This is a genomic window from Rheinheimera sp. UJ63, assembly GCF_021568285.1.
In the GTDB taxonomy this organism is placed as follows: domain Bacteria; phylum Pseudomonadota; class Gammaproteobacteria; order Enterobacterales; family Alteromonadaceae; genus Alishewanella; species Alishewanella maricola.
The window spans coordinates 1,038,090-1,153,432 of sequence record NZ_JAKGTQ010000001.1; the positions used below are offsets into that span (position 1 = coordinate 1,038,090).

Annotated in this window: 94 protein-coding genes (2 of these 94 cut by a window edge); 36 read left to right on the top strand and 58 right to left on the bottom strand. The window is 47.6% G+C overall.

Going from position 1 to position 115,343, the window contains the following annotated elements; all coding sequences use genetic code 11:
• Positions 1-355 carry the 5' portion of a helix-turn-helix domain-containing protein gene (locus L1N97_RS04860; protein ID WP_236128982.1) on the bottom strand. Its footprint begins 92 nt before the window's first position, so the window shows 355 of its 447 coding nt (coding positions 1-355); it begins with the start codon at positions 353-355; its stop codon lies beyond the left edge, outside the window.
• A 10-nt stretch (positions 356-365) separates the two neighbouring features.
• Complete coding sequence (locus L1N97_RS04865; RefSeq protein WP_236128983.1) at positions 366-707, bottom strand: DUF4258 domain-containing protein; 342 nt, start codon at positions 705-707, stop codon at positions 366-368.
• Between the two features lie 611 nt (positions 708-1,318).
• On the opposite strand from L1N97_RS04865, the gene L1N97_RS04870 reads away from it, so the two are divergent.
• Positions 1,319-1,687: a c-type cytochrome gene (locus L1N97_RS04870; RefSeq protein WP_236128984.1), complete on the top strand. Its 369-nt coding sequence runs from the start codon at positions 1,319-1,321 to the stop codon at positions 1,685-1,687.
• A gap of 3 nt (positions 1,688-1,690) precedes the next feature.
• On the opposite strand, the gene L1N97_RS04875 is transcribed toward L1N97_RS04870, so the two are convergent.
• From L1N97_RS04875 to L1N97_RS04890, 4 genes are all read right to left on the bottom strand, one after another.
• A complete protein-coding gene (locus L1N97_RS04875) occupies positions 1,691-4,909 on the bottom strand; it encodes a DEAD/DEAH box helicase (protein WP_236128985.1) in 3,219 nt (1,072 codons plus the stop codon).
• 163 nt (positions 4,910-5,072) lie between these two features.
• Positions 5,073-6,722, bottom strand: a complete 1,650-nt coding sequence (locus L1N97_RS04880; RefSeq protein ID WP_236128986.1) for a type IV pilus assembly protein FimV — start codon at positions 6,720-6,722, stop codon at positions 5,073-5,075.
• 49 nt (positions 6,723-6,771) lie between these two features.
• Positions 6,772-7,575, bottom strand: a complete 804-nt coding sequence (locus tag L1N97_RS04885; protein WP_236128987.1) for an outer membrane lipoprotein-sorting protein — start codon at positions 7,573-7,575, stop codon at positions 6,772-6,774.
• On the bottom strand, positions 7,565-9,859 hold the full coding sequence (locus L1N97_RS04890) for an efflux RND transporter permease subunit (protein WP_236128988.1): 2,295 nt from the start codon (positions 9,857-9,859) through the stop codon (positions 7,565-7,567). The genes L1N97_RS04885 and L1N97_RS04890 overlap by 11 nt, the downstream gene beginning before the upstream one ends.
• Positions 9,860-10,025: 166 nt before the next feature.
• Between L1N97_RS04890 and L1N97_RS04895 the strand changes: the two genes are divergently transcribed.
• Complete coding sequence (locus L1N97_RS04895; RefSeq protein WP_236128989.1) at positions 10,026-11,528, top strand: YifB family Mg chelatase-like AAA ATPase; 1,503 nt, start codon at positions 10,026-10,028, stop codon at positions 11,526-11,528.
• A 36-nt stretch (positions 11,529-11,564) separates the two neighbouring features.
• Here L1N97_RS04895 and pyrC read toward each other — a convergent pair whose 3' ends face one another.
• Positions 11,565-12,596, bottom strand: a complete 1,032-nt coding sequence (pyrC, locus tag L1N97_RS04900; RefSeq protein ID WP_236128990.1) for a dihydroorotase — start codon at positions 12,594-12,596, stop codon at positions 11,565-11,567.
• Positions 12,597-12,763: 167 nt separating this feature from the next.
• On the opposite strand from pyrC, the gene L1N97_RS04905 reads away from it, so the two are divergent.
• On the top strand, positions 12,764-12,916 hold the full coding sequence (locus L1N97_RS04905; protein WP_226750460.1) for a hypothetical protein: 153 nt from the start codon (positions 12,764-12,766) through the stop codon (positions 12,914-12,916).
• Here the strand turns inward: L1N97_RS04905 and L1N97_RS04910 are convergent.
• A complete protein-coding gene (locus L1N97_RS04910) occupies positions 12,913-14,097 on the bottom strand; it encodes a multidrug effflux MFS transporter (RefSeq protein ID WP_236128991.1) in 1,185 nt (394 codons plus the stop codon). The two genes, L1N97_RS04905 and L1N97_RS04910, sit on opposite strands and share 4 nt — an antisense overlap.
• Before the next feature lie 213 nt (positions 14,098-14,310).
• On the opposite strand from L1N97_RS04910, the gene L1N97_RS04915 reads away from it, so the two are divergent.
• Positions 14,311-15,342 (top strand): LacI family DNA-binding transcriptional regulator, encoded by a 1,032-nt coding sequence (locus L1N97_RS04915; protein ID WP_236128992.1) that lies wholly within the window; start codon positions 14,311-14,313, stop codon positions 15,340-15,342.
• Here the strand turns inward: L1N97_RS04915 and dauA are convergent.
• The 3 genes from dauA to L1N97_RS04930 form a co-directional block, all read right to left on the bottom strand.
• Positions 15,315-17,075, bottom strand: a complete 1,761-nt coding sequence (gene dauA / locus L1N97_RS04920; RefSeq protein WP_236128993.1) for a C4-dicarboxylic acid transporter DauA — start codon at positions 17,073-17,075, stop codon at positions 15,315-15,317. The two genes, L1N97_RS04915 and dauA, sit on opposite strands and share 28 nt — an antisense overlap.
• A 179-nt stretch (positions 17,076-17,254) precedes the next feature.
• A complete protein-coding gene (locus tag L1N97_RS04925) occupies positions 17,255-17,788 on the bottom strand; it encodes a cytochrome b (protein ID WP_236128994.1) in 534 nt (177 codons plus the stop codon).
• Positions 17,781-18,782, bottom strand: coding sequence for a catalase family peroxidase (locus tag L1N97_RS04930; protein WP_236128995.1), 1,002 nt, complete (start codon positions 18,780-18,782; stop codon positions 17,781-17,783). Before L1N97_RS04930 ends, L1N97_RS04925 begins: the two co-directional genes overlap by 8 nt.
• 86 nt (positions 18,783-18,868) lie before the next feature.
• Between L1N97_RS04930 and L1N97_RS04935 the strand changes: the two genes are divergently transcribed.
• A complete protein-coding gene (locus tag L1N97_RS04935) occupies positions 18,869-19,363 on the top strand; it encodes a MarR family winged helix-turn-helix transcriptional regulator (RefSeq protein ID WP_236128996.1) in 495 nt (164 codons plus the stop codon).
• Positions 19,364-19,663: 300 nt separating this feature from the next.
• Here L1N97_RS04935 and L1N97_RS04940 read toward each other — a convergent pair whose 3' ends face one another.
• The 3 genes from L1N97_RS04940 to L1N97_RS04950 form a co-directional block, all read right to left on the bottom strand.
• Positions 19,664-21,379: an alpha-amylase family glycosyl hydrolase gene (locus tag L1N97_RS04940; RefSeq protein ID WP_236128997.1), complete on the bottom strand. Its 1,716-nt coding sequence runs from the start codon at positions 21,377-21,379 to the stop codon at positions 19,664-19,666.
• Positions 21,380-21,382: 3 nt separating this feature from the next.
• Positions 21,383-22,879 (bottom strand): MFS transporter, encoded by a 1,497-nt coding sequence (locus tag L1N97_RS04945; protein WP_236128998.1) that lies wholly within the window; start codon positions 22,877-22,879, stop codon positions 21,383-21,385.
• A 171-nt stretch (positions 22,880-23,050) separates the two neighbouring features.
• The gene (locus L1N97_RS04950) at positions 23,051-23,908 is read right to left on the bottom strand and encodes a LysR substrate-binding domain-containing protein (protein WP_236128999.1); all 858 of its coding nucleotides are present in this window, start codon (positions 23,906-23,908) and stop codon (positions 23,051-23,053) included.
• Between the two features lie 96 nt (positions 23,909-24,004).
• Between L1N97_RS04950 and L1N97_RS04955 the strand changes: the two genes are divergently transcribed.
• Together L1N97_RS04955 and L1N97_RS04960 are read left to right on the top strand one after the other, a co-directional pair.
• Positions 24,005-25,009, top strand: a complete 1,005-nt coding sequence (locus L1N97_RS04955; RefSeq protein WP_236129000.1) for a TDT family transporter — start codon at positions 24,005-24,007, stop codon at positions 25,007-25,009.
• Between the two features lie 51 nt (positions 25,010-25,060).
• Positions 25,061-25,861 (top strand): sulfite exporter TauE/SafE family protein, encoded by an 801-nt coding sequence (locus L1N97_RS04960; RefSeq protein ID WP_226750472.1) that lies wholly within the window; start codon positions 25,061-25,063, stop codon positions 25,859-25,861.
• Positions 25,862-25,903: 42 nt separating this feature from the next.
• Here the strand turns inward: L1N97_RS04960 and L1N97_RS04965 are convergent, their stop codons facing one another.
• The 5 genes from L1N97_RS04965 to L1N97_RS04985 all read right to left on the bottom strand — a co-directional run bounded on the left by L1N97_RS04965 (position 25,904) and on the right by L1N97_RS04985 (position 34,853).
• Positions 25,904-27,766, bottom strand: a complete 1,863-nt coding sequence (locus tag L1N97_RS04965; protein WP_236129001.1) for a glycoside hydrolase family 13 protein — start codon at positions 27,764-27,766, stop codon at positions 25,904-25,906.
• 66 nt (positions 27,767-27,832) lie between these two features.
• On the bottom strand, positions 27,833-30,271 hold the full coding sequence (locus L1N97_RS04970; protein ID WP_229584652.1) for a glycoside hydrolase family 31 protein: 2,439 nt from the start codon (positions 30,269-30,271) through the stop codon (positions 27,833-27,835).
• Between the two features lie 9 nt (positions 30,272-30,280).
• A complete protein-coding gene (locus tag L1N97_RS04975; RefSeq protein ID WP_236129002.1) occupies positions 30,281-32,188 on the bottom strand; it encodes an alpha-amylase family glycosyl hydrolase in 1,908 nt (635 codons plus the stop codon).
• A 101-nt stretch (positions 32,189-32,289) separates the two neighbouring features.
• Positions 32,290-33,498 carry an EAL and HDOD domain-containing protein gene (locus tag L1N97_RS04980; RefSeq protein ID WP_236129003.1) on the bottom strand — a complete coding sequence of 403 codons (1,209 nt, stop codon included), beginning with the start codon at positions 33,496-33,498 and terminating at the stop codon, positions 32,290-32,292.
• A gap of 98 nt (positions 33,499-33,596) precedes the next feature.
• Positions 33,597-34,853, bottom strand: a complete 1,257-nt coding sequence (locus L1N97_RS04985) for a DEAD/DEAH box helicase (protein ID WP_229584649.1) — start codon at positions 34,851-34,853, stop codon at positions 33,597-33,599.
• Between the two features lie 327 nt (positions 34,854-35,180).
• Between L1N97_RS04985 and L1N97_RS04990 the strand changes: the two genes are divergently transcribed.
• Positions 35,181-36,548 carry a hypothetical protein gene (locus L1N97_RS04990; RefSeq protein WP_236129004.1) on the top strand — a complete coding sequence of 456 codons (1,368 nt, stop codon included), beginning with the start codon at positions 35,181-35,183 and terminating at the stop codon, positions 36,546-36,548.
• Positions 36,549-36,746: 198 nt separating this feature from the next.
• On the opposite strand, the gene L1N97_RS04995 is transcribed toward L1N97_RS04990, so the two are convergent.
• Together L1N97_RS04995 and L1N97_RS05000 are read right to left on the bottom strand one after the other, a co-directional pair.
• Positions 36,747-38,249, bottom strand: a complete 1,503-nt coding sequence (locus L1N97_RS04995; RefSeq protein ID WP_236129005.1) for a tryptophan halogenase family protein — start codon at positions 38,247-38,249, stop codon at positions 36,747-36,749.
• A 78-nt stretch (positions 38,250-38,327) separates the two neighbouring features.
• Entirely contained in the window at positions 38,328-41,036 is a 2,709-nt protein-coding gene (locus tag L1N97_RS05000) for a TonB-dependent receptor (protein ID WP_236129006.1), read from the bottom strand.
• Between the two features lie 377 nt (positions 41,037-41,413).
• Between L1N97_RS05000 and malQ the strand changes: the two genes are divergently transcribed.
• A complete protein-coding gene (malQ, locus tag L1N97_RS05005) occupies positions 41,414-43,552 on the top strand; it encodes a 4-alpha-glucanotransferase (RefSeq protein ID WP_236129007.1) in 2,139 nt (712 codons plus the stop codon).
• A gap of 74 nt (positions 43,553-43,626) precedes the next feature.
• Here malQ and L1N97_RS05010 read toward each other — a convergent pair whose 3' ends face one another.
• The 4 genes from L1N97_RS05010 to L1N97_RS05025 form a co-directional block, all read right to left on the bottom strand.
• Entirely contained in the window at positions 43,627-45,900 is a 2,274-nt protein-coding gene (locus L1N97_RS05010; protein ID WP_236129008.1) for a CHRD domain-containing protein, read from the bottom strand.
• Positions 45,901-46,287: 387 nt separating this feature from the next.
• Positions 46,288-46,572 carry an EF-hand domain-containing protein gene (locus tag L1N97_RS05015; protein WP_236129009.1) on the bottom strand — a complete coding sequence of 95 codons (285 nt, stop codon included), beginning with the start codon at positions 46,570-46,572 and terminating at the stop codon, positions 46,288-46,290.
• A 104-nt stretch (positions 46,573-46,676) separates the two neighbouring features.
• Positions 46,677-47,381, bottom strand: coding sequence for a response regulator (locus L1N97_RS05020; protein WP_229584642.1), 705 nt, complete (start codon positions 47,379-47,381; stop codon positions 46,677-46,679).
• 9 nt (positions 47,382-47,390) lie between these two features.
• Positions 47,391-48,824, bottom strand: coding sequence for an ATP-binding protein (locus L1N97_RS05025; protein WP_236129010.1), 1,434 nt, complete (start codon positions 48,822-48,824; stop codon positions 47,391-47,393).
• Between the two features lie 376 nt (positions 48,825-49,200).
• Between L1N97_RS05025 and L1N97_RS05030 the strand changes: the two genes are divergently transcribed.
• A complete protein-coding gene (locus L1N97_RS05030) occupies positions 49,201-50,499 on the top strand; it encodes a cystathionine gamma-synthase family protein (protein WP_236129011.1) in 1,299 nt (432 codons plus the stop codon).
• An 89-nt stretch (positions 50,500-50,588) separates the two neighbouring features.
• Positions 50,589-51,101 (top strand): SixA phosphatase family protein, encoded by a 513-nt coding sequence (locus L1N97_RS05035; protein WP_236129012.1) that lies wholly within the window; start codon positions 50,589-50,591, stop codon positions 51,099-51,101.
• A gap of 220 nt (positions 51,102-51,321) precedes the next feature.
• Here the strand turns inward: L1N97_RS05035 and L1N97_RS05040 are convergent, their stop codons facing one another.
• Complete coding sequence (locus L1N97_RS05040) at positions 51,322-53,742, bottom strand: alpha/beta hydrolase family protein (protein WP_236129013.1); 2,421 nt, start codon at positions 53,740-53,742, stop codon at positions 51,322-51,324.
• A gap of 244 nt (positions 53,743-53,986) precedes the next feature.
• Between L1N97_RS05040 and L1N97_RS05045 the strand changes: the two genes are divergently transcribed.
• Complete coding sequence (locus L1N97_RS05045) at positions 53,987-54,562, top strand: porin family protein (RefSeq protein ID WP_236129014.1); 576 nt, start codon at positions 53,987-53,989, stop codon at positions 54,560-54,562.
• A 110-nt stretch (positions 54,563-54,672) separates the two neighbouring features.
• On the opposite strand, the gene L1N97_RS05050 is transcribed toward L1N97_RS05045, so the two are convergent.
• A complete protein-coding gene (locus L1N97_RS05050) occupies positions 54,673-56,733 on the bottom strand; it encodes a M13 family metallopeptidase (protein ID WP_236129015.1) in 2,061 nt (686 codons plus the stop codon).
• Between the two features lie 203 nt (positions 56,734-56,936).
• On the opposite strand from L1N97_RS05050, the gene L1N97_RS05055 reads away from it, so the two are divergent.
• The 4 genes from L1N97_RS05055 (at position 56,937) to argA (ending at position 60,590) form a co-directional block, all read left to right on the top strand.
• On the top strand, positions 56,937-57,350 hold the full coding sequence (locus tag L1N97_RS05055; RefSeq protein WP_229584634.1) for a DUF350 domain-containing protein: 414 nt from the start codon (positions 56,937-56,939) through the stop codon (positions 57,348-57,350).
• A 10-nt stretch (positions 57,351-57,360) separates the two neighbouring features.
• Positions 57,361-57,978 (top strand): DUF1190 domain-containing protein, encoded by a 618-nt coding sequence (locus tag L1N97_RS05060; RefSeq protein ID WP_236129016.1) that lies wholly within the window; start codon positions 57,361-57,363, stop codon positions 57,976-57,978.
• A 1-nt stretch (position 57,979) separates the two neighbouring features.
• Positions 57,980-59,131, top strand: coding sequence for a glutathionylspermidine synthase family protein (locus L1N97_RS05065; protein ID WP_236129017.1), 1,152 nt, complete (start codon positions 57,980-57,982; stop codon positions 59,129-59,131).
• A gap of 139 nt (positions 59,132-59,270) precedes the next feature.
• Complete coding sequence (gene argA, locus L1N97_RS05070) at positions 59,271-60,590, top strand: amino-acid N-acetyltransferase (protein ID WP_236129018.1); 1,320 nt, start codon at positions 59,271-59,273, stop codon at positions 60,588-60,590.
• Between the two features lie 13 nt (positions 60,591-60,603).
• Here argA and proB read toward each other — a convergent pair whose 3' ends face one another.
• Positions 60,604-61,725 (bottom strand): glutamate 5-kinase, encoded by a 1,122-nt coding sequence (proB, locus tag L1N97_RS05075; protein WP_236129019.1) that lies wholly within the window; start codon positions 61,723-61,725, stop codon positions 60,604-60,606.
• A gap of 158 nt (positions 61,726-61,883) precedes the next feature.
• Here proB and L1N97_RS05080 point away from each other — a divergent pair, with 158 nt between their 5' ends.
• A complete protein-coding gene (locus tag L1N97_RS05080) occupies positions 61,884-62,522 on the top strand; it encodes an OmpA family protein (protein ID WP_229584629.1) in 639 nt (212 codons plus the stop codon).
• A gap of 295 nt (positions 62,523-62,817) precedes the next feature.
• Positions 62,818-63,735 (top strand): hypothetical protein, encoded by a 918-nt coding sequence (locus L1N97_RS05085; RefSeq protein ID WP_236129020.1) that lies wholly within the window; start codon positions 62,818-62,820, stop codon positions 63,733-63,735.
• 72 nt (positions 63,736-63,807) lie between these two features.
• On the opposite strand, the gene L1N97_RS05090 is transcribed toward L1N97_RS05085, so the two are convergent.
• Entirely contained in the window at positions 63,808-64,275 is a 468-nt protein-coding gene (locus L1N97_RS05090) for a CreA family protein (protein ID WP_236129021.1), read from the bottom strand.
• 264 nt (positions 64,276-64,539) lie between these two features.
• Here L1N97_RS05090 and L1N97_RS05095 point away from each other — a divergent pair, with 264 nt between their 5' ends.
• A complete protein-coding gene (locus L1N97_RS05095; protein WP_236129022.1) occupies positions 64,540-65,358 on the top strand; it encodes an HAD family hydrolase in 819 nt (272 codons plus the stop codon).
• Positions 65,359-65,560: 202 nt separating this feature from the next.
• On the opposite strand, the gene speE is transcribed toward L1N97_RS05095, so the two are convergent.
• The gene (gene speE / locus L1N97_RS05100; protein ID WP_236129023.1) at positions 65,561-66,427 is read right to left on the bottom strand and encodes a polyamine aminopropyltransferase; all 867 of its coding nucleotides are present in this window, start codon (positions 66,425-66,427) and stop codon (positions 65,561-65,563) included.
• 134 nt (positions 66,428-66,561) lie between these two features.
• Between speE and speA the strand changes: the two genes are divergently transcribed.
• The 3 genes from speA to L1N97_RS05115 all read left to right on the top strand — a co-directional run bounded on the left by speA (position 66,562) and on the right by L1N97_RS05115 (position 70,390).
• Positions 66,562-68,448, top strand: coding sequence for a biosynthetic arginine decarboxylase (gene speA, locus L1N97_RS05105; protein ID WP_236129024.1), 1,887 nt, complete (start codon positions 66,562-66,564; stop codon positions 68,446-68,448).
• 107 nt (positions 68,449-68,555) lie between these two features.
• Entirely contained in the window at positions 68,556-69,446 is an 891-nt protein-coding gene (locus L1N97_RS05110; protein WP_236129025.1) for an acyltransferase, read from the top strand.
• 14 nt (positions 69,447-69,460) lie between these two features.
• Positions 69,461-70,390 carry an acyltransferase gene (locus tag L1N97_RS05115; protein ID WP_236129026.1) on the top strand — a complete coding sequence of 310 codons (930 nt, stop codon included), beginning with the start codon at positions 69,461-69,463 and terminating at the stop codon, positions 70,388-70,390.
• 66 nt (positions 70,391-70,456) lie between these two features.
• Here the strand turns inward: L1N97_RS05115 and L1N97_RS05120 are convergent, their stop codons facing one another.
• Positions 70,457-71,665, bottom strand: coding sequence for a methyltransferase (locus L1N97_RS05120; protein ID WP_236129027.1), 1,209 nt, complete (start codon positions 71,663-71,665; stop codon positions 70,457-70,459).
• Positions 71,665-72,510: a co-chaperone YbbN gene (locus L1N97_RS05125; protein ID WP_229584619.1), complete on the bottom strand. Its 846-nt coding sequence runs from the start codon at positions 72,508-72,510 to the stop codon at positions 71,665-71,667. The genes L1N97_RS05120 and L1N97_RS05125 overlap by 1 nt, the downstream gene beginning before the upstream one ends.
• A 312-nt stretch (positions 72,511-72,822) precedes the next feature.
• Between L1N97_RS05125 and L1N97_RS05130 the strand changes: the two genes are divergently transcribed.
• The gene (locus L1N97_RS05130; RefSeq protein WP_236129028.1) at positions 72,823-74,562 is read left to right on the top strand and encodes an acetolactate synthase 3 large subunit; all 1,740 of its coding nucleotides are present in this window, start codon (positions 72,823-72,825) and stop codon (positions 74,560-74,562) included.
• Positions 74,563-74,564: 2 nt separating this feature from the next.
• Positions 74,565-75,056, top strand: coding sequence for an acetolactate synthase small subunit (gene ilvN, locus L1N97_RS05135; RefSeq protein ID WP_229584617.1), 492 nt, complete (start codon positions 74,565-74,567; stop codon positions 75,054-75,056).
• A 27-nt stretch (positions 75,057-75,083) separates the two neighbouring features.
• Here ilvN and L1N97_RS05140 read toward each other — a convergent pair whose 3' ends face one another.
• Together L1N97_RS05140 and L1N97_RS05145 are read right to left on the bottom strand one after the other, a co-directional pair.
• A complete protein-coding gene (locus tag L1N97_RS05140; protein WP_236129029.1) occupies positions 75,084-76,331 on the bottom strand; it encodes a cation:proton antiporter in 1,248 nt (415 codons plus the stop codon).
• Between the two features lie 22 nt (positions 76,332-76,353).
• Positions 76,354-77,541, bottom strand: coding sequence for an NRAMP family divalent metal transporter (locus tag L1N97_RS05145; RefSeq protein WP_229584615.1), 1,188 nt, complete (start codon positions 77,539-77,541; stop codon positions 76,354-76,356).
• A 152-nt stretch (positions 77,542-77,693) separates the two neighbouring features.
• Between L1N97_RS05145 and L1N97_RS05150 the strand changes: the two genes are divergently transcribed.
• Together L1N97_RS05150 and L1N97_RS05155 are read left to right on the top strand one after the other, a co-directional pair.
• On the top strand, positions 77,694-77,960 hold the full coding sequence (locus tag L1N97_RS05150) for a hypothetical protein (protein ID WP_229584614.1): 267 nt from the start codon (positions 77,694-77,696) through the stop codon (positions 77,958-77,960).
• Positions 77,961-77,963: 3 nt separating this feature from the next.
• Positions 77,964-78,209, top strand: coding sequence for a GNAT family N-acetyltransferase (locus tag L1N97_RS05155; protein ID WP_236129030.1), 246 nt, complete (start codon positions 77,964-77,966; stop codon positions 78,207-78,209).
• Positions 78,210-78,258: 49 nt separating this feature from the next.
• Here the strand turns inward: L1N97_RS05155 and L1N97_RS05160 are convergent, their stop codons facing one another.
• Positions 78,259-81,099, bottom strand: coding sequence for a M16 family metallopeptidase (locus L1N97_RS05160; protein WP_236129031.1), 2,841 nt, complete (start codon positions 81,097-81,099; stop codon positions 78,259-78,261).
• A gap of 312 nt (positions 81,100-81,411) precedes the next feature.
• A complete protein-coding gene (locus L1N97_RS05165) occupies positions 81,412-81,861 on the bottom strand; it encodes a MarR family winged helix-turn-helix transcriptional regulator (protein WP_236129032.1) in 450 nt (149 codons plus the stop codon).
• Between the two features lie 161 nt (positions 81,862-82,022).
• Here L1N97_RS05165 and L1N97_RS05170 point away from each other — a divergent pair, with 161 nt between their 5' ends.
• On the top strand, positions 82,023-82,439 hold the full coding sequence (locus tag L1N97_RS05170) for an organic hydroperoxide resistance protein (RefSeq protein ID WP_229584610.1): 417 nt from the start codon (positions 82,023-82,025) through the stop codon (positions 82,437-82,439).
• 50 nt (positions 82,440-82,489) lie between these two features.
• Here the strand turns inward: L1N97_RS05170 and yjjX are convergent, their stop codons facing one another.
• From yjjX to ilvG, 6 genes are all read right to left on the bottom strand, one after another.
• Positions 82,490-83,002, bottom strand: coding sequence for an inosine/xanthosine triphosphatase (gene yjjX / locus L1N97_RS05175; protein ID WP_229584609.1), 513 nt, complete (start codon positions 83,000-83,002; stop codon positions 82,490-82,492).
• Between the two features lie 217 nt (positions 83,003-83,219).
• The gene (locus tag L1N97_RS05180) at positions 83,220-83,405 is read right to left on the bottom strand and encodes a ribosome alternative rescue factor ArfA (RefSeq protein WP_236129033.1); all 186 of its coding nucleotides are present in this window, start codon (positions 83,403-83,405) and stop codon (positions 83,220-83,222) included.
• A gap of 142 nt (positions 83,406-83,547) precedes the next feature.
• Positions 83,548-85,119, bottom strand: coding sequence for a threonine ammonia-lyase, biosynthetic (ilvA, locus tag L1N97_RS05185; RefSeq protein ID WP_236129034.1), 1,572 nt, complete (start codon positions 85,117-85,119; stop codon positions 83,548-83,550).
• An 869-nt stretch (positions 85,120-85,988) separates the two neighbouring features.
• Entirely contained in the window at positions 85,989-87,839 is a 1,851-nt protein-coding gene (ilvD, locus tag L1N97_RS05190; protein ID WP_236129035.1) for a dihydroxy-acid dehydratase, read from the bottom strand.
• A gap of 24 nt (positions 87,840-87,863) precedes the next feature.
• Entirely contained in the window at positions 87,864-88,118 is a 255-nt protein-coding gene (gene ilvM / locus L1N97_RS05195) for an acetolactate synthase 2 small subunit (RefSeq protein WP_226750523.1), read from the bottom strand.
• The gene (gene ilvG / locus L1N97_RS05200) at positions 88,118-89,764 is read right to left on the bottom strand and encodes an acetolactate synthase 2 catalytic subunit (protein WP_236129036.1); all 1,647 of its coding nucleotides are present in this window, start codon (positions 89,762-89,764) and stop codon (positions 88,118-88,120) included. Before ilvG ends, ilvM begins: the two co-directional genes overlap by 1 nt.
• A gap of 436 nt (positions 89,765-90,200) precedes the next feature.
• On the opposite strand from ilvG, the gene L1N97_RS05205 reads away from it, so the two are divergent.
• Positions 90,201-90,338: a hypothetical protein gene (locus tag L1N97_RS05205; protein ID WP_226750525.1), complete on the top strand. Its 138-nt coding sequence runs from the start codon at positions 90,201-90,203 to the stop codon at positions 90,336-90,338.
• 60 nt (positions 90,339-90,398) lie between these two features.
• Positions 90,399-90,641 (top strand): DUF1289 domain-containing protein, encoded by a 243-nt coding sequence (locus L1N97_RS05210; RefSeq protein WP_236129037.1) that lies wholly within the window; start codon positions 90,399-90,401, stop codon positions 90,639-90,641.
• A 28-nt stretch (positions 90,642-90,669) separates the two neighbouring features.
• On the opposite strand, the gene L1N97_RS05215 is transcribed toward L1N97_RS05210, so the two are convergent.
• The 13 genes from L1N97_RS05215 to L1N97_RS05275 form a co-directional block, all read right to left on the bottom strand.
• A complete protein-coding gene (locus L1N97_RS05215; RefSeq protein ID WP_226750527.1) occupies positions 90,670-90,912 on the bottom strand; it encodes a GlsB/YeaQ/YmgE family stress response membrane protein in 243 nt (80 codons plus the stop codon).
• A gap of 100 nt (positions 90,913-91,012) precedes the next feature.
• On the bottom strand, positions 91,013-92,863 hold the full coding sequence (locus tag L1N97_RS05220) for an Lnb N-terminal periplasmic domain-containing protein (protein ID WP_236129038.1): 1,851 nt from the start codon (positions 92,861-92,863) through the stop codon (positions 91,013-91,015).
• A gap of 56 nt (positions 92,864-92,919) precedes the next feature.
• A complete protein-coding gene (locus L1N97_RS05225; RefSeq protein WP_229584602.1) occupies positions 92,920-93,399 on the bottom strand; it encodes a DUF3015 family protein in 480 nt (159 codons plus the stop codon).
• Between the two features lie 120 nt (positions 93,400-93,519).
• A complete protein-coding gene (gene rsuA, locus L1N97_RS05230; protein WP_236129039.1) occupies positions 93,520-94,215 on the bottom strand; it encodes a 16S rRNA pseudouridine(516) synthase RsuA in 696 nt (231 codons plus the stop codon).
• Between the two features lie 45 nt (positions 94,216-94,260).
• Entirely contained in the window at positions 94,261-95,022 is a 762-nt protein-coding gene (cysQ, locus tag L1N97_RS05235; RefSeq protein WP_236129040.1) for a 3'(2'),5'-bisphosphate nucleotidase CysQ, read from the bottom strand.
• A gap of 75 nt (positions 95,023-95,097) precedes the next feature.
• Positions 95,098-95,697, bottom strand: coding sequence for an adenylyl-sulfate kinase (gene cysC, locus L1N97_RS05240; RefSeq protein ID WP_236129041.1), 600 nt, complete (start codon positions 95,695-95,697; stop codon positions 95,098-95,100).
• A gap of 50 nt (positions 95,698-95,747) precedes the next feature.
• The gene (cysG, locus tag L1N97_RS05245; protein ID WP_329605540.1) at positions 95,748-97,172 is read right to left on the bottom strand and encodes a siroheme synthase CysG; all 1,425 of its coding nucleotides are present in this window, start codon (positions 97,170-97,172) and stop codon (positions 95,748-95,750) included.
• A 291-nt stretch (positions 97,173-97,463) separates the two neighbouring features.
• Positions 97,464-99,008 (bottom strand): alkyl hydroperoxide reductase subunit F, encoded by a 1,545-nt coding sequence (ahpF, locus tag L1N97_RS05250; protein ID WP_236129043.1) that lies wholly within the window; start codon positions 99,006-99,008, stop codon positions 97,464-97,466.
• A gap of 181 nt (positions 99,009-99,189) precedes the next feature.
• Positions 99,190-99,756 (bottom strand): alkyl hydroperoxide reductase subunit C, encoded by a 567-nt coding sequence (ahpC, locus tag L1N97_RS05255; protein WP_236129044.1) that lies wholly within the window; start codon positions 99,754-99,756, stop codon positions 99,190-99,192.
• Positions 99,757-100,060: 304 nt separating this feature from the next.
• Positions 100,061-100,813, bottom strand: coding sequence for a substrate-binding periplasmic protein (locus L1N97_RS05260; protein ID WP_236129045.1), 753 nt, complete (start codon positions 100,811-100,813; stop codon positions 100,061-100,063).
• A gap of 81 nt (positions 100,814-100,894) precedes the next feature.
• Positions 100,895-101,644 carry a phosphoadenylyl-sulfate reductase gene (locus tag L1N97_RS05265; protein WP_236129046.1) on the bottom strand — a complete coding sequence of 250 codons (750 nt, stop codon included), beginning with the start codon at positions 101,642-101,644 and terminating at the stop codon, positions 100,895-100,897.
• A 12-nt stretch (positions 101,645-101,656) separates the two neighbouring features.
• Positions 101,657-103,375 carry an assimilatory sulfite reductase (NADPH) hemoprotein subunit gene (cysI, locus tag L1N97_RS05270; protein WP_236129047.1) on the bottom strand — a complete coding sequence of 573 codons (1,719 nt, stop codon included), beginning with the start codon at positions 103,373-103,375 and terminating at the stop codon, positions 101,657-101,659.
• Entirely contained in the window at positions 103,375-105,180 is a 1,806-nt protein-coding gene (locus L1N97_RS05275) for an assimilatory sulfite reductase (NADPH) flavoprotein subunit (protein ID WP_236129048.1), read from the bottom strand. The genes cysI and L1N97_RS05275 overlap by 1 nt, the downstream gene beginning before the upstream one ends.
• Before the next feature lie 287 nt (positions 105,181-105,467).
• On the opposite strand from L1N97_RS05275, the gene L1N97_RS05280 reads away from it, so the two are divergent.
• The 5 genes from L1N97_RS05280 to L1N97_RS05300 all read left to right on the top strand — a co-directional run bounded on the left by L1N97_RS05280 (position 105,468) and on the right by L1N97_RS05300 (position 109,398).
• Complete coding sequence (locus tag L1N97_RS05280) at positions 105,468-106,250, top strand: DUF2884 family protein (RefSeq protein ID WP_236129049.1); 783 nt, start codon at positions 105,468-105,470, stop codon at positions 106,248-106,250.
• A gap of 133 nt (positions 106,251-106,383) precedes the next feature.
• Positions 106,384-106,731, top strand: coding sequence for a RidA family protein (locus L1N97_RS05285; protein ID WP_226750543.1), 348 nt, complete (start codon positions 106,384-106,386; stop codon positions 106,729-106,731).
• A gap of 81 nt (positions 106,732-106,812) precedes the next feature.
• Entirely contained in the window at positions 106,813-107,889 is a 1,077-nt protein-coding gene (locus L1N97_RS05290) for a M20/M25/M40 family metallo-hydrolase (protein ID WP_236129050.1), read from the top strand.
• 93 nt (positions 107,890-107,982) lie between these two features.
• Positions 107,983-108,435 carry an NfeD family protein gene (locus L1N97_RS05295; protein ID WP_229584591.1) on the top strand — a complete coding sequence of 151 codons (453 nt, stop codon included), beginning with the start codon at positions 107,983-107,985 and terminating at the stop codon, positions 108,433-108,435.
• 33 nt (positions 108,436-108,468) lie between these two features.
• Positions 108,469-109,398 (top strand): SPFH domain-containing protein, encoded by a 930-nt coding sequence (locus tag L1N97_RS05300; protein WP_229584590.1) that lies wholly within the window; start codon positions 108,469-108,471, stop codon positions 109,396-109,398.
• A gap of 32 nt (positions 109,399-109,430) precedes the next feature.
• Here the strand turns inward: L1N97_RS05300 and ubiK are convergent, their stop codons facing one another.
• Positions 109,431-109,718, bottom strand: a complete 288-nt coding sequence (gene ubiK, locus L1N97_RS05305) for a ubiquinone biosynthesis accessory factor UbiK (RefSeq protein ID WP_226750547.1) — start codon at positions 109,716-109,718, stop codon at positions 109,431-109,433.
• 143 nt (positions 109,719-109,861) lie between these two features.
• Between ubiK and rep the strand changes: the two genes are divergently transcribed.
• Positions 109,862-111,877, top strand: a complete 2,016-nt coding sequence (gene rep / locus L1N97_RS05310) for a DNA helicase Rep (RefSeq protein ID WP_236129051.1) — start codon at positions 109,862-109,864, stop codon at positions 111,875-111,877.
• A 27-nt stretch (positions 111,878-111,904) separates the two neighbouring features.
• Here the strand turns inward: rep and L1N97_RS05315 are convergent, their stop codons facing one another.
• Both L1N97_RS05315 and L1N97_RS05320 read right to left on the bottom strand, forming a co-directional pair.
• Positions 111,905-113,776, bottom strand: a complete 1,872-nt coding sequence (locus tag L1N97_RS05315; RefSeq protein ID WP_236129052.1) for a sensor domain-containing diguanylate cyclase — start codon at positions 113,774-113,776, stop codon at positions 111,905-111,907.
• A 204-nt stretch (positions 113,777-113,980) separates the two neighbouring features.
• The gene (locus tag L1N97_RS05320) at positions 113,981-114,376 is read right to left on the bottom strand and encodes a c-type cytochrome (protein WP_229586258.1); all 396 of its coding nucleotides are present in this window, start codon (positions 114,374-114,376) and stop codon (positions 113,981-113,983) included.
• Between the two features lie 564 nt (positions 114,377-114,940).
• Here L1N97_RS05320 and polA point away from each other — a divergent pair.
• Positions 114,941-115,343, top strand: the 5' portion of a protein-coding gene (gene polA / locus L1N97_RS05325; RefSeq protein WP_236129053.1) for a DNA polymerase I. 2,396 nt of this gene lie beyond the right edge of the window; the window shows 403 of its 2,799 coding nt (coding positions 1-403); it begins with the start codon at positions 114,941-114,943; the stop codon falls past the right edge of the window.

Consider the following 115,343-nt stretch of genomic DNA (forward strand, 5'->3'; position numbering starts at 1 on the left):
CCAGAAAGTAGCTTACTGGGTTATTCTTTTGCTGGATCTCCATATACAGTGAACGTAAAGCTGCATCTGTAGTTCTTGGAATACTTGATTCGCCTTTCTCATAACGGGCGATAGTTTGTTCCGTAACGCCAAAACGAGTTCCCAAAATTCTTTGCGATACGTTCATTTCGATACGCAGAAACTTGAATTCCTGATGCGTTAACGGCTTGGGACTATCGATAATGGCGCTAGCAATAGTGTTGTGTAGGCCGTTCATGTCATCAATACTGGTGTATTCCTCACCGTCAAACGTCTCGACGGTAAAGCCATTCATCAGATACACGTTCGGCAAGCCACTTTCAGTATAATGATACATAGAGATTTCCTTAACTAATCCACACTGTTACAAGGACAGAACTGGGAGAGTACTGATGATTTTTTAATACAACAGTCAGTTCTATCACTGTTCCCGCCGCCATGCCTTTGAGATTAAATTTCCAATCGCCATTCGTTTCCGGATATGGGCCCTCTCGGAATACGGAGTGTTTGCTTTTCAGCAACGTCAGTATTTGACCGGTGTTTACACCTCGTTCCTGCATCCGTTCTTTAACATGTTTACTCCAGCGGATCCTATCCGTGTGTTGCTCAGCCAGATTATTAATGATCTGCCTAGCAGTTACTTCCGTCAGGGGAAGCTCATCTATTCCTTGAGGTTCACTTTGGCTCATGAATCACCTATCAAGTTGACACCTATCATTCTGATAGGCGGTGTGCACATTGTCAATCATTGTTATCCATTCATGCAAACCATTTCCTCCTAACGCTGAATGCCATTTGGGGTCAAAACAAAACATTCCTTTAGGATGATGCAGGGCGAGTTAATAGCGAAGTAAACTTTGGCTGGAGACGTCTTTTTCAGGGATGAAAAAGAGGAGCGTACAAGGATGTATTTAAAGCGTGCTCCAGCCGAAGCTTTACGCAGCGGTTAACGTTTTCGCCGTTGGCGAGATACTTTCTTTTGCATCGCCAAAAGAAAGTCTCCAAAGAAAATGTGGCTGCAAGATGGACAAAGGATTTTACCGAGCAGTCTTAGTATTATTCATAACAAACAGAGCTAAATTAACTTAGATATCTCGACGCTTGGTCTCTGTTCCCAAACACTTTGCGCGGCTTTCCGCGCTCGATTTTCGGCTTTTAGCCCAAAAGCCGCAACAACAGCACTCAACCAAGATCACACTGCCACTTCGTTACTTTGTAAGCGCATGACGTGGCCAGCCACAGAAAAAATAGGCGTAGCTACAAAGTTGTGGCAAGCTAAATAAATAATAAGGAGAAGTGTATGCGCAAAGCCATGTTCATTTTCGCCGCCATGACATTAGCGGCTTGCGATAAAAGTGTCACTCAACCATCAGCTCCTAACCCAAGTTATACCGAAGCAGAGCAGCAAACGTTAGCCGCAGGTAGTGCACGGGCACGCACCTGTGCAGCCTGTCATGGGCCGCGAGGTATCTCTCGTAATGCGATGTACCCACATCTTGCGGGGCGCCCCGCCAGCGAGCTCAATTCGGCGCTCACCGCTTTTCGTGATGGCGATCGTAAACATGCCATTATGAGCCCACAAGCTCGGGGTTTAACCGATGATGATATTGCGCTATTAAGCCAGTTTTATGCCTTATTGCCGCCCGCAATAGAAAGCCCCGCTCCCTAATCGTTAGTCGGCCGTAAACAGCGCCAGCAAGTCTTCGGCTTGGCCTTGCCATACTTGGCCTTTGCCACCACCCAGTAACTGATCCGATAAGCCCTGCTTATACTGCTGTAATTTTTGTACTTTTTCTTCAACGGTATTGCGGGCAATCAGCTTGTATACAAACACCACTTTGTCTTGACCAATGCGATGCGCCCGATCGGTCGCTTGGTTTTCAGCAGCGGGGTTCCACCATGGATCGTAATGAATAACGGTATCGGCGGCGGTTAAATTCAACCCTGTGCCACCGGCTTTTAAGCTGATCAAAAAGACTTCCGTTTCACCATTTTGGAAGGCATCAATCTGCTGCTGTCGTTGCTTGGTTTGCCCCGTTAATTTACTGTAGCTAATGCCCATGTATTGCAGCTCTTGCTCGATTAAATGCAGCATGCTGGCAAACTGACTAAACAGTAATACGCGCCGCCCTTCTTCAATCATTTCAGGCAAGTTTTCTCTTAACCAGCTGAGCTTGGCGTTGTGCTTCACTAGTTGCGCTTGTTCAATGGGTACTAAGCGCGCATCACAACAAGCTTGACGCAGTTTTAATAAGGCATCTAAAAACTCAATTTGACTGGCCGCTACGCCCTTGCGCAAAAACAGCTCGCGCACTTTGGTTTCCATAATTAAGCGGATGCTTTCGTACAGATTGCGTTGGTCCGCTTCTAATTCGAGTAGTTGTAATATCTCGTTTTTCTCAGGTAACTCGGTGGCGACCTGGCTTTTACTGCGCCGCAGCATAAAAGGCGCGATTTTTTGTTTTAACACCTGAGCACGTTCGGTATCCGCATGCTTTTCTATCGGCTTACGATACACCTGATTAAAATGCGCTTCGGTACCCAGTAAGCCCGGTAACACAAAATCAAATAACGACTTTAACTCGCCTAAATGGTTCTCTAACGGCGTACCCGATAACGCTAAACTAAATTCACGTTTTAACGCCCGCACACTTTGCGCTGCCTGACTGCCCGCATTTTTAATATGCTGCGCCTCATCCAGTATCACTAAACTAAATTCGCACTGGCGATATAAATGCAGATCTCGCACTAACAATGGGTAGCTGGTTACAATTACGTCAAAGTCATCCATTTGCTCGAACAACGGCCGACGTTTAGCGCCGTAAAGCTGCAGCAAAGATAACTCAGGTGTAAAGCGAGCGGCTTCGTTTTGCCAATTGCCTAATAACGACGTGGGGCAAACAATTAATGCCGGCTTTTTTAAACGCCCTTGTTGTTTTTCATACAACATAAAGCTGAGCGCTTGTAAGGTTTTACCCAGGCCCATATCATCGGCTAACACGCCACCTAAACCAAAGCAGCGTAAAAACACCAGCCAGTTAAAGCCCTGCTGCTGATAAGAGCGCAACACGGCATTTAAGCCGCTGGGCAAGGCCACTTCTTCTATACCTTGGAAATTATGCAGTTGCTCACTTAACCGAGTTAAACGGTTAGCATTTAAATATTGAATCTCAGCTGCACCAGGCGGGGGTAAGATGGCGGCCTTATAATCCGGTAACTCCAAGGTTAACGGCGACTTTTGTAAATTGAGTAATTCAACGATGGTATCAATCAGCGGCTGAATTAATTGCATCGGCAAGGCTAATTTGCCCTGTGGCAAACTAAGCCAAATGGTTTGGCCGCTCACTGGTAAACCATATTGCCGCAGCCATTGGCTGATTAACGGTAATAACGGCACTTGCTGGCCGTTCACATCCACTTGGATACCTAATTCAAAGCCACTTTGCTTACCATCTTGTACTTGCAAATACGGCGTGGCATCGAGGATCTGCAAATTAAAATCGGCGGCTTGCTCTACCTGCCAGCCTTGCTGTTGCAAGGTATCAAGCTCCGCCAATAACGGCTGCCATAACTCTGGGTTATCTGGGCCATCGCCAACATCAAAAGCAGCTAAACGTTCAGCAGGCGGGGCAAGCTCGCAACTAACTAATCCCAGTGCTAACAATTGCTCTAGTGCTGCCACTTCGTTTTCACGTTGGCGTTTAATAAACAAGGTTTGATCTGGCAGGCTGATTTCGGTTTGCGCTTGTTTTAAATCGAGTGGTAGCCGCTGTCCGGCATAATCAAAATACAATAAGGCGGTGGGTCGTGCCGCTGCATTTGCTTGTTGCACACGCATTTGTAATGCTAGCACCGGAGTGGGGGCAACCGTCACTTGCTGCACGGCAACACCCTTAGGTACAGGCAAGCTCACTTCTTTAAATAACTGCTGTAATTGCCCCAACCGCGATGATAATTGTTTTAGTGGGATCACCGGCATTTTGGCTAAGAGTTTAAGCTCGCGCGCACTTAAAGGCGTGTTAACTTCGCCTAGCGAATAATGATCGGTATTTAAGTAACACAGCGGTTCAGTAAAAATAAGATGGTTGGCTTCATCATCGGCAATTTGCCAGTGCAGTCGCTGGCCATTTTCGTGCTCTTGCCAATACAGCGACAAATCCTTTGGCTCTTGCCAGGTTAATTCATGCCGAGCCTCACCAAAAAAACAGCGGCCGGTGGCGAAAAAGGCCTGCAGTAACTCATAGCCCCAGCGGCCTTCTAACACATGCTGATCTTGTGGGTTATGCGAGCGAAACACCGTAAGCAAACGATAGTCTTCGGCACTGAGCCAGCTTGGCGGTTGCGGTGCCACCAGATCGTATTTTCCTAAAGGCTGACCTTTACTATAGCCACCCTTTTTCAAAATTTTCACCCGCCGCGGATACAATTGTAAGCCACTGTGACCGTAGCTCAGCAGATACAGCATGGTATCTTCAACTATTTCTTTGTTGGGTGCTTGCTGTTGTTCCACCTCGGCAAACCAATTATCGACCTGCAGCATGGGTAATTGCTTAACCCGTAATTGTTGCTGCGCATAATCACGCTTTAAGCGCAATAACACCGCCAACACATGCTTGCAGCGAAAACCAACAGGGCAGCTACAACGCGCTTCTAATTGCCAACGACCATGATGCTGTTCTAAAGACAAATGTTGCCGATAAGGCGCAAAGCCCGCTCCCCATACTTGGGCACTGATCTCACTTAAATCATCATTGTATTCGAGCTTCAACACCTTACCGGCCTGCAAATAGGCCTTCGCGCGGTGGATAGTGGCAGTGTCAAACCATTGCGTCAGGTTCGCATCGCTTAGCGGGAATAAATTGGTGTCTTCACCTTTGGTGTGATCAGTCAAATTGCTCGGCTCTCTTTACATTGCACTTAGGCAACACGCCCAAAAGATGGGCGCGAACAAAAGCTCTATGCTACCGCAAACGCCGAGCAGACCAAAGCACTGCCGACAGAAATAGGTACTTTTTCATTGTTCTGTCATTGGGCAGGCTTGGTTGAGGTCTGTTTTAGAAGTAATAGCTCAATTGCAGTGATAAATAGTCATCGCGTTGCAACCAATACAGCGGATCGTTGATTTGCTCACTTTGAAATAACCAGGCATTAATGCTTAAGCGCAGGCTATCGGTTAAACGCCGTGAACCTTCCAGTTTTATACTGCGGCTTTGACCTTCATCTAAATCTTGTAAAACGCCGACCAAGAAACTCGAACCGGCCACATCATTCAGTGCCAAGCGCCAGCCGATGAACAGATCATTTTGCCCGGGCATACTGGCTGTTTGGCCGCGACTGTCATACTGATATTCGACAATCCAGCCGAGATCCCACACCTGTTGCAACACACCATATTGGGTAAACTCAAAACCCGCAGTGGCAGCGGCATATTCATCCACTCCCAAGCGCCGATAAATCGATTCCATTTTCCATAACCAATCGCCCTGCACCCATTGCAGATCAAGCCCATATTGCTCCATTTGATAATACAATGGCTGTAACTCACCGCTGACGGTGGGTTGCAATAAGGGTTCGCGACTGGTGCCGCTAAAAAAGCTTAAACCGACATCTAAACCCGAAAAACGATGGGCGTAACGCAAGGCAACATCGAGGTTATTTTTCGCTTCGGACGACTCATACCAGGCTAAATCATGGTTTACCGCTAACGGCGTAGCTAAACGGCCCGCTAAACCGGGAAATTGCCGTTCACGAAAGTAAGGTAAAACGTAGATATCTAAGGTACCCGCGCCAGCACTGCGACGCAGGGCAAGCATCGGTTGCCCTAACTTAGCCTCTAGCTCAACGCCGGCGGTCACATCCGTTTGGTTAATCACGTCAACTAAATGCTGTGACTCACTAACGCCCCAAAAAATGGTGTCTAAACCTACTTTTACTTCCCAACCATCTTGCACATATCGCCAATAGGCTTGTTGAAAATCAATAAGATGGCTTTCACTGTCGCGCTGATGCCAACGTAAGTAAGGCTCTAAATTAACACTGTGCTGCCGACTGGCGTCTTCATAAGACCATTGGCCACGATAACTCAGCATGCTGTGCTGTTTGCTACTGGGCTGCAAGCCGCTTTGGCTAAACATGCGCTGCGTAAAATCCAGCTCATGTTGCCAACGCCAACTGCCCTGTGGCTTGGGCGCAGGGGCTATTGCTGCAGTTCGAGCAGAAGTATTAGCCGTAGCACTGCTGTTATTTGCCGGTAAGGTGGCGCGAGCAGGCGCTGCGCTGCTCACCGCTGTAACAGATGGTACTGTGGCCGCAGGCGGGCTTACTGGGCTAACAGCAGCACGGCTATTACTTGCCATAACCTCAGGGTTAGCCGCAGTGACAGCGCGTTTCGGTTCAGCTATCGCTTTGCCTGGCAACGCTTGACGGGCTAATTGCTGTTGATACCACTGCGCGGCAAAGGTCACGTCAGTGGCTAACATTTGTGCTTTGTCAGGCACGGTTAATTCCGCACCTTTTAAAAGATAATTGACATTGTTATCGCGAAACGCTTTTGGGTTTTGCTGCCATAAAGCATACATCACTTGCGCCATGCTAACTTGCTCATCCGGCCTAGCCGCAAGCGCCAAACGCCATAGTGTGCTCTCAGCCGTAATGGGCCCCAGTGTCGCTGCGTGCAGCGGTAAGCTACCCGTAAGTAAGGTCACAGCGCAGCAAAGGTTTGCGATGGTATGTTTCATAGGCAATAACGCACGCTTAACGCGCCCGCTCCAAAGCACTTACATCAAAATCGGCAGCAGTACGGCCGGTTTGAAAACGCATACTTTCTAACAGCAACTCGGTACTTTTACCGGTTTGTTGGTTCTCCATTACCAAGCGATGTGGCCGCCAAAACTTATCTAAATACAGCTGATAATCGTAGGTGGTTAAGGTTTTTAATAGGCTATCTTTACGATCATAATATTCTGCGCGCTGCACCCGATAATGCTCGGTATCGACCCAAACCAAAATTTTGCTATAACCCGAAAAACTGTCTGTTGGCGTTTGCTCTACCACAAAGCACTGTAATTGCTCTGCACAGGCTTCGTCACGAAGATAACGGAAACTGAATTTCTCTAATTCAAAACTGGTCATATCTTCATAAGCAAACTCACTGGCCATAAAAGGGCCAGATTTATTGCGACTGGCAATACGCCGCGTGCGTTTAACGCTGGGTAAATATAACCACTGTTCATCTTCAGCCGTGGGGTGAGCATGGGTTAAAAAAGCGGAACCGCGCACATCCATGGGCTCATCAAAAATGGTCAGCGACTTATCACCATCACCTTGCACTTCAAGGGCTAAAGCCCGCATCCGTCTGACACTTTCACGACCTTGAGCGTTACGTAAGGTCATCTGCAATTCGCTTTCACTGTCACCCCAGCCGCGATCACGCATTTTTTGTTCTTTTGCAATTTGTAAGCCTTTGGCTTGCGCCTCATCTTGCGCCGCCACCGGCGCCCAAGGTGCACACAGCATCGCAACGAACAACAGGCTGCGAGATGTTAGATTATTTAGCATGCTTAGCTCTCCCAAATTTGCCAACTTGTAACAAGACGGCGGGTAAAAATAATAAATCGATGATCAGTGCCACCATAATAATGCCGGATGTCAGCAAGCCCATATCGAAATTCAAACGGAAGCTCGACAGCATCAACACCGCAAAACCACTGACCAGTACCAAGGTGGTAATCCAAAGCGCGCGGCCAACACTGTGAAAAGCAAAGCGCACGGCTTGTTCGTTATCTTGGCCCTCTTTGCGGGCATAGCGATACTTGGTTAAAAAGTGCACCGTATCATCAACAATAATACCGAGGCTCATACCGGCGACCACTGACAACGCCAAGTTCACTTCGCCAACTAATAAACCCCACAAACCAAAACCAATAATCGCTGGCACTAAGTTTGTTAATAAACTAATTAAACCCAGCCGCCAAGAACGCAACGTAAACAGTAATAATAACGAAATTAACACCAACGCCGCCGGTAAGGTTTTCAGCATAGACGCCATATTGCGCTCGCCGATATGAGCGAACATTAGGGCGGCACTGGCAGCCGATAGCTGGTATTCCGGCCATTGCTCGGCAAAATATGCTAAAGCACGCTCTTCTAAAGCAATTAACTCTTTGCTGCCTAAATTGTATAAGGTGGCACTTAACCGCGTGGCACTTTTATCAATGTTTAACTGATTATTTAAATCGAGGCCAAAAGGTAAGGACATTTCATACAATAAGATATATTGCGCTGCTTCTTCGGTGGAATGGGGTAAACGGTAATAGGCCGGGTCATCCTGATGCATATTGCGATTGAGCTTTTTCAGAATATCGGTGAAAGTGTTTACGTGCATCACTTCCGGTTGCTCAACTAACCAGTCACTAAACTGTGCCACGGCCAACAGCATTTCTGGTTGATAAACCGCGCCTTCCCCGTCGCCCTTCACTTCAAAATCCATCAAAGTAAAGCCACTGAGGTTTTCTTCTAAAAAGTCATTCGATTGACGAAATGAAGTACTGGTAGAGAAATACTCATTGGGCTCGTCATTCACTTTATTTAAGGTTAATAAACCTGAACACACGATAGTAAAGGTAATAAAGCCAAACATGATCGGCCGCTGCCAGCGGATCACAAACAGCGCCAGTTTATCCATGGCATTCAGGCCGCTTTCAACATGGTCCGGCTCATGAAACGGTAAGGCATTCATCAATAATGGCAGTAAGGTCAGGCTGAAAATACAGGCTAAAACCACACCAATAGCCGTTAAATTACCCAGATCACGTAAAATTGGCACTTCGGAGAAATTCAGGGTTAAAAAGCCAATCGCGGTCGTGACACTGGTGATCACTACCGGTAACCAATTGCGTTCTAAACTGTACTGAATGGCTTGCTGCTTGCTTTTCCCTTCGCTCATCGCAAATTGCATCCCGGCCAGTAAATGTACCGAATCAGCCACCGCTAAAGTCATTAAAATAGTTGGCACGTTCACCGTGGCGGTACTCATAAAAATACCGAGCCAACCGGCTATACCTAAGGTGGTGACTACCGTAACAATTAAGATGATGATGGTCACTAACGAGGCATAAAACGAGCGGAAGAGCCAAGCCAGCATCAATGCTATGACCAACAACATCATGGGTACTAAGCGCTTCACATCGGCTTCTGCTTCTGAGGCAAAGGCATAGTTCATGGCAATAATGCCGGTGTGGTAAAACTCGACGTCGGGATACTGTGCAGCAAATTGGTCCGTCAGCGCCATCACCGCCGACCAAATTTCATCTACCTGCGCTTGCCCAGTAGGTTCGGGTAATTGCACCGTAATATTGATTGCCGTCACTGCCCCATCGGCGGCAATTAATCGATCACGAATAATCGGCTCGTTTAAGGCAATGTCACGAATACGAGCTAACTCGGCATCATCCAAGGTGCGTTCAGCATTCACCAGATCCTGCACCCGTAAATCATCATCTTCAGCTTCGGTATGTTGAAAATTACTAATTGAATCAATACGAATAGAGTAAGGTGTTTGCCAAGCGGCATTGGTAAAGTCTTGCACTAATTGCAGCACATCGGCTTGAAACACATTGCGATCTTTTGGTGCAATACCAATCAGCACATTGTCACTTTTATTAAACTCTTGCTGCATTTGTTCAAAGGCTTGCAGCTGCGGATTATCCGGCCCAAAGAAAATGCGGTAATCGCCACGAAAATACAGTTGATTTAAACCGGCACTAAACAGGGCAATAATCAACAACAGCGCAGATAACACCGACCAAGGATGGCATAAAACAAAAGGACGGGATGGGGTCATGCAGCGAGCTCCGGGGCTTTTTTATTTTAAAAGTTGTACTTCAGTGTACACCCTAATTATCGGCCGATGATTACAAGCCATGAATATTTTTCTTTTTGCACACCTTGCTTGCAAATAATTTACAATTAAATAAACTTATTTTATGTCTGCTTGCTCTGGGTGCATTATGTCACTGGCCATTATTTATAGTCGGGCACGTTATGCCTTAGCCGCGCCGTTGGTAACGGTCGAGGTTCATCTCAGTAACGGTTTACCGGCGTTTCAGTTAGTGGGTTTACCCGAAACCTCGGTTAAAGAAGCCAAAGACCGGGTTCGTAGCGCGTTAATTAACAGTGGCTTCAACTTTCCGGATAAGCGCATTACCGTTAATTTGGCCCCTGCCGACTTACCCAAAGAAGGTGGCCGTTTTGATCTAGCTATTGCGCTGGGTATTATTGTCGCCTCGGCGCAATTGCCTGAAAACTGCACCGCGAATTACGAGTTTTGTGGTGAATTAGCCCTTTCGGGTGAGATCAGACCGGTGCTGGGCGAGATCCCGTTAGCCATTGCTTGTCGTGATGCTGGCCGTGCCGCCGTGTTACCCATGGCCAATGCCCAACAAGCTTGTTTAATCCCTGATGCACAAATTCATGGTGCTGAGCATTTGCTACAAGTGCATAGTTTTTTATTAGCACAACAACCGCTGCCCGCCATTCCGCCACTGCCGCCGCCACCACTTAAAATGCAAGCTGATATGGCCGATGTAAAAGGTCAGCAACAAGCCAAACGTGTGCTAGAAATTGCCGCGGCAGGTGAGCATAACTTATTGATGTTTGGCCCTGCTGGCACCGGAAAATCGATGTTGGCACAGCGCCTCGCCAGTATTTTACCGCCACTCACCGAACAAGAAGCGCTGGCCACCGCGGCGCTTTATTCTATTGCCGGTCAACCGCGTGACCAACAAAGCTGGCTACAACGGCCCTATCGCGCACCGCATCATACCGCCTCAGCAGTGGCTTTAGTGGGCGGCGGCTCTGTACCGCGACCTGGCGAGATTTCTTTAGCGCATCATGGCGTGTTGTTTTTGGACGAGCTGACTGAATTTCCACGTAAAGTGCTAGATGTATTACGCGAACCACTCGAAACCGCGCATATTCATGTTTCACGCGCCGCGCGCCAAGCAGAGTTTCCAGCCCAGTTTCAGCTAGTCAGTGCTTTAAACCCCAGCCCCACCGGCCATCACGAAGATGGTCGCAGCAGCCATGAGCAAGTATTACGGTATCTGAACCGTTTATCCGGGCCTTTTTTAGAGCGCATCGAATTACAAATTGAAGTACCGCTGCTGCCCGCCGGCACGCTCAGTAGCCAACAGGCTGAAGAAAGCAGTGAGCAAGTGCGGCAGCGAGTGATTGCGGCCAGAAATATTCAACTAACCCGTCAAGGCAAAGCGAATGCGCGGCTACAAGGCGGCGAATTAATGCAGCATTGTCGGCTTAGCGACGTAGATAGTCAGTTTTTAGAAGAGACATTACAGCGGTTAAAGTTGTCAGCACGTAGCTTTCATAAGCTACTTAAGGTGGCAAGGACCATTGCCGACTTACAACAAAGCCCACAGATTAGCCGACCACATTTGTTAGAGGCGATCAGCTATCGGGCACTGGAAAGACTGATCCAATATCTAAAACAGTAGCCCGATAGGTTAAAACATTATGCCGCTATTAGCGGTTTAAACTAAACGCCAATGCAGCATTTCACCAGCAAAAAATGGCACGATCGGCTGGCCATTCGCCAAGGTTATTTCGGTCGGTACCTGCCACTGTTGTTTTTGTAAAGTGATGCTACCGCTATTGCGAGGTAAACCGTAAAAGTCTGCGCCATAATGGCTGGCAAAGCCTTCCAGCTTTTCTAGGCAACCCAACTCATCAAACACCTGGGCATACAACTCAATGGCGCTATGAGCACTGTAACAACCGGCACAACCACAAGCTGACTCTTTGCGATGCTTTTCATGCGGCGCAGAGTCTGTACCCAGGAAAAACTTACTCGAGCCACTCGCCACCGCGGCGCGCAAGGCTTCTTGATGGGTACGACGCTTTAAAACCGGTAAGCAATAATTATGCGGCCGCACGCCACCTACTAATAAATCGTTGCGGTTTAACAATAAATGTTGTGGTGTGATGGTCGCGGCCACATTTGCAGAAGCTTCCGCTACAAAGGTTGCGGCATCAGCCGTGGTAATATGCTCAAACACCACCTTTAATTGTGGTAAACGTGTAACAATATGCTGCAAATAGCGGTCAATAAACACTTTTTCACGGTCGAAAATATCAATATCGTGATCAGTCACCTCACCGTGGATCAACAGCAACATGCCCACTTCGGCCATGGCTTCAAACACCGGATAAAGCGCGTCAAGTGCTGCTACACCCGAGGTAGAGTTGGTTGTTGCTCCAGCAGGATATAATTTAGCCGCCACCACGCCCGCCGCTTTCGCTTCAATAATATCTTGCTTGCTGGTTTTATCGGTTAAATACAATGTCACTAAAGGTTGAAATTCACTGCCCGCTGGCCGTGCCGCGAGGATGCGCTCGCGATAAGCCATCGCTTGTGCTGCGGTGGTCACGGGCGGTACTAAGTTAGGCATAACAATAGCGCGACGAAAGACCCGAGCCGTGGCCGGAACAGTTTCTAACAGCATATCACCGTCGCGAAAATGCAGATGCCAATCATCAGGGGTTTGAATGGTTAAAGTGGTCATTAGAATGCTCCGGCAGGATGTCAAAAGTGCCTTATGATAGCAGGGAAGCAGAAATGAAGAAATTACCCAGGTCGTTTTTCAAGCCGCACTGCGACTTTTCTCAGGCATTGCTTTAGTCACTGCGTCGGCTCTGCTACACTATTTTGTAGCAAATGAAGGAGCCCACCATGTCAGAATTTGATTTCGATTTAGATCATTTAGATTTCGCAGCCGCCGAAGACTCTGTCGCAGCCACTCAAGCCGCCGTAGCCGCTGCCGAAAGCGAGCCACAATTTGGCGATGACGATGACGAATGCAGTGGCGGTGCTTGTAAAATTTAAGCTCCCTGTGGGCGCAATTGATAATAACGTGTTAATTGCGCCACTAAGATACAGATCGTACCCGCCAGCATCAACAATGAAAACGGCAATGCCGTACCGTTGTAAAATACCCCTAATAAAGGCCCTGCCAGTGCGCCTATGCCAAAACGCAACGTTCCAATCACCGCAGTGGCGGTGCCGCTATGCTCTGGAAACTTCATTAAAATCATCGCATCGGCATTAGTAGCCATTAGCCCTAAACTGGCCATTAACGGGGCAATACTCAGCACCGTGTACCACAGCCCTAAACCCAGATAATTAAATAAGCTTAGTAGTGACGCGCAGCACAAAGCTAACACTAAGCCGACACCTAACATGCGTTGCGGCCCTTGCCGGGTAACCAAGCGGCTGTTAATAAAGTTGGCAAGCATTAGCGCCGACACATTAAGCGCAAATAACACCGCGAATAGCTGCTCACTCACGCCAAAGTAACTAATATAAATAAAGGATACGGCTGTTAAAAACGTAAAAAAGCTAAAAGAGGCAAACATCGAAGTCGCAATATCTGGCCATGCTGCTTTATTAGCAAAAACTTGCCGATAACCACTAAAAAAGGCGGGTTTTACCACATCGTCTGGCCGTGTGATCTCAGGCAGGAAACGCCAACTTAAACCCACCAATAACAAAGCATAACCGGCTAACACAGCAAAAATAACTTGCCAGTTTGCCAACACCATAATGCCACTGCCCAGCGCTGGAGCAATTAATGGCGCCAGCATCATAATCATAGATACATAAGACATACCCTTAGCGGTATTGTGCTGATACAAATGCCGCACGATGCCAGGGATCACCACGGTTGCGGCCGCACCACAAAAGGCTTGAGCAGCGCGCCAAACTAAAAAGCTTTCGATACTGCTAACAATACTGAGCATAATACTACTCAGTAAAAACCCACAAAGCCCCGCTAGCGCTAAAGGGCGACGCCCCAGCATGTCGGCTAAGGGCCCAAACAGCAGCATGCCTAAGGCATAAGCAGCCAGATAGATACTAAGCGATTGCTGCACCAAGGCCATAGAGGTGTTGAGATCGGTCACCATGGTTTGCATTGCCGGCAAATACATGTCGATTGCTAAAGGGGTAATAGCAATTACGGACGCGAGTAGCATAATCAGCCACAGCGAAGGGGTTGGCGCTTTCATTTGAGGTACCTCCAGAGGAGCTGCATAGTACCGTTACAACACGATGCTGACTAGCAGGTTTTTTCGTAAGAACAAGCGCTTATTCACCTAAAATACCGTATTGTCGACAGATTTAGACTGCGTTGAATCTTCTGCCAATAAGCTCTATGATGATGAGGGTTTGTTGAATCTGACACGCTGCAGTGTTTTGACGGTAACCGCATCGAGTAACGCATGAAAGAAAAAGCTACGTCTTTTGATATCGCCTATTTAGCTGGAGTGTCGCAATCTACCGTTTCTCGGGCATTACGCAATAGCCCGCAAGTGAATCAAGAAACGCGCGAAAAGGTGCAAGCGATTGCCCGCCAGCTTAATTATAAGGTCGATAAAAACGCCAGCAACCTGCGTAAACAACGCAGTAGTACGCTCGCGTTGCTGTTATTTGAAGACCCCACCACCGATGAATCCCTGATTAATCCGTTTTTTCTGTCAATGCTGGGTAGCATCACCCGAGCCTGTGCCAAGCGCGGCCAAGATCTGCTCGTGTCGTTTCAGCAACTTAGTAACGACTGGCATGCCGATTATGAAGACAGTAAAAAAGCCGATGGTATTATTTTGCTTGGTTACGGCGACTATGTGGATTACGAAGAAAAATTAGCTAAGCTGTTAGCGCAAGAAACCCACTTTGTTTGCTGGGGTGCCGAAGTATTAGGCCATCCGGAATTTACTATTCGCAGTAATAATTGGCAGGGTGGCAAATTAGCCGGCGCGCATTTAATTTCCACCGGCCATCGTAACTTTGCCTTTATTGGTAACGCCTCTGAAGGTAGCCCAGAGTTTAGTGCTCGTTATCAAGGTTTTATTGAGGCGTTAGTCAGTGCTGGCATTAACGCTGCGGATGTGCCGCACCATGATGCGATCTCCACCGAAAGCGCCGGCGATATCGCCACCGAGCAACTGTTAAAAAGTGGTCAGCCGGTCGATGCCATTTTTTGCGCGAGCGATTTAATCGCTATTGGCGTGATCCGCTGCTTAAAACGCAACGGCATTCGTGTTCCGGAACAAATTGCCGTGATGGGCTTTGATGATATCCCTGCCGCCTCTTTTGCCTCGCCCGGTTTAAGTACGATCCAGCAAGACACCAGCAAAGCCGGAGAAATGCTCGTCAATAACCTGATGAACCTGATTACCAACCAACCGATCACCGATAACCTGATTGAACCTAAGCTGGTGATCCGTCAATCTTGCGGTGCCACGTCGGCTTGAGTTGCTAGCTCAACAGATGGCGGCAATGCCTCTAGCGCTTCACGTAAGGTGGCATAAAAGGTTAGCCGACCGGGTTCTGCCACTACCCCCGCTTTCGCTAAGGTTTTTAATGGCTGAAATTGCAAGTCGGCAATAATCAACTCAATGCCGTTAGTCTGACAACTGTGTCGCAGTTTTTCTAAAGCCGCCAAGCCACCGGCATCTAATAGCGTAACGCCATCCATATACAACACTAAACCACGCTGCTTTTCAGCTAACAGCGCAATTTCTGCAAAAATACGATCGGCGGCGGCAAAAAACAGTGGGCCACTAATTTTTAAGACTTTCCAACCCGCGGGTAACGGTTGACCAATATGCTTGCGACTTGCCGAGATGTCCGTGACCTTGGTCATGGCGGCGATATCTTTCATAAACAAGATTGTTGCTAACAGAATGCCGGTTGTGATGGCCAGTACCATATCAAAAATAACGGTTAGCGACAGACACACCAAGAAAACCCAAACATCACTGCGCGGCGCAGTTTTTAATAGATGCAGTGCCTTGGGGGCCTCACTCATGCCCCACGCCACCATCACCAATAACGCGGCCAAAGCCGCCATGGGCATGTAAGCGAGCACAGGGGTTAACAATAATAAGGCCAGCAATACCACAAGCGCGTGGATCATCGCTGAGATAGGTGATTGCGCACCAGCATTCAAGTTCGCAGCCGAGCGAGCCAGCGCCGCTGTCGCGGTAATACCCCCGAAAAACGGCGTAATAATATTACCGATACCTTGCCCCATTAACTCGCTATTTGCACTATGGCGTTGGCCGCTACTGTTATCCAATACCACCGCACACAATAACGACTCAATCGCACCAAGCATGGCAATGGCAAAGGCGGCGGCCAGCAGATCTTTTGCCAACTGCCAACTAAAACTCAGCGCTACACCATCAGGCCCAGGGCGATTCCAAGGCCAATCAAAATAAGGTAAATACGACGGCACGCCGGCAGCGACAGCACCATCTTCTGCTATATAAGTAAACCGCGAGGCAATAGTGGGTACATCTGCGCCGAATTGCAGCAATAACAACCCTAGCAAGGTGCCGATAAACAATGCCGGTAAATGCGGTGGAATGGGGGTGTGAAGTCGGCGCCAACCAAGCATAACGGCTAAGGTCACTACCGCCACCAGCAAGCTAGGCCAAGCGGTTTGGGGTAATGCTTGTGCTAACACTAAAATTTTATCGCCAAAATGCTCGGGCAAAGCGGCTAACGGTAACCCCAAAAAGTCTTTGACCTGCAAAATGACAATAACAATTGCAATACCCGAGGTAAAACCTAAGGTGACTGACTCAGGGATATATTCAATTAAACGGCCCAAGCGCAATAAGGCCATAGCGACCAGTAATAAACCAGATAGCACAGAGGCAATTAATAAGCCGCTTAAACCATACTTCACGGCAATAGGGTATAGGATCACCACAAAGGCGGCGGTGGGCCCAGAAATGCTATAACGCGAGCCTCCGGTTAGCGCAATCACAAAACCGGCGATAATAGCCGTATACAGACCGTATTGCGGCGGCACACCCGATGCAATCGCCAACGCCATAGCCAGTGGAATGGCAATAATGCCCACGGTAACGCCGGCTAACAGATCTTTGAATAATTTTTGCCGCGTGTAACCTTCAGCCAAAATCTCGCGTAGCGCATGACCAATACGCAAAGAAAACAAATGGGCGCGATGAGACAAAACAGACTCCGCTGATCTGGCCTAAACAATACATCACTATAGCGCAGCAATTTTGCTAAACCTATGCACTTTTAGTCTCAGATGGCATAGTTATAAACCCTTTTAACTGCCGCTTAACGCAAAAACGCTGTTCGAAAACAGCGTTTAGATTCAATTAGGTGCATTGAGTCGCGATGGCTTTATGGTGTTTTTTTTAGCATGCTCGCCAGTACCCCATCACGTTTAATGAAACCATGCTGCAATGCTGCGCTGATATGCAGAATAATTAACAGCATCAGTAGCAAACTTGCCCAGCCATGCAGCTCGCGTAATAAGCCATAATGGGCTAAATCAGTTGCTAGCAGCATCGGCAAACTGACATCGAACAGCACCACCGGCAATCCAGCAGCATTTTGCATTAAATAACCCGACAGCGGCATTAACACCAACAACAAATAAAAAGCAAAATGGGTGAGTTTCGCGGCCCACTTTTGCCATAACGGCAGCGAACTGGGTAAAGCCGGAACCTGCGTAGTCAACCGCAGATAAATTCGCAGCAATACAGCACAAGCAGCGAATAACCCAGCCATTTTATGCCACGTAAGCAATTGTTGCTGCCAAACCCCTAATGCACTAACCATCGTTAAGCCAGCCAGCAATAAAGACAATACTAATGCCGCCATCAGCCAGTGCATCAAGCGCATAGCTAATGAGTACGTTGCCGGATTATTCATGCTGTTTCCCTACCACTGATTGCACTAATACTTCACGCGCTCGGCGCCGATGTGACTCGGCATAAGCAGCAGCGCGCGCACGTAAAATCGGATCGGCGGTTGGCGCAACACCACGAGGTAACACTAAGGGGTCAAAATTAAGCGCATTACAATTCCCGTCTAACTGCTCTGTCGCCTGATGGATCTGCAGTATTCCCGCACTTATTTGTACATTACTGTCAGGCCATAATACCGTCGCGTTATTTTCATCATCCGCGGCCGTGCCAAGGGTAAATTGCCAGTCAAAGCTCACCATGCCCGCATTTAAGCGCGCAAAAAATTCTTTTTGCAGGGCATCAGCATCTGTTTCATCTAACTCACTGCTGATTGTCGACGTTAACATCGGCACTGCAGCCCATTTCACGGCTTGCTGCTGACCTGCCGCATTTTGCAAATAAAAGGCGTTAATACTGTGATAGCGTTCACTGGCAAAGCTACTGCTGGCTTGATAGGTTGATCGCCATTTTACAAAAGCCTGACTCTCTGGATGCTCAGCTAAAAATTGCGGCACACTATTATTTTGAATGGCTTGCAGCTGCAGATAAAACTTTTCTGGTGTTCCTACCGCTAGCACCGGTGGGGTGTTCATTGCTATGCGCCATTGCTGTGCGGTTTCGGGCAACAAGGTGATGGCAAAACTGCGTACCGGTGCTTTAAAATCAGGCGCCAGCGGATTATTACCAGCAATCGAAAATCGACCAATAAACGGATAACGCCCGGCTTGCAACACCGCAGCACTTGAATACGGCGCTAACGCGCCGCTGGAAATAAAATCACCGGCTACGCAAAAACCTTTAGCATGCGCACGGCGAAAACCGGCATGCGCTGTTGAACCTTGCTGTAAATCGACAAAATCTTGCGCACTGAGTGCATTACCCGCGCCCAAATTAGCGGCCAATAAAAATGCCGCGCTAACACTGCCCACTAGCGCGGCCACAATAAAATAAGCTCGCATCTTGTCACGTCCCCAACATTTATCTTGAACTCAAGATAAAGCAAAGGTATCTTGAACTCAAGATAAATTCAACATAGCGACGCATAATGGACGAACTCGATCGGATCCAGCAGGCTTGGGCCAGTGAAATGCCCACATTGAATACCGACAGCATGGCGCTGATTGGTCGTTTGCAGCTTTTGCATAAACGTTTAACCAACGCCATGTCGCCGAATTTTCGGCTGTACGGTTTAACGGATGCTGGCTTTGATGTGCTAGCCACCTTACGTCGTAGCGGTATGCCCTATCAACTCACACCTAATCAGCTACTTGGGCAAACTTTAATTACCTCAGGCTCATTAACCAGCAGATTACAGTCATTAGAAAAACAAGGTTTTGTCAGTCGCCACACCGCCGCCGCAGACAAACGCAGTATTGTGGTAAGCCTAACGGAAAGTGGTAAAAACGTGATCGAGCAACTGCTGGTCAAGCATGTCGAGACACAACAGCAGCTGCTCAGCGGTTTAAGTGTGCACGAACAACAGCAGCTAATTTCGTTAATGCGCAACTGGCTTAATGTAACTACCGAGCCAGCTCTCTGAGTCTGGTCATACCTGTACCGGAGTGTGGCCAAACCAGTGTCTGAGTGCGGTCATACCAGTACCGGAGTGTGGCCAAACCAGTGTCTGAGTACGGTCGGACCAGTACCGGAGTGTGGTCGGACCGGTGTCTGAGTGTGGTCTTACCTGTACCGGAGTATGGTCGGACCGGTGTCTGAGTGCGGTCGGACCGGTGTTGGTTGGTTAAGTACGAAGATCAGCAGCGATGTGGCATAGCGGGTAGTGACAAAAAACCACGGTATGCTTTTTGATACCGTGGTTGTTCAGGTTTGACAATGCGGGTTAGGGTGTTTGCAAAATCAGCAGGCCATAAGCTGCCAGCATGTTGCCTTGCAAATCAAAAGCCCAATTGGCGGTTTGCTCGGTGTTTAACAGCGAACTGATGTCTTGTGCTGAATCGCTAAGATTTAACACAAAACGGGTTTTGCTGCCGTTTAACTCGCGCTCTATGTGCAATATACCATTAGCCAATTCAGTGACCTGATAACTGCCGGCCAGCTTCAGCTCTGGCCGTTGTTTTTTCTGGGCGATAAGCCACTGATATAAACGCCATACAGAGTCAGGCTGCGCTTGTTGCTCGGCAACGGTGCTGCCGCCTTGTGCTAATTGCTGTTGTAAAAACGCCGGCCACCAATTTTCAAATTGTTGCGTAAATAACTCGGCTTGCTCTACCCAACTCAGGGTCGCTGGCGTAAAACCGCCCTGCGTTTGTGTGGACCAAAGCATTGGCGCGCGTTTATAAACGTCATGGCCGGTATTCGCCTGGGTTAAACCAATTTCTTCGCCGTAATAAATGTACTTGGTACCGGGAGAGCTAAATAACATCGCCGCGGCTAACTTGGCTTTTTGCTGGGTAATTTTTGGCTCTGCTGCCAGCTGATAGGCCACCCGCTCTTGATCATGATTGGTTAAAAACGGCGAGAAAAAAGCCAACGGCGCGTTAGATTGCTGGCGACGCTGCACGTTCTCTTGTAATGGATGCAATTCGCCACTCTGTGTGCCACTAATGGTGCCAAATTGTGCGTCATTACCGGCAGTAGGGAGCAATTGCCCTAAGATTTTATAACCCACTTCAAAATCAAAGCCTTGATCTAAGCCCTCGCCATTGCCCCAATATTCAGCGGCCACCGGAATATCGACCCAGGCCTCACCCACGAGGTAAGCTTCCGGGTTGACACTTTTCACGTAAGCATTGAAATCGCGCCAATAATCGATGGTTTCAGGCAGATCGGCTTGGCCCGCTGGGCCAGTTTCCATCACAAAGCGCACTGCATCTAGCCGAAAACCGGCTACGCCTTTATCCAGCCAAAACTTCGCCATCTTTTTCATTTCAGCCACCACATCGGGGTGCTGTAAATTCAGATCAGGCTGCGTTGCACCAAAGGCCGCATAGTAATATTCACCCCGGCGCGCGTCGAAATGCCACACGGCTTCGGGTTTATCCGACTGATCCCAGGCATAGCCCCAGCCTTCACCTTTGGCGGGTAAGTCTTTACGCCAGACAAAGTAATCACGATAAGGCGCAACGCCTTCAGCCGATAACCGGAACCATTCGTGCTCACGCGAGATATGGTTAATCACCAAATCGAGAATCACCTTCATGCCTTTATCATCGGCCGCTTGAATAAAGGCCTCAAACTCGGCCATCGAGCCGTAATCACTTTCTACCTGATAAAACTCGGTAAAGTCATAACCATGATAAGACGGCGCTTCAAACATGGGCGTTAACCAAATCGCGTCGATACCGAGCTCTTGTAAATACGGCAGTTTGGCGGTCATGCCATTAAAATCGCCATGGCCATCACCATTGGTATCGTAAAAACTGCGTGGCCATATTTGATAGAACACCGCATCTTGCCACCAGGGTGCGTCTGCTGTTGCTGGGCTTAGCGTGGTAGCAGCTGGCACAGCACTGTCGTGACTCGCTTGCTGAGGTGCTGGCTTACAACCGCTTAGCGCCAGCGCTAACATCAAACAACTTAAGGACGTTTTAAGCATCAGTTACTCCTGTACCAAATCAGTTTTCACACGTAGCACATACAGCGCCGCAATAATGTAACTTACCCCGCCAATCGCCAACGCATAAATAGCTTGCCCTTGGAAAAAGTAGCCGACCAAACTTCCCAAAATGGCCGCAGCCAGCAGCTGTGGTAGCACGATAAAGATATTAAACATGCCCATATACACCCCCATTTTATTGGCTGGCAGGCAGTTGGAGAGCATGGCATAAGGAAGTGATAAAATGGATGCCCAAGCGATACCAATACCAATCATCGGGATCCAGAGTAAGGCCGGATCCTTAATAAAGAAAAAGGCGAATAGCCCTAAAGCGCCACAGCATAAATTAATCGCGTGTGCCTTTTGTGTACTGGTGGCTTTAACTAACAGCGGGATCAGTAAGGCCGCAATTGCCGCAAAACCGTTGTAAACCGCAAATAACACACCAACCCAATCGGCACCATCGTTATAAGCGACCGATGTGGTGTCCGTGGTGCCATAGTGATAACTGGTCACCGCCGCCGTGGTATAGATCCACATGGCAAATAACGGAAACCATGAGAAAAACTGCACTATCGCCAATTGCCGCATGGTGCTTGGCATAGTAAATAAATCATCGACCAGTTGTACTAGCATATTGCGATTTTGCTGTTGCTTAAACCAGCTCGCCAGCCACTGTAATACCCCAAAGCTGGCGATGAGTGCGCCCAGTAAATACAGTTGCTTATCTAACTGCGCAGAAGCGACAGCAATCATTGCTGCCACACCCACCACCACGGCCACTGCGCCGCTGCGCCAGTAGTTTGCGGCAGGCGTTGCACGCTCAGCGACCGGCTGAGCCGCTTGTTCAGCCGCATCGAAGGCAGCTAATTGCTCAGGGCTATATTCTTTTGAGGAAATAATGGTCCAGCCAACCGAAAGAAATAACACGGCACCACCGGCATAGAACGAAAACACCACCGAGTCTGGGATCACCCCTTCTGCCGCCGTATTCGACACACCAAACCAATTGCTCATCATCCATGGCAGCGCCGACGCCACCACAGCACCGACACCGATAAAGAACGATTGCATGGCAAAGCCGGTGGGGCGCTGCTGTTTATTGAGGTTGTCGCCGACAAAAGCGCGAAACGGTTCCATCGTGACATTGATGGCCGCATCTAATAGCCACAACATCCCTGCAGCAATCCACAAGCTTGGTGAATTTGGCATAAAAAACAATGCCGCGGTGGTGGCCAGTGCACCGTATAAAAAGAAGGGCCGACGCCGACCTAATTTAGTCCACGTTTTATCACTGAAATGGCCGATAATCGGTTGTACCAACAAGCCCGTTAACGGTGCGGCAATCCACAGAATAGGAATTTGATCCATATCTGCGCCCAACGTCTGGAAAATTCGGCTAACATTGCCATTTTGTAAGGCAAAACCGAATTGGATACCGAAAAATCCAAAACACATGTTCCAGATCTGCCAAAAGCTGAGGTTCGGCTTAGTTTGCATAAGTATGTTCTCTATCGTCGCGGTTGTTATTATTGTTACCCACTCTGTTGGCCACAGCCGCCAAAGTGGGTAGAAAACCTGTCAGCCTGATTGATACCGCCATTTGTTTGCGACTACAAGATGAATACGTATTCAATGCGCCAAAAGTGTGCAAGCCAACCCATCCGTTATTCAAGGCTGACACAGCGCGATAAATTGCCGTGCTAACACCGAATGGTACTTTTGTTTATGCCAAACTAACTGCAATTGTCGCGTAAAAGGCGTCGGTAAGGTAATTTTCGCCAGCCGACCATAGTGCAAACGATCGGCAGCCGCGGCGGCAGAAATAAAGCTCAGCCCAAGCCCCGCCTCAACGGCCTGCATGATCGCCTCTGGCGAGTTAAATTCGGTAATCGCCGTGATCGTCGGCAAATGTGGGGCAAGATGGCGGTCAAACTGCGCTCGACTGCCCGAGTGCGCTTCGCGCAACACCCAGCTTTGCTGTTGCAAGGCATGATAGTGGTGCACTGTTTTTCCAGCGAGCGGATGGTCGGCTTTGGCAATAATGTACATCTCGTCTTGCCGCCACGGCTGGGTGATCAGATCTGGGAAAGGGTTACCCCCTTCGATCAGCGCTAAATCAAGTTCAAACTGCAACACTTGCTGGCACAGCGTATAGGTATTGTCGATACTGACTTTAAATTGTCCTGGCGCTAATTGGCTTAGTAAGCGGGGTAATAAATAATTACCAATGGTTTGGCTGGCCCCTAAGCTCAGTTGGCCTTGTGGCGTGTTATGTTGAAATAAGTGTTCAATGTCTGACACTCTGGCCAAAATTTCATCGGCTAACGGCTGTAATAAGCGCCCTTGTTCATTGAGTTTTAAACGCGGGTGTACCCGATCAAACAGCGGCGCACCCAGTTGCGCTTCTAATTCACTCAAGGCCTGCGAAACCGCCGCCTTACTTAAATACAGTGCGCTCGCCGCACTGCTTAAATTCCCCAACCGAGCAATACAACTAAATACCTGCAGCTTTCGAATAGCAATCATGTTCGGTTTATCCTAACGCTATGTTAAAAACGTTCAGATATGCTAAAGCAAAAGTGAGCGCTATCCTAGCGTCATTCTGTAAATTGGAACCATGACATGTCAAACGATCGCACTGATCTCACTCGCGCCATTCCAACCCCCTTGGCCGCGTTAGCATTAGGCATAGCCAGTTTAGGCTGGTGCTGGGATAAAGCATTGCAATTACAAGGCGCGCTGCAAACCGCAGCGGCATTGTTCGCCTTGGTATGCCTTAGTTTGTTATTGTTTAAGTTTATCCGTCAACCGGCGCTGCTACGCCAAGATTTAGCGAACCCGATACTCGGTGCGGTGCTACCGGCGTCAGCCATGGCATTAATGGTGATCGCCACCGCGCTACCAAATAGTGCGGGGCGTTGGCTTTGGTCCGTTGCTGTGGTGCTGCATTTATGGTTACTGGTGGCGTTTATCTGGCACCGTGTAGGCACTTTACAGTTTAATCAGCTGTTACCCGGTTGGTTTGTGCCGCCTATTGGTATTGTCACTGCCGTGGTAACCTGCCCTGCAGCCGTTTCAGAAAATGTCATACAGGGTATTTTTTGGTTTGGGCTGCTCTGCTATGCCGTATTACTGCCTTTAGTGATCATTCGTTTGCTGTTCGCCGGTAGCATCCCGTTAGCGGCAAGGCCGAGTTTGGCGGTTTTAGCCGCTCCGGCCAGCTTATGTTTAACCGGCTATCTCAGTTTATCCAGCCCGGCACAGCCCATGTTAGTGCTCAGCTTACTGATATTGGCATTGGTGATGACCAGCATTATTTATGTGGCCATGCTATATTTATTAAGGTTACCGTTTTCGCCCGGCTTTGCTGCTTTTACCTTTCCTTTAGTAATTGGCGCAACGGCGCTGTTTAAAGCCAGCGAACAATTTGCGCTATGGCAACAGCCTGAAAGCGCAGCATTACTGCAGCAGCTCGCTTATCTAGAATTAGTTATCGCAACTCTGGTAACCTTATATGTCAGTTTTCGCTTTGCCGGTTATCTCTGGCAACAAAGTGCGGCGCTGCGGCCAGATACACTAGCCAAGCAAACACAAAGACTGGTTGAATCTGCTAGCAGCAAAAATTAATGAATAAAAACAGAACGGTTCGCAACCTCTAACCTAAATAAGGCTTAATACATGGCAATTGAATGGATACTGGCTTTTGTATCCTTGGGAGTGTTTGCTGGCTTTATGGCTGGTTTACTCGGTATTGGCGGCGGCGGCATTATGGTGCCTATGCTCACCAGTATTTTTGTCGCACAAGGGATCTCACCCGATTACGTGGTGCACTTGGCCCTTGGTACTTCTATGACATCTATTATGATGACGTCGCTTTCGAGCCTGCGCGTGCATCACGCCAAAGGCGGTGTACTTTGGCCAATCGTAAAAGTGATGGCCCCTTGGCTGATTATCGGCTCTTTTGCCGCCACCTTTGTCGCAGCACGGATCAGTGGTTATGCCCTTGCGGTATTTTTTGCCATTTTTATGAGCTACATTGGGATAAAAATGCTGCGGCCGAAAAAAGCCATCGTGGCTGAAAGTAGAAACCCCAGAAAATTGGAGTTAGCGGCAGTAGGTACGGGTGTCGGCGCTATTTCAGCCTTGGTATCCATTGGCGGTGGCACCCTCACCGTACCCTATTTAAGTTGGCGCAACATCACATTAAAGTATGCTATTGGCACCTCAGCCGCGATTGGTTTACCTATCTCGTTAGCCGGTGCCTCTGGTTATTTACTGAACGCCCAACCACAGCTGGATTTACCCTACACTGTGGGTTTAGTGTATTTACCTGGCGTTGTTTTAATCTCTGCAGCCAGTTTTTTTACTGCTCGCATTGGCGCAAAACTGGCGCACAAATTACCTGTGAACACCTTGCGAAAAATCTTCGCTATTTTGTTGATCTTACTCAGCTTAAAAATGCTCTGGTACGTTCTATAGGCTATCTATAGCTGGGTATATAAATAGCCGTTTTTCAGCGCCTTATCTTATATCTAAGATAATACTCCCGCGCGCAGGGATACTTAGTGGCTGTTGCAAACTCACGACGTTACCGGTCAGCACATTGGTAGCGGCTTTATCTGTCGCTAGCACTTCACGAAAACGCGCTAAATCCAGTGTCACTGCCTCGTGTTGCTTATTCAGCACCACCATCACCGTCTGCTGCTCATTGTAGCGAAAATAAGTATAAGTGCCGCGATCCGGCGCGAAATGTTTTAATTTACCGTTATGTACCGCACTCGCAGTTTTGCGCCAATTCAGCAACGTTTTCACTAACTGCTGCGCCTGACGCTGCGTTGTGTTTAAACCTTTACCGGTAAATGCATTCACCTGATCGCCGGCCCAGCCGCCCGGAAAGTCAGCGCGCACTTTGCCATCGTCACGCTGCTGAGGGCTAGTCATCGCTAATTCTGTACCATAAAACAGTTGCGGGATACCGCGCATCGTTACCAGATAACTCAGTGCCATTCGATACAGGTCCATATCTTCATTGAGCACTGAAAATAACCGCGCTGTGTCATGGTTACCTTCAAAAATCACCAAGTTAAAGGGATCGGCATACACATGATCATTACTGAGCATTTCATACAGCCTGATCCAACCACTGTTCCAGCTCTCTTGCTCCACCAAGGCATTTAATAAGGCATCGTAGAGCGGAAAATCCAACATGGCCGGCGTATGCGAGACATAACCGTCTGTATTTTGTTTACCGGCCTGCCAGTAAGACACGATCAACGGATTAGGGCTCCACTCTTCGCCCACGATATTAAAGTGCGGGTATTCCTGCATAATGCGCCGGCCCCATTCGCTTAAAAAGGCTTTGTCGGCATAGGAATAGGTGTCTTCACGAATGCCTGATAAACCGGCATATTCCACCCACCAAATACTGTTTTGAATCAGGTAAGTGGCTAATTGTGGTTGCCGTTGATTTAAATCCGGCATGCTGTCGACAAACCAACCATCGGTAAATAATTGGCGATCACCTGCGGCGGCATAGGGGTCTTGAATGGTACTGCGGTTGTGGTTGGTTGGCACAAAACGTCCCTTTGCATCACCGCTTGGAAAATTAAGCCAGTCTTGCGCGGGTAAATCGGCCAGCCACCAATGCTTGCTACCGATATGATTAACAATAATATCCTGAATCACTTTAATGCCACGGCGATTCGCGGCGGCGACAAAGTCGCGAAATTGCGCATTGCTGCCAAAGCGCGGGTCAACTTGGTATAGATCGGTGGCCGAGTAACCGTGATAAGAATACGCCGGTTGGTTATTTTCGGTTAAGGGTGTGGGCCACACCGCCGTAATACCCAAGGTTGCAAGGTACGGCAGTGCCGCTTGCATACCCGCGATATCGCCACCATGACGACCGTTATCCTTTGCACGGTCCACACCTTCTAGCATTGCGGGTACCGTATCATTGCTCGGATCGCCGTTGACAAAACGATCAGGCGTAAGTAAATAAATCACATCACTGCCATTAAAGCCTTGCCGCTTCGCGGAACCCGGCGCTCGCGAAAGCAGCGGATAATCATAGCGAAGTGCTACCTTTGCTCCCTGCTTTAGTTGCAGCGGCAATTGCCCGGCTTTTGCCTCAGCAGCGATAGTGAGCTCCACAAATAAATAGTTGGGATTGTCAGTGCGCGTGATCTTGCTGATCGCGACCCCATGGTAAGTTAACGCGGGTGTTAAGCTACTGATATTTTTGCCGTATAACAGCAGTTCAACCGTTGGATACTGCATGCCCACCCACCAATTTAATGGCTCTACTCGTTGTAACGTTGGCATGCTGGCGTGAAGCGGTAAGTTACAACCAAGCAGAATGACAGCAAGCAGCAAAAAACGCATGTAAGATAAGCTCCTGTTTAAGTAAACAGCGCCAGATAAAACCGGCGCTAGTTATCAGTACTGAGACTATTTAATGACAATCTGACTCAACTCAGCCTGCCACGTGAGTTTGATATACACTTTTTTTGCTGCTTTATCGTACCAAGCCAGCTGTTGGCTTTTAGCAAAGCGCTGCGGCTGTGCCACCAGCGGAATATACTGACCATCGACATAGATTTTGTCTGGTTTGCCGCGTTGATTATGCACGACGAGGGTTAACTCACGCTGCGCGGGCTTACCCTGATAATCTCCACCTTGGCGCTGCAACGAAAACAGCAGCTGTTCGTTGCTGTGCTGTGCATTAAAGTTCAGCAATTCATATTGGCCTTTGGCAAGCGAATCGGGCGTTACGCCGTCATCTTCAAACAGCTGACCTTGCGCGGAGCTTACACTGGCATCTGCGAAATAATGTAAGGTAAGCGCTTGGCTAGAGTAATCTGCGGTGCGCTGGATCGGTGCCGTCATCGGGATAAAACTACCCGCTTTCACTAACACCGGAATGGTCTCAAGACTAACTGGGCGCTTTACAACTTCGCCGCCAATAATGCGTTCACCGTTAAAAAAGTCAAACCACACGCCCGTTGGCACATTCACTGGCCACTGCGTAACACCTGGCTCGGTCACCGGCGCCACTAAAAACGCGTCGCCCCACAGGTAACTGTTGGTTTCAGTGCGTAACGAGGGGTTAGTTTCATCAAGGAAAAACAACGGTCGCATCAGGGGTATCCCCGTTTGGCTATGTTGATAGGCCAGCGTGTAGTTATAGGGCAGCAGTTGATAACGTAAGTTTAGCCAAGGGCGCAGGGTGTCAATCACCTCATCACTGTGAAATACCGGCTCTGGCGCAATATGTTCTTGCGCATGTGGCCGATAAACTGGCTGAAACACACCGTACTGCAGCCAGCGAATATACAGCTCCGCATCAAACTGCTCGCCGCCGGCAAAACCGCCCAGATCAGAATGGATATAGCCAAACCCAAATAAGCCCATTTGTAGCGCCAGCTCAACTTGTGGCTTTAACCCACCCCAGCTGCGGTCGACATCGCCGGTCCAAGGCACCATGCCATAACGCTGCGAACCAAGATTCCCGGCACGCATCATAATAAAAGGCCGCTGCTCAGGGAAATCTTGCCGATAGCCTTGATACACTAATTCTGCCCAGCGCTGACCATAGGCATTGTGTACCTCATTGGCCGTCACACTACCGATACCCGGTAACTGATGCAGGGTATCCGCTGGGTGCACTTCTGGCTCACCTAAGTCGCCCCAAATACCACCGACCCCTTGCGCCAGTAGATCACGATAAATACCCCAAAACCAACTTGACGCTTCCGGTTTAAACACATCAATTAAGCCGGTATTGCCAAAATAAAAATCAAAGGTTTTTGGCTTGCCATCGGGGCCCAAGGCTATAGCACCGGCGTCAACGGCTTGCTGCCAACGCTTGGAACTGGTTAAGATAAATGGCTCAGTAACCAAAATGGTTTTAATGCCATCGGCGGCAAAGTCAGCCAGCATCTGCTCGGGTGTAGGAAACGCCTGTTTATCCCAAGCCAAGTTGCCCATATGGCCTTGAATGTCTTTACCAAACCAGTACAAATCGATAACGATGGCATCTAGTGGTAAGTTTAGATCACGAAATTTTTGCACCACAGCACGCGCTTCGGCTTCTGTACGATAACCAAAACGTGACGCATAATTGCCTAAAGTCCAACGCGCCGGTAACGGTGCCTGACCGCTGGCCGCCGTGTAGTTAGCAATCAGCTCCGGCGTATTTTGCCCTGCCACCACGATATAAGCACTACGGCCACCTTCGGCTTGAAAAGCCAAGGTATCGGCTTGGCTATGGCCCAGATCCAACTCACCGCTAGCGCCATTATCAAATAGCAGCATGTAGTTTTTACTCGACATCACCCCAGCCAAACTAAAATACATCTGGTTTGATTCGGTGCTATAACCATAATGCGCTTTGTTATACAGCGGTAATTTATGGCCACGGCGATCCATACCCAGCACGCGCTGGCCACCGCCAAATAACATCTCCTCGGGCGTTAAACGAAACTTAAAAGCAATTTTTGTAGCGTCGGGTTGCAACAAACCCGCGATATCTTCAGTCAGTAACCGCTCACCTTGATAAAAACGCAATGCCAGTGGGCTTTTTTGTATTTCGACCCGCAAGCGGGCGCTTTGCAAGATCAGCTGCTCTGGCTGTTGCTGCAAGGTCAGTGCTACCGCAGATGTTTTATCGGCTAAAATCAGTGATGGCAACTGCTGCCGCCCTTCCGGCTGATACCACACTTCAACCGCCGCTTCGTGTTGAAAGCGCACACTCACTTGGCCACGGTCAGTGGTTAAAATAAGCTGATTATCATTAACCCGATGCGATTGATAATGTTCAGCCGCGCCGAGCAGCAGCGAGGCAAACAGCAGCGCACTACACACCAACCATTGAAAATAACGTTGCATAGTTTTTCCTTAACGCACCAATTGATATACCACAGAGCCCAGTGGCGCCAACTTCACCGCAATACGGCCTTCACCGCTGGTCACCACCAGTTCATGGCTCACACCCGTTAACTGTTCATGTAATGCATATTTGCCATCGGCAAGCTGCCATTGCTGCATCAGGGTGCGAGGTAATTGCAGCTGAAATTCAACTGACTCTGAGGCATTGAAATGGCTGACCACCACTAATTGCTGCTCGTTAGAAAACCGTGCAAAAGCCAATTGCTGCTCTGAATAAGCACTGCCTGCGGCTAAATTTAGCGTATGCAATTCCACATAGTCACCGTTTAATGCCGGCGCCTCACGGCTAAAGCTGAGTAAACCTTGATAAAAATGCCGTAAGTTCATTTCGGCGGGCGTCAGCGCACCACCATCAAACTTCCCGCCATTCACCCAGCGCTGATGATGCGGTACGCCCCAATAATCAAAAATAGTGGTGCGACTGGCTTTGCCAAAACCGGCATCCTCACTCGCCGGTTCACCCACTTCTTGGCCAAAATACAGCATGGTGGGTGAACTACTGATTAACGTTGAGACCACCATGGCTGGCATGCCTTTACGGGCATCTCCTGCAAACTCGGGGCTGGCAATGCGCTGCTCGTCATGATTTTCTAAAAAATGCAGCATATGGTGTTCAATATCCGCCATGCGCTGCTGCACCTGCACTAAGGCTGAGGTAGGTCCTTTGCCTTGCATCACTAATTTTAAGCTGTCGTAAAATTCAACCTTGTCATACAAATAGTCCATTAAACCTAACTGTATATAGTCGCGATATAGCGCCGGCTGATACACTTCTGCGAGTAAAAATGCTTGCGGATTAGTGTGTTTGATATGCGCGTTTAAATAACTCCAAAACTCAACGGGCACCATTTCGGCCATATCATAACGAAAGCCATCAACACCCAGTTGCAGCCAATATTGCGTAATATCACGGAATTTTAACCAAGAATCAGGCACCGACTTACCTTGCCAAAACTGGTAATGCGCTTGCCAATCTTTTTGGGCATAATCAGCCGGCAAGCGCTCAAAATCATAACTGCCATCAGGCCGCACACCATAATTGATTTTGACCGTCTCATACCAATCATCAAAGGCGGGTTTGGCCGCTCGTGCACCATTACCGGTCCATTTCGCCGGATTTTCGTTAAATTGGCCATCAGCCAACGGGTGCGCTTGCCCCCCTAACACTTGATAATCAGCGGGCCAGTCAGGTACTTGAAAGGCTTCGCCAGGCACATAGTAAAAGTTATTGTCGCGCGCATAGACCACACTGGTATCATCATTCGCGCCAAAATCAGCCACGCCGGCAGGTTTCGCCAGCGACTGATAAGAGCGCGCCACATGATTGGGTACGATATCAATTAACACCTGCATACCATGCTGGTGAGTACGCGCAATCAACGCTTGGAATTCTTGTAAACGCTCAGCAGGATCAACCGCTAAATCAGGATTAACACTGTAATAATCTTTCACCGCATAAGGCGAACCGGCGCGGCCTTTCACTACATCGGGATCGTCATGACTGATACCATAAGCGCTATAATCGGCAATAAGCGCATGATGTGGCACACCGGTAAACCAAATATGGGTGGTCCCCAACGCTTTGATGCCACGTAAGGCGTCATCATTGATGTCATTAAATTTACCTACGCCATTTTGCGCCAGTGAACCCCAGGGTTTGTTAGTACTGGTGGTATTGGCATAAAGACGAGTGAACATTTGATATACCACCGCCTTGCCCTGAGCAGCGGTGTGATCCGAAGCGGTGCTGACCACGGCCGGCGGTGTTACGGTTTGAGATGCTGGTGTGGGGGCTTTATCACAGGCAACCAATACTGCGAGTGCCGCCAAGCTCAATAAGCGAATTGTTTTTATCATCTTGCTGCTACCTATTGGGTTGATCCCAATAAGTTACCGCAATTTTTGACGCAAGCATTGCCTTTTTTTGGTGCATACGTATGCAAGCCTGAACCTAAGGTTTAAGGCTTTAGTACTTGCTCGGTCCAGAGAACCGCTTCTTGGTATAGCTCCGCCAAACCCGTTAACGGATCCAAGGCCTGCTTTAGTTGCTCCGTTCTTGGCCAATCGGCTTGTTCAAAGGCTTCGATTAGTTGCAAGAACTGCCCTAACACGCCTTGTCTTGTTAGCAGTGCTTGTTTTACGTTGTCTAACAGCGGTAATTGTTGCAGCAACTCTGCCAGCGGTTGCTCGACTATTTCGTGCACATTTGAAAACAGACCGGTTAAAAAAGCACTGGGCGGATTGTCAGGCAGTTGTTTTTGTTTGGCGAGTTGCCCGCAAAAATAAGCCCGCACTAAAGATTGAGTGATCCGCTCATCAATGCCGCCATCCGCTAAATTGGCTAACGCTAACAACGAAATAAATTTCTTTAATTCCGTTTCGCCCATAAAGACCATGGCATGTTTTAACGAGGATATTTTTTCTGAACGCATTGGCCCAGAGTTATTAATAAAACTCAGTAACTTGTAAGACAAACCCACATCGCGCTGACAACACTCAGCTAGCCGATTAAAATTCATTTTGCTGGATGACGCCTCAGCAATTAACTCCAGTAAGGTCGCTTTGTTTACCGGTAATTGTTTGTGCTTCATCATCTCTGGCCGAGCGAATAAATAGCCCTGAAACAAATGAAAGCCCAAAACCTTTAACTGCTCAAATTGCTCGGCGGTTTCTACCCGCTCGGCTAATAAGATCAATGGAAATTGTTTTAATTCGCGTAATTGGCGACTAATTTGCAGCATATTAAACTGCTGAATATCGACTTTTAAATAAGTAATGTAAGGTAAGAAAGGCCGCCATTTTTCATCAAAGTCGTGATCATCTAACGCCAATTTATAACCACGGCCATGCAAAAACTTTAAGGTATGCAACAGCTCTTCAGAGGCAGGAACCGATTCTAATACCTCAATGACCATGCCTTCTGGGCGGATTGACGTGGGAAAGTGATAAATTAGGGTATCTTCAGAAAAATTGATAAAAGCGAGTTTATTGGCAGCGACTTTTTCAACACCCATCAATAGGTGATGTTGCATCAAGAGTTTGGAGGTTGCCTCATCGGCATCAATATTAGGAAAGGCGTTGGCCTCACCATCACGAAACAATAACTCGTAACCGATGGTCTCCTTTGAAACATTAAAGATCGGTTGCCTTGCAATAAAACCATACATATTACGTAACCCTTAAGCACTACCGCTTGAGAGTATAAGCTTTAACACCTCGAGCACAAGAGCGCAGCAGAATATATCCGCTGCGCCATCAACAGGCTTTAATGCTTTTGTGTAACGCTTCGTTGACCCGCCCGGTGCTCGCGTGCTTGCGGTCTTTTTGCTGCAACGGCTCGTGGCGCTTTGCTGTTAGCCGTGGTAACAGGTAAAGGTTGCTGCGGCGTAAAACCGGCAATCATCTGTCTGGGCAGTAATTGCTTAATTAACCGCTCAATACCCACCAACTCTTTTAACTCTTCTGCACACACTAATGACACAGCTAAACCTGCGGCCCCAGCGCGACCCGTGCGGCCAATGCGGTGCACGTAGTCTTCAGGAACATTGGGTAATTCAAAGTTGACGACTTGTGGCAATTGCTGAATATCTAAACCACGGGCGGCGATATCGGTCGCCACTAACACCCGTACTCCGCCCGCTTTAAATTCAGCGAGGGCTTTAGTACGCGCGTTTTGGCTTTTATTACCATGGATAGCCATGGCCGTGATGCCTGCTTTTTCTAATTGCAGCGTCAGCTTGTTGGCGCCGTGTTTGGTTTTGGTGAACACCAACACCTGCTGCCATTTATGCTCGTTAATTTGTTGAATGAGCAAGGCGGCTTTTTGGCTTTTATCTACCGGATACAGCCACTGTTCGATGCGCTCGACCGTACTGTTTGGCGGAGTCACCGTCACTTCTAACGGATCGTTTAACAGGCCTTTTGCCAAAGTACGAATTTCGTTGGAAAAGGTTGCCGAAAACAACAGGTTTTGCCGCTTAGGTGGTAATAACGCTAAGATTTTTTTAATGTCGCGAATAAAGCCCATATCGAGCATACGGTCAGCTTCATCTAACACCAGCACTTCAAGCTGATTAAAGCGCACGGCATTTTGCTGATATAAATCCATTAAACGCCCTGGCGTGGCAATCAGAATATCAACGCCTTTGCGAAGCGCCATCATTTGCGGGTTAATTTTCACGCCACCAAACACTAAAGTGCTACGCAGTGGTAAGTATTTACCATATAACGCCACGTTTTCTGCGATTTGCGCAGCTAACTCGCGAGTTGGCGTTAAGATTAAAGCACGCACTTGGTTAGCTTGTACTTTACGTCCTTGCGTTCGGCCTTCCGCTAATAATTGTAATAAGGGTAAAGTGAAGCCGGCCGTTTTACCGGTTCCGGTTTGCGCGGCTGCCATCAAGTCGCGCCCTGCTAACACGGCAGGGATGGCTTGTTGCTGGATAGGTGATGGTGTGGTGTAACCTTTTTCTGCTACAGCTTTTAAAATGTCAGCCGATAACGGTAAATCTGTAAATTGCATGCGTATTCCCGCAATTGTCGCTGCGAAAATCTCTGCCCGCAGCTGCAGTACCCTTCCAAATGAAGGGCGCGCAGCTTACATGATATTGCAACAAAAGACGAGTAAATCACTTACTTAGTCCCGTTAATTGGTAATTGCGCGGTGAATCGTACAGAAAATAACTTTTTCGTAAAACGAAAAGTTTTAATTTCAACTTTTGCTCTATTGCTACTTTGCAGCCTAGATCGGGAGTGGTATTTTGTTTTATAAATCAAATAATATCGGGGCTTAGTTTTGAATCTTGCGCTTCCCAAAAAATCGGTTTTTGTGCGGAACCTTGAGCAGCTATTGGCACAGTTTTATAGCACTCACCAAGCGTGTTTTTATAACGAGGCGATAGATTTTTTTGCGCAATATCAAGAGCAACAACGTGCTTTACGCCAAGCGGAATTTGTTTGGAAGCAAAGTCAGCAAGCGGGTGATATTGCCGAAGTACAACGCAAAAACCGCAGCCTTTTTACTGATCTGCAATTTGAAGACGAAAAGCGCCGTATCCGTTGCTGGACGTTGTTGCGCCAAGCCGCAGAAGCCCTGCTAAAACTGAGTGAAGGTACCACACCGCTCGAAACCCAAACGGCCAGTGCTCGCTTGCTCGGTGGTTTGTTAATGACCGCAAGTTCAAATAAACGCAAAACGGTCTTACTGGAAAACGCTTATAAACCCTGTTATCGCGCCTTACTCACCTTACGCTTGTTAGAAGACTTATTAGAACAAAACATCTTAAAAGAACCGCTCTGGCAAGAATGGTATAAAGAACGCAATGTGGGCTCTTTAACCGACTGCCCCTATCGGCAAAACCTACAAATACCGATAGTGATGGGCTGTATCATTCAACATGCAGGCTTAATGTGCTTACCGGCACAGCAATTGCTCGCAAAACAAACTGGCGGTGACAAGGCCGATCGAGCCTTGACTCAAGAGCAACGGCAAGAGCTATTAAGCCATTGCCTTACCGGCAGCCTCGACTTATTAAAATACGGCCTGGGCGAGTTACCTTTCAGGGGTAATAAACGCGAAGAACGTGACTTACACCAACAGCAACAACAGCGTTTACAAAAACAATTACAACGTTTTATTAGTGCCAAACCCAATACCCCGCTGGGCAGCTTATTTAAAGTGCCGCAAGCTTATGCCTCTGTCGCCTTACCGGGCCGGCCGCGCTATAACTATGAAGCCTTACCTAAAGCAGCATTGTTAATGCGAGATGGTGTGCAACGTGGTGATTACCATGGTGTGTTAGTTGATAGACTGTTTCGGATTGTTGGTTTGTTCCCGCAAGGCTATGGCGTAGTGTTCACGCCACTGGGTGATGATGGTAAACCACAAATGAAATATGAGTTTGCTATTGTGAACACCCTTTATCCCGAAAAGCCGGATCAACCTGGCTGTCGAGTGGTCAGCCGTAATATGCAATATCGCAATACGGGGCATAATATTAGTTTAAGCAGTGAGCTGAATTTATTTTTTAAACCCGCGCGGGACCGTTTAAAGCGGCTACCAGAAGAGCGGTTAAAAGAATTGCTGAATATGCTGTTTAAAGACGGCGAAGAGAACTACATGAATGTACTCTTGCCCAAATGCTGGTACCCAGAAAGCTTCTTTAGCGTGCCAGAAAACCAGAACCTATGGCAAACCGTGCATTTAAAACAAAACTAAGTAAAAACTCAGGTTTTCGCCGCTTTTACGCTGTATTTAATTGCAGTAAACAACATACAGACGGTATGTCGTCTACTGCCAGTACGGTGGTTTCACTTATTTTGGTGGCATTACCCATCCAACATTAGTGTCTCTTCCTCAGCGCGGTTTTGTTGCACGTTCTTTTAACAGCACGCTGTCAGCATAAACGTTTAGCCTTTACTGCTGGGCCGCGCTTTGCTGCAAAAATTGTTGGTGACTAGGTAATTGGGCTGCGGTGCGCTGCATAATTAACTGGATATCATCTAAAAAGCCGGTTAACTGCCCAGCTGACAAACTCTCCGCCAAGGGATGATAGTGCTTAGGTAATACATGTTGCCCTAGCATCACTTGCTGCCAAGCTACTTCGGTAAATAACTCATCTTGTTGACGAAACACCGCAGCATTTTCAGCAAACAGCGCTATACGTTGCGCCAGCGAATCAGGCAAGGTCATTTGCTGACAATATTGCCACAAGCCCTGATCAGTGCGCTGATTTAAATGATAATGCAGAATAATAAAATCACGGATAGCACAGTATTCCTCAGCGGATTGCCGATTATATTCTTGGCGTAATTTAGCCATATCCAGCGAAGTAGGAAAGCACTGTACTAAACGCACTATGGCACTTTGGATCAGATGAATACTGGTCGATTCTAACGGTTCGAGAAAGCCACTTGATAAGCCAATCGCCACACAGTTGTGCTGCCATTGCTGTTTACGCCGGCCCGTTACAAAGCTAATTTTGCGCGGATCGGCTAAGGCCGGTGCATCTAAATGATGCATTAAGGTGTGCTGTGCTTGTTCATCGCTTAAAAATTGGCTGCTGTACACCAAGCCATTACCGGTTCGATGCTGTAACGGAATACGCCATTGCCAACCGGCATCTCGGGCGATAGCACGCGTGTACGGTAAAATAGGTTGTGTTGCGGCCGACGGCACGGCTAAAGCGCTGTCACAAGGCAACCAGTGTTGCCAATCTTCATAGCCTACGGCTAATTGCTGCCCAATTAATAAAGCGCGACTGCCCGAACAATCAATAAATAAATCGGCTGCCAACTTTTGGCCATCGGTTAATACCACCTCTGCAATCGCCTCAGAAGGATGCTGGGTTACCGCAGCGATAGTGCCTTCGGTGCGGCTAACGCCTAAACGCTCACTGTATCGGCGTAAAAAAGCGGCATATAAACCGGCGTCAAAATGATAGGCATGCACTAAACCTTGTAAGGGTGTATTCGGAATTTGCGCTAAAGGCTGATATTTACCGGCACGCGCGGCCTGATAATTTAATGAAAACTCCCAAAAACTGCGGCTATCACCGCGAGCCCGTGCCGCCAACCAAAAATGATGAAACGAGGTAAAACCCAAGGGTTTGCCAATAGGACCAAAGGCATGCATGTAACTGTCGCCCGGCTTGCCCCAATTCTCAAATTGAATGCCTAATTTGATGGTGCCTTTGGTGGCTTGCAAAAACTCGGCTTCGTTAATACCGAGCGCCGCATTGAAGTGTTGAATGGCCGGAATGGTTGCTTCGCCCACACCAACAGTGGCAATAGCATCAGATTCAATAAGTTGGATTTGTACTTGTTGGCCCATAAACCTTGCCAGCATAGCGGCCGTCATCCAGCCTGCTGTACCACCGCCAACAATTAATACTTTTTTAATCGCGCGTTGCTGCATCATCCGTCTGTTGTCTCCATGATAAAAAAGCCCCTGGTTATCGATGATAACAGCAGGGGCGGCTTAGTCAGTTAGACTTTATTAAAACTTATATGACACACCGGCCATAAATGAGCGACCGTAGCGCTGATACTCAATCACGCGACGCGTGTCATCACCTTCAACCCGCACAAAAGGTTCATCGGTAATGTTGTTCGCTTGCAGTAGCAAGGTCAGACCTTCATAGTCACCCGAGAAGCTGTAGCTTAGCTGAGCGTCCACTACGGTTTCTGCTTCAATCATACGTAAGTTACGGCCATTACCAAAGCCAGAGATTTCACCTAAGAAGTCTGAACGGTAACGGCTGCTGATCCGCGCAGAGAAGCCTTCGTTTTCGTAGTAGAACGTTAAGTTAGCCACTTTCTCTGATAAACCGGGTAACGGCGTAGCAGGATCATCAGGATTCGCTTTGATATTACTGTCTGTCCAAGAACCGGTTAATACCGCACCGAAGTTATCTAACGCTGGCGTTAACATGCCGCCACTAGCCGATAAGGTAAATTCTAAACCGTTGATCCGACCGCCTTCACCATTTTGTGGTGTCGTCGCAATACCTTGGTTAATCACTGGCACTTCGCCACCTGATGGGAAACCGGTAAAATCTTGGATCACGCGCTGATCATAGATGTAGCTTTCTAAATCTTTGTAGAACGCTGCAATGGCCACATAACCATTACTGTTGTCGAAATACTGCTCGTAAGAAACATCCAGTGAATTAGCAATCCATGGGCGTAAGGCGGGGTTACCACCACCGGCGCTCCAAGGAGAGTTTTGCTCTGGCGTTGCTTGTGCGTTATTCAGTGCAGGGTTAAAGCCGAAATCTTGGCTCGCCCGCATCTGATCCATCCGCGCCCGTGCCATAGTCCGCGCTAAACCAACACGGACATATTTCGCCATACCTACTTCAAAATTCAGGTTTAAGCTTGGCAGCACTTCCCAGTATTTGTCACCACCGTCTAAACGGAAAGACGACACGTTAATACCTGAGCCTGACGCCGCTAACGCAAAAGAAGATTGGTCAGTGTGCACTAATTGCGTACCCACATTACCGGTGACGGGGATTTCACCAATACGGCTGTTAATACCCACTTTGATATAACCGGTGATCACGTCTTCTTCTACGTTCCAGTCTTTAATCAAAACGTCAGCATTCGGGTTACGCACTTTGACGAGCGCACCGGTATCAATCAACTCTCGCGGATCGTAGCTCACCATACCTGGAATACCAAAAGCCGCTAGGCTGGTGGTGCCGGCTACGTTCGGGATCGGCGCAGATAAGGCGCCATTAGGTAATGCCAGGAAGAACTCGTTAGCTTGCTTGTCTTTTTCACGGTTGCTGTAGTTAATGCCCACTTCTAATGAATCGAAGTTCTCACTCTCTAGCATGGTTTGTGCACTAAAGCGCAGCTGATTCAAATCATCGGTAATACCAGGTGAGTTGAAATAACCTAACTGTCCGCCAGGGATAATATCGCCACCCCAACCTTGCGGGCTGGTTAATAAAATTAAGCTGGGATCCGCATAGTTAAGCGTAGTGTTAAACACCGGGCCATTCGGGCCCATGGCGAAAGATAAGTTATCTAAAGCGCCTGATCCAGCAGGGCCAGTACCGGCATCTGATTCTAAAATTAAATCGGTACGGTCTAAGGATGAGTGACTAATATCTAACGTAGCATCCCAACGATCAGATAACTTGAACTCGTTTTTCCAACCCAGCGAGAATAATTCACTTTCGCGGTAGTTGCCGTGGTTACGCACAATGCCTTTTACGCCAGTGTAGCCACCTGAGGTCACTAAACCGTCTTCAACCGTTGCATTAACCAGTGGTGCGCCACCCCAAAATAAGGGTAACTCAATAAAGCTGGTGCGCTGCGTTTCATCAAACTGTGAATAATAGAAATCGAGAGTGCTGCTGAATTTATCGCTGGGCTTGTATTCTAACACGCCGATAAAACCGTCGCGCTCTAATAAGTTAGAGTTTGCATACACTTTGCCGCCGCCGATCACTTTATTGCCATCCGCTGTATCAGCATAACCCCATGCTTCAAACCGCTCGATTTGCACTGGGTTAGACATGTTGGCATAACCTAAGGCCACGCCAATGGTGTTATCGGCAAATTGGTCAATATAAGAGATGCTAAAACGTTTACCCGTGTCATCGGCACCGGCATTTAAGGCATCAATTTGGCTCCATTCGTAACGCGCGTTCACCACTACCGTGGTTTCACCGTGTGTTAATGGGCTAACCAAACGCATATCCGCCGTACCAGCTAAACCTTGGCCCAGCAAAGCCGCGTCTGGCGTTTTATAAACGACCACGCCACTGAGTAATTCAGATGGATACTGGTCGAACTCGACGCCGCGGTTGTCGCCTGAGCTGACTTGCTCACGGCCATTTAATAACGCGGTAGAGAAATCGGGTGCTAAACCACGGATACTGATGACCTGGCTGCGACCATTTAAACGCTGTGCCGTTAAACCGGGTAAGCGAGCTAATGATTCAGCAATACTGACGTCAGGTAACTTACCAATGTCTTCTGCAGAAACCGCTTCTACAATTGAACTATTGAACATCTTAATGTTCTGAGACTCTTGCAAGCTGCGGCGAAAACCACGTACTGAAATCACTTCAATCGCTTCTTCTTGCGCTTGAGCGGCTTGTGCGTCTGTCGCTTCTTGTGCCAACGCCATTGAGCTGCTACCCGCTGCCGCTAACGCCAATGTCAGCATACTGAGTTTAAATTTATTCATAACCCTACCTTCCCCGGTCTGTTGTTGTTTTATTGCTGCGAAATCCGTAAGCCTGCCTGTAATTAATCAGTCTCGGTTTCGCCATGCTCATTTATTAAACTTATTCTGTCGTTCACTCAAGATGAATACGTATTCATAAGCAAAATTATGCCCAAATGCTGTGCATCGCGAGATAAGCCTGCACCTTGAACGCACAAAGCTAACATTGGTAGAACTTTGTTTTTTCTTGAAAAAAACAGCACGCCACGCATAAAACATCGTTATTAAGCAGAAGTTTGCACCAAAATGAACTGCATACGTATGCAGCATGTTCCCTAATGTCAGGGAGCTGTTTATGCTTGTGAGGGTAATATCTACACCAGACTAACAGGTGCTTTATGGAACAACTTCAACAGCTAGCCGATCTTGCCGGTTTGCAACAAAGCTATGTGCATGCCAATGGTCACCCAGTGACCATTGCGCCAGAGGTGCAACAGGCCATCTTAAATGCCATGGGTTTTAACCTTTCAAACGAACAGGTTATTGCCGAGCAAGTTCAGCAAGCTATCGCATCACGCTGGCAAGAGCCCATAGCGCCGGTTACGGTGGTCACCCAAGGCCAGCCGCTACAAGTCAGACTCCAACTCGCTGCACAGTACGCTAGCAGCTTGTGGCAATGGCAACTTACCTTAGAAGAGGGTGAATTACGACAAGGCGAAATTAGTCTGCAACCCAAAGATATTATTGAACAAGCCGTTTTAGCCGAGCAAAAAATGCTGGCCTTTATGCTGCAATTACCTGACGATTTGCCACTGGGCTATCATCAATTACAATTAAGCGATGGTCATTATCACTGGCAGCAGCAGGTGATTGTCGCGCCAAGCCGCTGTTTTCAATTACATGACAGTGCCATCTTACATAAAACGATGGGCCCGGCTATTCAGTTATACGCCATTCGCTCGGCCCGCAATTGGGGTATCGGCGATTTCCTTGATCTTAAAAACATGGTGGCGCCGTTAGCGGCACTGGGTAACGACTTTATTGGTTTAAATCCATTGCATGCGCTTTACCCTATGTTGCCGCAAGATTGCAGCCCTTATAGCCCGAACAGCCGCTTGTGGCTCAATACGCAGTACGTTGCGCTTGAACACAGCGCCGAGTTTCAACACTGTCGCGCTGCCCAACAGCTAGTGGCGTCAGCGGAGTTTCAGCAACAATTGGCCGCCTGTCGTGCCGCCAGTGATGTTGATTATGCCCAAGTTGCGGCATTAAAAGCCCCTGTGGCTAAATTGCTTTACCAGACCTTTAAAACCCAAGAGTTGGCCAAACAGAGCGCGCGAGCACAAGCGTTTCAGCAATTTGTGCAGCAAGGCGGCGCATCGTTAAAACAAACTGCGCTATTCAAAGTGCTACAAGGTACGCTGTTTTGGCAAGATCACGCGATGGCGGCTTGGCAAAACTTTCCACCGGAATATCAAAATCCGCAAAGCGCGGCGGTACAACAGTTTGCCCAAGAGCATGCAGAGCAAATTCATCAGCAATTGTATTTACAATGGTTAGCTCAACAGCAATTGGCCGAAGTGAAAGCTGAGTGTCAAAAGCAAGGTATGGCCATTGGTTTGTATTGTGATGTCGCGGTAGGCACTAGTCGCAGCAGTGCCGAAAGCTGGGCCGCGCCCGAAGATTTCTTACTGGATTTAAGTGTGGGTGCACCACCGGATATTATGGCCCCGAAAGGCCAAAACTGGGGTTTACTGGCTTATAACCCACACACCTTACGTCAAAAAGCCTATCAGCCATTTATTGAATTGATCCGCGCCAATATGCGTCATGCTGGCGCCTTGCGTCTTGATCATGTGATGGCACTGCTGCGTTTGTGGTGCTGTCCCTTAGGCGCGGATGCTACCGCAGGCGCCTATATTGGCATGCCCGCCACGGCGCTTTTTGCCATACTCGCATTAGAAAGCCAGCGTAATCATTGTGTGGTTATCGGCGAAGACTTAGGCACAGTGCCAGTTGCCATCAGTGAATTGATGCAGCGCTATCAGGTGTTGTCATATCGCGTGTTTATGTTAGAACAAAAACACGGCAGCTATGATTATCGTGATCAAACTTATCCGGCTCGGGCACTCGCCACCGTGACAACACATGATATGCCGACGCTGATTGGCTATTGGCAAGAGCATGATTTAGCGCTGCGGCATAAACTGGATTTATTTCCAAGCGCTGAGGTGGCCGCTAATTTGCAGCAACTGCGTAAAGATGAAAAACAGCTGTTACAGCAGCAACTGCAGTTACATGAGCCCGATGCCGCCGCCTTAGTAACGGCGTGTCATTTGTATGCGGCTGCCACACCGGCGCAGCTATTTGCCTATCAGTTAGAAGATTTAGTGTTGCTGGATACACCGGTTAATATTCCGGGCACCAGCACCGAATACCCCAATTGGCGTCGTAAATTACCAAGCAATATTGAAGATATTTTAGCGCAAGCGGATGTCCAGCAATTATTACTCAAAATCAAACAGGCACGCGCCTAAAACGAAAGCACCCGATAGCTTACTTGCCATCGGGTGCTTTTATGCTTAAACGTCACGTGACTTGTTAAGCCTACTTATTCAATTTGACCACGGATCTCGCCACTTGGGAAAGCTGGGGTATGAATGTTGACATAGTGACCACCCGACGCCAATACAGCAAAAATCGCTGCATTCAGGTTAGTACCGGCGCTTGTCTGCCAACGATTCACATCCGCGGTATTTTGCTCAAGCGCAACAAGAACCGGACCATTACTCCCTCTAACACCTGTATGAATGTGCGCCATGGTGGCATCCGCGACACCGCTCGTCAGCACTTGTAATTCCACATTAAAGTCTTGTAACCGCACTAAGGCATAACCATCACCTCGCGCCATCGTTGTCACTGCAGGTACTTCTTGCGCACCAGACAGCGGAAACGTGACTAAAGCATAATCGCTAGCCCGAATGATTTGACCACGCAATTCACCACCTGGGTTGGTTGGCGTATGAATATTCACGTAATGTCCGCCATCTGCTAACACCGCCAATATTTCTGCGTTTATCACCGTATCCGCTGGCGTAGACCATTTACCTGCATTATCTGTTGCACGCTCCAGTGCAACCAAAACACTGCCATTTTGACCAATGCGACCAGTATGAATGTGCGCCATAGTGGCTGCATCTGCGCCTTGGGTTAAAGCAACCAACTCTAGATTAAAGTTGCTCGTATTCACTAAAGCATAACCCTGACCCGTTGCCGTTGTGGTTACCGCTGGCACTTCTTGTGCACCGCTGAGGTTAAACGTCGCTAATACAAAATTATCTGTTAAGATTTGCCCACGTAATTCGCCACCAGGATTAGCCGGCGTGTGCACATTGACATAGTGCCCACCTGAGGCCAGTACCGCAAAGATATCCGCATTGATCTCGGTTTCAGCAGGCGTAGACCACTTACCTAAGTTAGTTTGGTCTTGCTCAAGCGCCACTAACACTGGGCCGTTATTACCCACGCGGCCAGTATGAATATGCGCCATAGTCGCGTCATTAACACCTTGTGTTACCGCAACCACTTCCACACTGTAATCTGTGGTATTGACTAACGCATAACCATCGCCCGAAGCAGTGGTAGTTACACGCGGTACTTCTTGTGCGCCACTGAGTTTAAACGTAGCCAAAGCAAAATTGTCGGTTAAAATTTGACCGCGTAACTCACCACTCGGATTCGCCGGTGTATGCACATTGACATAATGACCGCCTGAGGCGAGCACGGCAAAAATTTCAGCATTAATTGCGGTGTTCTCAGGCGTAACCCAAACGCCCACTTCACCATCAGCTTGCTCTAAAGCAACTAATACACTGCCGTTATTACCAACACGACCGGTATGAATATGTGCCATCGTCGCATCATTGACGCCAGAAGTAACAGCGACCACTTCTACAGCATAATTCGTGGTATTAACCAGCGCATAACCATTACCCGAAGCTTGGGTTGCTACTGCGGGCACTTCTTGTGCTCCGCTTAACGGAAAGGTCGCCAGAACAAAGTCATCGGTCAGAATTTGACCACGTAATTCACCACTTGGATTAGCTGGCGTATGCACATTAACGTAATGCCCACCGCTGGCTAAAACAGCAAAGGTTGGCGCATCCAATAATGTGTTATCAGCCAGCACCCAAACATTCGGATCATCCGATAATTGCGCTAACGCCGCTAACACCCCACCATTCATGCCAATGCGGCCTGTATGGATGTGCGCCATAGTCGCATCTGCTACGCCCGAGGTGCGTACCGTCAGATTGACTTCAAAATCGGTTTGGTCAACAGCAGCATAAGCATAGCCCATACCTGCTGATGCAACTGCCGGTACTTGCTGCATACCAGACAAGGGGAAAGTGACAATAACCGTCTGATCATTAACTATTTGACCGCGTATTTCGCCATCTGGGTAAGCGCTGGTATGCACGTTAATATACCAATCGCCATCTTTCAGATCCGTCATTAAATCTGCAGAAATGGTGGTCTCTGCTAATTGATATATCCCATCATTATTACCATCGGTGAAACTGAACGCGACGGGCCCATTTAAACCCAAATCACCATCATGAATATGCACAGCTTGCACATTGGCGACATTGGTTAAGTTTATCGATGCTCTGACTTGCATCAGGTTTTCATCAATTTCAACGATACCCGATGCCGTTGCGGTAGACGGCGTGCGTGGCACTTGTTGATCGCCAGAAAGTGCGGCATTCAAGGTTTGTGATACGGTGAATACCGGTGGTGGTGGGACTTCGACTTTATCATTGTCGTTATCATTACAGCCCATTAGCAGTAACCCAATGACACTGAAACAAATCAGCTTTTTCATATGTGGATCCTTAACCGTTATAAGCCAAAACACGCCGTGTTTGGCAAGAGGGAATCTCTATACATCTAAGGTTGCACATGGTGTAACGTAAGGAAGGCGAAAAAGGATCGTTAATTGTGGTTATTATTTAAGCGCAAAGTTTGCCTAATCCTTAATTAATCGGCTACAGGCTAAGGGCGGCAAGCCCTTAAGGCATCACTTGCCATTAAAAAATTATTCAGCTCAGCACTTAAGCTGCGCAACAAAAAATCAGGGATAAACATGAAACAGGCGCGTCATAATGCTTCAGCATTTTGACTTTACTGAAATCGGCTTGGCTGTCAGCATTAGGTTTATAGCGACAGCCAACCTTTAACAAGATGGCTTATAATGAAAACCCGTTAATCCTTATTTAGGTTTTTTGCGAGGGGGTTTATGCGCCGCATATTCTTCTGCTGACACCACGCCGTCTTGATCGGTATCCATACTTTGAAATACCTCTTCAACACTGCCGTGCGGCAGGCTAATGCTTGAGAACTCGTCCCATTGCAACAGGTTGTCACCGTTGCTATCTAAGCTGCTAAATTCTGGGCGGGGTTTGGGCCGTTTTTCAGCTTTTTCTTGTTGTGCAACCACGCTGCTGCTTAACAAAGCGAAAGTTATAAATACACTAAGGGCTGTCGTTTTATGCATGATGTGTGACTCGTTAATGAATGAACACCCAGCATAATGAATAACCAAGCAAACAATATGGAATCATTGTGCAAATTAGAAGCTTATCGACAACTTTGCCGGGTTTACTGAAAAACATATTTATAGCCGACGCCATATACCGACTCGACCAAAGTGGTGTGCGGTAAGGCAACATCGAGCTTTTTGCGAAGTTTTTTGATATGGCTGTCAATGGTTCGTTCATTGACGATGCGATAATCGGCATAGATCGCATCCATCAGTTGGCTACGGCTAAATACCTGATGCGGGTGCGCGGCCATGGTATGCAATAACTGAAACTCGACGGCGGTTAGCGCACAGCGCTGACCATTGATTAAAATACAAAATTGCTTTGGAAGCAGCTCAATAACTGGCTTGGCAGCTAGCGCAGGGCTAGCCACTGTACTAGGTAGCGTGGTTTCTGGCGGCGTAACTCGGCGCAGCACCGCTTTTACTCTGGCGACCACTTCACGCGGGCTAAAAGGTTTGCACATATAATCATCGGCACCTAACTCTAAACCAATCAGCCGATCAATTTCTTCTACTCTGGCCGTTAACATTAAAATAGGCACATTAGAAAACTGCCGTACTTCTTTGCAAATATCTATGCCGTCTTTATGTGGCAACATAATATCCAGTAACACGGCGGCGGGCTGATGCGTTTGGATCCATGCGACAACTAAAGCACCGTCGCCAATAATATGCGTGCTAAAACCTGACTGCTGTAAATAGTCGTTTAATAACGCCGCCAGTTTGCTTTCGTCTTCGACAATTAATATGGTTTTACTCATCGCCTGCTCTTAACTATTCTCGGGTAATTTTAAGGGTAAAACGATACTGATCGCTAAGCCCCCCTGCGCCGCAGTACTGGCAAAAATATCGCCGTGATGACGATGGACAATTTGGGCACAAAGCGCCAAGCCGAGCCCCAAACCGCCGTTACTGCGATGCCGATGCTCTTCGGCACGATACAAATACTCAAATATATGCGCATGATGCTGCGGGGCGATACCAATGCCATTATCCGCCAGCTGGATCAACACCTGCTGATCGTGTTGACGGACACTGAGGGTGAATTGGCTTGCCTGAGCGTATTTCACACAATTGGTTAAAATATTCTCAAAAAGCTGATTCAGCCGCACAGGATCAAACGCCAGCCAGAGTGTGCCACTTGGCCAATCGGTCAGTAATTGAATGGCGTTGTCTTGCAGGTACTGGCTATATTTCAACTGATGTTGTTGTAAAAACGCTAATAAATCATGTTGCTGCAGCTTTACCGGGATCCCTTCAATTTGCTGACTGGTCAGCGCATAGAGATCATCAATCATCTTACTGAGCTGATTAACTTCGCTGTGGATACTTTGTAAGTTTTTTAAATCTGGCTGACGAATACCATCAATTAAGGCTTCTGTTTCACCTTTTAAAATCGCGATAGGTGTGCGCAGTTCATGAGAAACAGTGGCTAACCAACGCTTACGATGTGTTTCGGTTTGCGACAAGCGCTGTGCCAGGGTATTAAAATGCTGACTCAGCAGTTGCAACTCATCCTTGCGGTTAATCTCTATTTTCTGTTCGTAGTTGCCACGGGTTAATTGCGTCATCCCCTCGACCACTTTTTTAATCGGTTGCACAAAGTGTCGGGCGATCATGTTCGAAATAACCACCACAACTACAAATAAAAACAGCCCCACCCACAACCAGTAATGTTGCTGTTGCTGCAAAATTTCAAATTCGTAGTCTTGCGATAACTGCTCTTTTTTCGCAACCAATAAGGTGCCTATTTGCTGTTGCTGCAGCAAAATAGGGAAATAATGATAATCGATGCTAGCATCATAACTGCCAACGACTAACTGCTCTGCACTATCGAGCAGCGCTATAGCCGGCCCTCGTTTCTCTGGCGGCGGTGGTGGTGGCCGCCCAGCTCGGGGCTCGTAAGGACCTGACTGCGGCCGTTGCCTTTGTGCAAAACCTCGCGGGCTTAATTCAGCTTGTAGGTAAAAACTGGCGCGATCAAAAAAATAGCGTGGCTGCCCCGCCCATTGCTCCCAACTTTGCTGCTTTTGATAACTTTGCTGTAGTTCTTCAACAAAGGGCTGCAATAGCTCTTTTTCTTTCGAGTTCACATATTTAATTAACCCCTGCCCAAAACTCCATTGGGCAAACATTGCTAAGCTGCTAATAATGAACAAGCTTAAACCGAGCAGTGTTAATAACAGTTTATTTTGGATCTTCATGGCGAATACAAGCTAATTTAGGGCCTAACTTTATTGCAGAGTAGCAGCAAATAATGCAAATAATGTGCATTAATGCGTTATTTCATTAGGCGGCACCATTATCCCTATACCTGCTAGCCCACTTTCAGCGCTGTGCTGACTAAACCGGCAACGCCTTGACGCTTGACGGATGGTTTTCAAGCCGCTTGGCTAGTAAAACCCTTATTGATACTGCTAAAGTGCAGCTTCATTGACGCGCTGCAGGTATCACAAATACTGCGCGAGAAAGCATAGCCTTGCGCTAGCGCAACCTTTACCCAGCAGGCCGCTGCTGACTTATCGTGCAATAAAACCTTCACGGTCGGCCGCTTACTACATCATAAAAAGAGAAACCACCATGGCTAACGACGGCAACTACAAAAAAAAGAAAATTGGCGAACATACCTTAAAACCCGAAACCATGATGATGTCTTATGGTTATAACCCACAGTTTTCCGAGGGTTCTGTTAAGCCACCGGTGTTTTTAACCTCGACTTTTGCTTACCAAACGCCTGAAGAAGGCGAAGAGTTTTTTCATATTATGGCGGGGCGTAAGCCTGCTCCAGCAGGCAGTGTCGGTGGCTTAATTTATAGCCGTTTTAACCACCCTAATGTCGAAATAATTGAAGATCGTTTGTCGTTATTTGAAGGGTCAGAAAGCGCGGTGGTTTGCTCCAGCGGTATGGGCGCCATTAGCGCCATCTTGCTGGCTTATCTTCGTCCGGGTGATGTGATCGTGCAAAGCGCCCCACTGTATGGCGGCACTGAAACCTTGATCCGTAAGTTTTTGCCGGAGTTTAATATTCATACCGGGGAATTTCATCATGGCTTAGATGAAATGGGCATGTTAAGCGCACTAAGAGCGGCCGCGAAAAAAGGCCGCCTAGCGATGGTGTTTGTAGAATCGCCAGCCAACCCAACCAATTCCTTAGTCGATTTTGCCGCCTTAAACCGCGTACTGGATATCATCAAAACGGAAACAGGTCATCGGCCGATCAGTGTGTGTGATAACACGCTAATGGGCCCCGTTTTTCAGCAAGCTGTGCCACAAGGCATTGATATGGCGATGTACTCACTGACCAAATATGTGGGCGGCCACAGCGATTTAGTCGCCGGTGCGGTGTGTGGTAGTCGAGATATGTTGCGCCCCGTGCGGGCCATTCGCGGTGCCATTGGCCTTAACCTTGATCCACACACCAGCTGGATGATTTCACGCTCATTAGAAACCTTAAGTATTCGGATGGAACGCGCTGCTGCCAGTGGTCGTAAAGTGGCAGAGTGGCTGGCGCATAACCCTTACAAGCCGGCCAAAGTGTTGCATCCTGACTTGATTACCGATGCGGCTTATCAAGCGGTATATCAACGGCAGTGCTCTGGCCCTAGCTCAACCTTTTCTTTTGTTATGGACATAGCAAAAGCCGATGCCTTTCGTTTAATTAATAACCTGTCGATTTTTAAATCGGCGGTGAGTCTCGGGGGTAGCGAAAGTTTAGTTTGCCACCCAGGCAGCACCACACACTCTGGTGTGCCAGCCGAGCTGCGTGATCGTTTTGGCATCAGCCACGGGCTGATCCGCTTATCGATTGGCTTAGAACACCCAGACGATTTAATTGCCGATTTAGACCATGCGTTTGCTGCCACTTTTGGTACGAACTAACCACAGCATGCGGTCGGGGCATCACCAGCCACCGACCGCGCAGCCTCGATGCGTTGCACCTAGCAACGATTTTAAATGCGGGATTATTCATGTTGAAGTTATCTCAGGCTCTGGCCATCTGCAGTAGTATGTTTTGCTTATGGCTGCCACAAGTCAATGCCCAGACCTTATATCTGGTGCGGCATGCCGAAAAACTCAGTGGTGCCGATCCGACACTCTCGGCGTGTGGCCAAGCCAGAGCCGAGGCACTGGCCGAGTATTTCCAAGCCATCCCATTGCAAGCAGTCTATGCCACGCCCTATCAACGTACGCAACAAACAGCCGCCGCGGTGGCAAAGCGCCAGCAGTTAACCGTAACAAGTTACCATCCCGCCGCACCTGAGCAGTTAAAACAACAGCTGAGTAGTGCAAACCACACGGTATTAATCGTTGGCCACAGCAACACCGTACCGGCTTTAGTCAAACTGTTCAGTGAGATCGACGTTGCACCGCTGACGGAGCAAGATTACGCCATGCTGTACCAAATCGACTTAAGCGGGCAGCCGACCGTATTACTGCGCAAGCAACAGTTTAGTTGCCAGCCAGCTACAGCCGCTGATTAACACATTACACAGCGTCATTGCTTAATAGCGATTAGTTGAGTGTTGAGTGTTTAGCGTTTAGCGTTTAGCGTTTAGCATGACTTGGATTAATTACCTGCAGTGTTCTTTCCAAAAAAATCATCAAATACTGTACTCTTTCAGCCTGTAAAACAAAAACCGCCGGTAGCCTTGGGTTACCAGCGGTTTTACTATAACTTAATAAAATACAGCCGTTTAGCCGTTATTTTTGGCTGGCGGGCTCGGCGTTTTTCACAAACTCATCTAACCAAGCCGTCGTTTCCCACAGCATATGTAAGATCGATTCGCGCGCACGGTAACCGTGAGATTCTAAAGGCAACATCACTAAACGTGTGGTGCCGCCATTACCTTTGATGGCTTGGTATAAACGCTCACTTTGTAGCGGGAAAGTGCCTGAGTTGTTATCGTCTGTGCCATGGATCATCAGTAACGGTGTTTTGATTTTTTGCGCATGGAAAAACGGAGACATCCGGCTGTATAGCTCAGGATCATCCCATAAGGTACGTTGTTCACGCTGAAAACCAAACGGCGTTAAACTGCGGTTATAAGCACCGCTACGCGCAATACCGGCTTTAAATAAGTTGGTGTGCGCCAGCAAATTCGCAGTCATAAAGGCACCGTAAGAATGCCCCCCTACCGCTACGCGATTAGCATCCGTTACGCCCAACTGTACACCGGCCGCAATCGCGGCTTCGGCGTTCATGACCAATTGCTTGATAAAGGTATCATTTGGCTCTTGCTCGCCCTCACCAACGATTGGCATGGTGGCATTGTCCATCACCGCATAACCTTGCGTTGCTAAAAACTGTGGCGTCCAATAACTGATGCGATTAAAACGATAAGGTGAATCACTCACCTGGCCTGCGGCGGCGGCACTTCTAAACTCGCGTGGATAAGCCCAAATCACTGTAGGTAATGCACCATCTCGCGCTTTATCGTAACCAGCAGGCAACAACAAGGTCGCAGACATCGGCACACCATCGGCGCGTTGATAATTAATTAACTCGCGGCTAATACCTTGAGTATGCGGCATCGGATGCGGCGTTTTGGTTAAAGCGCTAAGCTCGCCACTTTGCAGATCGCGCAGGTAAAAGTCAGGCGGTAGATCGCTTGATTCGCGCTGGGTTAATAACTTGCCAGACGCTAATAACGTGTAAGGATATTCATAGAAAGGCGCTTCTGAGCGCCATAAGCGGCTGGTTTCACCACTGCTCAGTTGGCGTTTATCAATAAATGGTCGGTTACCTTCTGTGGAGGCACCAATGCCGGTTAAATAAATCGCGCCATCTTCAATGCGTAATAAACTTTGGCCATTAGCAGCAGTGGTCATTAACGGTGTACCAGGATCGTTATAACGATCTTCAGATGAGCGCTCCCACATTAATTGCGCAGGCTGTTTTGGCGCTAAATACCACACTTTTTCGTTGCGATCTTGCCACCAACGCTCCGACACCATCAAGCTACCCTCAGCGCCCGCGCGCAGATTAGCAAAGCGATAACTTAAATCTAAAAGCTTTTCAGCGGGTTGCGTAAAGGGAGCAGGCAGTTGGAATAACTGATCGCGCACTGTGGCCGTATTGGCCGGATCACCGCCATCTGCCGCTTCCGCCCAATAGAGGGTAGCCGCATGATCGGCACGCCAGCCGATGTCACGCCGACCGGTGGGTACCGCATCAAAGGCAATGGGTAAATTATCAGCCACCGGTTGCTGCACCACGTTATAAACTAACTTACCCGTGGCATCCCATACTTCGGCCGTATAGCCAAAACGAAATACCGGTACAGCATAGGAAAACGGCTGCTCTAAACGATTGACTAAAATAAAGTTATTATCCGGAGACACTTCAATACCGCGAAATAACTGCGGTTTGCCAATGGCAGTTACTTTATTATTGAGGCCAATTTTTACTAATTGACTAGTGAAGTAATGGCTAAACAAGGCTTCATCATGTTTATCTTTCAGTAAATCTTGATAAGTCCGCGCTGGCGCAGTACGACCACGCGCTTCGGTTACCACCGGCCCAGTCGGTACTTTACTCGCTTGCGGCTCCACACCGCGTTTTGCCGGCACACTGCTGGCGAAAATCGCTTTACTATCAGCTGACCACTGTAAAGCCCCACCCCAGATCGCATTAATGGGTGTTTTACTCCACTGACTGGCTTTCGCTTTAGCAATATCAACCCGCCATAAGGTCGCGATGCTGTCATCTAACTGAATAAAGGCGAAATAACGACTGTCGGGCGACCAGCTTAAATTCACCGCTTTTAAGTTTTTCGGTAAACCACTGATTGCACGGCTTTGCTGGTTAGCTAAATCAATAAGTTGTAACGACGAGACATAGCGTGGTTGCGCCGGACCATTGTTCGCCGGGTTAAAACGGACGCCCGCCAAACGGTACTCGGGTGCGGCTAAATCGGCAATACTGGGTAACGCAGGAAAAGCCGTGCTTAGCAATGTGCGCCCATCAGGGCTTAAACTGGCACTGGGTGCCGGTGCGGCATCGACAATATCAATAATTTCTTGGCTAGGTTGTTGGTAATTAATATCAACGGCTGTGGCCAGTGCATAGCTGCCATAAGCAAGCGCAGCCCCTAGCAGCAGAGTACGTAATAAGCTGTTCATGTTGTTTTCCTAATAATTTATCAACTTCTTTTTAGCATGTTCTAGCAAAGGCTGCTGTCCGTTTCGACCATCTAGGGTAAAGCTGAGATAAATGCACAAAACAGCGTTAAATCTTCATCATTTTTATGAACGGCAGATGAATAAAAAATGTTATTAAAATAAACCATATATGTAAAATCATTCAGATTATATTCAGGCGTTGCATCCGATAGTAAGGGCGTATAACAACCCACAAGGAAAGACCATGTTAAATAAAATTTTAGCCATTGCCCTGGCAAGCAGCTTAGTGACGCCCGTTTTCGCCGCCGACTCACCTTTTTATATCGGTGGCCAAATCAGTAATACCACCTTGAAAGAATCTGCGGCTGGTTTTAGCGATGATTTTGATTTTACGGTATTAAGCGCTATCGCGGGTTATCAATTCACACCTTTTTTTGCCACAGAATTACGCTTAGGTAAGGGTGTTAGCGGTGAAAGCTTTCAAGATATCGGCTATTCCGAAAAGCTGGACGTAAGCCAACAAACCGCAGTGTTAATGAAAGGCAGCGTACCCATTACCGACGCATTTTCTCTGTATGGTGTTGCCGGTTATGCTGCCAGTAAGTTCACTTACAAAGAACGCGACGGCAATTTCTATTACTCTGATTCAGAAACAGTAGACGGTTTAACTTGGGGTGTGGGTGCGGGGGTAAAATTTACTCAGAACTTATCCGCGACCGTTGAATATTTACAAATGCCAAGTGAAAAGTTTAACGACGGTGGCTTTGGCTACAAGCTAAAAAGTCATAACCTGAGCTTAGGTGTAATTTATCAGTTTTAATTGCAGCGCTCACTAAAAAGCCGGTTTGCTCTACAGCACGTATTGCAGCATGCAAACCGGATCATAGAAAGCCCCTAGCAGCTTACTATGGGCTTTCATTCGTTAAATCATTACCAAATTTTCACGCGCACATCTTCTTCCCGATACATGCCATCACCCGGCTTGATATCGAAGGCTTCGTAAAACTCTGGCATATTCGACAGTACGCCTAACACACGGTACATGCCTGGCGAATGCGGGCCAGTGATCACTTGCTGGCGCAATGCTTCATCACGGAATTTAATACGCCACACTTGCGCCCAACCAATAAAAAAGCGCTGATCTGGGGTAAAACCGGCAATGGTTTGCTGGGGTTTATCTTTAGTGGCCGCTTTGTACGCTTTATAGGCCACGGTTAGCCCGCCTAAGTCCGCGATGTTCTCACCTAAACCCAAAGCACCTTGCAGTGTTAAGTTATCAATGGGATTAAACGCATTGTATTGATCAATCATACGCTGCGCGCGCTCGCTAAATTGCGCGGCGTCGCTGGGTGTCCACCAATCACGCAGGTTACCCTCACCATCAGAACGGCGACCTTGATCATCAAAACCGTGTGTAAACTCATGGCCAATAACACCACCAATGGCACCATAGTTAATGGCGTCATCCGCAGCCACATTAAAAAACGGGGGTTGTAAAATGGCAGCAGGGAAAACAATTTCATTCATGGTAGAGCTGTAGTAGGCATTCACGGTTTGCGGTGTCATGCCCCACTCATCACGATTCACTGGCTGACCTAAACGCGCCACCATGCGTTGGTATTCACACTCGCTGCTGCGGCGTAAATTGCCAATAAGATCATTGGCATCAACTGTTAAACAGTCATAATCGCGCCAAACATCGGGATAACCAATTTTCGTATTAAACTTGGCTAATTTAGCCTGCGCTTCCACCTTAGTCGGTTCGCTCATCCATTCTAACTCAGCAATGGCGACCTTAAACGAACCTCGTAGGTTTTCGATCATCTCGTCCATACGCGCTTTGGCTTCTGCTTTGAAGTAGCGATCGACATATTGCTTACCAACCATAAAACCTAAGCTGCTGTCCACCACACCCACTGCACGTTTTTCTCGGCTGCGCTGCTCTTGTAAACCACTGAGTGTTTTACCGTAAAATTCAAAGCTCGCTTGCACAAAAGGCTCACTTAAATTACTGGCATTACTGCGCAGCAAATGAAACTTTAAATAGGTTTGCCACTGTGCGACTGGCACATCACCCTGCATTTTGGCGAACGCCGTAAAATAAGAGGGCTGACGTACCACGACTTCATTCACCTTATCCAGCTCGGCGGCGGCCATAAAACGGGGCCAATCAAAGCCCGGCGCCACTTGTTGTAACTCGGCTAAAGTGTATTTGTTATAAGTGGCATTACGATCACGATTTTGAATACGGCTCCACTGTGCTTCGGCAAGCTGCGTTTCTAACGCAATAATTTGCGCCGCAGCTTGCGCTGGATTATCCCAGCCGGCCAACTGCCACAGGGTTTGAATAAAGTCGCTATATTGGCTTAACAGTTTTTTAGAGCGCTCATCATCTTTGAGGTAGTAATCGCGATCAGGTAAACCTAACCCCCCTTGACTAGCACCTGTAATATATTGATCAGATTGACGTTGATCTTGACCAACATAAACAGACACCGGTGTCCCAAAACGGTAACGCTGTAACTCGCCCCATAACTCGGCAAGATCTTGGTGTGTGCGTAACTGTTCAATACGCACAATGTCGCCCCGCAACGGATTTAACCCCAAGACGTTAATTAATGGCTCATTTAAGTAAGATGAGTATAAATCAGCAATCTTTTGCGCATCAGAGCCTTTAGCATGTTCACCCGCCGCCAGCTCGCGGATAATCTCTAACACTTGTTTTTCGGCATTTTCACGCAGTTCATCAAAGCTACCCCAACGTGAACGATCCCCTGGAATTTCGGTGCTGTTTAACCAGTTACCATTAACAAAACGGAAAAAGTCTTGCTGAGGCGCTACCGTTTGGTCAAAGTTTTTTAACTCAAAACCGGCTTTCTGTTCTTGCATCGCCAGTGTTTGGGCGGTTTGTTCCACGGTCGGCTGACTGCTACAGGCCGCTAATCCCAACGCGGCAGCAATGCCCAGCGCCAGTAAAGAAAGTTTTTTCATCATAGTTCCTTGGTTTTTGTTTTATTGTTTTTAAAACGACTTGCCGAGTGTAGAAAAAGCCAGCGAAGCCTGTCCAGTAAACAGGATATTAGCCCTGCCGGCTGCGATAAACTTCGGTAGTTTTTGCCTTGATACGGTTTTACTTGAATTACGCCGCAAATTTCCGCAGGATCAGTGCATCATTTAGGTAATAGGACCTTGCTATGTTAGATACGGCGTTAAGCTCATTAACCGGTTTACCCTCTTTTTTGGCTTACTTTGCTTTGGCCATTATTTCTTTGCTGCTGTTTATTCGCTTATATAGCTGGGTAACACCGCACGATGAATTTGGTTTAATTCGAGCGAATAATCCTGCCGCCGCAGTGGCCTTTGCCGGCGCATTAATCGGTTTTGCGTTGCCACTGTCTAGCGCCATTACCCATTCATTGTCATTGTTAGATTGTGCCATCTGGGGTGCTGTGGCCTTGCTAGTGCAAGTGCTAACCTTTTTTGTTAGCCAGTTGGCCTTAAAACAACTACCAGAACGTATCACCAAAGGCGATATCGCTGCAGGGATTTTTTCTGCAGGCTGTTCAATCAGCGTCGGTATGTTAAATGCCGCCTGTATGAGTTACTAAGGAGCAGACCATGCCAAAAACCACATGTAAACGTAGCCGCAAAGCGGCGCTCATTTTTATGGTGCCCGCTGCCACCTTGTTACTGCAAGGCTGTGGCCAAGAAAAAACGGTAGAAGCTCAGGTTTACAATACGCCAGATGAGTGTGCCGCTTTTTATAATCCACCGGCTCAATGCCAAGCCGCGTTTGAAGAAGCCGCCGCGTTGCATCCGCAAGTGGCCCCTCGTTATGCCAATAAACAAGAGTGTGAGGCTGACTTTGGTACGGGCAGTTGCGAAACCGCACCGCAACAACAAAGCGCTCAAGGCAGTTTTTTTATGCCCATGATGATGGGTTTTATGGCCGGGCAAATGCTCAATCGCGGTGGTATGGGTGCACAAGCGCCACAACAAAGCAGTGCAGCGGCGCGCAACAGTGTGCCGACACAACCGTTGTACAAGTCACGGGACGATCGCGGCACTTTTCGCACCGCAAGCAATGCACCGGTAGCAAGCCAATCTGGCCCAACACAGGTTCGGCCATCAGCCGTGCAGCCTAAACCCGCCAGCTTAGCGCGTCGTGGTGGCTTTGGCTCACAAGCGCAGCAACGTGCTACTGCCGCACAGCGCAGTAGCAGCTACGGCGGTTAAGATGAAACGCATCCCCATTGCACCGCGCCCGGGTTGGCAAGATTTCGCTGAAAGTGTGGGCTTTGATTTTCATACCATAGATGGCGAAGCCTACTGGGATGAATCGGCTTATTATCAATTCAGCTTGGCGCAAATTGAGCAAGACTTAGAAGCGCCAACCGAAGAGCTGCATCAAATGGCGCTGGATCTGATCCCGGACATTTTGCAGAGCGAGCAACAGCTAACGCAACTTGCCGTGCCTGAACGTTTTTGGGATGCGGTGCGCGATAGCTGGAATAATGCTGAACCCCACTTATACGGTCGCCTCGATTTCGCTTACAACGGCCAAGGCCCTGCTAAACTGTTAGAGTTAAATTACGATACCCCCACGTCCTTGTATGAAACGGGATTTTTCCAGTGGGTATGGCTAGAAGATCAGCAGATGCGGGGTGTGCTACCCGCCCATGCCGATCAATTTAACTCTTTGCAAGATAAGTTAGAGCAAGCCTTTGCCGAATTACCCTTACCCCAACCGTTTTATTTTAGTAGCGTGACGCAAAGCATCGAAGATAAAGGCACCGTCGATTATCTGATGGATATCGCACTGCAAAGCGGCCTAGACAGCCGCTATATTCAATTAGAGCAACTGGGTGATATTGATGGTCAGTTAGTCGATTTAGCCGGTTTCCCGATCCAAGGGTTGTTTAAGCTATACCCGTGGGAATTTATGCTGCAAGAAGAGTTTGCCGCGACCTTACTGACTACAGAAACGCGTTTCTTAGAACCGCTGTGGAAAACCTTGTTATCTAACAAAGGTATCTTGCCGCTGTTATGGCAAAAATATCAGGGCCATCCTAATTTATTACCGTCATTCTTTGATGACGGTAAAAAGCCATTAACACCCGGCTGGGTACGCAAACCGTTATTTTCGCGCGAAGGTGCCAATATCGAAATGATCACTCCGGATGGACAAAGCTTGTTTGAGCCCGGCCCTTACAACGATAATGGCTATATTCGACAAGCCTTTGCCCCCTTACCCCGTTTTGGTGAACACTTTACCTTAATTGGCAGCTGGGTGGTCGGTGATATGGCCGCAGGTATTGGCATCCGTGAGGATAACAGCCTCATCACTAAAGATAGTTCTCGCTTTGTACCGCATATCATCCTAGATTAAAGAATAATTATTCACTAATTGTGGATATAAAGTCACTTTAATGCTATGTTGCATGCGTTATTTCCGTTCAAGTCTGGCAGTTTATGCTAATAGCTGCCAGACTTAACCTTAATTGCTAACCAAAGGATCTTCATCGCCCGTGCGCACTACTGAACTTGTCAGCGGTTTCCGCCAATCTGCCCCTTATGTGAATGCCCACCGCGGTAAAACTTTTGTCATCATGCTCGGTGGCGAAGCGATTATGCAATCGGGTATCCGCAGTATCGTTAACGACATTGCCTTGTTAAATAGCCTCGGTATTAAAATCGTTCTAGTGTATGGCGCTAGGCCGCAGATCAATCAGGCCTTGCAACAAGCCGGCTTAGAAGCGCAATACCATAATCGCGTGCGCGTCACTGACGACGAATCCTTTCGACTGATTAAGCAAGTCGCCGGTGCCTTACAATTAGATATTACCGCTCGCTTATCGATGAGTTTGAGCAATACGCCCATGCAAGGCGCACAAATTAACGTGGTGAGTGGTAACTTCGTGATTGCGCAGCCGCTAGGCGTTGACGAAGGCGTCGATTATTTCCACAGTGGTAAAGTAAGACGCATTGATACCAACGGTATTCGTCGGCAATTAGACAACAACGGTATCGTACTGATGGGTCCGATTGCGGCGTCTGTCACCGGGGAAAGTTTTAATCTGACCGCCGAAGAAATTGCCACGCAGGTCGCGATCCGTTTAAAAGCCGATAAGATGATTGGCTTTAACGAAGCTGGGGGCGTTACTGACGAAGATGGACAAATTACCGCTGAATTAATGCCAAACCGCGCGGAAGAAATTATGCAGCGATTAGCGGCAGACAGTGATGCGTGTGTGGGTACGGTAGCCTTTTTAAATGCCGCCATTACGGCATGTCGAGCGGGCGTACCGCGCTGTCACTTGGTTTGTTACAACGAAGATGGCTCAATCTTACAAGAATTGTTCTCACGTGATGGTATCGGTACGCAAGTGGTTACCGAATCCGCAGAGAAACTGCGGCGCGCGGCGATCAGCGATATCGGTGGGATCCTTGATTTAATCCGGCCGTTAGAGCAGCAAGGCCTGTTGGTTCGCCGCTCACGCGAGCAATTAGAAATGGAAATTGAACATTTCACTCTGATCGAACGTGACGGTTTAGTGATTGGTTGTGCAGCGCTGTATCCGTTTCCTGAAGATAACGTGGGCGAGTTTGCCTGTTTAGCCGTGCATCCTGATTATCGCGATGCCGACCGTGGCAGCATCTTGTTAAAAAGCGTGATCCAGCAAGCACGGCAACGCAAGTATGACAGGTTATTTGCCTTAACCACGCGCAGCATTCACTGGTTTTTGGAGCAAGGCTTTCAGCTGGTGACTGTCGATGACTTACCTAGCCAGAAAAAGCAGCTGTATAATTACCAGCGCCGCTCAAAAATTTTAGCGCTCGATTTTTAAAACACAACGCCAACTAAGCTGGCGTTGTTGTTTCAAACAAGGCTAAATCATCTCGATGCACGGCCACTTCACTTGGGCAATACCCTAACAAGCTGGCAATTTGCTGGCTTTTCGCACCACGAATTTTGGCCAGTTCTAAAGCACTGTACTGACTGATCCCCTGCGCCAGGATAAGCCCCGCCTCTGTTTGCAGCAATACTGCATCACCTTTGTCAAAATGGCCTGCCGTAGCGGTAATGCCCGAAGGTAATAATGACGCACCGCGTTGCTGTAATGCTAGGGCCGCGCCCGCATCAACCACAATGCTTCCCTGCGGTTTTAAGTTGTGCCGCAACCAATGTTTCTTGGCACTGATGCGTTCTTGTTGCCGCTGAAACAAGGTACCACAGTGCCGATCGGCTAATAACTCATCAAAGGTTGTGGCCTTTTGTCCATTAATAATCAGCGTATCAATACCGGCTTTAGTGGCTTTATCTGCGGCTTGAATTTTCGTAGCCATACCGCCCGTACCAATGGCATGGTGGCTGCCGCCCGCCATCGCATAAATAGCGGGGGTAATATGCTCAACCAAGGGAATAAGCTTGGCATCTGGGGTAGTACGCGGATTGGCATTAAACAAACCGTCAATATCAGAGCAAATTAATAAAGCGTCAGCATCGGCTAAAATCGCGACCATCGCGGCGAGATTATCGTTATCGCCCACTTTTAATTCCGCTGTGGCTACGGTGTCGTTTTCATTGACTATCGGCAGCACCTGATTTGCTAGCAAAGTACGCAAGGTGTTATCGATATTCAGATAACGACGCCGATCTTTTAAATCATCGTGGGTCAGTAAAACCTGCGCACAATCAAAATCAAAAAGTTGTGCCCAGCAAGCCATCATACGGCTTTGCCCTACTGCCGCCATCGCTTGTTTAATGTTGATCGGCAAAGGTAACTGCTTAAAACTAATCGCATTGCGCCCAGCAGCGACACTGCCAGATGAAACCAGCACCACTTCAGTACCCGCAGCACGACACTCGGCAATAAAGCGCGCAATCGACAATAAATAGCGTGTTGAACAGCCGTCTGCCGAAGGTGCAATTAAAGCACTACCCACTTTTAACACTATACGTTTCCAACCTCGAACGGGCATATCCTGCATCCTTAGCACACATTTAACTTGCCTAGCTTAAAGTTTGGAAGTCTATATGTCTATTGCTATTTATCTGCTAACACTGATATCAATTCAGCCATGATTCAGCCGCTAAGCTTAAGCTTAGACTTAATTACCTTGCTTCACGGAGTAACACCATGAATTTAAAAGTCACTACCGCCTTAATGATGTCAGCCAGCTTAGTCTTAGCCGGTTGTGCAAACATGGAAAACCAAAATACTGCTCGCGGTGCCGCTATTGGTGCCGTTGTCGGTGCCGTTGCTGGTAAAGCTACGGGTAACCATAAAGACAAACGCATCGTAATTGGTGCTGCCGTAGGCGCCTTAGCCGGTGCTGCCGTAGGTAGCTATATGGATAAGCAAGAAAAAGCCCTGCGCGAAGAGCTCAGTGGCTCAGGCGTTAAAGTGATCCGCAATGGCGATAAACTGATGTTGGATATCCCGGCTCAGCTGACCTTCGAGATTAACCGCTCAGACGTGCGTGCCAGCTTATACCCTGTATTAAACGATATCGCCAAAGTATTGCGCGATTACCCCAAAACCATGTTAGTGATCGCTGGCCACACCGATGATACCGGTACACGCCAATACAACATGACTTTATCTACCGCCCGTGCTGATGCCGTGAAAAATTACCTGGTGGCGCAAAGTGTGCAGTCAATACGTTTAGAAACCATCGGTTATGGCCCAGATTATCCCGCGCTACCGAATAATTCAGATGCCAATCGTGCAGCAAACCGCCGTGTCGAAATTCATATTGAACCAGTAGTTGAATAAACTAAAAGCCTTAAACAAAAACGCAGCTCAAAGGCTGCGTTTTTCTTTGTTATTCCGCTGTATTTAAGTGTATCTATGCCCTGCCCCTGAACTTTCAACACTCCACTCAACCATTAAAAGCACTTATCGAAGTGACAGTGCGGTGCACTCATTAATAAAAAATAGGCATAATCTGCTGCAATAGCTTTTTATAAAATCATCCATGTTCCATGTTCCATGTTTGACGATATGCCGCTAAGCAGCCATAGTGGTGGTATTACAATCGACATTCATTTTTCAATGGCAGTAACGTTTTATGCGCTTGTCTCTGGTCATTTTACTGCTAACGGCTTTTCGCATCAGCGCTTCAGAAAACCTGAGTGACCACGAAACGTTTTGTCAGCAAGACAACACGATAAGCTGTGAGCACTATCTGCAACAGCAACTTACTGCAACAACCCCCTACAGCAATAATTGGTTTCGGATAAAAGCCTACCAACTCAATTATCTGTTTGATAAAAATCAATTTTTACAATTACAACATGAAGCAGAGTATTTATTAACGCAGCCCGCCATGCCTGATGTGTTTCGGGTACAACTGTATTTTTACTATGCTAAGGCGCTGTTTTATTTTAAAAAAACCGATGAAGCAAAAATCTATGCTGCCAAGGCAGTGGCTATCTTAAAGGAAGTTTACACCGTGTTTGGTAACCCACTGCGAATAGTCGAGTTGGCCAACCTGCAATATTATTTAGGCGAACTTGATCAGGCAGAGCAACTCCTGCGTTTTGCTCAATCGCATTATTCTAAAAGTATCGATCCTCTGTTCTTATTCGAACTTAATTCTAATTTTGCGCATATCAGCCATCAGCGTGATGATTTAACGTCTGCAGCGGCTTACCGTGCCGACGCATTAGCGGCTGCCATTTCGCTTGGGCATACTGGCAAAATGATTATCGGGATGGGCAATCTGGCCCGCACACAACAACTACTAGGCCAGTTAGCGGCGGCAGATCAGCTTTACCAAGACTCGCTAAAGTATACCGCCGAGCCAGAGCACCAAGTACAACACCATATTCATCTGCTGCGACTGACAGAAATAAACTTACAACTGAATCGGCCAACATTGGCTCGCGATTATTTTCAACAAATCGAGCCGAAACTACTTTCATCTTTTCATATGACGCTTTATCAACAATTCGGCACTAGCTTGGCGCAATTTACCGCTCAGTAAAGTCGAGTATTGATTCTTGCCATAAGAGTAACAAAACACCCAAACCACAAGGTTTAGCGAACTTAATACCGCTTACTTTGCTTGCTGCTGCGCAGCATTATAAGCTTGCGTGCCCCACAATGGCACCGTAGACAAGCTGTGTTTAAAGCTGCCCGAGGTTTCTTTGGTTGAATACGCCAGATACATCAATGTCTGATTTTCAGCATCGAAAATACGCCGAATTTTCATGCTTTTAAAAAAGATGCTTTTTGATTTGGTAAACAGTACCTCACCGCTTTTGCTCTTATCTATTTTAGCAATCATCTCAGCAGTAATCGGGCCTGTTTGGCGACAAGAAATACCGCTGTCCGAAGGGTCTGAAAGATTTAGATTGGCTTCAATACTGGAGACATGACAAGTCACACCGGTGACCAGCGGATCAGTAAAGGCATCAAGTTTAATATCCTTAGTGGTAAAGACGCCTAATGACACGTCACCCACTTCATTGCGGTTACAACTGACCAATAATAACAACAGTAAAACACCGAACAGTAAGCGCATGTGAAGGTCTCCCTAATTAAATAAGTGCATTGCTACAAGCTACCGCAGCTAACAGTATAGGTACCAGTAAAACACACCGGCGCAATTGTTGTCAGTATTTAAGCAAACTGTGCAACTTTCAAGGCCTGACCCCATGCAGATATGACCCCATGCAGATAAAAACCACATACGGTGCCTTTACGTATGGCATACTGCATCATCTAGGTTGTCGGCGGGGTTTGGCTGTCAGCATGGTTAGTCTTTTTAAGCTCGGAAATGCTATATATGTATCTTATTTGTTTTGACTTAGACGGCACCCTGTTAAACAACGTCTCTGAGATCTCCCGCTTTACCTACGACACCTTACAACTGTTAAGTGAGAAAGACATTGCCTTCACCATCGCCACCGGGCGCACTATGCTGTCGGCACAGCGAGCGGTGGCGGGTCATAAATTTGTGTTACCGCAAATCTATAATAATGGCGTAACTATCTGGGATCCGAACACCCAGCAACTGACCTTAGAGAACATCTTAGAGCAGACTGAAATTAATACTATTCTTGAGCTTGCGCTGCGCCAAGGGATCTCGCCCTTTGTGCACGTGATTGCACAGCACCAGCATGTGGTGTTTCATGCTGAAACCCAGCACGATGTGGAAAAAAGACTGGTTGAAAAGTACTTTAGCGACACGCCACAACAGCTACTGCCGCTGCACGCCTTAGCGCCTGAGCATCAGGTCACTAATATCAGCATGATTGGCGAGGCAGCCACCATTCATGCCATGTGGCTAAAATTAAACACCTATCCAAACCTGATTGCCTACTCAGGCCCTGCCATTGAGGGGCCGCAATATCGTTGGATGGATGTGCATCATTACCAAGCCAATAAAGGCAAGGCCGTCGCGCAGTTGAAAAAACAACTGGGTGCCAGCAAAGTCATTTGTTTTGGGGATGGTGATAACGATTTAAGTATGTTTGCTTGTGCTGATGAAAGTTACGCCCCCGCCAATGCCATTGACGAAATTAAGCAAGTGGCCAGCGCGGTAATTGGGCATCACCATGAAGATGGCGTCGCGCATTTTCTACGCGAGCGTTTCTCGCTGTAATAAGAAACGCCTGCCAATGCAGCAATACCGATGAGTTTAGTGTTTAGCATGACGCGGTTTGCTCACATCAACACGCCATGAATCATCCCTGAGGCTCCTTTTCGGCCATCCATGGCCTTCAACGGTTGATTTAGAGCAAACAGGTCATGCCTCACTGAATTACATTATACCAATGCAGGCGTTTTTATTATTCAACACTACCTTACTGGTTTGCAGCAAAGGCTTTCTTTACAAAGTTAGGCAAGGCCGCGGCGGCTTTATGCACTTCAACGTTGTAATACTCGGTATCAAAGCCAGCAGCCGCAGCAGCCCCTTCGCGGAAACCGTTAAACTCACCGCTTTTCTTCGCCAAGGTACAGGTCCACCAACCAGAGGGATAAACCATTTGCGGGAAGTTCAGCGTTTGCAAACTGGCAAAACCGGCATCGCTCATCGCTTGACGCATCGCGGTTAATAACGGCATATGAATCAGTGGCGATTCACTTTGTTGCACTAAGATACCGTCACTGGCTAGCGCCGCTAAGCAGCTAGCATAAAAGGCACGGTTAAATAAGCCTTCGCCTGGGCCAATCGGATCGGTAGAATCAACAATAATCACATCAATGGAGCCGGCAGCCGCTTCACGCATAAATTTAATGCCGTCTTCAAATTTCAGCGTGGCGCGTGGGTCATTATTCGAGGCACACAGCTCAGGGAAATATTTTTCCGCCATACGCGTGACTTGCTCGTCGATATCTATTTGCGTCACGCGTTCAACACCTGGGTGTTTTAATACTTCGCGTAAAGTGCCGCAGTCACCGCCACCAATAATCACCACATTTTTTGGGTTAGGATGCGTGAAAAGTACAGGGTGACTCAGCATTTCGTGATATAAGAAGTTATCACGGCTACTGAGCATGATAACGTCATCAATCACCATTAAATTACCAAAATGCGTGGTTTCGTACATGGCAATTTTCTGAAATGGTGACTGCACTTCGTCCAATTTCTTGGTAATCGCTAGACCAAACACACTACCACTGTCGGCAAACACCTCAGTAAGCCACTTTTTGTCATTAATTACTGACATAATTTCCCCCTGCATCGTATAAGGGGCGTATTCTGCCTGTGTTGCAGGCCACATACAAATTTTTTGGGCAATTTTGCTGCACCAACCCGTTATAGGCTTTAAACTATAGCAGTTAATTTTTTTGAGGAAGCACAATGTCAGCTTGGGGTTTTGAAAAAGCGCGATCGATTTATAACGTGGCAGTCTGGAGTGAAGGCTATTTTGACGTCAATCAGGACGGTGATCTTATTGCCTACCCAGACCAAGATCACAGTAAAAACGGGATCAGCTTTCCCGAGCTTACGCAGCGTTTCAAAGAAGAAGGCTTAACCTTACCGGTTTTAGTTCGCTTTACCGATATTTTGCAGCACCGGGTTGATACGTTAATTAAGTCGTTTCAACTAGCCAAAGCAGAAAAAGAATATAAAGGGCAATACACTGCTGTTTACCCCATTAAGGTAAACCAGCAGTTCTCTGTGGTAAAACGTTTAATTAGCCACGACAGCGGCAAAGTCGGCTTAGAAGCCGGTAGTAAGCCTGAATTAATGGCGATCTTGGGTGTGACTGAGCAACCGCTGCAAATCGTTTGTAATGGTTATAAAGACAGCGAATTTTTACGCTTAGCCACCATCGGCCAAATGATGGGCCACACCGTGTATGTGGTGGTAGAAAAACTGTCTGAGCTTAAAACGCTGATCCGCGAAATTGATAACTTAGGCGCAGCACCGCGCATTGGTATTCGTATTCGCTTAAACTCGGTAGGTAAAGGCAAATGGCAAAACACCGGTGGTGAAAAGGGCAAGTTTGGCTTAACCGCTACTCAAGTATTGCAAGCGATTGACGTACTGCGTGCAGCGAACAAGCTCGACCTGCTGCAATTAGTGCATTTTCATATCGGCTCACAAATCGCCAATATCCGTGATATTCACAACGCTATCCGTGAATGTGCCCGTCACTATGCAGAATTACGCACCCTTGGCGTGCCTATCACCACGGTTGATGTGGGTGGTGGCTTAGGTGTCGACTATGAAGGGTCAAAATCGCGCTCAGCCTGCTCGATGAACTACACCATGATGGAATATGCGCGTAACGTCGTTAACGGCTTAAAAGAAGTCTGTGACGAGTACGACTTACCCCATCCGAACATTATTACCGAATCGGGCCGCGCCATGACCGCGCACCATGCGGTATTGGTTACCGATGCGATTGATATTGAACGCGCACCGGGTTTAGTCAATTTACCTGAGCCCAGCGAAGATTCACCCACGGTGATCTTAGGTTTGTGGGAAGCTTATCAAAGCGTCACGCCACGTTCAGCAATTGAGGCGTATCACGATGCGATCCACTACTTCACTGACGCCCATGCCCAGTATGTACACGGTTTATTAACGCTGCAAGATTGGTCGTTATTAGAGCAAATTTACTTCGCTACCATTAACAAAGTGCGCGCAAATTTAGATTTATCGGCGCGTTCGCATCGCAGTATTCATGATGAGCTAAACGAAAAGCTGGCAGACAAACTGTTCGTTAACTTCTCGCTGTTTCAATCCATGCCAGATGCTTGGGGTATCGACCAACTGTTCCCAGTAATGCCACTCGAGCGGATGAACGAGCCACTAAACCACCGTGCCATTATTCAAGATATTACCTGTGACTCAGACGGTATGCTAAAAAGCTATGCCGATGGTAACGGTATTGAATCAAGCTTACCGCTGCCAGAATACAGCGATGATAAACAGTATTTACTGGGTATGTTTATGGTCGGCGCCTATCAAGAAATCCTCGGTGATTTACACAACTTGTTTGGCGATACCGATTCAGTGCACGTTGAACTGACAGATGATGGCAGCTACAAGCTAACCAATATCATCAAAGGCGACACCGTAGCCGATGTATTACGCTATGTGCAGTTTGATGCGAAGAAGCTGATTGCCTCTTACACTAAACAGCTGGCGAAACTTGAAATGGAAAGTGAACGTAAAGATGAACTGCTGGATGAATTAAAAGCCGGCGTTTATGGTTATACCTATTTCGAAGATTAAGCTAGAATAGCAACTGATCGGACGAGTAACGCAGCGCATAAGCGCGTTACTCGTCTTACATTTATTTCCTGTTGCCACCTCGGCAACACTAAATAATCAGGTGCGTTATGTTGGCGTTTTTACCCAAACCCCTTGTCGGTGTGCTCTCCATCCTACTCTATACCATCAATACTTTGTTCTGGTTTGTCCCTGTTTTGTTACTTGCCATCCTGAAATTGCTACCAATACCGCTTTGGCAAAGCGGCCTCACTTATCTGCTGGATGCCTGTGCCGTGTGTTGGATCAGCGTGAATAACTTCACCACAGCACTGTTTACCCGCATTCGCTGGCATGTGCAAGGCATCGAGCAATTATCACGAAAAGAGTGGTATTTGATTATTGCTAATCACCAATCTTGGGCAGATATCTTGGTATTACAGAAGATTTTTAATCGCAAAATTCCGTTTATTAAATTTTTCCTGAAAAAAGAACTGCTGTATGTGCCGTTTCTGGGCATTTGTTGGTGGGCGCTCGATTTTCCTTTTATGAAACGCTACAGCAAAAACTTTTTACAGAAAAACCCGCATTTGCAGGGTAAAGATATCGAAACTACGCGTAAAGCCTGCGAAAAATTCCGCTTTAAGCCGGTCTCGATTATGAATTTTGTTGAAGGAACACGCTTTACGAAGGCAAAACACCAGCAGCAACAATCGCCATTTGCGCATTTACTCAAACCGAAAGCCGGTGGTACCGCCTTTGTGCTTGGCGCTATGGGCCAACAACTGCATAAACTGCTAGATGTGACCATTTATTATCCACAAGGCATCCCCACCTTCTGGGATTACATCTCAGGCAAAGTTCATGCTATAACAGTAAAGGTGCAGGTATTGCCCATTACAGAGGATTTGATTGGCGACTACAACGATCCTGCTTACAAAGCACATTTTCAGCAATATATTAATCAGTTGTGGTTAAATAAAGATCAACAACTGGCCGAGCGAGATAAAAACAGCCAGTAAACAAGGAGTGGACGATGTTAAGCATATTGCCAGGGTTTCTGTTATTGCCGATAAGTTTTAGCTTATTTGCGCTTAATTTGGCATTTTGGGGCATCATCGTCACCCCGCTGGGTTTATTAAAATTATTGATCCCAAACGCCGCCGCCCACCGCTTGATTGCTAAGCTGGGTCGCTTTTGCTATCGCGGCTGGACCCGTGTGAATACGGGGCTGATTAATCTGTTTAACGATGTCGATTGGCAAATTAGCGGTGAGCAGCAACTGGATAAAGAAAGTTGGTATTTGCTGATCGCTAATCATAAAAGTTGGTTAGATATTCCGGTGGTCAGTACTTTTGCCGCCAAGTTGATCCCTGAACCCAAGTTCTTTTTAAAAGACCAATTAAAATGGGTGCCCTTTTTAGGCACTGGCTGCTGGGCCTTGGATATGCCTTATATGAAGCGCTATAGCGCAGCGACCTTGGCAAAGCGCCCTGAGTTAAAAGGCAAAGATATCGAAACAACGCGTAAATCTTGCGCAAAATTTCGCCACGCTCCCACCACCATTATCAATTTTGTTGAAGGCAGCCGTTGTACTGCACAAAAACAAAGATTACGGCAAAGCCCCTATAGCCATTTACTGCCGCCCAAAGCCGGCGGTATTGCCTTTACCCTGGCCAGCATGGGTGAGCAGTTTAACGCCATCTTAGATATCACGCTTATTTACCCCGATAACCAGCAAAATATTGCGCTTGATATGTTGATGGGCCGTTTAAAACGCGTGGTGATCAAAGCCGAGATTTTAGCCGTTGATCAACACGTCATGGGTGATTACTTTAACGATGCAGTATTTCGCGAGAATTTTCAGCAATGGCTGAATCAGCGTTGGCAGTTAAAAGATCAATACATTAGTGCCTATTATCAGCAGCAACAAAGCGATACGTTTAAACAACCTATCCGCTGTTAATCTTCAGCAACATGGCAGTAAGCTGGCCTGTTGCTTAGAAACCGCTGGCCATCATTGGCTTGGCCGTTAAACAGCGGGGTTTAAACGGGCTTGCAGTAATAAATTACGTGGGGTCAGCTGATAATCACAAAAAGCTTGCACGCTCACCTGATAACCGTGTTGTTGCAAGTACAAGGCTCTATCAAGCACCAAATACAGCTCTAATGGCCGCCGAAACAGGTGCCGAACGGCATCTAACCGCTGTACCAACAGATATCGCGCCTCGCCAGCCGCTAAATAACTCGGCCAGTCTGTAACTGCAGGTGCTGTTAAATGCTGTAAGCTGGCCGCCATCTTGGCAAACGCAGCAAAATCGCCACTAAACCACTGCTTGGGTAACGAAGGTAACGGCTGATATGCCCGCTGCCCCGTATGCTGAGCTCGCCATTCATCATAGGCCAAACGCCAAGTCACTTCGGTTTGCCGCAAACGACTAACCCGCTCACCCGCTGTAACTTGCCCTTGCACCGCCAGTTTTAAATCTTGCCGACTTAGCGCTAACGCATCGGCTTGGGCCTGTTTAGATAACGGCTGATAGTCTGAGCTGCTAATTAAATGATAGCAACAGGGGGCAACTTGTAACTGTTGGCAGCGATGGGCTACCGCCACCGTGAGTAATTGCAGATGGAGTTGACCACAAGCATGCAAGGCCAGCACTTGTTGCTCAGCATGCACTGCCGCCGCCCCCGCGGCAGTTAGCACATCCGCCTGAATAAACTGCTGTGGGATCTTATGCTGTGAAGCTAAGGCACTGCCCGCCTCACATAAGCTTGGCTGCCACTCGATACTCGTCACGGCGCGGCTAGATTGTGCGGCAAACAACCGGCCTAAATGGCCTTTACCAGCGCACCATTCCAGCACCGGCAACGCTTGCTCAGGAATAAACTGACAAAACTGCTGAATTTGCGCGAGCTTACGACCATGAATACCATTCGTTAACCAAAACGGCCAGATGCTACTGTCTGCATCACGCTGAGCCTTCAGCCACAAGGGTAAGTCTGTCAGCTCTGGAAAATACACGGCAAAATAGTGGCGTTGTTGCTGCGGATCCTGATCTAGCACCGCGAGCTCACTGGCGCCAAGTTGCAACAGTTGTGCATTCAAGGCTGGCGAGAAGGGTAATGTCAGGCAGTCCATCGGTGAGAACTGCCAATACTGGCGATAGCACTGCAATACACTGCTGAGCTGCTGAAACAACTCAGACAGCGCACTGCCCTGCAGCGGTGCGTTCGACATTAATACAACAGGGCGTATAAACGACGACGATATTGGCTGGCCAACGGATCACCTTTCGGCAATGCCGCCAAAATATCTAAATACAATTTTTTGCTCTGACCAAAATTAAGATCTTGCTGCAAAATGTTCAATAATAAGGCCAGCGCCTCTTCTGAACGCAACACCGCCTGATATTGCACCGCTAATTGTTCGATAAGGTGTTTATCTTCTGGCGCAGCGGCTAATTGTGCTTCTAATGCTTGGATCTCGGGGGTATTGGTGGCTTGTTGGGCTAATTCTAATTTGGCTAACACCGTTTTGTACAAGGCGTCTTGATCCGCTAAACGTACTTCCGCTAACAGCTTTTCAGCCTGAGTCAACTGACCTAAGCTAATTGAGCAATCCGCTAACCAAATTTTAATTTCCACTCGCTCAGGTGCCAGCGTTAAAGCCTCAGCTAATAACGGATAAGCGGCGTTCATCTGCCCAGCTTCTAATTGTCGCTGCGCTTTCGCTAGCAAGTCATCTTCCGGCTTGGGTAAGTAAGCGGCCAAGCGTTGTAGAATTTGTTGTTCGGTTTCGACACCGGCAAAACCATCAACCGGTTGGCCTTCTTTAATAAACATGACGGTGGGCAGCGATTGCACACCAAATTGCATGGCTAAATCTTGCTCTGCATCGCAATCCACTTTCGCCAAACACAGTTGCTTGGGATATTGCTGCACTATTTTGCTTAATGTTGCCGTGAGCTGCTGGCAGCCGGTACTACGAGCCGACCAGAATTGAAAAAGTACTAACTGTTGCATCGAGCGATCGAGGATCTCCCGCGCATTCATCATGGTGACGTCAACAATAGGGTTTTGCATTAGCGGTAAATCCTGTAACAAAAGTCATAGTTGTTACTATGGTGGCGCCGCCGCCCTTTTTAAAGCAGTAAAGATGGCTAAAAAGTGAAAAAGGCATCGACATTCCCAAGCAGTTGCCGTAAATTAATTAAGCGCACAAAAAACGCCAGCAGAGCCATAAAGAAAGCGCAGGAACTGTAGCGAAAAGCTTACGCTTCCCGACATACCAGCCCACGTAGCACCACTGACAATCCGGTAACGGAATGTCGGCAGTTTTTGGTATTTAATGCCTTAAAACTGCTTTTACCTCAGCAACTGATGAGATACTACATTATGACAAGCCAATCCAAACAAGCCGAGATGTTATCGGGCGCAGCTATGGTAATCCGCGCGCTGGCCGATGAAGGGGTAGAATACGTCTATGGCTATCCCGGTGGCGCTGTACTGCATATTTATGATGCGCTGTTTCAACAAACTCAAGTCAAGCATGTGCTGGTGCGCCACGAGCAAGCCGCCACGCATATGGCCGATGCCTATGCCCGTGCTACCGGTAAAGCCGGTGTGGTGCTCGTGACTTCAGGTCCGGGTGCCACTAACGCCGTCACCGGTATTGCCACCGCCTATATGGACTCGATCCCGATGGTGGTGCTCACCGGCCAAGTAATGAGCCATTTAATCGGCGAAGATGCCTTCCAAGAAACCGACATGCTCGGTATTTCCCGGCCGATCGTCAAACATAATATGTCGGTGCGACGCCCTGAAGATATTCCGGCTCTGATTAGAAAAGCCTTTTATATTGCGCAAAGCGGTCGCCCAGGCCCGGTAGTGCTCGATATCCCGAAGGATATGACGATCCCAAGCCAAACCTTTGCTTATGATTACCCAAGCGAAGTGAAGCTGCGTTCATACCAGCCAAAATTAAAAGGCCATAGCGGCCAGATTAAAAAAGCCGTTACCGCGTTATTAGCCGCGAAAAGACCGATCATTTATGCCGGCGGTGGTGTCATCATGGGCCGTGCATCCGACGAGCTCACTGAATTAGCGCAGCTGTTAAATGTGCCCGTAACCAACACCCTGATGGGCTTAGGGGCTTATCCGGGTGATGATAAACAATTTGTGGGTATGCTGGGTATGCACGGCAGTTACGAAGCCAACCAAACCATGCACCACGCTGATGTTATTCTAGCCGTAGGTGCGCGCTTTGATGATCGCGTGACCAACAACACCAAAAAATTCTGCCCCGATGCCACGATCATTCATATTGACGTTGATCCGGCCAGTATTTCTAAAACCGTTAACGCGCATATTCCGATCGTTGGTTTAGTGCAGCCGGTGCTAGAAGAAATGCTTGGCCTGGTGAAGCAGAAAAAGAAAAAACTGGACGAAGCCGCACTGGCCAGTTGGTGGCAACAAATTAATGCCTGGCGTGCCGTGCACGGCGGTCGTTATGACACCACCACCTCGCAAATCAAGCCACAGCACGTCATTGAAATGGTGAGCAAAATTACTAAGGGTAATGCCTTTGTCTGTAGTGATGTTGGCCAGCATCAGATGTTCGCGGCGCAGTATTACAAATTTAACAAACCGAATCGTTGGATTAACTCGGGTGGCCTTGGCACCATGGGCTTTGGTTTACCGGCGGCAATGGGCATTAAACTGAACTTCCCTGATGACGATGTGGTGTGTGTTACCGGTGAAGGCTCTATTCAGATGAATATTCAGGAGCTCTCAACCTGTAAACAATATGGGCTGGGCGTGAAAATCATCAACCTGAATAACGGCTATTTAGGCATGGTGAAGCAATGGCAAGATATGAACTATGAATCGCGCTATGCCAGCTCTTATATGGACTCACTACCTGACTTTATTAAGTTAGCCGAAGCCTACGGCCATGTCGGTATTCGCGTAACGAAACCAGAAGAACTGGAGCCGGCCCTAGAGCGTGCTTTTGCCCTCAAAGATCAGTTGGTGTTTTTAGATATTCATATCGATCCGAAAGAGCATGTTTACCCGATGCAAATTCCAGGCGGCGCCATGAATGAGTTATTTTTAAGTAAGACAGAGAGGACTTAACCATGCGACATATTATTTCTGTTTTACTCGAAAACGAATCGGGTGCTTTAGCCCGTCTTGTCGGTTTGTTTGCTCAGCGCGGTTACAACATTGATTCGCTCACCGTAGCGCCAACGGAAGACGCCACCCTTTCGCGTTTAACCTTAGTGACGCATGGTAATGATCAAGTGATTGAACAAATTACTAAGCAGCTGCATAAACTGATTGAAGTAGTGAAACTGACTGATCTTAGCGAATCAGCGCACATTGAACGCGAATTGATGCTGGTAAAAGTGAAAGCCGCAGGCAACCAACGCGACGAAGTAAAACGCTGTGCGGATATCTTTCGTGGCCAAATTGTTGATGTGTCTGCCAATACCTATACCGTGCAATTAGTAGGTACCAGCGACAAACTGGATGCGTTTATCCAAGCATTAAGCGGCTCGCAAATTCTGGAAGTGGTGCGCAGCGGTGTGTCGGGTATTTCACGCGGTGAAAAAACCTTAGCGATGTAACCCGCGTTAAGCTTACAAAACGGCGACCTAGGTCGCCGTTTTCTTTGGCTGATGACGGCCATACACCCACTTAAACAGCGGCGAAGCCATCAAAGTGGTGACAATAGCCATCACCACCATAATTGAAAATAGTCCTTGCTGAATAATGCCGTAATTCAACGCAATATTAATAATAATTAGCTCCATCAACCCCCGCGCATTCATTAAGGCGCCCACCGCTAAGGCGGTTGGATTATCCGCACCGTTCCAACGGGCCGCCGCCCAACAGGCGACAAACTTGGCTAGAATAGAGCACACTAAAATAGCCAAGGTAATCAACAGTAAGTTACCGGAAGCCAGCACATCTAAACGGGTATTTAAGCCCGAATAAGTAAAAAACATTGGCAACAATAACAAAATGGTAAGGCGCTCTAATCGCTTGCGCAGCAACTCGGCCATCAGGCCGCGCGGAATGGCGATACCCAATAAGAACCCGCCAAATACCGCATGCAAGCCCACCCAATCCATACTCCACGCCGACAGTGCGAACAACAGCATTAAAAATACAAAAGGCGGCCACTGTAATTGTTGCTGCAGCGCTACCCGATCTGCCAAGGGTTGTAACCAGCCACGCACCTTGGTTAGCATCAACAATGCATATAAACCGCCCCCCACCAAAGCGGTTAACAGTACACTGATGCCACCGCCAAAACTGGCCAGTACCAGCGCTAAAATTAACCAGGCCGCGGCATCATCTATGGCACCGGCGGCCAAAGCCATGGTACCCAGTGGCGTATTAGCAAGGCCACGCTCATAAATAATACGGGCCAGCATCGGAAAGGCGGTAATCGCAATGGCAGCACCTAAAAAGAGCGCGGCATTAAAATAGCTGATACCGGGGGCAAATAAGCCTGGCTGCGCTATCAGCCACAAACAGAGCAAAGCCGCCACCATAAAAGGTACTAGCATACCAGCCAGCGACACTGAAATGGCACTGCGCGCATGTTGCTTAAATAACCGCGTATTAAACTCTAAGCCGACTAAAAACATATAAAGGCCGACACCTAATTGCGCACCAAAATACAGCCAACTGCGTGTTTCAGGAATAAAAATACTTTGTTGAAGGGCGGGCAAAAACCAGCCAAACAAGGAAGGGCCGAGCGCCACACCGGCAATCATCTCGCCGACGACTTTCGGTTGTCCGACAAACCGAGCCAACCGACCAAATAGCTGAGCCGCCATTAAAATCAGGGCTAACTGCGCAACAAACAACAAGATTAACTGCCAAAGAGACACCCTGAACTCCTAATACCCATGGTTAACCGAGTAAGCCGAGATACCAACACAAGAACAATACGGCAAAACCAAACAAATAACTCAGTCCAAGCCAACTTAATAGAGTTAACCCTTTCGATAATGGCGGCATGCCTGCCCCACGCAGTAAACTAAAATTAAGCCAAGCAAAAACGGGAGTAGTTAAAAAGGCTAAGGTCATGGCGAAAGTCAACATCGGGCCGAGTGCCGAACGGAAAAATAAGATCACCGCCATGCCACAAAGTGCCTGCACGATTAGCCAACTGCTTAAGCTCAGGCGATTATCCACTTTTTGCCAACCCAACAAATAAAACGATTTATTCAGGGTTCGTGCGTACCCATCCAACACGGTGATGGTGGTACCAAACATACATAAAAAGGCAATCAGCGATACCAGTGGCTTTGACCATGCGCCAATGGTTGCGCCATACATATCGACCAATTGTTGGGCAAAGGCAGCACCGGCCAAAGCAATCGGCTGCGCAGTGCCGTATTGCACTAACGCCCCTAAGGATACAAAAACTAACGCCAAACCTGCGGTTAACCAATAACCGAGGTTAAAATCGAACAGGCCCTGAGCACGCGTTACCGGTTGTCGCCGCTGTTTCGCGGTTAGCCACAATGAGCTAATCGCTGAAATCTCAATCGGTGCGGGCATCCACCCCATTAACGCCACTAAAAAACCTAGCATCACTAATTGCCAAGGGGATTGCCCAACATAATCTGCAGGTGCGGTAGCGCCGTTTTTAGCGGCAATAATAACCGCGGTTACGGTGGTGAGGGTTAAAAGCAACATAATCACTTTCGCGACACTGTCTAGCGCCTGATAATGACCCAGCAACAAGATCAGTAAGCAAGCCAATAAGATTAAGCAACACAATAGGGTTAAAGACCAATTCCCAGGCAGTGCATATTGCAACAAGGCTGCCGTTAAAATCAGTACCGCCGCGGTATTCACCACCGCCGCCACAACGTTTAAGCCAACAAAGCAGTAAAAATAGCCGTTACCTTTACGCTGATAGCCTTCTAACAGCGTTTCGTTTTGCTCTAAGGTATATTGCACACCAAACCGAAAAAACGGGTACTTTAAAATATTCACCAACAAAATAAGCCATAACAACTGCCAGCCAAATAAAGCACCGGCTTGGGTTGATGCCACCAAATGAGAGCCACCAATCGCGGCTGTTGCCATTAAAACACCGGGCCCCAATGTTTGCAGGCGGGCGCGCCAGCCAGAGAAAACTTCTTGCATAATACGACTTGTTGATTGTTATTTGATGCTCGCTAGCTTAGCCTAAGCATCACAGTGATGCACTGCTTTTACCGCTAACAGAGGCTTGTAACATGCAAGAAAGCGACTTAACCGATCAGGCAACCTTGCTTGAGGTTCTCGAAAACCAATTAGCCGATAATTATCCCACGGAAGTGATGGCAACCTTAATGCGTTTACGGATGACAGGGCACAGTCGCGAGGCGGCTATGGAGTTAATGGCTTGTGCGCTAGCCCCAGAAATGTTTGCCGTGGTTGAGCAGCAACAAAGCTTTAATTTAGAGCGCTATACCGCGCATTTAGCGTTATTACCTGCAACCCCTTGGTTAGATGAGGAGTAAGCTATGTCAGAACCGCTTATTAAGCATCTCGCATCAGAGCAACGCTTTACGCTCACCTTGGCGGATGCCAGTGCGCAGCTAGATTATCACGTGAATGGCAAGGTGATTAATTTTCACCATACCTTCGTGCCGCCGGAGTTTCGCGGTAAGGGTTTAGCAGAAAAATTGGTGCGGCATGCGCTGCAGTGGGCGCAAACAGAAGGTTATGACATTCAAGCAAGCTGCTCTTACGTGCAGCGTTTTCTCTAATAAAAAAGCCAGGTGACATCACCTGGCTTTTGCTATTTACTGATGCGGCTTATAGCTTCATTTCGATAATCGGCAATTGCAGTTTTTCTAACTCAGGCTTGAGTTTATCTGCTTCACCGACCACCACAATCACCATCTCTGCTGGTGATAAATAACGCCTGGCTAACGCATTTAGTTGCGCTTGGGTGCTTTGCTGTAAAATTTGATTACGCTGCTGAGTAAACTCCGCACCAACGTTAAATTCTAACATCTGCGCCATAAAGCCTAACTTGGCATTCGGTGTTTCATAACGTAACGCTTCAGATTGGTTTACCGCACTGCGCATAAAGGCTAATTCTTCAGCGGTCATGCCGTTTTGTTGGTAATTGTTTAGCTCTTTTAAAAACTCTTCAATCGATTCACGCGTGACATCGGCGCGCACTGCGGCGCTGGCCGAAAACATACCCACGCGCTGATCCCCACCAAAACCACTTCGAGCACCGTAGGTATAACCTTTATCTTCACGCAGGTTCAGGTTGATACGGCTGTTAAAGTTGCCACCTAAAGTAAAGTTCATTAAACCCGCTTGATAGAACTCACCGGTCAGATCACGCGGCATAGCACGGCGTACAATACGGATTTCTGATTGTGGTGATTGGTCTTTATGCACTAAGTAAATCGCGCCAGCCTGTACCTTAGGTGCAGGCAATGCCAAGTTTAACTCAGGGGCTTTACCTTGCCACTGCGGTGCCATATTGGCTAATAACGGCAACAGTTTCGCTTGAGGTAAATCCGAAACCGCCACTAACTGCGCACCAGCTGGTTTAACAAAGGTTTGATAGAAACTACGGATCTGCTCTAAGGTCATCGTCGCTAACGTTTGCTCAGTGCCCATGCTTGGCTGACCCGCAATGGTGTCACCGAACATTAACTGACTGACGGCACGTTCGGCCAAGTAGCTGGCATTTTTCTGTGCTTGGGCCAGTGATTGTAAGCGTTGCTGTTTTAAGCGATTAAAGTCTTCCGCTGAAAAAGCCGGGTTTAACAGTTTTTCTTGCACAAGCTGCAACGTTTGCGGCAAGTTACTGGTTAAACTGCTGACAAACACATTTAAATCGTTGTCATCGGCACTGATTGACACCGAACTACCCAATAACTCCAGCGCCATGCTCATTTGCTCAGTGCTGTAATTGGTGGTGCTTTCATTTAATAACGACGCCATCATCGAGGCGACACCCGCTTGCTCAACGCTGTTTGCATAACTGCCCGCAGGAATACGCAGTAATATCGACGTTGTCGGTGTTTCGTCACTCACAGACGCCAGCACCTTGATACCGTTAGCTAATTCGCTGGTCCAAGTGGCAGGTAAGGTGATTGCAGGGTTAGCACCGGCTTTAGGTACGGCAGTGCGATCAAAAGTATGGCTCGCTACTCGTGTAGGTAAACTTTCTGAAGGAGTGGCTTCAGCAGGGTCGAACGTGCGCGGCGTGAAGTTATCTGGCGCAGCAATCATCTCAATTTTACCGCGTGGTACGACACTGCTAATCACTGCAGGTTTTTGCTGCACATATTGCTGATATACCCGCATTACGTCTTCTGCGGTGACCGCAGCATAGGCCGCTAATAAGGTAGCGATACGATCAGGATCACCATAAAAGGTCTCATTGTAAGCCAACTGGCTGACTTTACCGGCCACGCTTTGTAAACCAAAAATGCTGCGCGCTTCAACGCGCGCTTTTGCCCGAGCTAAATCTTCAGGTTTAACGCCGCGCTCAGCCACTTGTTGCAAGTTTTGCCGTAACAGTTGCTCTAACTCAGCCAAGTTTTTACCTGATGCGGGGTGTGGTAATGCCGTCAGGTTGAAGGTACATGCCAATTCTTGGCAGCGATGGCTTGCACCGGCTTGCACGGCAATTTGTGGCCGTACTAAGCTTTGATATAACAAAGAGTTGTTACCGCTACCTAGAATATCACCTAAGATATTCAGCGCGGGTTCGTCTGGATGACCGGCATACACGGTAGGGAATGTCATGCTAAGTAACGGCAAGTGCACGTTATCTTCCATCGAGATATAACGATCGGCGGTTAATACCGCTGGGGCTTTGGCCATCTGTTCAACAGCAGGGCCTGCAGGAATAGTGGCAAAATACTTTTGCACTAAAGGCAGTACATCTTCCGCTTTAACCGCACCACCGATTGTCAGAGTGGCGTTATTCGGGCCATACCAACGTAAGAAGAAATCTTTTAACGCTGGCATATTAGCGCGATTTAAGTCATCCATATGACCAATCACCGGCCAAGAGTATGGGTGACCATAAGGATACAGTGCTTGCGATAACTGCTCCCAATAACGGCCATAAGGCTGGTTATCTACCCGTTGTCCGCGCTCGTTTTTTACTGTCGATAATTGAATATCAAACTTTTCTTGCGTCACCGCATCCAGAAAATACCCCATGCGATCCGATTCTAACCACAGTATTTTTTCTAACTGGTTAACCGGTACCGTTTGGAAATAATTGGTGCGATCGCTGTTCGTGGTGCCGTTTAAGGTACCGCCAGCTTCAGTAACATATTTAAAATGCATTTCCGGGCCAACGTTTTCTGAGCCCTGAAACATCATATGTTCAAAAAAGTGCGCAAAACCTGACTTACCTAACTCTTCACGCGCCGAACCAACATGGTAAGTCACATCAACATGCACTAATGGATCAGACTGATCTTCATGCACAATAACCGTTAAGCCATTGGCTAATTGATATTTTTTATAGGGTAAATTTAATTCACCCGCTTGCTGTTGGCCTTCGGCCACTAGGGTAACACCCTCAGGTAAAGCTTTAACCGATGTGGTGTTAGTACAGCCAGCCACACCGAGGGCAACCAGTAAGGCGAGACTTAAAGTAGATAATTTCAAAGCAGGCTCCGCTAATAAAAAAGGATTTACGCCTAGATTAAAACAGCTCGAGCCATTAATGAAAACCTTACAGATGTAACAAAATATAACACGCCAGCACCGCAGCTTTAACAGATGCCACTGTAACCAGTTGGTTTAAATCAATAAATTATTTAACCATGCGTTGGAATGCATTTTACCCCCTGATAGCGCTCGACCAAGCCCCTGAAAATTACGTTAGTTAACGTTAAGCACGGCGGGCAAACACGATGAGGGCGCAGCGTCATCACGCTCTAGCGGGCGACTCACTCAACCAAACCGACTTTATTCAGCCTACTTTCGGCACTGCTCAAGCTGTTGAATTTGCAGTTGCAAAGCACGCGCCTGTTCACGCAGTAACACCAATTCATCATCGGATAAGGCAACCTGACAACGTAAAGCCGGCATCACATTGACCACTTGCTGCTCTAATGCTTGACCAAAAGGCGTGAGCACCACTTTTTTTACGCGCTCATCAGCGGGATCGCTTTGCCGCTGCAAAATGGCTTTTTGCTCTAACTTTTTAACCAGTGGCGTTAAAGTGCCCGAATCAAATAACGTCTGCTGCCCTAGTTGCCCCAAACTAATATTGTCTTGCTGCCATAAGGCGAGTAACACCACATACTGCGGATAGGTCAAATCAAACGGCTGCAATAAGGGCCGATACAAACGCATCATGGCGTTATTGGCGCTGTATAACGCAAAACACACTTGCTGCGCTAAAGGTAAGGTTTTCTCTGTCATACCGCTGGTCTCATCTCGCCTTGCATGCTGCCTAGTATACGCTGATTCTCCGCTGCAGAGAAATATTTCACGCAATTATATTGCACGCAAGATAAATTAACGTTAGTATCTGTTCGTCCGGTGCTTAATCCGGTTTACTTACTCAACAATTGGAGCGACACATGGAAATATTATACAAAGCCGTTGTTACCGCAACCGGTGGCCGTGATGGTCAAGTTAACTCAGATGATAATTTATTGAGCAGCAAATTAGCTGCGCCAAAAGCCTTGGGTGGTAAAGGTGATGCCACTAACCCTGAGCAATTATTTGCCGCCGGTTATGCCGCCTGTTTTATCGGCGCTTTAAAATTTGTTGCTGGCCAGCAAAAACTTGCCTTACCTGCAGACAGCACCATTCGTGGCGAAGTAGGCATTGGTAAAATCGAAGGGGGTTTTGGTTTAGATGTCGATTTATTTATTAACTTACCGGGTTTAGCCGCAGACCAAGCCGAGCAGTTAGTCGCTGCCGCGCACCAAGTTTGCCCATACTCAAACGCCACTCGCGGTAATATTGAAGTACGCTTACACACTAGCGTTTAATGAGAAGCGTGCCGCTGCCACGGCACGTGTTTCCAAGTGGATCCTGTTTTTTAAAACCACTCGGTATTAAGAAACGGGATCAGCGCTAGTGTTAAGGCTTGTTGATAGACTTGGCTGCGACTTAACCGGTTTTGAGTTAATAAGCCAATTGCGCCACCCGCTTGTTTGATATTCTGCGTACCAAACAAGGTATCCATTGCATCACCCAGCTCTTGCCCTTGCTCTATGGCGGCAAGCGCCGCCTTGGGTAACATTAAACTCGCAGAACGTGCCTTACCGACCTTGCCATTATGCTCAATTAACATCCACGCAAAGGTTAAATCGCCATCTAAACCGGCTTCAATCGACACATAGTAATCAGCAGCGATGGCTTGTTTTAAAGCCGTTAAACGATTTTTTGCGCCGGCATAGGTTTCTTCACTGCTCATCGGCTGATCGGGCACACCCGATGGCACATTAAGCCCTGTTACTGTCAGTGCTTGCTCTGGAAAGTTAGCATTAAAACATTGCTGTACCGCATTAATTTTCGCCGGATTCGCCGACGCGACTGCTATGCTCCACATGTATTCTACTCTTGGTTTCATCAAAGGCTTAGCCTAACGCGAGCCACGCCGACTTGTAAACACAACGCCACCCTACCGACTCACGACGGGCTTAATACTTTACGTAAAAGCGGTAATAAATGAGCGTGCTAGGCCAGATACAACAGGGTTAAGGCACAGAAAAATTAAATAAAGCAGAAGTGCTCACAGAAAATCAGTAAGCGGGGATGCAAAGAAATCAGTGTGGGGCGTTAAAAACAACAAGGGCGTAATCTTGTGAATTACGCCCTTTGCGGTTGTAGGAACCTTTGCCCTTTTTCGCCTTAACCACCCTAGTTTGAAACAACTTACTGGTCACTAAGGCCTTCAACGCATTATCGCGGATCTCTCCGCGACCATGTTCGCTGGTCGCTGACTTACTCATAGTGGTACTCCCCTTTTAAAACCAACCAGAAAAACGTCCAAAGTGTCACTGCAGGCTTAGGCAGCAACCCAGGCTGTAAGTTCCCAACTATTCGGCTCACACACTGAGCCGAATAGTTGCCCGGTTCAAGCAATAACCGCCACTAATCGCCTGCGGTTAAGAAAGTTTGATAACTCTGATTATTGCTAACCAATTGATACTGATAACCCAGCTTATCTAAGTAACTGGCAATATCGCTATGCTCGGCCACTTCAAAACCGGCCAACACATCCCCTGTGGCGGCGCCATGGTTACGATAATGGAATAAGCTGATATTCCAATCTTCGCCTAATGTGTTAAGAAAATTCATCAATGCGCCAGGATATTCAGGGAAATTAAACTGATAGACCTGTTCAGTAATTGCCCGCGGCGGCATACCGCCGACCATATGCCGTACATGCAGCTTGGCCAGCTCATCATCAGAAAGATCTAAATATTGATAACCGGCATCACTGAGTAATGTTTTTACGGTGGCCAGCTCTTGCTCACCGTGCCGCAGTTTGATGCCAACAAAGATATGCGCTTTACGATCGCTGGCATAACGGTAATTAAATTCGGTGATGGCTCGACCGCCGAGAGTTTGGCAAAAACGCCGAAAGCTGCCTTTTTCTTCTGGTATCGTCACGGCAAATACCGCTTCTTTTTTCTCGCCAAGTTCACAGCGCTCAGATACATAACGCAAAGTATCAAAATTTAAGTTAGCACCACTGAGCACCGCTGCATAATGCTGCGGTTTGGCAAGCGTGCTATTACTTAAACGTTGGCTGTATTTTTTCAACCCGGCCAAAGCTAAAGCGCCAGCCGGCTCCGCCACTGCGCGTAAATCATCAAAAATATCTTTAATGGCCGCACACATTTCGTCACTGGTCACGGTGATCACTTCATCACAAAAGCGCTTAGCAACATTAAAGTTTTCCGTACCAATTCGCTTTACAGCCACACCATCGGCAAATAAACCAACACGCGCCAACGTCACCGGTTCACCCGCGGCCATGGCCGCCTTTAAACAGGCCGCATCTTCCGGCTCAACACCAATCACTTTAATGTGTGGCTGGATGGCTTTGATATACACCGCCATGCCGGCCATCAAACCACCACCACCCACGGGAATAAATACGGCATCCAATTGATTATTTTGGCTTAATAACTCTTTTGCTACCGTACCCTGCCCAGCTATAACATCGGCATCATCAAACGGCGGAATATAAATAGCGCCTTCGTCTTTGGCTTTAGCAATCGCAAAGCTGTTAGCTTCATCAAAGGCCGTGCCGTGCAGCACCACATTACCGCCCAAGGCTTTAACCGCCGCCACTTTGATTTCAGGCGTGGTGATCGGCATAACGATAGTCGCTTTTAAGCCCAGCTTACTGGCTGATAAGGCCACGCCCTGTGCATGATTTCCGGCCGAGGCGCAGATCACGACAGCAGCAGTATGCTGTTGTTTTACTTTATGTAACTTATGAAAAGCACCGCGCACTTTAAAAGAGTAAACCGGCTGTTTATCTTCGCGCTTTAATAATACCTGATGCCCCAAGCGTTTACTGAGCTTGGCCATGTCATCCAACGGAGTTTCAACCGCAGCTTGATAAACCGGCGATAGCAAAATCTCCCGCAGATACTGTTGCATCACTTCGGCATCCGTTTGCTCGGGTTGGACTGTTGCCAGATTATTCATTGTGACTCCATTGCTCTTACTATTTATATTATTAAACAAACCATCTGCGCAGCTAACTCAACTGCACGTCACTAAACCCACCTTGCAGCCAGCTAATCAGCTAACCCTAAACACCCACGCGCCCCACTAAACGTGCAGCTCACTAATCACCAAGCAAGGCGTCTCCAGCATGGAGGCTGGAGAGGAGCCTACATGGACGATTTACAGCGTCCCTGCATGAAGTTAACTTGCGAAACTGCAAAACCAACTAGGTAGCTAGTTAATCACTAAGCAAGGCGTCTCCAGCATGGATGCTGGAGAGGAGCCTACAAGGACGTATTTACGGCGTCCTTGCGTGTGATTAACTAGCATAACTACAAATCCAGCCATGTAGCTAGCTTAAACACTAAGCAAGCCGTCTCCAGCATAGATGCTTGAGAGGAGCCTACAAGGACGTATTCAAGGCGTCCTTGCATGAAGTTAACTTGCGAAACTGCAAAACCAACTAGATAGCTAGTTAATCACTAAGCAAGGCGTCTCCAGCATGGATGCTGGAGAGAAGCCTACAAGGACGTATTCACGGCGTCCTTGCGTGTGATTAACTAGCAAAACTACAAATCCAGCCATGTAGCTAGCTTAAACACTAAGCAAGCCGTCTCCAGCATAGATGCTTGAGATGAGCCTACAAGGACGTATTCATGGCGTCCCTGCATGAAGTTAACTTGCGAAACTGCAAAACCAACTAGGTAGCTAGTTAATCACTAAGCAAGGCGTCTCCAGCATGGATGCTGGAGAGGAGCCTACAAGGACGTATTCACGGCGTCCTTGCGTGTGATTAACTAGCGAAACTGCACCTTATTACACCACTTAATTACAATAGCCTTTCTTAGTTAGTCTTCCAGCTTAGAAACATCGCGCACAGCGCCCTTATCGGCACTGCTTGCTAATAGCGCATAGGCTTTTAAGGCACTGCTTACCACACGCTGCCGATTTTCCGGCTTCCACGCCAGCTTACCCTTTGCCTGCATAGCCGCACGCCGTGTTGCTAGCTCCTCATCACTCACTGCAATACCAATTTTGCGATTCGGAATATCAATCTCAACCCGATCACCCTCTACCACCAGGGCAATCACCCCACCACTGGCCGCTTCTGGCGAAACATGACCAATAGATAAACCCGAGGTACCGCCAGAGAAACGGCCATCCGTAATCAAAGCACAGGCTTTACCTAAGCCCATCGATTTTAAATAACTGGTCGGGTACAACATTTCTTGCATACCCGGGCCACCTTTGGGCCCCTCGTAACGAATAATCACCGCATCACCGGCCACCACTTTGCCACCCAGAATAGCGGCAACAGCATCATCTTGGCTTTCAAAGATCCGAGCACGGCCAGTAAACACTAAGTTTTCTTTCTCTACGCCGGCGGTTTTAACGATACAACCATTAGGCGCTAAGTTACCAAACAATACCGCTAAGCCGCCGTCTTGCGAGTAAGCATGTTCTTTACTGCGAATACAGCCATCAACCCGATCATCATCTAAACTGGGGTAACGGCAACTTTGCGAAAAGGCTTTCGTCGTACGAATACCGGCAGGGCCGGCTAAATACATTTGTTTCGCTTCCGCGTGCGCGGTAGACGCAATATCCCACTGCGCTAATACATCGGCTAAATCTTTACCCGCCACATGCGGTACATTCGGATTAAGTAAACCAGCACGATTTAACTCTGCCAAAATAGCAATAACCCCACCGGCACGATGCACATCTTCCATATGGTATTTTTGAGTTGAAGGGGCGACTTTACATAAGTGCGGCACGATGCGAGACAAACGATCAATGTCGTCCATGCCAAAATCCACTTCGGCTTCAATGGCCGCAGCTAATAAATGCAAAACAGTATTGGTAGAACCGCCCATCGCGATATCAAGCATCATGGCATTTTCAAAAGCCGCTTTATTGGCGATATTACGCGGTAGCGCACTGGCATCATCTTGTTTATACCAGCGATTGCACAATTCCATAATACGGAAACCGGCTTGCACAAAAAGCGCTTTACGATCAGCATGGGTAGCCAATAACGAACCATTACCCGGCTGACCTAAACCTAATGCCTCGACCAAACAGTTCATTGAGTTAGCCGTAAACATCCCAGAGCAACTACCACAAGTTGGGCAGGCACTGCGTTCAATTTCAGCGCTGTCACTGTCGCTGACATTGGGATCGGCGGCAGAGACCATCGCATCCACTAAATCCAATTTGATAATTTGATCAGATAACTTGGTTTTACCCGCTTCCATCGGGCCGCCAGACACAAAGATCACCGGGATATTTAAGCGCATCGCCGCCATCAACATGCCGGGCGTAATTTTGTCACAGTTTGAAATGCACACCATAGCATCGGCACAGTGCGCGTTAATCATGTATTCAACAGAATCGGCTATTAGCTCACGCGATGGCAAGCTGTACAACATGCCACCATGGCCCATGGCGATACCGTCATCCACTGCTATAGTATTGAATTCTTTGGCAATACCACCCGCTTCTTCAATACTGCTGGCAACCAATTTACCTAAATCGCGTAAATGCACATGGCCTGGTACAAATTCGACAAAAGAGTTCACTACCGCAACGATGGGCTTACCAAAATCGGTGTCTTTCACCCCTGTAGCGCGCCATAACGCTCTGGCGCCAGCCATATTACGTCCCTCGGTAACGGTTGCAGATCTTAACTTTGGCATTGTTCTCTTTCCTAAAAATAAACGTTAGGCGCGAAGCGCGGCGACAGCAGCAGACGCTAATTCCAACTGCTGCACATCATAAAGTTTAACTAATTGACTGGTGAGTAAAGCGATAGGTTTATCACTTTGCACTTGTAAGGTAATGCGCATACCTGCGCGATCGGTCAGCGGTTTTAATTCTAAACCTGCCAATTTGTAACCACGATAACGGGTCACCTGCAATAAGCGCTCAACAACCGTTGCCTCATTGCTGGTGGTGATAGTTAGGGTATGTTGCATTAGTTAGTCTCCGTCATCATATCTTGGTTAGCGGCACCTGGCGGAACTAATGGCCAGACATTCTCTGTTTCATCAATGCGTACGTGCAGTAAATAAGGGCCTGGCCAGGTGAACATCGCCTCTAGCGCACCGGCGACTTCGTCTTTGCGGGTGATAGTATGGCCAGGGATAGCAAATGCAGCGGCTAAAGCCACAAAGTCAGGGTTATCGGATAAGTCAGTTTCGCTATAACGCTCATTAAAAAACAATTGCTGCCATTGCTTAACCATGCCCAAGCGCTGATTATCGATTAAGACAATTTTCACCGGTAAACGAAAACGCTTAATGGTGCCCAGCTCTTGCACATTCATCATAAAAGAGCCGTCACCACTGACCGCTAAAACCGTATCTTGTGGTCGTGCTAACTTGGCACCAATGGCGGCCGGCAAACCAAAACCCATAGTCCCTAAACCACCGCTGGAAAGATGATTGCGCGGGCTGTTAAAGCGCATATGTTGCGCCACCCACATTTGGTGCTGGCCAACATCACAACACACCACGCTGTTATCGGGCATGCGCTCGCTTAACTGTTTTAACAGCAAGGGAGCATAGATTTTTTCGCCGGGATGATCATAACGCCAGCCATGCTGTTGTTTTAACTGCTGGCAGTGTGCCAACCAAGCATCGCACTGTGTCGGCGTAGTGATTGCCGGTAAGATTTGCTTCATATCACCCAGCAAGGCGCAATCGGCAAAACGTACTTTGTTAATTTCTGCCGGATCGATATCTAAATGGATCACTTTGGCATCGGGCGCAAATTTTTGTAAATTGCCGGTTACCCGGTCATCAAAACGTGCGCCTAAACACACTAATAAATCACATTGTTGCACTGCTAAATTGGCCGCTTGCGTACCGTGCATACCCAGCATGCCTAAATAATGCACATTGTCGCGCGCCACCGAGCCCATGCCTTTTAGCGTGGTCACGGATGGCATCACGCTTTCTGCTAAAAAGGCCTGTAAATGCGTTAAAGCATCAGCCATATGTACACCCCCGCCGATATAAGCCATCGGCTTACTTGCGGCACTGATCAATTGACGGGCGGCTGCGGTATTCGCTAAAGAGGTACTTACTCGTTGGCTCGGCGGGGTAATCCACTCTGGTTCAGCAACCGGTGCTAATTGCACATCTTTTGGGATATCGACTAGCACAGGGCCTGGCCGACCACTGCGAGCTAAGGTAAAGGCTTGTTGTAAGATCGAAGCCAGTTCGTTGACATTACGCACCATAAAGCTGTGCTTGGTGACACTTAAGCTTAAACCTAACACATCAATTTCTTGAAAGGCATCCGAGCCCATCACCGCTTGTGATACCTGACCGGTGATCGCTACCAAGGGTACAGAATCTAATAACGCATCGGCCAACGACGTGATCAGGTTGGTGGCACCCGGGCCAGAGGTGGCTAAACACACTCCGACTTTGCCAGAGGAACGCGCATAGCCAATCGCCGAAAAAGCGCCGCCTTGCTCATGCCGACACAGATAATGCTTTACCGTGCTGTGATAGATCGCATCATAAATGGGCATAATAGCGCCGCCAGGGTAACCAAAAATGGTATCAACCCCTTGCTGCTGTAACACCTTTAATACCAACTCTGCGCCATTCATGTGTAACCTCAACCTTTTACTGATGTGGCCGGTGAAATTTCACCCAGCCCTGAAACGACAAAACCCCCGGTCTTTGCAGAGCGGGGGTTTTGCTGGAAATCGATTTGCATCTTATCTTCCGAAAACACCGCCCCCGCGGAGATTAATAATCACCACGCTTACGAGGACAAGAATGTTTAGAATAGAAGCTAAACGCATATTATTTACTCACTAACTCTAATCGGTTAATTGTTGAGGATCAGTTCACCTAATCACAATGTGTCTATTAATAGACGTCTATCTGTCTGGAGTCAACCGATTTCTCTAAAAAAGGCACTTTTTGTACAAATAAATTAAAATTTGTACCTTGGCCAGTCAGCTATTACAGTAGAGGTAATACCACTCATCGTTTCGCTGATGTTTTAAACGGTGCGGCTTTACTGACTTGGAGTTAATAATGAATGCCAATCTCTGGTTTTTCTTAAGTGTTTGTGTGATTTTTGGTGTAGGTTTTTGTATGTTTATTGTTTATTTGCAGCACTTAAAAACCATGAAGCAATTAGAGCTAAACGCAACGCAACACAAAAAAGACTAACGCTATCTAGCTTCATCACGCGCTAGCGACTTAGTTCAAAGCTAACAGGCAAACAAACGTATGGATCAACTTGAGCTGTTTGACATACCCAACCCCTGTATTGGGGTTTGCCAAAGTAATAATAGAGGTTATTGCTTAGGGTGTTTGCGCTCGCGAGACGAACGTTTTAATTGGCCACAAAAACCGGCCAGTGAACGATCGCAAATTTTACGGCTGTTAGCGCAGCGGCGTGCCCGGCTAAAAGCGAAAGCGCTAAGTGCCGAGCCAGAGGTTACACCCGCCGGCTCGTTAGATTTATTTTAAGGGTAAATATCATTAGGGCTGAAAAGCCCTAGCTACGTTTGACTAAACTGATTAAATACAATAACACTACCGCCCCTACCGTTGCCGTGATTAACGAACCCACGAAACCAAAGGCTTTTAAGCCCAGCGCACTAAACAAAAAACCGCCCAGCATAGAACCGACAATCCCCACCACAATATTACCTAACAAACCAAAGCCGCGGCCTTTCATAATATTGCCCGCTATCCAACCCGCTAAGGCGCCTAAAATTAAAAAAGCGATAAAGTTCATAACATTCCTTATTTATAACATTGTCGAATCACTAAGGTTAGCTGCTGTTTAGCCTAAGCTCAAATAAGCCACGCACAATCGACGCAAAAAGCGCTAAAACTTACCAATAGTAACTGAAAGCTAGCTTAAACTCTGTTGCTCGCTGCTTTTCCAATATCAGCCTTATATCCCAATGCTGACTTTGACCAAACCGCTGTTGCAATTTATACCAATAAAAATTGCTGGCTTCACCAGTCAAATAAGCTCGATAGCCAAACTCTGCTTGAATGCGCCAGCGAGCATCTAAGTTAAAAACGGTTCCTAAACGTGTGTCCGTTGATAACAGCCCAACATCGTGACGATTTTCATGCAGTCGGCCATCTTGCATCGCATACACAACCCCTTGCTGTAATTGCATCGCCTTACCCAAGCCGCCAATTAACTGTAGTGTTTGACAGCGTTGACAGGCCAAATCTTGTGGCGCATAACCCGCATTGAGCTTCCAAGCGAAACCGCCATCTTGCGGCAAACCCGTTTGCGATAAATTCATATTCTCGATATTGAGCAAATCAAAGCGATAAAGTTGCAAGCGATCGGCCTCTTGTCGAACATGAACATCCACCATCGACAATGCTGAATAATTTGCATTATCTCGATTAGCCGTCAGCAAATCGTAGTAGGTTGCGCGAAAACGCAACTCGAGCCCATTTGATTGCTCTTTATGGATGGCTGATATTTGCAACAATGACGGCAAGGTTGCCAGATGAGGTGGCGACTCGGCTAACACTACGGGTGATGCTTTACCGGCAGGCAGCTTTAAACGTACCTGCAATAAGCGGTTTTTATAGGTAGTTAAAGGCTGCGGGTCATCGGCTGCCACTTTCCGAAACTCGATATAATCAAATAAAATCTCTAACGTCTGGGTCTGCTCAGCCGCATTAAGTTGCGCGTAAAGGCTATTCTCAATCTGATATTCGTTCTCAATTAATTCAGCCACCGCAGCTTGCACTGGCTCAGCTACCTGTTCAAAACGTTTAACCAGACGCTTTTGCCGTGACGGATGTTGTATCACCTTTGCCACTAGCGGTTGCCCATGATGCTCTAACTCTGCCACCCGATGAAACACACTGATAGGCATGGCATAAGGCTGCGTTTTGTTGATCAAAGGCTGCTGTATAACCAATTCCAGTAGTTCTGCCATCCGAAAGGCACAATTTTCTTTTAGAAAATAATAGACATAGTCGCGCCCAATCAGCTCCCAAGCGTGATACAGCAACTGCGAAACTTCAGATGGGTTTAAGGCTAACTGATATTCCCAAAGATCCCGTAACTCTGTTTCACCATAAGCTTGGGTATTTCGGTAAAAATCACCATAAGAAAACACCGCATTATAACCGCCAAATAAGCCATTCAAGATATACACAAGCGGGTTTTCAGCTGCGGGGACGGCTGCACCAAAATTAATATTCTGTTGCTGTAACAAGGCGCGTCGCTCACTCGCACTGCCAAACTTCAGTAAAATATGGCCATAAAATGAGGCGGGGTTTCCTAGGTAACCACTGGCAAAAATCATGCTCACGTGATCAACTTGCTGTTGATCACTCCATGTCTCAAATAATGTGCATGTTAATTCAGGCAACGCTTGCTTTAATTCCGGCAATTGTTGCTGCAGCCAGTGCGAACGCGCAATAAAGCGGCACTGAGCATGTTCGTTCACATCATCAGTAACGGGTGCGAGTAGAGCCTTTAAGGTGGCATTGAGCTCTGCACTGGCGTCTTGCGTGTTGGATAAAAAAAAGTGGGGATCGATAATCTCGCTATCTGTTTCTGCATCACGTTTATGCAAAAGCGCTAACCAATAGCGATCAGCAGCTAAATTCTTTGCTGCTGCCTGTTCTATAAAGCGCGGAGCGCTGGCTGACCATGTGGAAAAAGCCAGCAAACTGCCCAGCATGGCAATAATCAACTTCATCAGGGACTCAAAAATAAAAAACCCGCATTACAGCGGGTTTAATCAAGATCTCACCGTTAGATAACTTGGCACTGTGCTGCGAATTTACTATTCACCGCGTTATCTAATTGTAGGTAGTATGCTTCTGCTTTAGCAGCTGAAGTGGCATGACTCAGATCTAAATCTGCACGAACATCTTCAATAACCGCCTGATGAACACTTGCTTCACAGCCCATCAGATTTAACATTGCCGTTAAATGTTCGCCTTCACCAATAACAGTTTCTTCTTCAATGTTAGTGATGGTGCTGTTGATAAACTCCGCGGCAGCAACTTTAATACCTTCACATGAGCCTTGCGAGCTAATGTTAGATGACACAGCCGTGGTACCTAAGTCCCAAATAATATTTGATAAGGCAGCAGCAGTACCATTATCATCAAAAATCATCGCGCCAATACCGCATTGCTTCCATGGGTTTACTTTTGCTTGCGCATTTACTGTAGGGGCAGTCACCAGTGATAAGGTTAAAACTGAGGCTGCTAAAAGTGCTAATTTCATGATCCATCTCCATTTTGTTGTATTGCGATATTCCCGCGTGAAGAAATTAAATGAAGCGAACACATTTAGTCAACAACAATTTACAAGCCTGTGCGTTTTTTCGTTGTTAGTTAATAATAGTTAGGACAACAATAACTGCAGTTCCATCTCCGTTAACAAACGATACTCTCCCTCTGCCAAATCATCCGGTAAAGCTAAACCACCAATTTGCTCGCGATGTAACTGCTCAACTTTATTGCCAAGCGCAGCGAACATGCGTTTTACTTGATGATAACGCCCCTCATGAATGGTCAGCAGGGCTTCGCATTCAGCAACAATCACCAGCTCTGCGGGTTTAGTGGCGTCTTTTTCGTTGCGCAGCATGATACCTGCGGCAAATTGCGCGATGGCCTCTGTAGGGATTGGATCGGCAGTCCAGACACGGTATGTTTTCGGTACATGATGCTTTGGCGCCGTTAATCGATGTGACCACTGCCCGTCATCGGTTAACAGTAAGAGCCCGGTAGTATCCAGATCCAGCCGCCCCACACTGTGCAGGCGCTCAACAAGTGGCTCGTCGAGTAAGGTAAACACGGTCGGATGTTCTGGATCGTCATTAGCACAAATGTAACCCGCCGGCTTATGTAGCAGGAAGTAACGCAAACCAATCAGTTGCAGCGGTTGATCATCCAAGGTTACGCTGTCAGCCGCTAACACTTGGCGCGCGGCTTGTTTCACCACTTCGCCATTGACCGTCACAAGGCCTTGACGAATATTTTTACCGGCTTGCGAGCGCGTCAAACCAGTACAATCACATATAAATTTATCTAAACGCATAAGTCACCTTTATTAGCTGCGCTTAGTGTAACCAAATTTTTGCGGTTAGTCGTTAAGTGCTGACACCATAAAGTGCGGATTCAGAAGGTTTTCACGATGATAAACCTGCGCATCAATGCCGCTAAAACTCACTTTTGCCCCGGCCTCTAGTGCAATAATATGGCCTGCGCCGGTATCCCATTGCATGGTTGGGCCAAAACGAGGATAGACATCGGCACTGCCCTCAGCCACTAAGCAGAACTTGAGTGAGCTGCCCACCGCGACCATTTCATGCTGCGGAAACTGTGCGAGATAACCGGCTAAATCGGGGCTCGGATGACTGCGACTGCCGACCACACGAATAACTTCACCCGGTTTACTCACCTGAATAGGCAGGCTACCACTGGCGTTTTTTACAAAACTGCCGATGCCTTTTGCCGCAGAGTACGTTCTTTCCAGCACAGGCGCATGGATCACGCCAAGCACCGGCTCACCCTGTTCAATCAGCGCAATGTTTACGGTAAATTCTCCATTACGTTTGATGAACTCTTTAGTGCCATCCAAGGGGTCGACCAGCCAATAACGCGGCCACTGCTGGCGAATCTCCCAGCTAATATCGGCGGCTTCTTCAGACAAAATGGGAATATCAGGGGTGAGTGCGGTTAACGCTTGGACAATCAACTGATGCGCTGCCAAATCGGCAGCGGTTAGAGGTGAAGTATCGGCTTTATCGGTGATATTAAAATCACTGCTGTCTTTTTGATATACCGTTAAAATAGCCGCACCGGCTTGTTCGGCGATCTGAATAATGTTTTGTAAAAGTTGCATGGTGAATTCCAGATTAAATTAGGCTGTCATGCCATGAATAAGCTCATTTAGCCGATGAGGCCACGCCAACTCACGTTAAATAATATGCCGGCGTTGTAAAAGCGCCAGCAATTGCTCAACACTTTGCTCAATAGTAAGCTCAGCGGTATTAAGCACTAAATCAGCGGCGATAGGCGGCTCATACGGATCAGAGATGCCCGTAAAGTGGCTAATTTCTCCGGCACGGGCTTTTTTATATAAGCCTTTGACATCGCGCTGCTCACAAACAGCCAAAGGCGTGGCGATATGCACTTCAATAAATTTACCTGCGGGCACTAAGCTTTTCACTAATTCACGTTGACTGCGATAAGGCGAGATAAAAGCACTTAATACCAATAAACCAGCATCGACCATTAAGCCCGCCACCGCACCGACGCGGCGTAAATTCTCGGTACGATCGGCGGCGCTAAAGCCTAAGTCAGCACACAAACCATGCCGTACATTATCACCATCAAGCAAATAAGTATGGGTACCTCGCGCCAGCAACGCTTGCTCTAAGGCATTGGCCACCGTCGATTTACCTGAACCACTGAACCCCGTAAACCAGACTACCGCACTTTGATGACCATTAAGTTCAGCTCGGGTTGTGGCATCCACTTGATAGTCTTGCCATTTAATATGCGCATTATTCGCCATTATTCACTCTCTGTTAGTACGCTTAGGCAGAGTATACCCTGCGCTGGCGGTTACTGCAGTTGGGTTAGCGGCTGTGCAAACACTGCGGCACTGGGCCGCTGCCCAAACCAATGTAACTGCGATTGTAACGCAACCACTTCACCTATAATTACTAACGCCGGCGATACCACCTGATGTTGTTGCACCAAGCTGCCCAGTTCAGCCAGAGTACCGGTGATCACACGCTGCTCGCGCCGAGTACCGTTTTCAACAATGGCTAAGGGGGTGTTGGCATGGCGCCCTGCCGCGATTAACTGGGCTTGAATATCTGCCGCTTTTAAAATACCCATATAAATCACTAAGGTTTGCTGCGAGCGACTCATGCTATGCCAGTCGGGCTGATCACCATCTTTACGGCAATGGCCAGTAACAAACTGTACGCTTTGTGCATGCTCACGATGGGTTAATGGGATCCCCGCATAAGCGGCACAGCCTGCGGCAGCCGTCACGCCCGGTACCACTTGAAACGGAATAAGGTGTGGCAATAACGCCTCAATTTCTTCGCCGCCACGACCAAAAATAAAGGGGTCGCCGCCTTTTAACCGACACACTTTTTTACCCGCTAAGGCTAGTTCGATCAGTAAGGCATTGGTTTCTTGCTGCGCGACCGAATGCGCCCCCGCTTTTTTACCCACACACAGCCGTTCGGCGTCACGCCGTACCAGTTCTAAAATTTCTGGCGAAACCAGATAGTCATACACAACAACATCGGCTTGTTGCATTAATTGTAGCGCTTTTAAAGTTAATAACTCTGGATCGCCTGGGCCGGCGCCGACAATCCACACTTCACCTTGCCGCGCAGGCACCTGAGCTTGCAGCATCGCATCTAAACGCTGCTCCGCTTGCGCGGGTAAGTTTTGCTCAAGATCGCGCACCACATCAGAATCAAACACTTTTTCCCAAAACTGCCGACGCGCAGCAAAACCTTGAAATTTAGCTTTAACTTTATCGCGAAACCGCCCCACTAACTGTGCTAGAGGCCCTAAATGCTGAGGTAATAAGGTTTCGAGTTTTTCACGTAAACGGCGCGCTAACACCGGCGCAGTACCAAAACTGGAGATCGCAATAATGATTGGGCTACGATCTATAATAGAAGGGAAAATAAAACTGCATTTAGGCTGATCATCTACCGTGTTGGCCAGCATATTGCGGGCGGTGGCGGCGGCAAAGACAGCAGCATTGACGCTTTCGTTATCCGTGGCGGCGATGACTAATAATTTACCGTCCAGTAGCTCTGGAGAAAAATAGCCGGTAATCAGCTCTGCCTTACCTTGCTGCTGCCACTCGATAAATTCTGCGGCAAACTCGGGAGAAATCACCGTCAGCTTGGCACCCGCAGTAAGCAGCGTGCCAGCTTTGCGTAAGGCAACCGAGCCGCCACCGACAATCAGTACCGGTTTATCGGTAAGTTTTACAAACAAAGGCAGATACTGCACAAAGGCTCCTACAGTTAGCGGATACAGGCCATCTTGATTATGAATCATAGCGCTCAGCCTAACTGAACGGAAATAGATATTCGCGCTCTGTTATAACCAAAAGGCATTAAAACGATAGCGGCTTATTAAAATTGCCATACAAAACGGCTGAGCTAAAATCAGCTTACGGCGAAGGTGCAACGCGTGGGGGTGTTGTCGTTTTTAACAACATGAACGCAAAAAAAAGCGGCAACCGAAGTTGCCGCAAGCAGGGATGAGAATAGCAATAACAAAACTCAGTGGAACCAGAACCTACTGGCGAATTAAATAATCAAAGGCGCCTAAAGCAGCTGTTGCGCCAGCCCCTAAAGCAATAATGATTTGCTTAAACGGCGCTGTGGTGGCATCACCGGCGGCAAACACACCTGGGATAGAAGTTTGACCGCGCTCATCGATAATAATTTCACCGCGTGGTGATAATTCCACTGCACCACGTAACCATTCCGTGTTCGGCACTAAACCGATTTGCACGAAAATACCGGCTAACTCAATATGTTTCGCTTCGCCACTTGGACGATCGATGTAACTTAAGCCATTGACTCGGTTACCATCACCGGTCACTTCGGTAGTCTGCGCTTCGGTGATAATGGTGATATTGCCCATTGAGTTGGCTTTTTTCACTAACACCGCATCAGCGCGAAGCTCCGCAGCAAATTCCAGTACAGTCACATGTTCAACAATACCGGCTAAGTCGATGGCCGCTTCAATACCCGAGTTACCACCACCAATCACGGCAACCTTTTTACCCTTAAATAGCGGGCCGTCGCAGTGTGGGCAGTACGCTACGCCTTTACCACGATATTCTTGCTCGCCAGGCACATTCATTTCTCTCCAGCGGGCACCGGGGCTGAGGATAATCGTCTTACTTTTCAGTACCGCGCCGTTCGCCAGTTCTAGCTCAACTTTATCGGTTTTGCGTAACTTCACCGCGCGTTGGTTATTCATAATATCAACGTCATACTCACGTACGTGTGCTTCTAAACCGGCCACCAGTTTTGGGCCCTCGGTATATTTCACCGAGATAAAGTTTTCGATACCCACGGTATCCGCCACCTGACCACCAAAACGCTCTGCGACAATACCGGTATTTAAACCCTTACGGGCAGTATAAATAGACGCTGCGGCACCGGCTGGGCCACCACCGACCACGAGCACGTCAAAGTCTGGTTTATTCTTCAACGCTTCAGCTTGACGCTTTTCAGCATTTACATCGATTTTCTGTAAGATTTTCTCTAGGGTAATCGCCCCTTGTGAAAATAATTCGCCATTTAAAAATACCGACGGTACAGCCATGACATTCTTAGCCGATACTTCGTCTTGGAACATGGCACCATCAATCATCACGTTAGTGATATTCGGGTTAATGGCCGACATAATATTTAAGGCCTGCACCACTTCTGGACAGGTTTGGCAGCTTAAGGAGATAAAAGTCTCAAACTTAAACTCGCCTGGAATATTTTTGATTTGTTCAATCAGATCGGCTTCCACTTTGATAGGGTGGCCGCCCGAGTGTAATAAGGCCAGTACTAATGAGGTAAACTCATGTCCTAGCGGCACACCAGCAAAAGTGATTTGCGTATTTTTCGCAGCAGAGCGAACCAGCATCGACGGTTTGCGGTCAGCTGCGCTGTCATCACGCGACACACTGACTAAATCTGATAATTCAGCAATTTCCGTTGCCAGTTCATTTACCTCAGCTGCCTTGGCGCTATCATCCAAAGATACCACCAGCTCTACCTGAGTTTTCAGGTTCTGCAGATAAGTTTGTAATTGTTGCTTCAGGTTAGTATCTAACATAACTAATAAATCCTTAAAAAATATGGAGATTGCGGCGCAGCAGGGCAAGGGAGGACGAGGCCAGCGAAGCCGCTGGCCTGACACCAAACTTGAGTTTGGCAGTGTGAGGCTAGATTACAGCCTCACGGGGAGTACTGTATCTAGCGTGTCACACTGCAGTTGCCTGCAGTTTGCATCAAATTTAGATCTTACCAACTAGGTCTAAAGAAGGCGCTAAGGTCTTTTCACCTGGCGTCCACTTAGCTGGGCACACTTCACCGTCATGATCTGCTACGTATTGTGCAGCTTGCACTTTACGGAACAATTCAGCAGCGCTACGTCCGATACCTAAGTCGTGGATTTCACATACTTTGATCACGCCTTCTGGGTTGATCACGAAAGTACCACGTAAGGCTAAACCGTCTTCTTCGATCATCACACCGAAGTTGCGTGTGATAGCACCTGTTGGGTCACCGATCATTGGGTATTGAATTTTCTTGATGGTTTCTGACGCGTCATGCCATGCTTTGTGCGTGAAGTGCGTGTCAGTAGATACTGAGTAAACTTCTACGCCCATTTCTTGGAACTTAGCGTAGAAATCAGCCAAGTCGCCTAATTCAGTTGGGCAAACAAATGTGAAGTCAGCTGGGTAGAAGCAAACAACAGACCATTTGCCCAGTAAGTCTTGGTCAGTTACTGGTACGAATTTACCTTGATGAAAGGCAGTCGCTTTGAAAGGTTTGATTTTAGTGTTAATTAATGAAGACATTGTCTTGCTCCTTTGGGTTAATAAAAACAGTTTCTTGTTTCAACGCCAACTAGTCTATCTAACTCGACCAGACTTTTAAAACGAATAAAACAAATCATCCTAATCACTTTAATCGATGAAGATGGTTTGCTTCATCCGTTATATATGTTGCACTGCGGCTATCAGGTCAAAAATAATGGCAACCTCAATAGTGCTAAGGTAATTAGGGCGGCTGAACGGAATTTCAATAGCCTATTTTTATCGATACTTGGCGCACCGTCACAAAGCGGCAGGGTTTGCACTGCTGAGTGATATTGGTACTTAATTAACGAGAGCTTGGCGAAGGTATCACCAAGAACTGTTTTTCGAGGGCGCCATATTCACCATTCGCCTTAAGCTGATCAAGCGCTGCTTGCAAACGCTCAACCGTGGCGATGGGCATTTGTGGGTGTAAGGCGAGATAATTATTACCAATAGTAGATAAATCGATTATCGCAGTTACCGCTGATAGGGTTTGTTGATGTTGCTCTAACCAGACCGGTAAAATCAAATCAGAAGCGATCAGTAAGTCGACTTTGCCATGTAAAAATGGCAATACCGCATCAGCTTTACTGTTAAATTGAATTAAATTGACGCCAACTTCAAAACCTTGGTTTTGCAAATATATTTCGTAAACATCGCCACGGGCAACCGCAACAACATATTTTTTGGCTTCCTCAAGATCCTGCGGTGGTGCATCCCGGCGTGAAGCAAGCCAATACATATTGGCGGAGGCATGCACTATAGGCCCAACCCACTGAAATTGTTTTTCACGCAAGGCGTTACGAGCGGTGGAAAATAAGCCGCTATTCGGCGTGCGCTGTGCTGTTTCCAGTGCCCGCAGCCACGGCATCAATTGAAAGTCACACTTTAGTAACGCCACTTCACAAGTGCGCCGCACAATTTCCGCATTTAAGCCAGTAACATGCTGATCTTGTTCATAGCTATAAGGTGGGAAATGCTCGGTATACATCACCAGCGGCTCCGCCTGACTTTGCTGAAACAGCAAGCCTAAACACAAGATGACAAACCATTTCATGGCAATACGATTATGTTGGTAAAAAGTATATCGTTACTATGGCTGAAATTTCAGCGAAGTGAAAGTGCAACGCTAAAAAACCTAAATACCATCACCATCCATATGCAAACCGCACTCACGACCGAGGCCGTTAAAGCGCGTGTCTTCTTCACGCATACCGGGTTCAAACTTAACGGTGGAATGCGTATCGCCGACAGACAGATAACCTTTTTCCCACAACGGGTGATATGGCAAGTTGTGCGCTTTTAAATAATAAAACACGTCTTTATTTGACCAGTCGATAATCGGTTGTACCTTTACCACGCCACGGCTAATTTCAACAATGGCTTTATCGGCACGCGTACTGCTTTGACTGCGGCGTAAGCCGGTAAACCAACAGCCTACTTCGAGTTGTTGCAGCGCACGCTGCATCGGTTCCACCTTATTTAACTGATTGTAGTGTTTTAACCCCTCCGCTGTTTGCCATAACTGACCGAAGCGGGCTTCTTGCCAAGCGGGGCTTAATGTGGCGCGATACACTTTTAAGTTAAGTTGTAGCCTCTCTGTCAGCTCATCAATAAACTGGTAGGTTTCAGGAAATAAATAACCGGTATCGGTTAACACTACCGGAATATCAGGCTGCTGGCTGCTGACTAAATGCAGCATCACCGCCGCCTGGATCCCAAAACTGGAACTAAGCATCGGATTGAGCGGTAGATTAGCTAACGCCCACTGCACCCGCTGTGCGGCACTCATGGGAGCGAGCAGCGCGTTAATCTGTTGCAACCACGCTTGCTGAGTCGCGGCTGATTGCCGCAAAATGGCGTGATAGTCTTGGGCGATAGCATTCATTATTGTTACCTTTTACGCGTGAAAATCCGTTTTTGATACTTTGACTGCTGCGACCACACCAACGCGGATCACAAAATCACCAAAGCACTCACCGCTTTGCCGCTCTTGACTCCAGCGGCCAATCAGTTGATCCAGCGTATCGAGGATCTCGGCTTCGGCGACGTTATCCAATAACAGTTTTGGAATACGCGTACCAATGCGGTTTCCCCCCAGATACAAGTTGTATTTACCTGGCGCGCGGCCTACCAGCCCCACTTCGGCCAGCATGGCCCGACCACAGCCATTCGGGCAGCCGGTTACCCGCAAGACAATATGATCGTCGCTGATTTGATGCTTAGTGAGTAAGCCCTCGACCTTGGTCACTAATTCAGGTAAGTAGCGCTCGGCCTCTGCCATGGCTAACGGGCAGGTTGGAAAAGACACACACGCCATGGAGTTTTTGCGTTGCTCACTGTGGCTATCGTCAATTAAACCGTGCTCACGGGCTAACTGCTCAATTTGCGCTTTTTGACTGGCCGGCACCCCTGCAACAATTAAATTTTGATTGGCGGTCATCCGAAAATCGCCCTGATGGATCTGGGCAATTTTGGCTAAACCGGTTTTTAACGGTTTGTTCGGAAAATCTAAGATACGGCCGTTTTCAATAAACAGCGTTAAGTGATGTTGACCATCTATGCCTTCTACCCAGCCGAAACGATCACCGCGTGTGGTAAACTGATAAGGCTTCAGCGGCGCAAAACGGACACCTACGCGCTGTTCTACTTCAGCGCGGAAGTTATCTAAGCCGATGCGGTCAATGGTGTACTTGGTTTTGGCCGTTTTGCGGTTCACCCGATCACCATAATCACGCTGCACCGTAACCACATGCTCGGCCACTTTTAATACGTGCTCAAGGCCTATAAAACCCAGCTCTTCGGCTTGGCGTGGATAGGTTGCCGTGTCACCAAAGGTCATGGCTAAACCACCGCCAACCAGCACGTTAAAACCAATTAATTTGCCCTGCTCGGCAATCGCCACAAAGTTAAGATCATTGGCGTGTAAATCCACGTCGTTATGCGGTGGGATCACCACGGTGGTTTTAAATTTACGCGGTAAATAGTGTTCACCTAACACCGGCTCGGTTTCAGTGGTTTCCACTTTTTCTTCGTCTAACCAAATTTCGGCATAGGCGCGAGTTTTCGGCAGTAAATGCTCACTGATCTGCACCGCCCATTGATAGGCCTGTTGATGTAGCTCACTTTCTACCGGATTAGAGGTACACAGCACGTTACGGTTAACATCGCCCGCAGTGGCAATGGAATCGATACCGATACTGCTTAAAAACTGGTGCATCGGTTTCACGTGTGGCTTTAATACACCATGAAATTGAAAGGTTTGGCGTGTGGTTAAACGAATACTGCCGTACAGCGTTTTATCCGTTGCAAATTTGTCGATGGCAAGCCACTGCGTTGGCGTAATAATGCCACCTGGCATGCGCGCACGCAGCATCACATTGTGCAGCGGTTCTAATTTTTGTGCCGCGCGTTCAGCGCGGATATCGCGGTCATCTTGCTGATACATGCCATGAAAACGGATCAGCATGAAGTTATCGCCGGTAAAACCGCCGGTGATTTCATCTTTTAAGTCCGTGGTAATGGTGCCGCGTAAATGCTCACTTTCGGCTTTTAAGCGTTCGTTGTCAGACAGCTTACCTTGGGCGACAAATTCTGGCTTGATTGGATATTGGCTCATTAATACACATCCTTCTGATAACGCTTAGCAACCCGTAATTGGTCTAAATAGTGTTGGGCCGCTTTTTCATCTTTGCCGCCCTGTTGCTGAATGATGCTCAGCAAAGCTTGGTGTACGTCTTTCGCCATGCGATTACCATCACCACAAATATACAGATGCGCCCCTTGCTCTAACCATTGCCACACTGTCGCAGCTTGCTGCATTAACTTATGTTGTACATAAATTTTTTCAGCCGTATCGCGGCTAAAGGCCACGTCTAACTTGTTCAGCAAACCTTGTTTCAAATAGTTTTGTAGCTCAACCTGATAGAGAAAATCTTGGGTAAAATGCGGATTACCGAAGAACAACCAGTTTTTACCACTGGCGCCACGAGCATCACGTTCTTGTAAAAAGGCACGGAACGGCGCAATACCGGTACCGGGGCCAATCATGATGATCGGGGTGTCGTCATTTTCGGGTAAACGGAAATTGTTATTATGCTCAACGAACACCTTAATCTGCTCACCTTCCGCTAGACGCTCAGCCAAAAAGCCTGATGCGCCACCGAGATGCGGCAGATTAAAGGCGTTATAACGCACCACTCCCACCGTAAGATGTACTTCGTCTTCCACTTCAGCTTGAGACGAGGCAATTGAATACAAACGTGGCTGCTGCTTACGTAACGCATCCACCAATTGCTGGGCATTTAATAAACCTGGGTAATCACGCACGATGTCGATAATTTGCCGATCGGCTAAATACTGTCGCAACGCCACTTTGTCAGCCGCCAAGGTTTGTAATTCGGCATGGCCGATAGCCGTGGCATAACGGCTAACAAACCCCGGATACGATTGCGTTAGCTCTAGGTGTTCAATCAAGGCCTCGGCTATCGGTAGCTGCAGCTCGGCTAACTGCACCGGCGTATTACTGGCAATGCCGGTGAGCAATAACAACTCGCGCACTAACAACGGATCGTTACGGAAATAGACCCCTAAGGCATCACCGGGTTGATAAGTTAAACCTGAACCGGCTAAAGAAATTTCGATATGCCGCACATCTTTAGTCGAGTCTCGACCCGTGATTTTTTGGTTGGTATACAACTCCGCACTAAAGGGTTGCTGCTTGTTATAGCTACTGACTGCCGCTGGCGCAGCTACACTCGTCAAATCCACCGCTAGCGCACTGCTTACCTGAGCCAATTCGGGCTCCAGTGCTTTTATCAGCTGCTGTTGCCATTGCGCGGCTTGCTCAGCGTAGTCGACATCTAAATCAGCACGGGCAATCAGCGCTTTTGCGCCTAATGCCGCGAAACGCTCATCAAAGTCTTGCGCCGTTTTACAGAAGAATTCATAGCTGGTATCACCTAAGCCTAATACGGCATAGCGCAATTCAGGCAGCGCAGGCGCTTTTTTGCTAAAGAGAAAATTATAAAAGCTGATGGCATTTTCGGGCGGTTCGCCCTCACCATAAGTTGAGGTGACCACCACCAACAAGCGTTCATTTTTCAAGCTGGTATTTTTATACTCGGCCAAGTCTTGTACTTTTACCGCGAACCCCTTGGCCGTTGCTGCGGCTGCAATATCCTCCGCAACATGTTTGGCATTACCCGTTTGTGAGCCAAACAATACCGTTAAGCTTGGCGCGGCAGCACTGGTGGCGGCGCTGGGTGCGGCTAACGTCTGCCCCGCTAACTGGGCACTGGCCGCTAAATAACCACTCACCCACGCTTGTTGGATCGGATTCAATTTCACCAGCAAAGCTTGCAACTCAATAATTTGCTGCTCAGACAACGGGCTAGCTTGGGCAACAAGAGACGATAAAAGCATAAAATATCCTGCAAAAAATCTAGATGATTATTTTAGCCAGCTAAAGTCACTCAGGTAAAAGAATGGATCTCTCTTCTTTATGCCAATTAGTAATTAAAAACCACTCATGCTGACCAAAACCCCTTAAAAACAATGTGGTCTAATTCGCCAAAAAATAGTATTTCATGCCAACACTAAGCAGTCACAACTGCCACATTAAAAATTAAAGCTATTAAATTCAATAATGTGCAGTTGGCATTGGCTTTGCAAACTACTCAGCGTGATTGAAATACAACCAAGGACTGATCATGAAAACCTTATTACTTATTTGCTGTGTCTTTTTTGTTGGGCAACTCAGTGCAGCAGAAAATTGTCATTTAACGTTAAAGCATGATTTACGCATTACAGCGCAAGATGTCAGCCTGCAAGCTGAAGAGCAGCCGCTGTGGCGTATTTCAAACTCAGGCCAATTGTGGCTTGCCGAGCAATTACACCCTACCGATGCCAGTACTGCGGCGCTATTACAGCAATATCAGCAAAGTGTTCGCCAGCAAGCTTTCAGTACGCTGAATTTAGTTAACAACGCTTTGCAGTTAGCCACCAGCGCCTTAGAGCAAACGTTTGCAGGGTTGACTGGCCAATCAGACATGGAACAAAGCGCACTGCAACCGGCTTTTGCGCATCTTCGCCAAAGCTTAGACTTAGTGGTAAGACAACAAGGCGATACCTTGCTATTGAATGGCAGCAAGCTAGAGCAACTGGACCAAGCCTTTGGGCCAGAGTTTGATGCGGCCATGGAAGATATGGTGCAGCAACTGATGGGCAATATGTTAATGCATGTTGGCAAGAGCATGTTAAGTGGTAGTGGCTCATTTGAAGATCGCATGAATGCTTTTGGCGAGCGTATGGAAACCATGGGTGAGCAACTCGAGCAAAACATGCAAGGCAAAGCCCTAGCGCTAGAAGAGCAAGCCGCAACCTTGTGTGCAGAGCTTGAACAGTTACAGCAATTAGAGCGCCAATTACAGCAACAGTTACCGGCAATGCAGCCCTTTACGCTGGTGACATTGCATAACGAAAAAGCAGAATAACCCCCATCCTAACCGCGAGCTTGGCGTACGCAACTCTGTTGCCGTACGCCCTTTTTGCCATCCCGCACAATAGCCTGCATAATTCAGCTTTAATAAGCAGCAATGCCTGCTGCACTATTTGTTTGGAGTGATTATGAGCATACAACGTATTGATCCTGCTAGTCGTTATTCTGAAGCAGTCATTGTGAATGGTTTAGTGTTTTGTGCTGGCATGGTGCCAGACACCGACAGTAATGATATTACGCTGCAAACCCAAAACGTGTTAAGCCAAGTTGATGCCTTGTTAGCGCGCTGTCAAAGCAGCAAGGATAAACTGGTTGATACCACTATCTATTTAACTGACTTTGCGGATTATGCGGCAATGAATGCGGTATGGGAGCAATGGCTCAGCCCAGGCTGTGCTCCAGCACGGGCAACGGTAGCGGCAAAATTAGCGGATCCGCATTGGAAAATAGAAATTAAAATCACCGCTGCACAATAATCTGAAGTTAACCGCTGAGCAGCAGGCTTGTTGCACTCAGCAAGACTGCGCTGCTGTAATGTATTAAGGAAAGATTGACACATGGCTGTAAAGACGTTGCTACACAAAAAACGACTGTGGTTGCCCGCTATTTTCATCTTGTTCGGCTGGGCATTGTATCAATGGGCTTGGCCCTTTTGGCTTAATCAACTCACAGAACGCGAAGCCGAACGGATCCGTGTTATCACACCAACCTTTGTCGCTGAACCCACTTTAAACCGTTTAAATCCCGATCGTTTACTGGCCGATGTAAGCTGGTTAGCCGCTGCTGAGCGTCAGGGTCGAGCACCGGGCACACCGGGTGGTATTGCTGCCCGTTTATGGATTGCCGAGCAATTTGCCGAAATCGGTTTAACCGCCGCCGGAACCGACGGTTATTTGCACCCTTACAGCGTGGCAGAACATTTTTCTTGGCGTCGTTGGCTGCGTGGTGCGTCTTCCACTATCCCCGGCGTAGATAATGCGGCAAATGTTATCGGTTTATTACCCGGCACCGCAGCTAACCTTAAGCCACTGGTGATCACCGCACATTATGATCACTTAGGGATGCACGGCGACGACATTTACTTTGGCGCCGATGACAATGCCTCGGGTGTGGCCGCCATGCTTGAGCTGGCACGCTATTTAACGGCTCATCCTTTGCGTCATCCGGTATTGTTTATTGCTTTAGACAGTGAAGAAAAAGGTTTACAAGGTGCGGTAGCGCTATTTCGTACCGGCTTGTTACAACCTGCCGATCTGGCCTTTAACATTAATATTGATATGTTAAGCCGTGATACCCACCAATTATTGTATGCCGTTGGCACTTATCATCACCCTTGGCTATTACCGCTAGTTGAACAGTTACAAACTCGCAGCGCAGTGAAATTACTGCCCGCCCATGATCGCCCTTGGTATCTGGCAGGTAACACGGCAGATTGGACCCTTAGCTCTGATCACGGCGTGTTTCATCAGCAACAGGTACCCTTTATGTACTTTGGGGTAGCCGACCATCCCGATTACCACAGCCCGCGCGACACCGCCGACAAAGTAGATTTGGCGTTTTATCATCAAGTCGTTGAAACCGTATTGCATTTTATATTAATACTTGATCAACAATTAGCAGTGCAAATCGAGTAAATACTTGCTAATAATAAAATGTAAATATACAGTTACTATCACGTTTTCGGGCAGCCGCATCAGTACGAAATGGCCGTCAAATAGGAGAAAAAAATGAGTACAGCAATGATTTGGATCATTATTGGTGTGGTACTGATTTTAACAGAGTTATTGGCAACCAGCATTGTCGCGGTATTCCTCGGTTTAGCCGCTATCGTCGTCGGTATTTTATTGCACTTTGGGCTCATTGAATCAGCCAGCATGCAATACAGCGTGTTTGGTCTGGTCAGCCTGCTGTTGCTCTTCACCGCACGAGGCCGCTTTAAAAGCTGGTTTGTCGGCTTTACCGCTGATAGCGAGACGCAACCCAGCTCGCTGAGCCAAGATATCGGCGATCGCGTTACGGTTTTATTGGATTTTCAACAAGGCCAAGGTCGTGTGGTGTTAAATGGCGTGCAATGGGATGCGCATTCTAACGACACATTAAAAGCCGGGGATGTGGCTTGGGTAATTGCCAATAAAGGCATCCACCTCGAAGTCGCGGCCAATAAGCCACAGTCGTCTTAACTTTACAGCACGTATTAATCGTAGGAGAGTGTTATGGAACAACTAGATATTCAAACGGTATTAACCCTAGGCTTTGCGATTGCGGTAGTGATCACCATACTGAAGTCTGCCAGAGTCGTGCCGCAACGAAGCAATGTGGTGATTGAGCGCTTAGGGAAATATTCACGCACCTTAGACTCGGGCTTTCATATTTTGATCCCCTTTATCGATAAAGTTGCCTACACCCACACGTTAAAAGAAGAAGTGATCGATGTGCCTCGTCAAACCTGCGTGACCAAAGATAACATTCAGGTCGGCATCGACGGTATTTTATATATACAGGTTATCGACCCGCATAAAGCCAGTTATGGTATTAACGATTATCGCTATGCTGCGTCACAATTAGCGCAAACCACCATGCGTTCTGTGATCGGCCAAACCGATTTAGACAAAACCTTTGAAGAGCGAGCCAAAATTAACGAAGAAGTGGTACGCGCCCTGGATGATGCCGCAGCGCCTTGGGGTGTTAAAGTGTTGCGTTATGAAATAGCCGATATTGAATTGCCAGTCAGTATCAAAGACGCGCTAGAGCAACAAATGCGCGCCGAGCGTGAACGCCGTGCTGCGATTGCCAAGTCTGAAGGTGAACGCCAAGCGATGATTAACGTGTCTGAAGGTCAAAAGCAGGAAGTGATCAACCTGTCGGAAGCCGATAAAACTCGACAAATCAACGAGGCCGAAGGTCGAGCAAAAGAAATTGAATTAATCGCTATTGCCACCGCTGAGGGTATTCGACAAATTGCTGAGGCCATCAATCAACCGGGTGGTCAAAACGCGGTAAATTTACGCGTGGCCGAGCAGTATGTGAAAGAGTTCGGCAACCTGGCTAAAACCAACAACAGCATGATCGTGCCGGTTGAACTGGCGAACATTGGTGGTGCAGTGGCGGGTTTAACTGAAATTTTAAAAACCGTCCAAAAATAACCATGGCGGGCAGTAAACTGCCCGCTCATCATTTATTCTTGATCAGAGCTGGGTAAGGCGTTTTTACTGAAATCTTGGGTTTTCTCAGCTAATAACGCGGCCAGTTGCTGTTCCATCGCTTCCACTTTTTCGCGAGTTCGCAACAGCACTTGGCGCTGCACATCAAATTCTTCGCGGCTAACAAAGTCTAACTCTGACAGCTTTGCCTGCAGCACTTGCTTTACTTTGCCTTCTAATTCATCGGCAAACTGTTTTAATTGTGGCGGGATAATACTGCCAATTTGCCGTGCAATATCTTCCACTTTTTTCGGATCTAACATCAGGTTCTCCGTTACGCTAGGCAGCCAGGGTTCAGGCTGCACTGTGATAGTATCTAACCATTCTACGGTCTTCTGACCAGAACGCGAATGAAATTTACCGCAAAAATTGGTTACAATGCAGCTCCTCAGATCAGGCAAACACTATGAAGTTAAATCCACAGCAAGACGCAGCAGTAAAATTTATCTCCGGGCCCTGCCTAGTATTAGCCGGTGCGGGTAGCGGTAAAACACGCGTTATTATTAATAAAATAGCCTATCTGATCCAGCAGTGCGAATTACCCGCTCGTCATATTGCCGCCGTGACCTTCACCAATAAAGCGGCACGAGAAATGCGCGAGCGAATTAACACCCAATTGCCAAAAAGCGCGACCCGTGGCCTTACTATTTCCACCTTTCACACCCTTGGCTTAGATATTATTAAAAAAGAATATCGCCAGCTGGGTTACAAAGCTAATTTTAGCCTGTTTGATGATCAAGACAGCTTTGCGCTACTCAAAGAGCTAACCGCCAACGAATACAATGGCGATAAAGAGCAGATTAAAGCGCTGCAAAGCAAAATTTCTAACTGGAAAAACGACTTAACCTTACCTGCGTTGGCTGTGCAACAAGCGCAAGATGCCGCTAGCATCAGTTTAGCCAATTATTATCAGCAATACAGCACCATGCTTAAGGCCTGTAATGCCTGTGATTTCGATGATTTAATTATGCTGCCAACCTTGCTGTTTCAACACGATGTAGCAACACGTGAGCGCTGGCAACAGAAAATTCGCTATCTGTTAGTGGATGAATATCAAGATACCAACACCAGCCAATATGAGTTAGTCCGCTGGTTAGTAGGCGAACGTCGCCGCTTTACCGTGGTCGGTGATGATGACCAGTCTATTTATTCTTGGCGCGGTGCGCGGCCGCAAAACTTGGTGTTATTGAAAAAAGACTTTCCTGAATTAAACGTGATCAAACTTGAGCAAAACTACCGCTCAGCAGAACGCATTTTAAAAGCGGCCAATATCTTAATTGCCAATAACCCGCACGAGTTTGAGAAAAAACTGTTTAGCGTGAATGGCTATGGTGTGCCGCTGAAAGTCTTACCTTGTAAGCATGAAGAAGACGAAGCCGAAAAAGTGATTGCCGAAATTATCTCGCATCGCTTTACCAACCGGAGTCGTTATCGCGATTATGCATTGTTATATCGTGGCAATCATCAAGCACGGGTATTTGAAAAAGCGCTAATGACCAACCGCATTCCCTATCGCATTTCTGGCGGCACGTCTTTTTTCTCACGCAGTGAAATTAAAGATGTGATGGCCTACCTGCGCTTGCTGGTGAATCAAGATGATGACAATGCCTTGCTGCGGATCATCAATGTGCCGCGTCGCGAAATAGGCCATGCCACCTTGGAGAAAATTGGTAACCTGGCCAATCAAGAACACATCAGTTTATTTGCAGCGTGCTGCCATCCGGGGCTAAGCCATACTTTACCGGCACGCAGTTTTCAGGCCGTAAAACAATTTGCCGATTGGATTAATCAATTAGCCGATAATGCCGTGCGAGCAGAGCCTGCCGAAGCCATTCGTGATTTGATCCGGCAAAGTCACTATGAAGCTTGGTTGTTTGAAAGCAGTAACAGCCCTAAAGCAGCTGAAATGGCCCTGAAAAACGTCAATGAACTGTACCGCTGGATTGTCGAAATGCTCAACGGCAAAGATGATGAACCGCCGATGCCCTTGAGCGAAGTCGTTAGCAAATTATGTTTACGCGATATGCTAGAACGGCAAGAACAAGAAGATAACGCCGATCAGGTGCAATTGCTGACGTTGCACGCTTCGAAAGGCTTAGAGTTCCCTTATGTGTTTATGGTGGGCATGGAAGAAGGCATTTTGCCGCATCAAAGCTGTATTGATGAAGATAATGTCGAAGAAGAACGCCGTTTAGCCTATGTGGGTATCACTCGGGCACAGCGTGAGCTCATTTTCACTTATGCGCGAGAGCGTCGGCAATATGGAGAAGTGATTCGGCCTGAGCCCAGCCGCTTTTTAACCGAGTTACCACAAGACGATTTGGAATGGCAACAGCCTAATCAACCCAAAACTGCAGAGCAGCGCCAGCAAACTGCGGCATCGAATATTGCACGTTTGCGGCAAATGCTGAATAAAGATTAGCCCTATAAACACACGGCTCAATTAGCGCTAATTGGCACCTAGCGCTTTTAACATTTGATCGCGCATACCCGATTCAAACGTCACATAGCGACCACGCCCTAATGCTTTGGCGTGATACATGGCGGCATCCGCGTCGCGTAACATCGCATCGGCATGGTGATAGTCTGAACTGAATGGCGCAATACCAATACTGATGCCCGAATTGACACTGTTATTCTCTAACACAAAGGGCTGACGGAATTTGTCGATAATGCGCTGAGCAATTTCTTCGGCATCTTGCTCAGATTGCAAGTTTAATAACATAATCACGAACTCATCACCGCCGAAGCGTGCGGCTACATCATGCTCGCGGATCGCACTGAGTAAACGTTTGCTACTTTCAATTAAAAACGCGTCGCCAATATGATGGCCTAAGGTATCGTTGATCAATTTGAAACGGTCGAGATCTAAAAACAGCAATGCCATCCCGGTTTGCGGTTGGCGTTTATTTAATAAAAATTGTTGTTTTAGTTGCTGCAGAAACATCTGCCGATTGGCAAGCCCGGTTAATACATCATGATTCGCATCATAGAACAATTTTTGCTCGGCTTTTTTCCGCTCTTCAACTTGCAGGCGTAAAAATAAGTTGGTTTGACGCAACTCGCGGGTACTTTCAAAGACTTTACGTTCCAGTTCTTCTTGATGTTGTTTTTGTTTCTCCGCAGCAAGCTTACGCTGGATCGCTACCGCGATATGCTGTGAAACGAAACGTAAAATAGTAAGCTCTTGCTCGCTATAATGATAACCATCAACATAAGACTGAACCGCAACCACCCCAATGACTTTTTGGTCCATCTTCAGCGGTGCACCGAGCCAACTTCTCGAATGACGAGCCGCTTTCTCTAGCTCAGTGGTACCACTCATACCTCGGCGGATTTCACCTTGCTCAACCAGTATTGCCGCTTGCTCAGGGTTTATGAGTCGCGCTTCAGCACAGCGGATAACATATTCGGTGAAACCTCGGCTTAGTGGCCGGTCAAAGGCCGCAGGGCTAAATTGATCAACATAATACGGAAAGGTTAATTTCGTCGCATCGGCGTTGAGTAAGGCAATGTAACAGTTTTCTGCAGCCATAAAATTACAAAGCACTTTATGGATGGCTTTATAGAACGTTTGCATATCTTGGCTACTGGCCGTTAGCTCAGATATTTTATATAACGCCGCCTGCAACTTTTCACCGTGGATACGTTCTCTAATTTCTTTTTGTAAAAAGTCGTTGGTTTGTTGTAATTGCAAGGTACGTTCTTTCACGGTACTTTCTAGCAATTCGCGACTCTTTACTCGATCTAAAGCGATAACAGTGTGTGAGCCAATACTGCTAAACAGCTTTAAATCTTGCTCATTATAACGATACTGACTGTCATAAGACTGGATCGCCATCACGCCGATAATTTTATCACCACGGCATAAGGGGATGCCCATCCAGTGCGCTGAAGGTGAACCTTGTGATTCAATTTCGCCGCTTCTCACTAATTCGTCAAATTCTTCTTCATCACATAACAGTGGCCGCTGGTAGCGAGCCACATAACCGGTTAAGCCACGAGAGAAAGCATTGTCTGGAATAGAAGTAATGAGTTGTTGATCTTTTTCATCAGAGAAGTACTGCAGTTGGTAACGCTCAGTGTCGGCATCATAAAGCACTACATAAAAGTTTTCGGCGTGTAACTGCTCAGAGACCATTTTGTGGATCGCCGGATAAAAATCGGCCATATCACTAATATGGCTGGCCAATTCTGACAGCTGCAACAAGGCCCCCTGAATGGTATAGGCTTCTTTTTGCCGAGCAATCAACAGCAACAGCCGTCTGATTTTATTGCCCGCTTGTTTTAATTGGTATGGGAGCGTTCGTTGTTTAGTCAATCTTCCGATCCTGAAGCGAATACAAACTGGTCAGATGTATAATAACAATGGGCTATTATGCACAAAGTTTAAACACATGGAAGAGCTACAGAGCAAATTCGTTTAATTAAATACAAAGGATACTGTTAAAGAAGTTTAGTCCAACCGGCACAAAAAAACCGCGACTGGCGCGGTTTTTTTTTAAAACGAAAACGCAGGTACTGTTTATACACCATCCGTCATAAAACGAATGGCGGCAGCAATTTCATCATCAGAACAAGTGGTACAGGTGCCTTTAGCGGGCATGTTACGAATGCCTTCAATAGAGTGCTTTAATAACACATCAAAACCTTGCTCTAAACGCGGCTTCCAATCAGCAGATTGATGTTTTGGTGCATCAAGTGCACCCGTGCCATGACAGGCAAAACAGGCAGATTGATAAACTTGCTCGCCACTGCGTGGACCTGTTGCCGCGGCAGCCGCAGCTGGGGTAGCACCAGCAACATAAACCTGACCTACTGGCGCAATGCGTTTTGCAATAGCGTCGGCATCAGAGGTTGCGCTCGCGTGGACGCCGATGGTAATCAGCAGCAAACTTACTGCAACTGTCAATTTATTCATAGTGTTGATCCCATACTGAAAGCCATAAGTAATTGCTGGCATTATAGCCTGCATCTAAACCGAAACGGAAGAGCTTAGGCAGATTGTTAGTGCAGCGCATTGCATTGCCATGTGTAAACTTTTAGCCGCGACACCGCCGCAAAGGCTTATGCTTATTGCTTTATGCCAAAAGGCGCAGCAAAACGGTTTTTTTAAAGCGAAATTTTTTAAAAAAGAGGCTAGGCAAACCCGGTTATTGTGATAGTCTGTTCGACCTGCTTGATGAGGATATTTGGCACCCAGGAAGAATTCGGGCCAGGCAGTAAAGCGTTTTCCACATTACGCAATGCAAAAAAATAAGAATAACGGCACTTGCAGTTTCCCCGTTTAGTTAAATAAAAACAAACACTTAAAATACTACCATTAACATTCTGCCTCAAGCAGGATGACATTCTCCTATGGGTTTTGCACAAAGTTATCCACAGCTTACTCTCTTTTTAGCGCAGCAAAGTCAATCAGTTCAGCTGGTGGTAGGGGGATGGCTGTGGCATGCTATTACGCATCAGCTTTGCAGGAATTATTATCATGGTATACATCCCCAAAAACCCGTTAATTTTGGTTGACGGATCCTCCTATTTATTTCGGGCTTATCATTCACCACCGCACTTAACCAATTCAAAAGGCGAAGCCACTGGCGCTATTTATGGTGTGGTGAACATGCTTAAAAGCTTGTTAAAACAATATCAGCCCAGCGAAATGGCCGTGGTGTTTGATGCGAAAGGCCCAACGTTTCGTAATGAAATGTATCAAGAGTACAAAGCACATCGCCCGCCGATGCCTGATGACCTACGCAGCCAAATTGCCCCGTTACATCTGATCATCGAAGCCATGGGTCTGCCTTTACTTTGTATTAGCGGCGTAGAAGCTGATGATGTTATCGGTACTATTGCCCGTCAAGCTAGCGCTGCGGGGCGTCATACGTTGATTT

Coding starts and splice junctions, on each gene's coding strand:
- L1N97_RS04865 (WP_236128983.1), bottom strand. CDS start 707: ATGAGCCAAAGTGAACCTCAAGGAATAGATGAGCTTCCCCTGACGGAA.
- L1N97_RS04870 (WP_236128984.1), top strand. CDS start 1,319: ATGCGCAAAGCCATGTTCATTTTCGCCGCCATGACATTAGCGGCTTGC.
- L1N97_RS04885 (WP_236128987.1), bottom strand. CDS start 7,575: ATGCTAAATAATCTAACATCTCGCAGCCTGTTGTTCGTTGCGATGCTG.
- L1N97_RS04890 (WP_236128988.1), bottom strand. CDS start 9,859: ATGACCCCATCCCGTCCTTTTGTTTTATGCCATCCTTGGTCGGTGTTA.
- L1N97_RS04895 (WP_236128989.1), top strand. CDS start 10,026: ATGTCACTGGCCATTATTTATAGTCGGGCACGTTATGCCTTAGCCGCG.
- pyrC (WP_236128990.1), bottom strand. CDS start 12,596: ATGACCACTTTAACCATTCAAACCCCTGATGATTGGCATCTGCATTTT.
- L1N97_RS04905 (WP_226750460.1), top strand. CDS start 12,764: ATGTCAGAATTTGATTTCGATTTAGATCATTTAGATTTCGCAGCCGCC.
- L1N97_RS04910 (WP_236128991.1), bottom strand. CDS start 14,097: ATGAAAGCGCCAACCCCTTCGCTGTGGCTGATTATGCTACTCGCGTCC.
- L1N97_RS04915 (WP_236128992.1), top strand. CDS start 14,311: ATGAAAGAAAAAGCTACGTCTTTTGATATCGCCTATTTAGCTGGAGTG.
- L1N97_RS04925 (WP_236128994.1), bottom strand. CDS start 17,788: ATGAATAATCCGGCAACGTACTCATTAGCTATGCGCTTGATGCACTGG.
- L1N97_RS04930 (WP_236128995.1), bottom strand. CDS start 18,782: ATGCGAGCTTATTTTATTGTGGCCGCGCTAGTGGGCAGTGTTAGCGCG.
- L1N97_RS04935 (WP_236128996.1), top strand. CDS start 18,869: ATGGACGAACTCGATCGGATCCAGCAGGCTTGGGCCAGTGAAATGCCC.
- L1N97_RS04940 (WP_236128997.1), bottom strand. CDS start 21,379: ATGCTTAAAACGTCCTTAAGTTGTTTGATGTTAGCGCTGGCGCTAAGC.
- L1N97_RS04945 (WP_236128998.1), bottom strand. CDS start 22,879: ATGCAAACTAAGCCGAACCTCAGCTTTTGGCAGATCTGGAACATGTGT.
- L1N97_RS04950 (WP_236128999.1), bottom strand. CDS start 23,908: ATGATTGCTATTCGAAAGCTGCAGGTATTTAGTTGTATTGCTCGGTTG.
- L1N97_RS04955 (WP_236129000.1), top strand. CDS start 24,005: ATGTCAAACGATCGCACTGATCTCACTCGCGCCATTCCAACCCCCTTG.
- L1N97_RS04960 (WP_226750472.1), top strand. CDS start 25,061: ATGGCAATTGAATGGATACTGGCTTTTGTATCCTTGGGAGTGTTTGCT.
- L1N97_RS04965 (WP_236129001.1), bottom strand. CDS start 27,766: ATGCGTTTTTTGCTGCTTGCTGTCATTCTGCTTGGTTGTAACTTACCG.
- L1N97_RS04970 (WP_229584652.1), bottom strand. CDS start 30,271: ATGCAACGTTATTTTCAATGGTTGGTGTGTAGTGCGCTGCTGTTTGCC.
- L1N97_RS04975 (WP_236129002.1), bottom strand. CDS start 32,188: ATGATAAAAACAATTCGCTTATTGAGCTTGGCGGCACTCGCAGTATTG.
- L1N97_RS04980 (WP_236129003.1), bottom strand. CDS start 33,498: ATGTATGGTTTTATTGCAAGGCAACCGATCTTTAATGTTTCAAAGGAG.
- L1N97_RS04985 (WP_229584649.1), bottom strand. CDS start 34,853: ATGCAATTTACAGATTTACCGTTATCGGCTGACATTTTAAAAGCTGTA.
- L1N97_RS04995 (WP_236129005.1), bottom strand. CDS start 38,249: ATGATGCAGCAACGCGCGATTAAAAAAGTATTAATTGTTGGCGGTGGT.
- L1N97_RS05000 (WP_236129006.1), bottom strand. CDS start 41,036: ATGAATAAATTTAAACTCAGTATGCTGACATTGGCGTTAGCGGCAGCG.
- malQ (WP_236129007.1), top strand. CDS start 41,414: ATGGAACAACTTCAACAGCTAGCCGATCTTGCCGGTTTGCAACAAAGC.
- L1N97_RS05010 (WP_236129008.1), bottom strand. CDS start 45,900: ATGAAAAAGCTGATTTGTTTCAGTGTCATTGGGTTACTGCTAATGGGC.
- L1N97_RS05015 (WP_236129009.1), bottom strand. CDS start 46,572: ATGCATAAAACGACAGCCCTTAGTGTATTTATAACTTTCGCTTTGTTA.
- L1N97_RS05020 (WP_229584642.1), bottom strand. CDS start 47,381: ATGAGTAAAACCATATTAATTGTCGAAGACGAAAGCAAACTGGCGGCG.
- L1N97_RS05025 (WP_236129010.1), bottom strand. CDS start 48,824: ATGAAGATCCAAAATAAACTGTTATTAACACTGCTCGGTTTAAGCTTG.
- L1N97_RS05030 (WP_236129011.1), top strand. CDS start 49,201: ATGGCTAACGACGGCAACTACAAAAAAAAGAAAATTGGCGAACATACC.
- L1N97_RS05035 (WP_236129012.1), top strand. CDS start 50,589: ATGTTGAAGTTATCTCAGGCTCTGGCCATCTGCAGTAGTATGTTTTGC.
- L1N97_RS05040 (WP_236129013.1), bottom strand. CDS start 53,742: ATGAACAGCTTATTACGTACTCTGCTGCTAGGGGCTGCGCTTGCTTAT.
- L1N97_RS05045 (WP_236129014.1), top strand. CDS start 53,987: ATGTTAAATAAAATTTTAGCCATTGCCCTGGCAAGCAGCTTAGTGACG.
- L1N97_RS05050 (WP_236129015.1), bottom strand. CDS start 56,733: ATGAAAAAACTTTCTTTACTGGCGCTGGGCATTGCTGCCGCGTTGGGA.
- L1N97_RS05055 (WP_229584634.1), top strand. CDS start 56,937: ATGTTAGATACGGCGTTAAGCTCATTAACCGGTTTACCCTCTTTTTTG.
- L1N97_RS05060 (WP_236129016.1), top strand. CDS start 57,361: ATGCCAAAAACCACATGTAAACGTAGCCGCAAAGCGGCGCTCATTTTT.
- L1N97_RS05065 (WP_236129017.1), top strand. CDS start 57,980: ATGAAACGCATCCCCATTGCACCGCGCCCGGGTTGGCAAGATTTCGCT.
- proB (WP_236129019.1), bottom strand. CDS start 61,725: ATGCCCGTTCGAGGTTGGAAACGTATAGTGTTAAAAGTGGGTAGTGCT.
- L1N97_RS05080 (WP_229584629.1), top strand. CDS start 61,884: ATGAATTTAAAAGTCACTACCGCCTTAATGATGTCAGCCAGCTTAGTC.
- L1N97_RS05085 (WP_236129020.1), top strand. CDS start 62,818: ATGCGCTTGTCTCTGGTCATTTTACTGCTAACGGCTTTTCGCATCAGC.
- L1N97_RS05090 (WP_236129021.1), bottom strand. CDS start 64,275: ATGCGCTTACTGTTCGGTGTTTTACTGTTGTTATTATTGGTCAGTTGT.
- L1N97_RS05095 (WP_236129022.1), top strand. CDS start 64,540: ATGTATCTTATTTGTTTTGACTTAGACGGCACCCTGTTAAACAACGTC.
- speE (WP_236129023.1), bottom strand. CDS start 66,427: ATGTCAGTAATTAATGACAAAAAGTGGCTTACTGAGGTGTTTGCCGAC.
- speA (WP_236129024.1), top strand. CDS start 66,562: ATGTCAGCTTGGGGTTTTGAAAAAGCGCGATCGATTTATAACGTGGCA.
- L1N97_RS05110 (WP_236129025.1), top strand. CDS start 68,556: ATGTTGGCGTTTTTACCCAAACCCCTTGTCGGTGTGCTCTCCATCCTA.
- L1N97_RS05115 (WP_236129026.1), top strand. CDS start 69,461: ATGTTAAGCATATTGCCAGGGTTTCTGTTATTGCCGATAAGTTTTAGC.
- L1N97_RS05120 (WP_236129027.1), bottom strand. CDS start 71,665: ATGTCGAACGCACCGCTGCAGGGCAGTGCGCTGTCTGAGTTGTTTCAG.
- L1N97_RS05125 (WP_229584619.1), bottom strand. CDS start 72,510: ATGCAAAACCCTATTGTTGACGTCACCATGATGAATGCGCGGGAGATC.
- L1N97_RS05130 (WP_236129028.1), top strand. CDS start 72,823: ATGACAAGCCAATCCAAACAAGCCGAGATGTTATCGGGCGCAGCTATG.
- ilvN (WP_229584617.1), top strand. CDS start 74,565: ATGCGACATATTATTTCTGTTTTACTCGAAAACGAATCGGGTGCTTTA.
- L1N97_RS05145 (WP_229584615.1), bottom strand. CDS start 77,541: ATGGCAACAGCCGCGATTGGTGGCTCTCATTTGGTGGCATCAACCCAA.
- L1N97_RS05150 (WP_229584614.1), top strand. CDS start 77,694: ATGCAAGAAAGCGACTTAACCGATCAGGCAACCTTGCTTGAGGTTCTC.
- L1N97_RS05155 (WP_236129030.1), top strand. CDS start 77,964: ATGTCAGAACCGCTTATTAAGCATCTCGCATCAGAGCAACGCTTTACG.
- L1N97_RS05165 (WP_236129032.1), bottom strand. CDS start 81,861: ATGACAGAGAAAACCTTACCTTTAGCGCAGCAAGTGTGTTTTGCGTTA.
- L1N97_RS05170 (WP_229584610.1), top strand. CDS start 82,023: ATGGAAATATTATACAAAGCCGTTGTTACCGCAACCGGTGGCCGTGAT.
- yjjX (WP_229584609.1), bottom strand. CDS start 83,002: ATGTGGAGCATAGCAGTCGCGTCGGCGAATCCGGCGAAAATTAATGCG.
- L1N97_RS05180 (WP_236129033.1), bottom strand. CDS start 83,405: ATGAGTAAGTCAGCGACCAGCGAACATGGTCGCGGAGAGATCCGCGAT.
- ilvA (WP_236129034.1), bottom strand. CDS start 85,119: ATGAATAATCTGGCAACAGTCCAACCCGAGCAAACGGATGCCGAAGTG.
- ilvD (WP_236129035.1), bottom strand. CDS start 87,839: ATGCCAAAGTTAAGATCTGCAACCGTTACCGAGGGACGTAATATGGCT.
- ilvM (WP_226750523.1), bottom strand. CDS start 88,118: ATGCAACATACCCTAACTATCACCACCAGCAATGAGGCAACGGTTGTT.
- ilvG (WP_236129036.1), bottom strand. CDS start 89,764: ATGAATGGCGCAGAGTTGGTATTAAAGGTGTTACAGCAGCAAGGGGTT.
- L1N97_RS05205 (WP_226750525.1), top strand. CDS start 90,201: ATGAATGCCAATCTCTGGTTTTTCTTAAGTGTTTGTGTGATTTTTGGT.
- L1N97_RS05210 (WP_236129037.1), top strand. CDS start 90,399: ATGGATCAACTTGAGCTGTTTGACATACCCAACCCCTGTATTGGGGTT.
- L1N97_RS05215 (WP_226750527.1), bottom strand. CDS start 90,912: ATGAACTTTATCGCTTTTTTAATTTTAGGCGCCTTAGCGGGTTGGATA.
- L1N97_RS05220 (WP_236129038.1), bottom strand. CDS start 92,863: ATGAAGTTGATTATTGCCATGCTGGGCAGTTTGCTGGCTTTTTCCACA.
- L1N97_RS05225 (WP_229584602.1), bottom strand. CDS start 93,399: ATGAAATTAGCACTTTTAGCAGCCTCAGTTTTAACCTTATCACTGGTG.
- rsuA (WP_236129039.1), bottom strand. CDS start 94,215: ATGCGTTTAGATAAATTTATATGTGATTGTACTGGTTTGACGCGCTCG.
- cysQ (WP_236129040.1), bottom strand. CDS start 95,022: ATGCAACTTTTACAAAACATTATTCAGATCGCCGAACAAGCCGGTGCG.
- cysC (WP_236129041.1), bottom strand. CDS start 95,697: ATGGCGAATAATGCGCATATTAAATGGCAAGACTATCAAGTGGATGCC.
- ahpF (WP_236129043.1), bottom strand. CDS start 99,008: ATGTTAGATACTAACCTGAAGCAACAATTACAAACTTATCTGCAGAAC.
- ahpC (WP_236129044.1), bottom strand. CDS start 99,756: ATGTCTTCATTAATTAACACTAAAATCAAACCTTTCAAAGCGACTGCC.
- L1N97_RS05260 (WP_236129045.1), bottom strand. CDS start 100,813: ATGAAATGGTTTGTCATCTTGTGTTTAGGCTTGCTGTTTCAGCAAAGT.
- L1N97_RS05265 (WP_236129046.1), bottom strand. CDS start 101,644: ATGAATGCTATCGCCCAAGACTATCACGCCATTTTGCGGCAATCAGCC.
- cysI (WP_236129047.1), bottom strand. CDS start 103,375: ATGAGCCAATATCCAATCAAGCCAGAATTTGTCGCCCAAGGTAAGCTG.
- L1N97_RS05275 (WP_236129048.1), bottom strand. CDS start 105,180: ATGCTTTTATCGTCTCTTGTTGCCCAAGCTAGCCCGTTGTCTGAGCAG.
- L1N97_RS05280 (WP_236129049.1), top strand. CDS start 105,468: ATGAAAACCTTATTACTTATTTGCTGTGTCTTTTTTGTTGGGCAACTC.
- L1N97_RS05285 (WP_226750543.1), top strand. CDS start 106,384: ATGAGCATACAACGTATTGATCCTGCTAGTCGTTATTCTGAAGCAGTC.
- L1N97_RS05290 (WP_236129050.1), top strand. CDS start 106,813: ATGGCTGTAAAGACGTTGCTACACAAAAAACGACTGTGGTTGCCCGCT.
- L1N97_RS05295 (WP_229584591.1), top strand. CDS start 107,983: ATGAGTACAGCAATGATTTGGATCATTATTGGTGTGGTACTGATTTTA.
- L1N97_RS05300 (WP_229584590.1), top strand. CDS start 108,469: ATGGAACAACTAGATATTCAAACGGTATTAACCCTAGGCTTTGCGATT.
- ubiK (WP_226750547.1), bottom strand. CDS start 109,718: ATGTTAGATCCGAAAAAAGTGGAAGATATTGCACGGCAAATTGGCAGT.
- rep (WP_236129051.1), top strand. CDS start 109,862: ATGAAGTTAAATCCACAGCAAGACGCAGCAGTAAAATTTATCTCCGGG.
- L1N97_RS05320 (WP_229586258.1), bottom strand. CDS start 114,376: ATGAATAAATTGACAGTTGCAGTAAGTTTGCTGCTGATTACCATCGGC.